The sequence below is a fragment of the Rhodococcus sp. NPDC076796 genome (assembly GCF_040702765.1).
Classification (GTDB): Bacteria; Actinomycetota; Actinomycetes; order Mycobacteriales; family Mycobacteriaceae; genus Rhodococcoides.
On the sequence record NZ_JBFBMS010000003.1, the window covers coordinates 403,194 to 518,536 of the forward strand.

The window sequence follows — 115,343 nt, forward strand, 5'->3', positions numbered from 1 at the left end:
GGGTGAGATGTCTTTTTCCATTGGATTGCCTAAGCTCGGCGACGTGGCGCAACGAAAAGACGATCCCGCACCGGCCGACGAGGGCGTCCAGCTGTCCGCGGTTGCGCAGGATTACCTCAAGGTCATCTGGACGGCCAGTGAATGGAGCGAGGATTCCGTCAGCACCAAGATGCTCTCCGAACGCATCGGTGTCTCCGCCTCCACGGTGTCCGAGGCGATTCGCAAGCTCGCCGACCAGGGCATGGTCGACCACGCCCGCTACGGAGCCATCTCACTGACCGAGAAGGGCCGCCTGGCTGCCATCGGCATGGTGCGTCGGCACCGTCTGATCGAGACCTATCTGGTCCGAGAACTGGGTTACGGCTGGGACGAAGTGCACGACGAGGCCGAGATTCTCGAACATGCCGTATCGGATCTGATGATGGATCGAATCGACGCCAAACTGGGCCACCCCGAACGGGATCCGCACGGCGACCCGATTCCGTCGGTCGACGGTGCGATCGAGACTCCGTCCGCGACCCGCCTGAGCGAGTACCTCGACGGACAGTCCGGCCGGGTCGCCAGAATTTCCGACTCCGACCCGGCGATGCTGCGTTACTTCGATTCCGTCGGCATCACGCTGGACCTGCCGATCACGGTGGTCGAACGACGCGACTACGCAGGCACCGTCGCCATCGAGCTCGCTCGCACCGATGCCACCGATTCCATCGACCTCGGCCACCGCGCCGCCGAGGCGATCTGGATGGTTCCGGCGAACTGATCGTCGGGTCGGTGCCGCACCCGTGCCGAGTGTTTCAGTGCCCGCGCAAGGTCGCGGGTCGCACGACCATGACCGAACTGGCGCGCTTGCCCTTCTCCTGAAGCAAAGCGATGGTGTGCCCCGTGGGATCGACCGCCGCATACACCCCGTCGATTCCGATCGGATCCAGCCACCGCCCCTGGCTCAACGATTCCGCCTCACCCGCGTCGATCTGCCGGTGCGGAAAGGCCGTTCGCGCCGCCTGGTCGATGTCCAAGCTCACGGCCGGGTCCTCGGCAAGATCATCGAGCGTCCGCGCGTGGTCCAGGGTGAAGGGTCCGACGCGAGTGCGGCGCAACACGGTCAGGTGGCCGCCGACGCCGAGCGCCGCGCCGAGGTCGCGCGCCAAGGCGCGCACATAGGTCCCCGACGTGCAGTCCACCTCGACATCGAGGTCCACGAAGGAGGCTTCGTTCTCCACCACATCGCGCCTGGCCGTCACGTCGAATCGAGTGACGCTGACCTTGCGGGCGGCGAGTGTGAACTCCTCACCCGCGCGGGACAGTTTGTGGGCACGTTGCCCGTCGACCTTGATGGCGCTGACACTGGCAGGCACCTGCTCGATATCGCCGGTCAGGGCGGCGATCGCGGCCTGGATCTCGGAGTCGGAGACGTGCGCGGCCGAAACCTCGGCCAGCACGTCGCCCTCGGCGTCGTCGGTCGTCGTGCTCCGGCCGAGCCGGATGGTTGCGGTGTACGACTTGGTGGTCAGCGAGAGCAATCCCAGCATCTTGGTCGCACGCTCCACGCCGAGCACCAGCACGCCGGTCGCCATGGGATCCAGGGTCCCCGCATGGCCGACCTTCCTGGTGCGCAACAATTTTCGGCACGACGCCACCACATCGTGGCTCGTCACTCCCGGCCCCTTGTCGACCACCAGCAGGCCGGCACCGACGAGACCGGACGAGATCTTTTCGCGAGCACTCACGAGAGAGCATTGTGCCAGGCGCGCGGAGCCGGTCGTCACATCACCGAGATCGCGGTCATCACCAGACCGCCCGCCACCATCCATCGACCGTCGAAAGCCCGCAACGGCGGCCCGGACACCGTCTCCCCTGGCACCAGCAGCTCGGAATGGAACGTTCCCGAGATGTCGTCACCGGCGCCGGTGCGCTCGAAGGTGATGTGCGCGTCCTCGAATCCGAGCCAGCGTCCGGTCAACGGCTCCCAGGCCTTGTACGTCGCTTCCTTGGCGCAGAACAACACTCGGTCCCAGTGCACGTCCTCACGTCCCACGGTCGCGAGCCACTCACGCTCGGACTCCAAGCTCACCGCCCCGAGTACTCCATCGGGCAAGGGACCGTGCGGCTCGGCGTCGATTCCCACCGAGCGCACCTGCATCGAGTAGGCCAACACCGCACCGCGATAGCCGTCGCAGTGCGTCAACGACCCGACCACACCCTTCGGCCACTGCGGGGCGCCGGACTTACCGCGCATGATCGGTGCCGGCTCCACGCCCAACTTCTCCATCGCCACGCGCGCACAGTGTCGAGCCGAGGTGAACTCACGCTTGCGCTTGTCCACCGCCTTGGCCACCAGCGGGGCTTCGAGCGGATGTGGCGTCAAACCAGGTGGGTCCGCGAACAACTCGGCCGAGACGACGCCGTTGGGAAGTATGGATTCGATCACTTGCCTGCCCTCATCTTCTCGACCTCGGCCTCCATCTCGGGCGTCACCGTGAAGTGTCCACCCCACTTGTTCAACGCACCCGGCGGATACTCGGGGACCGGAAGAATCTGCCGCAGAACGTTCTTCGGCAGGCCACGGCGCTGCCATTCGCGCGGGTAGCCCACCGACACCTCCTCGAAGCGAACGCCGTCGTAATAGGTCGTCCGCGGGATGTGCAGGTGCCCGTACACCGAGCAGATCGCGTTGTACCGCGTATGCCAATCCGCCGTCAGAGTGGACCCACACCACAGCGCGAACTCCGGGTAGAACAGCACCTCGGTCGGCTGCCGAACCATCGGGAAGTGGTTGATCAACACGGTCGGAACGGAGGTGTCCAGCGCATCGAGACGCTCCCTGGTGGCGTCGATCCGCGCATGGCACCAGGCGTCGCGCGTCGCGTACGGCTGCGAGGACAGCAGGAATTCGTCGGTGGCGACGACGTTCTTCTCACGTGCGATCGTCAGTCCGTGTTCCTTGTCCCGAGCTCCCCGCGGCAGGAACGTGTAGTCGTAGAGCAGGAACATCGGCACGATCGTCGCCGGACCACCCTCACCCTCCCACCGCAGATACGGGTCCTCGGGGGTGACGACGTCGATCTCGCGGCACAGGTTGACCAGGTACTCGTATCGGGCTGCCCCGTGGATCTGGACGGGATCCTTCACCGTCGTCCACAGCTCGTGGTTTCCGGGAACCCAGATGACTTTCGCGAAACGGCTACGGAGCAGTTCGAGCGCCCACTTGATGTCGTCGGTCTTCTCCGACACGTCGCCGGCAACGATCAGCCAGTCTTCGGGCGATTCGGGAAAGATGTCCTCGGTCACGGGTCGGTTGCCCCGATGTCCGACGTGAATGTCGCTCACTGCCCACAGCTTCGCTGCCACTGAAAATTCCTTCCGATGCGCTCGGCCGCCGGCGTCGAATCGCCAGAACCGTCCGAGAACGTACCAACGCCCAATACTCCATGCAGATTCCGCGGCGTATCCGGGCGGGGTGACGCGGCAACCCGGTCACCGGCCGGACCGTGCCGCTCACCGAAAACGGGATCGAGTCGAAACACCCGCAGATTCGGGTATATGGTGCCGTTCATGACTTGTTTGCGGGTTTCGACTCGGGTTGCGTCTCGATGACCGTGCCCCCGGTCCGCGTCCGAGACGCCGCAGCCCTCCTCGGCGTCAGTGACGACACCGTGCGCAGATGGATCGAAAGCGGTGCGCTCCCCGCGCTCGAGGACGAGTCCGGACGCAAGGTCATCGCCGGCCGGGACCTGGCCGACTACGCACGCGAACACGCCGTCCCCCCGCCGGAGATCTCGTCGGGCGGCAGCTCTGCCCGCAACCGGCTCGTGGGTTTGGTCACCGAGGTCGTCTCGGACGCGGTGATGAGCGAGGTGAGCATGCAGTGCGGGCCGTTCACGATCGTGTCGCTGATGAGTACCCGATCGGTTCGCGAACTGGGGCTCGAGCCCGGCAAGGTCACCGTCGCTGTCGTCAAGGCGACCACCGTCATCGTCGAGACACCGTAGAACGCAGGAGATGTTCGTGAAGACAACGCGCCCGGCATCCGCGCTCGTGGTTGCAGCCACCCTGATGCTCGTCGGGTGCAGCTCGCAGTTCGATTCGACAACACCCGATGCGGCCTCGGACGGCAACGCGGTCGGAGGCGAGATCACGGTCTTCGCCGCAGCATCGCTCCGCACGACGTTCACCGATCTCGGCACTCGCTTCGAGGCCGAACACCCCGGCACCTCGGTGGAGTTCAGTTTCGCGGGTTCGTCCGATCTGGCCGCGCAGCTGATCTCCGGCGCGCCTGCCGACGTCTTCGCCTCCGCGGATACGAAGAACATGGCCGAGACGGTCGACGAAGACCTGGTGGCGGGCGATCCCGTCGACTTCGCGTCCAACACTCTGACCATCGTGACCGCCCCCGGCAACCCCGACGGCATCACATCGTTCGCCGATCTGGCGAACCCCGACGTTCTCACCGTGATCTGCGCCCCCCAGGTGCCGTGCGGCGCGGCGACGGCCGCGGTCGAGACCGCCACCGACACACTCGTCCCGGCCGTGAGCGAGGAATCCTCGGTCACCGACGTGCTGGGCAAGGTCACCTCGGGGCAGGCCGATGCCGGACTGGTCTACGTCACCGATGCTTCCGGGGCAGGCGCAGCCGTGACCACGGTGCCCTTCGAGGAGTCGAGCGAGGCCGTCAACATCTACCCGATCGCGACCCTGAGCGGTTCCGGCAACCCCGCCACAGCGCGCGCATTCACCGAGTTCGTCGCCGGACCCGTCGGGCGAGACGTGCTCGGTCGAGCGGGCTTCGCGGCACCGTGACCGCTCGAGCCGCTGACGGCGGGCGGTCCACGGCACGGCCCCGTCCGACCGTCGGAGTACCGCTGTGGATATTCGCACCGGCCGCCGTGGGCGCACTGCTCGTCGTGTTGCCACTGGCCGCGATGTTCACGCGAATCGATTGGTCGAACTTTCTCGGACTCGTCACCTCCGAATCCGCTGTGGCAGCGCTGATCCTCAGCCTGAAGACGGCGACGGCCAGCACCATGGTGTGTGTGCTTCTGGGCGTGCCGATGGCCATCGTGCTCTCGCGCAGCTCGATTCGAGGGCTCTCGATACTCCGCTCTCTCGTAGTCCTGCCCTTGGTGCTGCCTCCGGTGGTCGGCGGCATCGCGCTGCTCTACACCTTCGGACGCCAAGGCCTGTTGGGCGAACACCTCGATGCCTTCGGGATTCGAATAGCGTTCACCACCTCGGCCGTCGTGTTGGCACAGGTGTTCGTGTCGCTACCTTTTCTCGTCGTCAGCGTCGAGGGCGCCCTACGCACGGCCGGTGACCGCTACGACGTGGTGGCTGCCACCCTGGGTGCCACCCCCACGACCGTCCTACGGCGAGTCACCGTGCCGCTGATACTTCCCGGGCTGATATCTGGAACCGTTCTCGCCTTCGCGCGTGCACTCGGAGAATTCGGAGCGACGTTGACCTTCGCCGGCTCCCTCGAGGGCGTGACCAGGACACTGCCGCTGGAAATCTATCTGCAGCGCGAGAGCGATCCCGATGCAGCGGTGGCGCTGTCGCTGGTGCTGATTCTCGTCGCGGCACTCGTCGTCGTGACCGCGCGCGGCACACGGTCGTCGGGAACGCTGTGAATTCACTACACCTCTGGGCCACCCTCGGCGTCCGCGGAATCGATCTCGAACTGGATGCCCGCGCGGGTGAGACGGTCGCGATCCTCGGGCCGAACGGGGCAGGCAAATCGACGCTGCTGCAACTCGTCTCGGGCGTCGTGGCACCCGACGACGGAATCGTCCGACTCGGCGAAGACGTGTTGACCGACACCGCCTCGAACACCGTCGTGCCGATCCACGCGCGAGGCGTCGCGACCCTCGCTCAGGAAGCTCTGCTGTTTCCTCACATGGACGCTCGCACGAACGTGGCCTTCGCACCGCGTAGCACCGGCGCGAACCGCGCGACCGCGCGAGCCGTCGCCGATACCTGGCTCGACGCGGTCGGGGCCTCCCACCTGGCCGATCGCCGCCCTGCGCAGCTGTCCGGTGGTCAGGCCCAACGTATCGCCATCGCGCGCGCTCTTGCGGCCGATCCGCGTCTGCTGCTGCTCGACGAACCCCTGGCGGCGCTGGATGTCGATACGGCACCGGGCATTCGGCGAGTGCTGCGCACTGTGTTGCGCGAGAGCGGCCGCACCGCCTTGATCGTGACCCACGATCTGCTCGACGTCGTCGCGCTCGCCGATTCCGTCGCGGTCGTCGACGGTGGGCGCGTCGTCGAGCGAGGGTCGGTCACCGACGTCCTGACCGCCCCTCGCAGCGAATTCGGTGCCCGCATCGCCGGGGTGAACCTGATCTCGGGACGGGCTGTCGATGCCGAAGACTCGACGTCCCTGACCACGACATGGGGAGGGACGGTCCACGGCTCCGGGCGGCACGCCACCGGAACTCCACTGGTAGCGGTGTTCTCCCCCGCCGCCGTGTCGGTACACCCGACTGCACCGCACGCCAGCCCCCGAAACGTGTTCGAGGTGGTGATCGAGGAGATGGAGGTGCAGGGCTCCGGGATTCGTGTTCGGTCACGTCCGCAACCCGACGGGTCTCCCGGCATGGCCGCCGACATCACCCCTGCTGCGGTATCGGATCTCGGGCTCGAGCCCGGCCGCAGCGTGTTCTTCGTCGTCAAGAGCCGTGAGGTGGCATTGCACCCCGCATTGCCGTCGCAGCCCTGACCGAGACCACTCAGTGGCGTAGTTGGCGGTCGCTGCCGATCACCAGCCACTTACCGGACAGCACCCGGCCCGCGACCGCGAGCATCCGCAGTCCGACGAAGACGCCGAGCCCTGTCCAGATGCCGACCAACCCCCAGTCGAACACCAGAGCCGACCAGATGAACGGCAGAAAGCCCACGACGGCGCACGCCATGGTCGCATTTCGCAGAAAAGCAGCGTCACCACTGCCGAGCAGCACTCCGTCCAACGCGAACACCACTCCCGCAATGGGAATGATCGCGACGAAGATCCACCAGATCGCATGCATCTCGTCGATGACCGACGCGTCGGTGGTGAACAAGTCCGGGACGAACGAGCGCCCGACAGCGAACACGCCGGCGAGGACGACCGCGAACACCGTCGACCATGCCGTCAGTCGCCACGCCAGTGCCCGCGCGTCGTCGGTCCTGCTTGCACCCAGGGCGGCACCCACCAGTGTCTGAGCGGCGATGGCCAACGAATCGAGCATCAACGACACCAGGTTCCACATGTGCAGTACCACCTGATTGGCGGCCACCGAGGCCGCTCCGAACCTCGACGCGACCGCAGCCGCCGAGAGGAAGCAGGCCTGGAACGCCAGACTGCGCACGATCAGGTCGCGCCCCAGCACCAGTTGCGCGCGCATCACCGACCAGCGCGGGCGCAATTCGGTGCTCGCCCGCACCACCGCGACGACGAACAGCGCACCGGCGACGCCCTGCCCGATCACGTTGGCCACGGCCGATCCCACCAGCTCCAGACGCGGGAATCCGAGCAACCCATGCACCAGGAGTGGGCACAGAACTGCCGACACACCGAAGCCGAACACGACGAAACGCAGTGGGGTCACCGTGTTCTGGACTCCGCGCATCCATCCGTTTCCGGCCAGCGATATCAGGATGAACGGCACACCCAGCAAGGCCACCCGCAGCCACGCGAGCGCCTCGGCCGCGATGTCGCCACCGCCGGTGAGCACCGACACCACGGGCTCGGCCGCGAGTTGCATCACCGCGACGATGGCGATACCGATCGCGAAGGCCAGCCAGGTTGCCTGCACACCCTCGCCGACGGCATCACGTTCGCGACCGGCACCGTGCATCCGAGCCGCTCGCGCGGTCGTGCCGTAGGACAGGAAGGTCAGCTGGGTGCTGACCTGGGCCAGCACGAGCCCGCCGATAGCCAGGCCTGCGAGGGCCAACGCACCGAGCCTGCCGATCACGGCGGCGTCGAACAACAGGTAGAGGGGTTCGGCGGCAAGGACGCCGAGGGAGGGCAGCGACAGGCCGAGAATCTTTCGAGCGGTGACCGGAGTGGAGCTCACGACGTCGAAAGTGCTCCGCGCAGCGCATCGATCACGTCGGGCAGGTCACCGGTCGCGGTGTAGCCGGCCGCGTTGCGGTGCCCGCCGCCGCCGAGTTCGCACGCCACCGCCGAGACGTCTACCTCGGTCTTCGAGCGCAGGGAGACCACCCAGACCGAGCCGAAGTCCTGTTGCTTGAGCACGGCTGCCACCTCGGCTTCGGAGGTGGTGCGCACGATGTCGATCACGCTCTCGATTTCCTCGGACCGCAGTCCGGCCGAATCCTCGCTCCGAATGACGGCGTACACCAGCCCTCGTCCGTCGGCTGCGTCGGGAATCAAGGATGCCGAACCGAGCACGGACCCGAGCATCGGCAACCACTCGAACGGATGGGTGTCGAGCAGCTTGCGGGCGATGTGAGCGCCATCGATCCCAGTGGCCAACAGTCTTTCGGCCAACAAATGAGAACCCGGGCGAACCCAGCGGAACGAACCGGTGTCGGTGACCAGGCCCGCGAACAGCAGGTGAGCCAGATCGGCATCGATCTCGACGCCCCACCGATCGAGCAGACGCGCGATCACGGCGGTGGTGGACTCGGCGGACGCATGCACCACGTTCAGCGTTCCGAATCGAGTGTTGCTGCGGTGGTGATCGATGACGAGGCTGGCCGACGCCGTATCGAGTCGGTCGCCCAACGAACCCAGCCGACCCCGACTTCCGGCGTCGACCGTGACCACCAGATCGACGGTCTCGGTGACCTGGTCGGCGTCGACCAGAAGGTGCCTGCCGGGTAACTCGTCCATCGACTCGGGCAGGGACGCCGGTGCTGCGAACGCCACCTGGACGGTCGCACCGCGACGTTCGAGTACCGAACCGAGCGCGAGCCCACTACCGATCGTGTCGGCATCGGGCTGAACGTGACACAGCACGGTCACCGACGATGCACGTTCGAGCATCTCGATCGCCTGGGCCAGATCCTCGTCGGTCTCCGACACCGACCCCGAACCATCGGACATGTCAGTCGGCTTCGGCGGGCTCGACGTCTGCAGGAGTGGAGCCTGCGGAACGACCATCCAATCCAGGAGTGGAGCCTGCGGAACGACCATGCAATCCAGGAGTGGAGCCTGCGGAATGACCATCTGAGTCTGCGACTTCGCGCGGGGCTTTGTATGGGTCGGGGTCGCCTGCGGGCTTGGCGTTCGCACGAGCGCGGGCCAGTTCCTCGTCGGCCACTCGGGCGCGTTCGAGGAGGTCTTCCATGTGGCGTGCGGTGTCGGGCACCGTGTCGGTCACGAACGTCAATGTCGGCGTGTACCGAACACCCGTTCCGGCTCCGACCTTCGAGCGCAGTACACCCTTGGCCTTCTCGAGTCCTGCAGCGGCCGCCTGCAGATCGGGCGGAGTATCGAGATCTTCACCCATCACGGTGTAGTACACCGTGGCGTCGTGCAGGTCGGCGGTCACCTTGGTGTCGGTGATGGTCACGAATGCCAGCCGTGGATCCTTGATCTCGTGATCGATCGCCGTTGCAACGATGGCGGCGATTCGCTTGGACAACTTACGAGCCCTGGCCTGATCCACCACGACAATCACACTCCTCTTTCATGGCCGAACGTCGATTCTGTTGCGACGTACCGACGGTTGTGCACTTCACGTCTGCCGAGCAGGGCTCGGCGGACTTCCCGGATCAATCCTCGGGTCCGAAGATTCTCCGGCGTACTGCCAACAGTTCCAGATCGTGGCGTTCGGCGACATGCCGTTCGCACTCGTCCAGTTTGTCGTGCAGTAGGTCGACATCGGTACCGGCCGCGGCAACCCCCAGCAGGGATCGCCGAATACGTTCTCGCTCACCGGTTTCGGCAGCCGAGACTCCCAACCGTTGCAGATCACCGAGGACCGGTTCCACCATCGACCGTTTCTCGGCGAGCGAACGCACATCCCCCAACAACACGTCCAACTCCAGAGCACCCAGATACACGCTGACGTCCTTCGATCAGCTTCGACGACAAAGCCGGTGGCGGTACATCTGTCGTACCACCACCGGCTCGAAAGTCGGAGCGCAGTGTCACTCCCCTGGCTTCACCACCGAGCCGACGCGACCGGATGCGGAGCCGAACGGCTCCGCATCTGTTCTAGTCGCGCGGCTTTTCACGGAGTTCGTACGCCTCGATGACATCGCCCACCTTGATGTCGGAGTACGTCACCGTCAAACCACACTCGTAGCCCTCACGGACCTCCGTCGCGTCGTCCTTCTCGCGGCGAAGCGAGGAGATCGTGACGGTTTCCGCGACAACGGCACTGTCTCGGATGAGTCGCGCCTTGGCGTTGCGACGGATCGTACCGGAGGTGACGAGGCAACCGGCGATGTTTCCGACCTTGGAGGAACGGAACAGCGCGCGGATCTCGGCCTGCCCGAGGGCAACCTCTTCGTACACCGGCTTGAGCATGCCCTTGAGGGCCTTCTCGATCTCGTCGATGGCCTGGTAGATCACCGAGTAGTACCGGATGTCGACGCCTTCGCGGTTGGCCAGCTCGGTGGCTTTGCCCTCCGCTCGAACGTTGAAGCCGATGATGATCGCGTTGGATGCCGACGCCAGGTTGACGTTGGTCTCCGTGACGCCACCGACACCGCGGTCGATGACGCGCAGTTCGACCTCGTCGTCGATCTCGATACCGAGCAGCGCCTCTTCGAGCGCTTCCACGGTTCCCGAGTTGTCACCCTTGAGGATCAAGTTGAGCTGCGAAGTCTCCTTCAGAGCTGCATCGAGATCGTCGAGGCTGATGCGCTTGCGGCTCTTGGCTGCCAACGCATTGCGCTTGCGCGCATTTCGACGGTCGGCGATCTGACGTGCGATCCGATCCTCGTCGACGACCAACAGGTTGTCGCCTGCACCGGGCACCGACGTGAAGCCGATGACCTGCACGGGACGTGACGGCAGCGCTTCGGTGACGTCCTCGCCGTGCTCGTCGACCATGCGGCGAACGCGTCCGTATGCGTCTCCCGCCACGATCGAGTCACCGACGCGGAGCGTTCCTCGGGCGATGAGGACCGTGGCAACCGGTCCGCGTCCACGATCGAGGTGCGCCTCGATGGCGACACCCTGAGCATCCATGTCCGGGTTGGCACGCAGGTCGAGCGACGCATCTGCAGTCAACAGCACCGCTTCGAGAAGGGCATCGATATTGGTGCCCTGCTTGGCGGAGATCTCGACGAACATGGTGTCGCCGCCGTACTCCTCGGCAACCAGGCCGTACTCGGTCAGCTGCTGACGGATCTTGTCCGGGTTCGCGCCTTCCTTGTCGATCTTGTTGACCGCGACCACGATGGGCACATCTGCTGCCTGCGCATGGTTGATCGCTTCCACCGTCTGAGGCATGACGCCGTCGTCGGCAGCGACGACCAGGATCGCGAGGTCCGTGGCCTTGGCACCACGAGCACGCATAGCCGTGAAGGCCTCGTGACCGGGGGTGTCGATGAACGTCACGAGACGCTCGTTGCCTTCGAGTTCGGTCAGCACCTGGTAGGCACCGATGTGCTGCGTGATACCACCGGCTTCACCTTCGCGAACAGCGGTATTACGGATCGAGTCCAGCAGTCGCGTCTTGCCGTGGTCGACGTGACCCATGACGGTGACCACCGGCGGACGCTGCTCGAGATCGTCCTCGCCACCTGCGTCCTCGCCGTAGGTGAGGTCGAAGCTGTCGAGAAGTTCGCGATCCTCGTCCTCGGGGCTGACGACCTGGACGACGTAGTTCATCTCGCCGCCGAGAAGCTCCAGCGTCTCGTCGTTGACTGATTGCGTCGCGGTGACCATCTCGCCGAGGTTGAACAGGGCCTGCACGAGTGCGGCCGGGTTCGCGTCGATCTTGTCCGCGAAGTCCGACAGCGATGCGCCGCGGGCGAGACGGATGGTCTCACCGTTGCCGCGGGGCAGCCTGACGCCGCCGACTGCGGGAGCCTGCATGCTCTCGTACTCGGCGCGTTTCGCCCGCTTCGACTTGCGTCCACGACGAACTGCTCCGCCGGGACGACCGAATGCACCTGCTGCTGCGCCGCGCTGACCGGGGCGTCCACCGCCACCGGGGCGACCGCGGAAACCACCTGCGGGAGCGCCGCCTGCGGGGGCACCACCGGGAGCGCCGGGAGCGCCGCCGCCGCGGTAGCCACCGCCACCGCCGCCGCCGGGACGTCCACCCGGAGCGCCACCGGGACGACCGGGTCGACCTGCTGCGGGACCGGGACGCGCCGAACGGGTCGGCATGGCACCGGGGTTGGGGCGAGGAGGCATCGAGCCCGGGCTCGGACGAGGTCCGGCCTGGCCCGGTGCGGGACGGGGCCCACCCTGCCCGGGAGCCGGACGACTGCCACCGGACGGTGTGGCGGGACGAGGCCCACCTTGTCCGGGAGCGGGTCGTCCGCCACCGGGGCGCGGAGCACCGGGAGCGGGACGGGGAGCCGGTCGCTCCACGGGAGCCGAGGAGTACGGGTTGTTACCGACACGCGGAGCCTTGGGGCCGGGCTTGGGGCCGGGACCTGCGGGCTTGGGAGCTGCCGGGGCGGGTGCAGCGTCGCTGGTGGTGGCCGACGCGGCCGGAGCCTGTTCGACCGGAGCGGCGGGCGCTGCGGGCGAAGGGGTTGGTGCTGCCGGGGCCGGAGCGGGTGCGGCAGCCGGAGTTGCGGGTGCAGCCGGTGCTGCCTCCACGGGAGCTTGCGCTGCGGGTGCTTCCGGCTCTGCCGGACGGGGTGCCGGCTTGGGGCCGGGACGGGGTCCGCCCGGCTTCGCAGCGCCCGGCTTCGCGGTGCTGCCTGCAGCGCGATCGGCCGCTGCGCGACCGTTCGGTGCAGATGCGGCGGGTGCCGACGCGTCCGCGCTGTCGGACGGGAAGGATTCACGCAGTCGACGTGCCACGGGGGCTTCGACTGTGGATGATGCGGACTTGACGAACTCGCCTTGCTCTTTGAGCCGTGCGAGTAGTTCCTTACTGGTGACACCGAGTTCTTTTGCCAACTCGTGCACGCGGGCCTTGCCTGCCACTGCTCTCCTCACTGAGAGGCCGAGCGAGGCTTGGTGCCCGCACGACCTCGGGTTATCTCCGATGGACGTTCATCGTTGGTGCTTCACGGTGTGCTCATCAGTGCTGTTGCCTGTTCTTGTCGACGGGTGTTGCTCTTGTCGTGTCCTCGGCCTGCAGCTGTTCGTACTCGTCGAGCACGGCTGTCACTGCGGACGATTCCACATTTCCCGATATCCGAAACGCACGACCGAAGACTCGGCGTCGTTCCGCATTGTGCAGGCATTCTCGGCTGTAGTGCAACCACGCACCACGGCCGGACATCGAATGCCGGACGTCGGGGACGAGAGCGAATTCGTGCGAACCAGCTTCTCGAACCACGATCCTCAACAGATCGGCGGCCGGCACTCGCTCCCTGCACCCGACGCACGTACGAATAGGCCGGCTTGTCACTACCGGATACTCGCGTTCATGCCTCTGGGCGGAGAGGTCGTTACCGAACCATCGACCACTCTACCGCTGTATTGCCCCGAACTCCGCATTCCGGCCCTACGCGCTGGTCGTCTCGGGTGCCGCCGCATCACTGCGGATGTCGATACGCCAACCGGTCAATCGAGCGGCCAGTCGAGCGTTCTGCCCTTCCTTGCCGATGGCCAGAGAAAGCTGGTACTCGGGAACCACGACACGGGCCGCACGAGCAGCCGCGTCGACGACGGTCACCGAGACGACCTTCGACGGAGAAAGAGCGTTTCCGACGAACGTGGCCGGATCCTCGTCGAAGTCGATGATGTCGATCTTCTCGCCTGCGAGTTCGCTCATCACGTTGCGCACGCGCTGCCCGATCGGTCCGATGCAGGCACCCTTGGCGTTGAGACCGGACACGGTGGACGCGACTGCGATCTTCGAGCGGTGCCCCGACTCGCGGGCCACTGCCACGATGTCGACCGAACCGTCGGCGATCTCGGGCACCTCGAGGGCGAACAGCTTGCGCACCAGATTCGGATGGGTGCGCGAAAGGGTGATCTGCGGACCCCGGTTGCCCCGGGCGACTCCGACGACGTAGCACTTGATGCGTTCGCCGTGCTCGTAGCTTTCACCCGGCACCTGCTCGGCGGGCGGCAGGAGGCCGTCGGCTCCGTTGGCGTCACTGCCGATACGGACGATGACGGTGCCCTTGGCGTTGGCACGCGTGTCGCGCTGGATGACACCGTTGACGATCTCACCCTCGTGCGTGGAGTACTCGCCGAACGAGCGCTCGTGCTCGGCGTCGCGTAGGCGCTGCAGGATGACCTGACGCGCCGTGGTTGCCGCGATGCGTCCGAAGCCTTCCGGGGTGTCGTCCCACTCGGAGATCAGATTGCCGTCGGCGTCGAGCTCCTTGGCCATCACCCGTACCGACCCGGTCTTGCGATCGACGTCGATCCACGCGTTGGACTGGTGTCCCTCGGTGTGCCGGTAGGCCGTCAGCAATGCGGTCTGAATCGTCGAGATCACCATCTCGATCGGAATTCCCTTGTCCGCCTCGATGGCACGCAGTGCGGCGATATCGATATTCACTTGTTCGACCCTTCTTCCGGTGCTTCCACGTCCACGATCTCATCGGTGTTCGCGGGTGACGGTCTACTGCCGACCACGCCACCTGCCAGGTCCATCTCCTCGGCGCTTGGCCGCGAGAACTCCACCTGCACAACAGCTTTCACAACATCGGACAGCGCAACGGACCGGGTCGACAACACACCCTTCTCCTTGATCACCACGGTGACCGAGTCACCGTCGAGCACACCGACGCGACCGTCGAACTTGGCGTCGGCGAGTTCGATACGCACCTTGCGTCCGCGGGCCCGACGCCAATGCCGTGCCTCGGTCAGCGGGCGGTCGATTCCGGGGGTGGTGACTTCCAGTGTGTACGGAGCTTCCCCGAAATCGGTCACGGCATCGAAGGCATCCGAGATCTCGCGGCTCAGTTCCGGGAGCGCGTCGAGGTCGATTCCCTCTTCGCGATCGACCATGATCCGCACTGCACTGTGCTTTCCTGCGGCGACAACGTTCACGTCTTCGAGGTCGTAACCCCGTTCTCGAACGAGGTCGGCGAGCAGTTCGACAACCCTTTCCTTGGACGGAACAGGCATGTCGCGAACTCCTCGTGTGTAGTTGTGGGCGATCCGGCGTACGGCAGCCGGACTGCGTTTGGTGAACCAACAGCCTACCGCCCCGCAGGCAGTGCTCGTGACCACGATCGACCGCCGCGACACGCGGGCACGGCGCGTACGAGCGCTGCGGTCTGGCACGATATCGGAGTGCCAACGCCGACCGTCCCCTTCGCGCTCAGCCGCCGCGGGTTGTTCCGACTCGCCGGTGTCGCCGCTCTGTCCGCGGCCGCCGTGTCCGGCGTTGCCGCGTGCGGCCAGGAGACGATCTCGGGCCCTGCCCTCGACACACTGACCGCACAGTTGCGCGCAGCCCGCGCCGATGCCGCGGATGCCACCGCGGCCGCGACGGTGATCGCCGACTACGCAGCCGCACTCGGGATCGTCGCGGCGCAGCGGACCGAGCACGCCGATGCGCTCGAGACCGAGATCGCCCGAGCCACCGGCGCCTCGACCGACACGTCGTCGGCCACGGCCACCACGACACCCGCTCCCACGACGCCGCCGCCCGATATCGCCGCCGTGCGGGAGATGTTGACTTCCTCTGCTCGCAGTGCAGCAGATGCAGCTCGCAACGAAAGTGGTTACCGGGCAGGCCTTCTCGGTTCGATCAGTGCCTCGTGCACGGTCTCGGCCCTGGTGGTTCTGGCATGAGCGATCTCGGTCCGGAACAGCAAGGCCTGGTCGATGCCCTGCACGCCGAGTACGCGGCGGTGTTCGCCTACGGCGTCGTCGCGGCGTTCTCCAACCCCACGCGCGCCGAGGTGGTGGCGTCGAACACTGCCGCTCATCGCGCTCGCCGCGACGCCACCATCGATGCACTCCGGGCGGCGAGCGTCACTGTGCCACTGCCCGATCCGGCGTACGCGTCCCCCTTCCCGGTGACCGACGCGATCTCGGCTGCGCAGTTGGCTGCGCAGGCCGAGATCGACACGAGCATCGCGTGGCGTTCGTCGATCGAACGCAGCCGATCGGGAGCGACCCGCGACATGGGCGTGCAGGCGTTGACCGACGCTGCGGTTCGCCTCGCGACGTGGCAGCAAATTCTGGGCGTCACTCCGTCGTCGACGGCATTTCCCGGTCAACCGTGAGCGCTTCCGCCGGTCCGGCGGAACGCCCCGGCATGAACAGCGCCGCCACGAGTCCGATCGCCACTGCCCCTGCGCCGACGAGCAGGGCGGGTGCCAGGGCGTCGGTGTAGCCGGTGGGCGTCAGTGATCCACCGGCTCCGATGAACACTGCTGTCAGTACCGCGATGCCGAGCGCGATACCCACTTCTCGCACGGTGGAGTTCGCACTGCTCGCGGTGGCGTGATCGTCGTCCTTCATGTCCCGCAGCACTGCGGTGGCGGACGGGGCGAACGTCAGTCCCATGCCCACTCCGGCCATCAGCAGCGCCGGGACCATGGACAGGTATTCGGTGTCGGGTCCCAGAATCAGCGCCATCCACACGAGCGAGACCGACTGCAGCGACAGGCCGGCGACCAACAACCCACGCAGTCCGACGCGCTCGGCGAGCAGACCTGCGATCGGTGCGACCACCATCGGGGCGGCAGTCCACGGCAGCGTGCGTAGGCCTGCCTGAAACGGCGTGTAGTTCATCACGATCTGGAGGTACTGCGCGAGGAGGAACACCGCCCCGAACATGCCGAGCGAGAACGTGATTCCGATGATGTTGGCGATGGTGAAGCTGCGCGAACGGAAGAGTGCCAGCGGCAGTACCGAGTGCCGGGTGCGCGAGGCACGCAGAACGAAGGCGACGAGCAGTACCGCCGAGCCGATGAAGCCGGCGAGCACCGTGGTCGACGCCCACCCGTCGTCGTTGCCGTGGACCACCGCCCACACCAGGAGGAAGACGCCGCCGCCCGCGAGGACCGCGCCGAGCAGATCGAGCGGTTGGATGCGCCCTGCGGTTTCCTTCAGCGCGACGTACGCCAGCGGTACTGCGACGAGGGCCACCGGAACGTTGATCCAGAAGATCGCCTGCCAGGAGATCCCGTCGACCACGGCTCCGCCGACCACCGGCCCCAGCGCGACGCCGAGTCCGGAGACTCCACCCCAGATCCCGATTGCCATTGCCCGCTTGCTCACCGGCACCACCGCGGCGAGCAGGGCCAGGGACAACGGCATGATCGCGGCGGCACCGATTCCTTGCACGGCGCGCGCCGCGATGAGCATCGCTGGACTCGCAGCGAGCGCGCTGGCCACCGAGGCGGCGGTGAAGACAGCGATTCCGCCGAGGAACACCGTGCGTCTGCCCCACCTGTCGCCGAGCGTCGCCGCCGTCAGCATGAACGTCGCGAAGGTGAGGGTGTAGGCGTTCATGAACCATTGCAGTTGTCCGACGGAGGCGTTCAGATCTTGCTGGATGACCGGGAGCGCGCTGGTCATCACCAGATTGTCGAGTGTTGCCATGAACATCGGTAGGGATGCTGCGAGGATGCCGAGCCACACGGGAACGTTCCGAGTGGCGGGCTGCACTGCAGGTGGGGAAGCTGTGGCGGTCATTGCGGTCGTCCCGTCTCGAACTTGTAAGCATCGAATGATTACTTAAACGAGACCGTAAGTTATCGACTGATAACCTGTCAACATGTCCGACGCCTCTGCACCCAAGCCCAAGGCCACCCGTATGGATGCGGCCGACCGCCGAGAGCTCGTTCTCGACGCGGCGATGCGCGCGTTCGCGCGCGGGGGCTACGCCGGCACCAGTACCGATGCGGTCGCGAAGGAAGCAGGTGTCTCTCAGCCGTACGTGGTGCGCATGTTCGGCACCAAGGTCGAGTTGTTTCGTCTGGTGTTCCAACGCTCCGTCGACGGCATCATGGCCGCGTTCGAGGCCGTGCTGGCGGCGGGCCCGCTCGACCCCGACGACGACAGCACCTGGGCAAATCTCGGTTCCGCCTACGCCGATCTGGTGGCCGATCGCGACCTGTTGATGGTCATGATGCACGGATTCGGCGCAGGGTCGGTACCCGAGATCGGCCGGGCGGCCCGGGAGGGAATGGGCGCCATCTACAGCCAGATACGTGACGGTACGGGTTGTTCCGAGGATCAGGCCCGGCAGTTCATCGCGCACGGGATGCTGCTCAACGTCCTCATGTCGATGCAGGCACTCGAGCATCCGAACGACAGCTCCGGACTGCACGAGATGACGGTGTGCGCGTTCGGAACCACGCTGGTTCCGGCCGATCCCGGCTGAGCGTCCGAGCTAGGGACGCATCTCGTACCGGCCGTCGTAGGAGGCGACCTCGTTCCACACCGCCTCGAAACGACTCGCATCGACCACCGGCTTGCGTATCGCGTCCAGGGCCCACTGCTGTTGCGCCGCAGACGATGAGGGCTTTCCGTACAGCGCGACGGCATAGCCGGAGAAGTCTCTGATCTGGAAGTCGAAGATCTGGTCCAGCATCTCGGGCGAGATCTCGTCGGCTTGTTCGAGCACGAGATGGCCGTAGACGACGAGCGAGAACAGGTGCCCCACCACGAGTAGGAAATCGAGATCCTTCTGCTGCGCTTCGTCGGGCGCACAGTCCTGAAGAAACGACCTGAACGCCTGGGCCTGCTCGTAGAACCGTCCCACGTTGGGTATCGCGGAGTGCTTGCTGTACAGCGGGTTCCAATCATGGAACCGGACCGAGCTAGCACCACGGGCGGGCCCCTGCGCGAAGAAGAAGCTGTCGTCGACCGGCTCGGTTCGGGTACCGACGTCCGGGTAGTCGGTGGGCGAGAACATGTACGCAGGCATGAATTTGAGCATCAGCGCCACGTTGACGTGCACCGTGCCCTCGAGCTTCGGCAGTGTTCCGATCAGCTGGGCGGCTTCACGGAAGTAGGTGTTCTTCTCGTACCCTTTGGCCGCGATGACGTCGTGCAACAGACGGACGACCGTTTCGCCCTCGGAGGTCACCTTCGCCTTGGTCATCGGATTGAACAGGAGGTAGCGCCGGTCTTCGGGTCCGGCGGCACGGAAGTAGTCCAGCGCTCGCGCGCTGAACAGCTTCATGGCGATCAGCCGGGAGTACGCGTCGACGAATGCGCTGCGGACGTGCGGGAAATCGGTGACGCGATTGCCGTAGAGAATTCTGTTGTTCGCGTGCGTGATCGCCTCGTAGAACGCGTGCTCACAGATGCCGATGGATCCGGTGCACAGGTTGAACTTTCCGACGTTGACCGTGTTCAGCGCAGCCGAGAATGCGTCGGCACCGGTGTGCAGGATGTCCTGTTGCCGGACGGGGTAGTTCTCGAGCGCGAAGGTGCTGACGTACATCTGCCCGTGGACGACGCTCTCGCGAAGCCGATAGGCCGGGTGCGCGCTGTCTGCCACGAAGAACACGTACGAATCCGGTCCGTCGACGTCGGTGCGTCGGCCGAACACCGAGACCATGCCCGCAACGTTGCCGTTCCCGATGTAGTACTTCTCCCCCGACGCGGTGAACTCGAGTTCGGAGTCCTCGGTCGAGGGCGTCAACAGCATGTCGGTGGAGTAGACGTCGGCTCCGTGTGCGCGCTCGGACAGTCCGAACGCCATCACACCGCCGCGGTCCAGCTCGCGTGCGGCGCGCCGTTTGACGTCGTCGTTGCCACTCATCCAGATGGGCCCGAGACCCAGAACGGTGACCTGCCAGGTGTACCAGTAGGCCAGACCGTAGAACCCGAGAACCTCGCTCAGCGCTGCATTGCGAGCAGCGTCCCATCGCGTGTTCGGCGATCCGTCCGCGTAGGCGGCGGGCGTGGAGAAGGTTGCGAACAGCTTCTGCTCGGCGACGAACTCGATGAAGTCCGCGGGCCAGACTGCGTCGAGATCGTCCGCGAGCAGCCTGGCCTTGCCTCGATTCTCGAACCACTCGATCAAGGCGCGCAGCGCTCGACGAGAGTCGCCGTCGAGCTCGGCCGGATCGAAGGTTGTGGGATCGAACAGCGCAAAGTGAGACACGTGGTGACCTCTCATAGTCGTTGACCCGAAGCTACCAGCGGGTAAACGACCGCGCAGAGAGATCGCGAGACTCCCCTACGGTGTGTGCCGCACAGCCTTCACGATCTCCTCGACAGCCGAGTCGATGTCGAGTTCGCGACTCTCACCGGTGAAGCGATCACGGATCTCGACCTTGCCGTCGGCCCAGCCGCGGCCGATGACGACCACCAGCGGAACACCGATCAGTTCCGAGTCCTTGAACTTCACTCCGGGCGAGGCCTTGCGGTCGTCGAACAGGACCTCGATGCCCTGTGTATCGAGTTGTGTCGCAATCGATTCCGCGCCCGCGCGAGCAGCGTCGTCCTTGTTGGCGATCACCAGGTGGACATCGGCAGGTGCCACCTCCGACGGCCACCGCAGGCCCTTGTCGTCGTGCATCTGCTCGGCGATCACGGCGACCAGACGGGAGACGCCGACACCGTAGGAACCCTGCGTCAGGCGAACCGGCTTGCCGGTCTCACCGAGGACGTCGACCGAGAACGCATCGGTGTACTTGTAGCCGAGCTGGAAGATGTGCCCGATCTCGATTCCGCGAGCACTGACGAGCGGGCCGCGCCCGTCGGGGGACATGTCGCCGTCACGCACCTCGGCTGCTTCGATGGTGCCGTCGGGAACGAAATCGCGACCGGCGACGAGGTTCACCACGTGCTTGCCTTTGACATCCGCGCCGGTGATCCAGGACGTGCCGTCGACCACCCGGGGATCGACGAGGTAGCGAACTCCGTTGGCCTGCAATGCGCGAGGCCCGATGTACCCCTTGACGAGGAACGGATTGGCCGCGAAGTCCGCGTCGGTCAACAAAGCGAACTCGGCAGGCTCGAGGGATGCTTCGAGTCGCTTCTCGTCCACCTCTCGGTCACCGGGCAGGCCGACGGCGAGCAGTTCCCAACTCCCTTCGGCGTTGCGAACCTTGAGCAGGATGTTCTTGAGCGTATCCGCGCCGGTCACGGTGCGTCCGAGATCCGCGGAGTTGGCCCACTCCACCAGGGTCGCGATGGTCGGGGTGTCGCCGGTCTCGTGATCGACGGCGGCGGGCTGCCCCTCGATCGGCAGCGGTTCCGGTGCCGGAGTGGTGACGGCCTCGACGTTGGCCGCGTATCCCGACTCGATGCAGCGCACGTAGGTGTCCTCACCGATGTCGCTCTCGGCCAGGAATTCCTCGGACGCACTGCCGCCCATGGCACCGGACGTGGCGGCGACGATGACGTAGCTGACGCCGAGGCGGGCGAAGATACGCTGATACGCCTCGCGGTGGGCGTCGTAGGACTTCTTCAGTCCGTCCTCGTCCATGTCGAAGGAGTACGAATCCTTCATCACGAACTCGCGGCCGCGCAGGATGCCGGCGCGGGGACGCTCCTCGTCGCGGTACTTGGTCTGAATCTGGTACAGCGTGACCGGCAGGTCCTTGTACGAGTTGTACTCGGCCTTGACCGTCAGCGCGAACAGTTCCTCGTGGGTGGGACCGAGCAGCATGTCGTTGCCCTTGCGGTCCTGCAACCGGAACAGCGCGTCGCCGTATTCGGTCCACCGATTGGTGGTCTCGTACGGCTCGCGCGGCAGCAGTGCGGGCAGAGATATCTCCTGCGCACCGATGGCGTTCATCTCCTCGCGCACGACACGCTCGACCTGCCGCAGCACCCGCAGACCAAGCGGCAACCAGGAGTAGACGCCCGGCGCGATACGACGAACGTAACCGGCGCGGACCAACAGCTTGTGGCTGTCGACCTCGGCGTCGGCCGGGTCGTCGCGGAGGGTACGAAGGAACAACTGCGAAAGACGGGTGATCACGGGTTGTCAGACTAGTCGCTCACACAGTGCCTGTGAGCAGGCGGCCGTACAGTGAGTAGCCTCGAGCCCGTGCTGATTCTGCTGCCTCCCTCCGAGACGAAGTCCGACGGCGGTTCCGGAGCACCTCTCGATCTGGACCGACTGTCGCTGCCCACGCTGACCCCGCTTCGCCGAAAGCTCGCCGATGCGCTGGTGGAACTGTCCGCCGACGTCGACGCGTCGATCGCGGCGCTCGGCCTGGCCCCAACCCAGGTGGACGAGATCGAACGCAACGCCCGGTTGTGGACCTCACCCACCACACCAGCACTGCAGCGGTACACCGGCGTGCTCTACGACGCCCTCGACGCGGCGTCGTTCACCCGGGCCGGTCGCGCCCGGGCGGACGCGCGGCTGTGGATCGGTTCGGCCCTGTTCGGGGCCGTCCGTGCCTCCGATCCGATTCCGTCCTACCGACTCTCCGGTGGATCGACCGTGCCGAATTTCGGGACGCTGCGATCACACTGGAAGCCCGAACTCACCGACGCCATCGAAGCCGAGGACGAGGGGATCGTCGTCGACCTCCGATCGGGCACCTATCAACAGCTCGGTCCTGTTCCGGGCGCGATCACCGCGACGGTGCTCACCGAGAAGCCCGATGGCAGCCGATCGGTGGTCAGCCATTTCAACAAGCATCACAAGGGACTGCTGGCACGCGCATTGACGCTGACCACCGCCGAGCCGAAGGACGTGAAAGCCGTTGCCCGCGTGGCATCCAAGGCCGGCCTGCAAGTCGAAGTGGCGTCGAGCACCGAATTGATCGTGCTCACCGAATGAGCGAGATTCCGGAACTGCTCCGCCGCGGCGCCGACGCCTCGGTCGGCAAGACCATGAGCCAACGCGTCGCCGACGACGTCGCAGATCGACTGGTGTCGATGGACGCGACCGAACTCGGGTCCCGGGCGCTGACGAACATGATCGAGACGATGTACGAAAACGGCTGGCAGCCCATGGATCTGGTGCACGTCGTGCGGCGTCAGCACACGGTGGCCGTGGCCAATCTCGCTGCCGCGGTGCTGCTGCATCAGGCCGATCTCACCGACGCCGACGCCCGGGCCCCGCAGGACTGGGTGGATCAGATGTCCACGATCTGCGAGCAGTTCCCCAAGGTTGCGGCCCGGGTCGAGGCCACACCCGATTTCCTGACCGCTTACCTGACCTCGTCCGGTAAGTCGGATTACATCGCTGCCAGTGATCAGTGGCTCGACGTACTCACGCTGCTCGGTCAATGGCAGACACTCCCCCGGTGGCCTCAGCTCGGCCCCAAGCCGTCCCAGTGGCCGCGCACTCGTCCCACGGTGACGGGTGTCGCCGGCTCCGACTCACCGAACACCAAGATGCTGAGCAAGATTCGCGGTCTGCTGGCCAAGGCCGACGCCACGGATTTCGAGGAGGAGGCCGAGACGCTGACTGCCAAGGCGCAGGAGTTGATGACGCGCTACTCCATCGACACCATGCTGCTCACGCAGGGCCACATCGATATTCACGGCCGACGCGTTCACGTCGACGGCCCGCATGCCCCGGCCAAGGCGCAGCTGCTGCACGTGGTCGGAACCGCCAACCGCGTCAAAGCGATCTGGGATCCGGAGTTCGCCGTCGCAACCCTGGTCGGAGCTCCGGTGGACGTGGAACAGACCGAATTGTTGTTCACCTCTCTGCTGGTTCAGGCAACGCGCGCCCTCGGACATTCACCGCAGGCCAAGAAGCGCAAGAAGGCCGGATCGGCGGCGTTCGGCAAGGCGTTCCTCTACGCCTATGCCGTCCGCATCGGAGACCGCCTCACCGACGCCGATGCACACGCTTTGGAGGAGGTCGCGGTCGAATCGGCCGATCTGCTCCCTGTTCTGGCTGCCCAGACCGTCGCCGTCGAGGCCGAGTTCGATCGACTGTTCCCGACGGCGAAGCCGATGCGCGGTCCACGCCTGGACGCCGAAGGATGGGATTCGGGCCAGGCCGCGGCCGACGACGCCCACATCGGGTGACGTTTGCCCACAGAATATTCGGTTGCCTACCTGTACAGGTGCGCAGCTGAACATTCTGTGGGCATACTCAGCGTCGACGTTCGGCCCTGGCACACGCACGATCGAATCGCTCGCGCATCATGCCGAACTGCCACAGGTCCTTCCAAGTCCACCGGAACACCTCCATTCCCCGGTCCCGGAGCTCGTCCTCGCGAACCTTCCCCTGCGCCAACGTCTTTCCGGTCGCGTACTTGTCCATGCCGTCGAATTCGCCGATCACACGCCAGCCTTTCCAGTAGAAGTCGACTCGGGCAAGGAACTGGGATCCCACTCGCAGTACCTGTTGCAGAACTGGGTTCGGGAAGCCGTACTCCTTCATCCGCAGTCTGCTGAGGGATTCTCCGGGGCTTTCGCTCAGACCGTTCATTGCGGCGACCGCCCGCCGAGCCGCGCCGATACCGTTCGTGCGCGCCGAGACCTCCAACGCTGCCCGCAACCGATCCATCGACACCTTCTTCGATCGCAGAGCCGAGTCTCCGATCACGACGGCATGATCGAGATCGAGCAACCGCGCGCAATCGACCACGGTGCGCTCCGGCGAGGTCACCGGTATTCCCATCTCCGTCGTCACGAATTCCGCCGGAAGCGGCGTCGAGTGCACGTGCAATCGCGAAGTCGTGCGCCCTTTTCCGTCGGGGATCGTCAGGTGCACTCGGTCCAAATCGGTGTTCCACAGATCGAACCCGCGGACGAACAGCAGCCGAGACATGGCTGGCAACTGCAGCGTCGGCATTGGTGGCCAGAGAGGCGACGGTCGTCAACCGGTGCATTCCGCGTGGATCGAGCGTCGAACACAACTGCCGCTGTGCATACATTCCGGGAACGATCCGAACCAGTTCGCCTCGGACGCACAGCCTTTGCAGATCTGTGTTCGTGTAGCCGGCACTCAACGCTGTGGCGCGGGAAATGAGACCGTTGGCGTCAGGATGCATACAGCGATAGTGCGCCGAAATCGAGTCCGAGAACCGAGCCGAGCGCCGATTGTGGACAACTCGACCCCTGTGGATCAATAGTGGTGCGCCGGTACCAGAAACGGGTTTGTCAGAGAGGACTCAGCCCTTCTGAGCATCCTCCTGCGCAGCCTGGGCCTGAGCGACCTGCTGCGGGGTGAAGCGGATGAACACCGCAGCGATTCCCGCGACCACGGCGCAGACGGCGCAGCAGAACAACGCGAACATGTAGCCCGAGCTCAATGCATCGAGCTGGTTGCCGTTCATCAGCGTCGCCGGTCCCGAGATGCCGCCCAGCGACAGTGTTCGTGAGGTCACCAGCGCACCGATCACGGCCAGGGCAAGCGGCCCACCGAGGGTCTGGGCAACCAGGGCAATAGCGGTCAACGGGCCGATCTCGGTGGGGCTCACTCCGGCGATGGCGCACAGCGGGAGCGGCACGACCGTGAGGCCGACGCCGAATCCGATCCCGATGACGGGGAAGAACAGGCCGGGGAAGTACGACGAGTCCGCGTTCATCGTCGCGACAGACACCATCAGCCAGCCGACCATGATGACGGCACCGCTGAGGATCAGCCAACGAGGAGCGATGCGCGTCACCAGCTGCGAGGCCAGGAATGCGGCGGCACCGAGCCCGAAGGCGAACGGCACGAACGCCAGGCCCGCGTGCAGCGGACTGTATCCCAGGATGTCCTGGACGAACAGTGCCACGTAGGCAGCGAGGCAGAACATCACGCCACCGGCGAAGAAGATGGCCACGAACGTCGCCACTCGGTCTCGGCTGCCGAACAGCGAGAACGGGAGCAGTGGATTGTCTGCGCGACGCTCGACCAGCAGGAACAGCCCGAGGAAGAGCAGTCCGGCGAGCAGGGAGACGATGACGATCGGATTGGTCCAGCCCAGTTCGGTGCCCTCGCTCAGAGCCAGCACCACTCCGGTGCAGCCGAGCGTCGCCAAAATCGCTCCCGGTACGTCGAGCGGCAACTTCGCCCCCACCGTCTCCTGCAGCGAGACGACCGCGAGCACCACGATGACGACACCGATAGGCACGTTGATCAGGAAGATCCACCGCCACGACACCTCGGTCAACGCACCGCCGATGATCAGCCCAGCGATGGAGCCGACACCCGTCATGGCCGCGTAGATCGCGATGGCCTGATTCCGAACCGGCCCCGGCGCGAACGTGGTCGCCACCAACGCGAACGCCGTGGGCGACGCCACCGCGGCTCCCACGCCCTGCAGCGCGCGGGCCGCTACCAGCGTTGCCTCGTTGACCGCGAGCCCGCACAGCAGGGATGCGATGGTGAACAACACGACGCCGGCCAGGAACATCTTCTTGCGACCGAAGGCGTCACCGAGTCTGCCGCCGAGGAGCATCAGCCCGCCGAAGGCGAGGGCATACGACGTGAGCACCCAGTTGCGTCCGGCATCGGACAGACCCAGATCGGCCTGCAACGGTGCCAGAGCGAGGTTGGCGACCGTGCCGTCGAGCACCACCATCAACTGCAGGCCGCTCAGGACGATGATCGCCAACCCGAACGCTCGGGTCGTCACCGGGTACTTGATCTCGGTGCTGGAGGTCTCGGACATCGATGATTCAGGCACGGGCGTTCACGTTACCGGCGTGTACAGAGAAACCGGCAACGGTTCCGATGACCACGATGGCCGGAGGCCTTATCTCCGCATCGCGAACCGCATCGGCGACGGTGCTCAGAGTCGCGCGCACTTCACGCTGGGTGCGCATGGTGCCCTCCTGAACGACGATCACCGGGGTGTCGGCCGGCCGGCCACCGGCGACGAGAACGTCGGCGAACAGACCGATGCGTTCGACGGCCATCAGCAACACGATGGTGCCCTTGAGCTTGGCCAGCGCGTCCCAGTCGACGAGCGAATCGGGGTGGTCGGGTGCCACGTGGCCGCTGACCACGACGAACTCGTGGGTGACGGCGCGGTGCGTCACCGGGATCCCGGCGGACGAGGGCACCGAGATGGCGCTGGTGATACCGGGCACCACGGTGACCGGAATTCCCTCGGCGGCGAGCGCTTCGAGCTCCTCGTATCCCCTACCGAACACGTACGGATCGCCGCCCTTGAGCCGGACGACGAACTTGCCCGCCTTCGCGCCGTCGATCAACGCCTGGTTGATCGCCTCCTGCGCCATCGCGCGGCCGTACGGAATCTTCGAGGCGTCGATGACCTCCACGTGCGGCCCCAGTTCGGCCAACAACTCGGGCGGTGCGAGCCGATCGGCCACCACGACGTCGGCATAGGCGAGCAGCCTGCGCCCGCGGACGGTGATGAGGTCCGGATCGCCGGGTCCCCCGCCGACCAGCGCGACGCCCGTCAACGGCGCATGTGCCGAATCGGCGACCACACCGGACTGCAGAGCTTCGATCACGGCATTGCGGACCGCGGCCGATCGACGGTGCTCGCCGCCGGCGAGGACGCCGAGGGTCAGCCCGTCCCACTCGGCCGACGCCGGGGTGACCGCGGTGCCGTCCTTGGCGATGTCGGCTCGGACGCAGAAGATCCTGGACGCAGTAGCTTCGGCAACGATGGCGATGTTGGTCTCGGCCTCGTCGGTGCACGCGACGGCGTACCAGGCGTCGGCGAGGTCGCCCTCCCGATAATCACGCAACTCCATCGTCACCTGTCCGAAGGTCGCCATCGCCTCCACAGCGGGCGTGGCCTCCCGAGTGATGACGTGTACCACGGCACCACAGGAGATCAACAGCGGCAATCGGCGCTGTGCGACGGTGCCGCCACCGACCACGACGACGCGTCGACCTTCCAGATTGAGGCCGACCAGATAGGGAGAGTCAGTCGCGTTCACGAGAGGAAACGCTACCGCGCGCGCTGCACCCGCTTTTCGTCCCATATGGGCTCATCGGATTCGTAGGCCTGACCGGTGCTGCCGAACACGAGGAATCGGTCGAAGCTGCGGGCGAACCAGCGGTCGTGGGTCACGGCGATGACGGTGCCGTCGAACGCTGCGATCGCGTCTTCGAGTGCGTCGGCGGACATGAGGTCGAGGTTGTCGGTCGGCTCGTCCAGCAGCAGCAGGGTGGCACCGGAGAGTTCGAGGAGCAGAATCTGCACGCGCGCCTGCTGGCCGCCGGAAAGGTTGTCGTACGACTGTTCGGCGGCTCGGGCCAGACCGTATCGGTCCAGTGCCCTACCGGCGGCCTCCCGGCCCATGCCGTCGCGGTGTTCGTTGCCCATGTGCAATATGTCGAGGAGCGTGTTGCCCGCGAGATCCGGCCGAGTGTGGGTCTGGGCGAACAGGCCGGGCCGGACGCGAGCGCCGAGCACCGCGGTGCCGGTGTGCGGTACCGGATCGAGCGCCAGTTCCTGAACCGGCTCGTGCTCCTTCTCGGGATCGGTGCCACCGTTGGCGAGCAATCGAAGGAAGTGCGATTTGCCGGAACCGTTGGAGCCCAGCACCGCGACGCGGTCGCCGTACCAGATCTCGGTGTCGAAGGGCTTCATCAGTCCGGTCAGTTCCAGACCCGTACAGACCAACGCGCGCTTGGCTGTTCGGCCACCACGCAGACGCACGGTGACGTGCTGCTTCAGCGGCACCGCCTCGGGCGGTCCGGCCTCCTCGAACTTGGCCAACCGAGTCTGGGACGCGTGGTATCGCGCGGCGACCCCGTCGTTGAATTTGGCCTTCTCTCGCAGGCGCAGCACCAGCGCCCGAAGTTTGACCAGTTCCTCGTCCCACCGCCGTCGCAGTTCGTCGAGCCGAGCATTCCGGTCCTCGCGCGCGGCGTGATACGTCGCGAACCCGCCGCCGTGCACCCAGGAGGTGGCACCGCTGACGCCCGGTTCCAACGTCACGATCCGGTTCGCGGCGTTGGCGATGAGCTCCCGGTCGTGGCTGATGAACAGAACGGACTTGTCGGAATCCCGAATGGTCGCTTCGAGCCAGCGCTTGCCGGGCACATCGAGATAGTTGTCCGGCTCGTCGAGAAGCAACAGATTGTCCGAGCCGGCGAACAACGCTTCGAGTACGAGGCGCTTCTGCTCACCGCCGCTGAGGGTCGACGCAGCGCGCCACTTCGCGCGGTCGAACGGCATTCCGAGTGCTGCTGTGGTGACCTTGTCCCAGAACGGCTCGAGGTCGTAGCCGCCGACATCGCCCCAATCCGACAGGGCCTGCGCGTATTTCATCTGGGTCTTCTCGTCGTCGACCTCGATCATCGTGTTCTCGGCGGCGTCGAGGGCAGCAGCGGCCGTCTGCACGGCCGGGGAGGCAACCGACAGCAGCAGATCACGCACGGTCGAGTCGTCTCGCAGCTGGCCGACGAACTGCCGCATCACCCCGAGCGAGCCAGAGCTCGACACCGACCCCTCGTCGGGGGTCTCGTCGCCTGCGATGATGCGCGTCAGTGTCGTCTTGCCGGTTCCGTTGGGGCCGATCAGGGCGGTCTTGGCACCGTCGCCGACGCGAAACCCGACACCGTTGAGGAGCTGCCGTCCGTCGGGCAGAAAGTAGACGATGTCGTTGAGTTCGAGGTGGGCCACAACGAACCAGCCAACCTCATCGGCCCGGCGATGGCCAATCGTTTACTCGTCCGCTAGGCGAGGGCCAGTGTCTCTAGGCGAGAGCCAGGGCCGACGTCTCGGTGAGAACCTGCTTACCGGCGTCGTCGACGTGGGCGTGGTGCACCCGCAACCGAGCGGAGTCGCCGTGCAGGGTCAGCAGCATGACGCCGTTGTCGAACCAGGGTCCTGCCTCGGCCTCCCACTCGACACCGGACGGGCCCACGTGTGCCGCGCGCGCCAGTTTCGACAGAATGCGGGCGGCGGGACGCTTGATGGCCAGCTTGTTGACCGCGCGAATCGGCAGATCGAGCGGGTTCCGGAACGGCGACATGGTCAGCTGATACGTGGCCGGTACCTCGCGCCCGCCGACCCCGAAGTCCGCGTTCGCCACGTACGAGCAGTGCACGTCGCCCGAGAGCCACATGATCGAGGCGGGTTTGTTCTCGCCGCGCGAGAGCTCACGCGTCAACGCCGCCATGTCGTTGAACGAGTTGGTGAAGGCCGCCCAGTGTTCGAGATCGAGGCCGATCCGCATCTTCTCGGCCACCTTGGCCGGCATGGACCCCCAACTCCCCTGCGCCACAGCCTCGTTCCATTGTTCGAGGTAGTGCAGGGCAGGCAGCATGAGATAGGGCAACGAAGAACCGAACAGCAGGTGCCGCGGGGTCACTTCGAGTGCGCGCTCGCGTACCCACGCCCATTCCTTCTCGTCCACCATCTCTCGGTTGTCCGGATCCAGATTCCGCGAGCATCGCGAATCGATCATGATCAGCCGGGTATCACCGAAATCGCGATAGAAGCTCCAGCGGCCGGTCTCGGGCTTGCGGTCCACGCGTAACGCGAAGTCGGCCAACAGCTTTTCACGATCGGCGTCGGTATCGGCCGACCGAACTGCGGCGTACATCTCGTCCTGCGCCAGTTCCTTGGGCGAGAGGTTGCCCAGGTGCTGGTACACCCAGTAGGACGAGTACGCGCCGATGACTCGATCGTTCCACCACGGCCGAGTCACGATGTCCCGCCGCCAGGACGCGGACGAGTTCCAGTCGTCGCGCAGATCGTGGTCGTCGAGAATCATGCACGACGGGATGCTCGCCATCAGAGTTCGCACCGGCTCGAGTCCCCACGATTCCCGGTACAGCCAGGAGTACTCCTCGAAATCGCAGATCTCGTTCTCCGCGTCGGTACCGATGGCGCTCTGCGGTCCCTCGCCCGAGCTTCGGCGCGCCTGAAGTCGTTCGACGATCTCCGGCGACGGGTCGTCGGCGTAGACCTGATCACCGAGGAGCAGCAGCGCCTGCGGCCATCGACTCGGATCCTCCTCGATCAGCGTGTTCCCCAGCCCGGCCAAGGCGTCTGCCCCGATCTGCTTCAAGGACTCGTCGCTGTAGTTGTCGCCCCGTCGACACGATCCGAAGGCCAACGTGACGGGTCCATCGGCATCGACGGTGTGGATGGCGGCCGTCCGACCCTCCGGGGGCCACACGCGACGCTCGTCGACGAACACCTCGTAGTGCACCGTCGCGTTGGCCGGTAGTCCCTCGAGCGGCACCAGAGCGTAGTGGTGGCCGTGCACTCCCCACGTTCGTTCGGAACCCCGGACGTCGGCGTCGGTGACGACCGTAATGTTCGCCGATTCGGCCATCTCGAACCACAGGGTCGCCGTCTCGGTGCCGACGTACCGCACGATCGGGCCGAGTAGGACGATGCTGTCGGAAGTCATTCGATCCACAGTGCCCTCGTCGGCCGGCTTTCGCCAGTCAGTCGGGCGAATTCGCCGCGACCTCGCTCACCGCGGCGACCGCCACGGTGACCTTTCCGCCGACAGTTCGCGGGATCAGCAACTGCTGCGCCGAGCCTGCGAGCAGCGTCGCGGCTTCGGCCACGCTCGTACTTCCCACGGCGTCGTACACCCGCCGAGATGTGTGGGGAGTCGACACCGACGAGAGTTCCTCGGCCGAGTAGGTGACTCCCCGAACCCCCATGCTCGACGCCACCGCCGCCACCAGTTCTGCTTTTCGGTCGATCGAGGCGATGGCCTCGACACGCCAGTTCGGTTGCAGCACCGTCGAGATCGCGGCCACGACGGCGGCAGCGTCGACACCGGCACGGGCACCGATTCCGACGACCACCCGCATTCTCGCGACCGCTCTACACTCGCGCGTAATCGACGGCAGCGGAGACGAATCGGGTGATCGACTCGGGATTGCCTGCGGCGTGGGTGTGCAGGTATGACGCGTGGACGCCGCCCTGCACGAAGCCCTCGCGCGCCGCAGTTCTGCCGTCGGCGGTCTGCTTGTGCCAGCCCCAGGCCGCCGACGCCGCCTCGCGCACGTCCCCGAATCGGGTCGTTCCTGCAGGCTCCACTCCCACGACGAGCTTCGTGCGGTGGAACTCGTGGCCGGTGACGCGGGTGCCTGCGTCGAACAGAGTGGACGATTCGAGGGCAACCGCATCGCGATATCCCAGAGTGAGGGTGTTCCCGAATTCCGCGTCCACGTCGACGACCCCCGCCATGGCATGACCGTCCAATCGCCTTGCCAGATACAGCAATCCGGCGCACTCGGCATGGATCGGCAAGCCCTGGGCTGCCGCTGCTCGAATGTCGGCGAGCAGTAGTTCGTTCGCCGACAGTGCGGCCGCATGTTCCTCCGGGAATCCGCCGGGGAGAACGACTCCTGCTGTGCCGGGCGGCAATCCGTCACGCAGCGGGTCGAACACGGCGACGTCGGCCCCGGCTGCACGGAGCAGTTCGACGTGTTCGGTGTAGCCGAAGGTGAATGCGGGGCCACCGGCCACCGCGATCACAGGCGATCCCTCGGAAGTACGTACCTCGTTCTCCGGGGACCACTGCGGCGCTGTCACCGACGATCGAGCCAGCGCGCTCACTGCCTCGATGTCGACGAACCGGGAGACGAGAGCGCTCATCGCCTCCACGGCATCGGTTGCGGCACCACCGTGTTCGACTGCGGTGATCAACCCCAGATGCCGTGACGGGACCACCAGTTCGCTCATGCGCGGCAACGCGCCGAGTACCGGAACACCCACCCGTTCGCAGGCTTGACGCAGCACGTCCTCGTGCCGCTGACTGCCGACGCGATTGAGAATCACACCGCCGATGCGGACGCTGGCGTCGAACGTCGAGAACCCGTGCAGCACAGCGGCAAGCGACTGACTGTGGCCGCGGGCGTCGACCACCAGGATCACCGGGGCACCGAGCATGGCGGCCACCCGCGCGGTCGATCCCTCGGCGGAGGCCTCCCCAGGGCCGGTCATGTCGATCTTGCCGTCGAACAGTCCCATGACGCCCTCGACGACCGCGATGTCGCAGCCCCGACTGCCGTGTCGGAACAAGGGCCCGATGCGGTCGGCACCGACCATCACCGCGTCGAGGTTGCGGCCGGGGAGCCCGGCCGCGAGCGAGTGATATCCGGGGTCGATGTAGTCCGGACCCACCTTGAACGATGCGACGGTGCGGCCGGCGCTGCGCAGCGCGCCCATCAGCCCGGTCGCCACCGTCGTCTTTCCACTACCCGACGCGGGGGCCGCGATCACCACTGCGGGACACGACGCGCTCACCATTCGATGCCTCGCTGACCCTTGCGTCCCGCGTCCATCGGATGCTTTACCTTGGCCATCTCGGTGACCAGATCTGCAGCCTCGATCAGTTCACGGGGTGCGTCGCGTCCGGTGATGACGACGTGCTGGCTTCCCGGTCGGTGGGTCAGGACGTCGACCACCTCGGCGACGTCGACCCACCCCCACTTGAGTGGGTAGGTGAACTCGTCCAGCACATAGAAACGGTGCGACTGCTGCTCGATTCGCCGGGCGATCTCCTGCCAGCCCTGCGCCGCGGCCTCGGCGTGGTCGACGTCGCTGCCCTTCTTGCGAGTCCACGACCACCCCTCGCCCATCTTGTGCCATTCGACGGCTCCGCCGACCCCGGTGCTCTCGTGCAGTTCGCCGAGTGTGCGAAACGCCGCTTCCTCGCCGACCTTCCACTTGGCACTCTTGACGAACTGGAACACGCCGACGTCGAAACCCTGATTCCAGGCCCGCAACGCCATTCCGAATGCGGCCGTCGATTTCCCCTTGCCCGGTCCGGTGTGCACGGCGAGCACGGGCAGGTTGCGGCGCTGACGCGTCGTGAGGCCGTCCTGCGGAACGGTTCCGGGAGCCGGTACACCCTGAGGCATCGCGTACCCCCTACGCCGCTGCGCGAACGACGGCGGCGACCTGTTCGGCCGACAGATCCGCGAGCGCCACGTAACCGCCGCCGAGGCACGCCGCGAAATCGGCCGCGAGTCCGAGGCGGACCATTCCCGATTCGCAGTCGACGACGACGGAGGCGATCTTGTCCGACGCGATGCGCCGGGCGGCGATGCGCGCTCGGCCGACGGGATCGGTACCGCCGGTGGCCCGTCCGTCGGTCAGCGCAACCACCAACGCGCGGCGCAACGGATCTCGAACACGCTCTCGCAGAACGAGTTCACGTGCCTGCAGAAAGCCCTGCGCCAGTGGAGATCTGCCGCCCGTCTTCATCTTCCGCAGCCGCGTCACGGCCACATCCACCGACGACGTCGGCGGCAACACCGTCTCGGCTTCCGTGCCGCGCACAGTGATGACGGCGACCTTGTCGCGGCGCTGATACGCATCGCGCAGCAGCGACAGCACCGCACCGGTCACCGCGGACAATCGATCTCGCGCAGCCATCGAACCCGAGGCGTCGACGACGAAGACGATCAGGTTGCCCTCGCGCCCCTCCTTGATCGCGCCCCGCAGATCCGCAGGCGCGAGCTTCAACCGGCCGGACGTGCGGCCGCGGACGACCTGCTGCTCGGCCGCGGCGAACAGGGTGCCCACCAGGTGCAGACCCTTGCCTGCCTCGACGGTGGGCCGTACCGACCGTCCGTGCGAGGACCGTGACCGTGATCGTCGGCCGGGCGCGCCCTCGCCCACTCCGGGAACCTCGAGCAACCGCGCTCTGAACTGTGCACCCGGAGTGCCTGCCTGCTTCTCGCTGCCGGTACCCGAGGACGGCGGTGGTTGCTTCGACTCGTCGCGCGAATCGGAGGACGGTGAATCGGAGGGCGGGGACTGGGAGTCATCGTCGGGGGCCTCGGGCTCGGGCGCTCCCCCGCCGCCGTCGGGGTCGGGCTCCGGATCGGGTTGTTGCTCGGCCTGTTCGGCGGCGTCCCGCATGGCCTCGTCCAACTGCTTGTCGTCGATGCCCGGCTCGTCGAAGGGATCGCGCCGACGCCGGTGCGGCAGAGCCAGTTCGGCGGCAATCCGCACGTCCTCCTCGGCCACCTCGCTCGCGCCTCGCCAGGCGGCGTGGGCGGACGCGGTACGAGCCAGCACCAGATCGGCGCGCATACCGTCGACGTCGAAGGACGCACACAGCGCGGCGATACGCCGAAGTTCCTTGTCGCTCAACACCACATCGTCGAGAATCTTCCGGGCGGCCAGAATCTGCTCGGCCACGGCGATGTCGTCGTTGCGGAATTCGGCGGCGAACGCGTGCGGATCACGCTCGTAGTTCATCCGGCGGCGGACGACGTTCATTCGGACGTCCACGTCCCGCGAAGCCGTCACCTCCACAGCCAGACCGAACCGGTCGAGCAGCTGCGGGCGAAGCTCACCCTCCTCGGGATTCATCGTGCCGACGAGCACGAATTGCGCAGGGTGAGAATGAGATACACCGTCACGCTCGACGTGCACCCGGCCCATTGCGGCCGCGTCGAGCAGCACGTCGACCAGATGATCGTGCAGCAGGTTCACTTCGTCGACGTAGAGAACACCACGGTGCGCGGCCGCGAGGAGACCGGGTTGAAACGCACGTTCGCCGTCGCGCAGAACCTTCTCGAGGTCGATGGATCCCACCACTCGGTCCTCGGTTGCCCCCACCGGGAGTTCGACGAGCTTCGCCGGGCGCGAGCCGTCCTCGTCCTCCACGGCGGGCAGCAGGGTCGCGAGTGCGCGCACCACCGTCGATTTCGCGGTGCCCTTCTCTCCTCGCACCAGTACACCGCCGATACCGGGGTGCACAGCGCACAGAATCAACGACAACCTCAGTTGATCCTGACCGACGATCGCACTGAACGGATATCCCGGTTCGGGAACACTCCCACTTCGCTGCACAGCCAATTCCCTTCGTGCCCGGAGTTCCGCGCCGGACGTTCGGTCGAGATACGCGAAGCCGGGCGGCGATCTGGCTGACAGGGAAATCTCCTGATCGAAGATTCTCCTGAACACAGTGGCGGGACCGCGCCTGATTGACACAGGACTTCTCCGCGACCGACTTCGAACGGAACACTACCGCCGAACGAACGAATGCCACACACGGTGTGGACCGGGTGTGGCATTCGTTCGTCCAGTACTACGAAAGGTCAGGCCTCGCTCCAGGCGGTGCCGCCGCCCCGCCGCATCGGGGTGTGCGGAATACCGTCCTCGAGAACTTCCTCGCCGTCGGGCAGGAACCCGTGCTTGGCGTACATGTCGACGAGGTAGCTCTGAGCGTTGATCCGGCACGGGGCAGAGCCGACCTCGGCAAGCGCGGCCCGCAGAATTCGCGTGGTGTGGCCCTGTCCCCTGGCCGAACGCTGCGTGCAGAGCCGGCCGATACGGAACGCCTTCTCGCCGTCGTCGTGCTCCTCGAGCAAGCGGAGTGTGCACACTACTTCGCCGTCCCGTTCGAGCCAGAAGTGCCGTGTCTCGGTCAGCAGGTCACGCCCGTCCAACTCCGGGTACGCACACGCCTGCTCGACCACGAACACCTCGACACGCAGCTTCAACAGGTCGTACAACGTGCTGTTGGACAGGTCTAGTGCCCATGATCGTTTGAGAGCTGCTGCTTGCGTATTCATACCTTTTGCTATCACACACCCGTGGGCTGTGCGAGCTCACGCGTGTTTTCGAGTTCCAGTGTCTTCGACGTCCAGCCCCAGACCTCGTCGAACAACGAGCTGTTCTGCGCCAGCTTGACCCCGAGCGAGGGGACCATTTCCTTGAGCTTGGGCTGCCACGCGTCGTACTTGTCTCCGAAGCAACGCTGCAGCACGTCCAGCATGGCCGGAACAGCAGTGGAGGCACCGGGCGAGGCACCGAGCAGTCCCGCGATCGTGCCGTCCGCAGCGTTGACCACGGCGGTGCCGAATTCGAGCACCCCGCCGCGACCCTTCTTACGGATCACCTGGACGCGCTGACCCGCGGTGACGAGCTCCCAGTTCTCGCCGAGCACCGAGGGCGCGAACTCGCGCAGCGTCTCGACACGATCCGCCTGCGACTGAGCCAACTCACTGACCAGGTACTTGACGAGTCCGAGTTCGGTCACGCCGACTCCGAGCATCGACATCAGGTTGCCGGGCTTGACCGAGCTGGGCAGGTCGGTGATCTTGCCCTGCTTGAGGAACTTGGGCGACCAACCGGCGTACGGGCCGAACAGCAGACCCTGCTGGCCGTTGATCACGCGGGTGTCGAGGTGCGGCACCGACATCGGCGGAGCTCCGACCGACGCCTTGCCGTACACCTTGGCCGAATGCTGCTCGATCAGGGCCGGATCGGTGCACCGCAACCACTCGCCGCTGACCGGGAAGCCGCCGAATCCCTTGATCTCCGCGATCCCGGACTTCTGCAGCAGGTGCAGTGCGCCGCCGCCTGCACCGACGAACACGAACTTGGCGTTGACGGTCTTCTTCGCGCCGGTGCGCTGGTTGGCGACCTTGACGTCCCAGGTGCCGTCGGACTGCTTGGTGATGTTGCGCACATCGTGGCCGAAGTGCACGGTGCCGCCCGCGGACGACAGGTAGTTCAGCAGCTGCTTGGTGAGTGCGCCGAAATCGACGTCGGTGCCCTCCTGGCTCCAGTTCAGCGCCACCGGATCCGAGAAGTCACGGCCCTTGGCCATCAACGGCAGTCGCGCCGAGAACTCGTCCTTGGAGTCGATGTACTCCATGCCTGCGAACAGTGGGTTGCCCACGAGCGCCTCGTACCGAGCCCGGAGGTACTTCGCGTTCTCGGCCCCGTGCACGAAGCTCACGTGCGGAATGGGGTTGATGAAGTTCTTGGCGTCGGAGAGAACACCGGTCTCGATGCCGTGGGCCCAGAACTGACGCGACACCTGGAACTGCTCGTTGACGTTGAGCGCCTTGGCGATATCGACGCTGCCGTCCTTGTTCTGCGGCGTGTAGTTCAGCTCGCACAGTGCCGAGTGACCGGTGCCCGCGTTGTTCCACGCGTCGCTGCTCTCGGCCGCGGCCGCGTCGAGCCGCTCGTAGACGTCGATCGACCAGTTCGGCTCGAGCTGACGGAGCAGCGCACCGAGGGTGGCGCTCATGATTCCGGCACCGACCAGAACGACGTCGGTCTTGATCCGCTTACCCTGCTCATCTTTGGACACTGGAGAATCGACTTCCTTGTCTGTCGAGATCTCGGCCGGTGGCGGCATCGACCGAAGAACTCTGCTGTAGAGGGGCTACTCACCCGGTGCGGTCAGGTTACTAGCTGGGCCTACCCCATCGGACACCACGTCAACCCGGTCTCGATTGTGCTCCTCGGACGCCGTCCGCGGCGCCCACTACAGTTGTGATCTGTGACTACCTGGGTGCCCGATGTCCTCGGCGACGGCTACGAACAGACGACCATTCCACTCGGTGACGATCCGGACGGCGAGGGGCAGGTCGAGGCCACTCTCGTGCGGTATCAACCGTCGGGCGCTGCGAACTTCGAGCGCGCGGTGATCTACGTCCACGGTTTCACCGACTACTTCTTCCAGCGACACATCGCCGAGCACTTCGCGGAGAAGGGATACGCGTTCTACGCGCTGGACCTGCGTAAATGCGGACGCTCGCGCCGTGAGGGTCAGACCGCGCACTTCGTGACGGATCTGGGGATGTACGACACCGAGCTCAACGAGGCTCTCGCCCTGGTCCGCGCCGAACGCGCCGACGCCCCGGTGCTGCTCATGGCGCACTCGACGGGCGGGCTCGTACTGCCGCTCTGGCTGAACCGCCTCAACCGCCGAGAAGGCGGGTCCGCAGGCCTCGGCCTGGCAGGCGTGGTGCTCAACAGCCCGTGGTTCGACCTGCAGGGTCCGCCCGCCATTCGCAGCGTCGGCACCGCAGCGATCGACGTCATCGGCCGATTCCGGTCCAAGGCGCAGGTCCCCGGCGGCGGCCTCGACACCTACGGTCTGTCGCTCGCTGCGTCCGAGAAAGGCGAATGGGACTACGACCTCGACTGGAAGCCACTCGCCGGCTTCCCCATCACCTTCGGCTGGATCCGCGCCGTCCGCCACGGTCACGCCGAACTCCATCGCGGCCTCGACATCGGCATCCCCGCACTGATTCTGCGCTCGAAAGTGACGCACTTCTCACGCCGGTACAGCTCCGCCGTCGACGCCGCAGATGCCGTACTGGACGTTCGCCAGATCGCCCGCTGGGCCGGCTGCCTGGGTGACCGCACCACGATCGTGCCCATCGAGGGGGCCCGCCACGACGTCTTCCTGTCCACCGAGGCCCCACGAGCGCGGGCCTTCGAGGAAATGGACGAGTGGATCGACTGGTTGCATCGAAGCGAGAGCTCCGACCACGCGTCGGGCAAGGACCACACCGAGAGCGGGCACATTTCATGACCGAGCATTTCGACGTCGCGATCATCGGCTCCGGATCCGGCAACTCCATCGCCGATTCGCGCTTCGAGGACAAGAAGATCGCCCTGCTCGAAGAGAACTCGACCTTCGGCGGCACCTGCCTCAACGTCGGCTGCATTCCCACGAAGATGTTCGTCTACGCAGCCGAAGTCGCGCGGACGGTGCGTGATTCCGCGAAATACGGTGTCGACGCCCATGTGGACGCGGTGCGCTGGCCGGACATCGTCGACCGCGTCTTCGGCCGCATCGACCCCATCTCGGAGGGCGGCAAGCGTTACCGCGCCGAGGGCAGCCCCAATGTCACCCTGTTCGAGGGGCATGCCACCTTCGTCGGCCCGCGCACGATCGATACCGGCACGGGCACCGTCATCACCGCCGACCAGATCGTCATCGCTGCCGGATCCCGACCGGTGGTGCCGCAGTCCTTCGCCGATTCGGGCGTGAAGTACCACACCAACGGCGACGTGATGCGTCTGCGCGAGCTGCCCGAGCATCTGGTGATTCTCGGATCCGGTTACATCGCAGCGGAATTCGCGCACGTGTTCTCCGCCCTCGGCTCCAAGGTGTCGATCGTCGCCCGCAAGGACACCTTGCTCCGCGCGCTGGACGCCGACATCTCGCAGCGGTTCACCGATCTCGCCCGCGCCAAGTGGGACGTCCATCTCGACTCCGGTGAGACCCGGCCCGTGACCGACGGCACACTGCACGGAGTCGAACTGGCCGACGGCACCAAAGTCGTCGGCGACGCCTTCCTCATCGCTGTGGGCCGTGAGCCGAACGGTGACCGTCTCGGTCTGGACACGGCAGGCATCGACATGGACGACGAGGGACGCATCGTGGTGGACGAGTTCGGCCGCACCACCGCCGAGGGCGTGTTCGCTCTCGGCGACGTCTCGTCGCCCTACCAGCTCAAGCATGTGGCCAACCAGGAAGCACGAGTGGTTCAGCACAACCTGCTGCACGACGCGTGGCGCGGGGACACCGCCGCACTGCGCACCAACGACCACCGATTCGTTCCCGCGGCGGTGTTCACCGATCCGCAGATCGCCGAGGTGGGCATGACCGAGGATCAAGCCCGTGACGCGGGCCTGGACATCACCGTCAAGGTCCAGAACTACGGGGATGTCGCCTACGGCTGGGCGATGGAGGACAGCGAAGGTCTGTGCAAGATCATCGCCGAGAAGGTCACCGGGAAGATCCTCGGCGCGCACATCATCGGCGCTCAGGCACCGACCCTGATTCAGCCCCTCATCCAGGCGATGAGCTTCGGCCTGTCCGCCCAGGACATGGCCCGTGGCCAGTACTGGATTCACCCCGGCCTGCCCGAGGTTGTCGAGAACGCTCTGCTGGGACTCGACCTGTAGTTCCGGTCACCAGGGGCTGGTGCGGAGCACAATTTCCGTTGCCAGCGCGGCCGGCTCGTCGGCGACGACATTAGCGGCGCCGTCGAGCTGGACCACGCGGAAGTCCGAGTAGACGAACCGACCGCTCGCGTCGGCGGATGCGCGGCCCAGTGAGGAGCCGACGACCAGTGTCGTCGGCAACTCGACCGGGGGGCAGTCCGCGGCGCGCACGGTGCCCTGCTCGTCGGCGATCGCGGGGTGGCAACGGTTCACCGCGATCAGGCTGGCGAAGCGACCGAAGGTCTTGGCAGCCAGCGTCCAGGCCGACTCCGCACCCGCGCCGCTGCCGACGAGATGCACCCACGACAGCTTCAGCTCGTCCAGAACCGTCAGGATCGCGTCGTCGCTGACACCGTCGATGCTTTCCAGCGCAACGGTTTTCAGATCCGAATTGTGCAGCCGTTCACTGACGGCGTCGTACACATCCACCGGATCGCCTGCATCGGGAAGCAAGAGAACGGCGTGCCTGCTGTCCGGGCCTGCGACCCGCACCGAACATTGCCCACCCGCAGCACTCACATGCGTGAACTCCATGGGGACGACGGTACTGCCTCTTGCGCCGACCCCACATCGGTTCTATGGTTAGTTACATGAGTAATGAACCAACGAGGCGACCAACCTCGACGCATCGGCGGTGGTTCTGATGGACGAGGGCAGGCCGATCTTCCTGCAGATCGCCGAGATGGTCGAGAACTCCATCATCGACGGCTCCCTGGCAGAGGAAGAGCAGGTCCCCTCGACCAACGAACTGGCCGCGTTCCATCGAATCAACCCGGCCACCGCAGGCAAGGGACTCGCCAAGCTCGTCGCCGACGGCGTCGTCTACAAGAAACGAGGAATCGGAATGTTCGTCACCACAGGCGCTCGCGACGCTCTTCGATTCCGTCGCCGCGACCTCTTCGCTCGCCAGTACATCGACCCGCTCGTCACCGAGGCACGCAAGCTCGGCATGACCGTCGACGAACTCAAGACAATGCTCGACAACTGGGAGGCAGCGCGATGAGCATCCATGAATTCGATCCGACCGGCGAAGGTGTCCGCGTGGTCGCGTCGGCCCATCACCTGACCAAGAAGTTCGGCTCGTTCACCGCTGTCGACGACGTGAGCTTCGAGATCGAACAGAACAAGATCTACGGCTTTCTCGGCCGCAACGGCGCAGGCAAGACCACCGTCATGCAGATGATGACCGCGCAGATGCGCCAGAGCGCGGGCGAGGTCTCGATATTCGGGCACCATCCGTGGGAGAACCCGTTTCCACTGAGTCACGTGTGCTTCGTCAAGGAGAGCCAGAAGTACCCCGACGACTTGAAGGTCAAGCACGCCGTTTCGCATGCCTCGCACATTCTTCCGCACTGGGACAACGACTTCGCCGCCGAGTTGCTGCGCGACTTCGACCTGCCCCTCGGTCGCAAGATCAAGAAGCTCTCCCGCGGAATGACGTCGGCTCTGGGCATCGTCATCGGACTCGCATCTCGGGCACCGCTGACCTTATTCGACGAGCCGTATCTCGGACTGGACGCAGTCTCCCGACACCTGTTCTACGACAGATTGCTGGCCGACTACTCCGAAAATCCCAGGACGGTGATCCTGTCCACCCATCTCATCGACGAGGTCAGCGATCTGATCGAACACGTGATTCTCATCGACAAGGGAAAGATTCTGCTCGACGCCGACTCGGACGACCTACGCGAGAGCGCGTTCGAGATCACCGGACCGACGGGAGCCGTCGACTCGTTCGTCTCGGGCCATCGAACCCTGCATCGCACGGCACTCGGCGCGAGCGCTCGAGCCACGATCGACGGCCGACTGACCGACCGGCAGAAATCGGACGGTGCCGCAGGAGGGCTCACCATCGAACCGGTCCCGTTGCAGCAGTTGATCATCGAACGGACCACCGCCGACACCGAGGAGGCAGTGTCATGAAACGAATACTGAACGTCGCTCGAATCCACAACACCTCGTGGGCAACAACATTCGCCTGGCCGCTGGGCATACTCGCCATCGTGTTCGTTGTCACGTACGGCCTGTTCTCCGTCGTTCCGGACACCGAATCGGAATCGAATTTCACCGGCGGAGTCTTCGCTGTGTACGGTTTTGCCCTCGCCTTCTACCTCTCCGCCATCACGCAGGTCTTTCCGTACGCGCTGGGTTTGAGCATCACCCGGCGCGAATTCCTCTCGGCGACAGCGTTGGTGGGTATCGCACAATCCGTCGCGATCGGCACGATCATCTATGTGCTGTCGGCCGTCGAGTCCGCCACGGGTGGTTTCGGTAAGAAGATCCGAATGTTCGGAATCGCCCGCGCTGCCACCGACAATCCTGTGCTCCAATGGGCGGCCCTGGTGACCGGACTGCTGGTGATCGGCGGAATCGGCGCATTCATCGGCGTCGTCTATCGGCGGTACCGCGTCAATGGATTGTTCACCCTCGGGCTCGGTGCGCTCGTATTCTTCGGCGGCGGATCGATTCTCGTGACCTGGCAACAGTGGTGGCCGAACATCGGCAGCTTCTTCACCGACACCCCGCGCATACTTTTACTCGTGGTCATCCCCTTGGTCATCACCGCCGTGCTGTCCGTGGCCAGCTGGTTCGGCCTTCTCAAAGCAACTGCGTGACAATCTTTTTCGTCGCAGGATCGACGCCGTGCTCGATGAGGTCGAGCATGGCGTCGACGTCGAGGTTGTGCTCCACCAGATCGGCCAGCAGGTCCAACTGCTGCTCGCGCATCGCAGCGACCGATGTAGCGGGTGCCACCACGAAGCCGGCACGGCCCGATTTCTCTGCCACCCAGGTGAGGAACGAACGCCGGAAGTCGTCGGACTCGAGCAGGCCGTGCCAGTGGGTTCCCACGACACCGCCGCGCACACTGCCCTCCGGGCCACCCGACGCAGCAGCGAGAAGCGCATCGTCGCCGTTCCACACGACCCGGCCGTGGTGAATTTCGTAGCCCGACACGGAATTCGAGCCGAACTGTATCGATCGCCCCGTCACCTGCGCGAGCACTTTGTCGGCCGCGAACTCGACCGAAAGGTCGAGCAGACCGAGCCCCTGGACCGAACCGGCTCCGGATTCGACGGTGTCGTCGATCGTTCGACCCAACATCTGATACCCACCGCAGATCCCCAGAACCGGAAGTCCCGCTGCCCCGAGTGCCGCGATCGCATCGGCAAGACCGCTGCGCCGCAGCCACTCCAGATCCGACACGGTGGACTTGCTACCCGGAACGACCACCAGATCCACGTCCTCGAGCCGGGACGGTTCGGTGACCCAGTGCACCGACACCCCGGGCTCGCAGGCCAACGCCTCGACATCGGTGGTGTTGGAGATTCTCGGCAAACGCACCGCCGCGACGCGTAACCACTGCGAGCCGTGTGGTGGACGCGGACGCCCCACCGGAGCATCGGGGACGGTTCCGAGTGAATCCTCGGCGTCCATCCACAATCCGTCGGCGAAGGGGACGACACCGTACGTCGGCCGTCCGGTCAACGCGCGCAGCTGGTCGAGACCGGGTGCCAGCAGAGCGGGATCGCCGCGGAACTTGTTGATCACGAACCCGGCGACGAGCGCCTGATCCTGCGGAGACAGCACGGCCACGGTGCCGAACAGATGGGCCAGCACTCCCCCGCGATCGATATCCCCCACCACGATCACCGGCAGCGATGCCGCCGTCGCCAACCCCATGTTGGCCAAATCCGTGGCGCGCAGATTGATCTCGGCGGGCGAGCCCGCGCCCTCGCAGATCACCACGTCGAATTCTGCACGCAGAGAGGCCAATTCGTCCGCCACCACGGCGCGCAACGACTGCCGATGCTCGATGTAGTTGCTCGCGCTCACCTGCGCCACGGCCCGCCCCCGCACCACCAACTGCGACGTCCGGTCACTGCCCGGTTTCAGCAACACCGGATTGAACCGCACACTCGGCTCGAGACCACAGGCCGCCGCCTGCATCGCCTGGGCTCGACCGATCTCACCGCCGTCGAGCGTGACCACCGAATTGTTGGACATGTTCTGCGCCTTGAACGGAGCCACCCGCACGCCCCGCCGCGACAGCATCCGGCACAGCCCGGCGACCAACACACTCTTGCCCGCGTCGGACGTCGTCCCGGCGACCAACAGAGCGCCTTTCACGGCAGTATCAGATCTCGATTCGCTACGCAGGCTCCGCTCACGGCAGTGTCAGGATCTCGCTGCCCGTCTCGGTCACCACGAGCGTGTGCTCGAACTGCGCGGTCCACTTCTTGTCGTGCGTGACCACCGTCCAGCCGTCGTCCCACATCTCGGCGTTGATCGTGCCCAGGTTGATCATCGGTTCGATCGTGAACGTCATCCCCGGTTCGATGACGGTGTCCACCGACGGCTGGTCGTAGTGCAGCACGACGAGACCGTTGTGGAAGGTGGTACCAATGCCGTGGCCGGTGAAGTCCTCCACCACGCCGTAGCCGAACCGGTGCGCATACGACTCGATGACGCGGCCGATCACGTTCAGCGCGCGACCCGGCTTGACCGCCTTGATGGCACGCATGGTGGCCTCGTGGGTGCGCTCGACCAGCAGGCGGGCTTCCTCGGAGACGTTGCCGGCCAGGAAGGTTGCGTTGGTGTCGCCGTGGACGCCGTCGATGTACGCGGTGACGTCGATGTTGACGATGTCGCCGTCCTGGATCACCGTGGAATCCGGGATGCCGTGGCAGATGACCTCGTTGAGGGAGGTGCAGCAGGACTTCGGAAACCCCTTGTAGCCCAACGTGGACGGGTATGCGCCGTGATCGATCATGTACTCGTGGGCAATGCGGTCCAGCTCGTCGGTGGTGACTCCCGGCGCCACCGCCCGGCCCGCTTCCTGCAGCGCCCTCGCCGCGATCTTCGACGCCACCCGCATCTTCTCGATGACCTCGGGGGTCTGGACCCAGGGCTCGCTACCCTCAGCCACGGTCGACTTCCACGCGTATTCGGGGCGCTCGATCGACTTCGGCACCGGAAGGACGGGCGATACGACGCCTGGTACGAGTGGCTGACGGGGCTTGCTCTCGGCGGTCACAGACATGGCGTCCAGAGTAGTCGGCTCGTATTGGGCCCCGAACCGCAGCGCGGTGCCCGTACCAGTCGAAACATCGCACGCCGGTGCGGATATGATCTGGATCACGTTCGTCGCTCGTGCAACCGACACGAGAAAGGAAGCATCGTGGTCCATTCGAATCTGTTGCGGCCCCGTGACGGTGATGCCCTGCGCGCCGAGCTGCGCCAGGTGGCAGCGACGTCCGACGTGCCCGTCGTGTTCGGCGGCGAGGTCTCCTCGGAGACCCTGTACCTGAGTGAGTTCCACGGAACCAGAACCCGCGGCCTGGACGGACTCGCCATCCCACCCAGATCCGGCCTCGGCGGACGGGTCATGGAACAGCGCAGGCCCGCGGCCGTGAGCGATTACGGCGCATCGATGTCGATCACCCATCACTTCGATCGACCGGTGCTCGGTGAGGGCCTCAAGTCGATACTGGCAGTACCGGTGGTCGTGGCCGGAGTCGCGCGCATAGTGATGTACGCGGCGCTACGCGAACGCGGCCCACTAGGAGATCGTGTCGGCGACATCATGACGACCGCAGCCAGGCGGCTCGGCCAGGAGATCTCCGTGCGTGACGAGGTCGACCGCAGGATCCGTCTGCTGGCGACGACCCGGTCGATGCTCGACTCGGATGTCTCGCGTGCGGCCGAGCTGCGCAGCGTCCACGAGGAACTGTCCGATCTGGCCCGGTCGATCGGCGACGCATCGATCAGGCGCAGACTCGACGCAGTCGCCGCGCGTGTGGCCGCGTCACTCGGTCAGGAGCTACCCCGCGACCCGCGGTCCCAGGAAGTCTCGCAATCGTTGACGCCACGCGAGATCGACGTCATCGCGCAGGTTGCGTTGGGCTGCACCAACATCGAGGTCGCTGCGCGCCTGTCGATCGGTGCCGAGACGGTCAAGTCGTACCTGCGCAGTGTGATGCGCAAAACCGATTCGCACACCCGATACGAAGCCGTGGTGGCGTGCCGCCGACTCGGCGTTCTGCCTTCCTGAACCACGCGCCGCCGCAGCGCGGTCAGTAACCCGGCGGCAGTTGCTCGAACATCTCTCGGGTCACCGCGACCGCGTTGTCCGAGCTGCCGCCGCGCACCACGAGGGTGGCGAAAGCGATGTCTCCGCGATAGCCGACGAACCACGAGTGCGAACCGCCGTCGACCTCCGCTTCACCGGTCTTTCCGTAGACCTCGCCCTGGTCTGCGATGCGTTCGGCCGTGCCGCTGGTGACCACCGAACGCATCATCCCGCGCAGTCCGTCCACCATCGCCGGTTCGATCGGCGGATGGTCTCCGTCGATCACGGTGTCGCGTCCGACCAGGAGGTTCGGCACCGGCGTCGAGCCATGAGCCACCGTCGCGGCGGCCAGGGCCATACCGAACGTCGACACGACCACTCGGCCCTGACCGAAGCCGTCCTCGGTGCGCTGGACGAGCTCTTCGGCCGGTGGCACCGAACCGGAATCGGTCGGCAATCCGACGACGTCGTAGTCCGGGCCGACACCGAACTGAGAGGCCGCGACGGTCAATGCGTCGGGGGCCATCTCGCTGGCCAGCTTGGCGAACGAGGTGTTGCACGATCGGGTGAACGCAGTGCTCATCGTCACGTCACCCAGTGCGAACTCGTTGTAGTTGGGCACGCTGCGCTCGCCGATCACGATCCGCCCCGGACACGGAACAGTACTGCCCGGAGTCGCGAGTCCGCTCGAGATGGCGGCACCGGCGGTGACGATCTTGAACGTCGATCCGGGTGGGTACAGACCGGCCGACGCGACCGGCCCGTCCCGATCGGCTGCCGGGTTCTGTGCCACCGCCAGGATGGCACCGGTCGACGGCTGGATGACCACCGTCATCGCCTGCTCGGTGCGCGCATTCACCGCTCGCTGTGCCGCGACCTGAATGTTGCGATCGAGACTGATCGAGAACGACGGAGAGGGCTCCGGCGGGGTATCGGTGAGGACATCGATGTCGACGCCGTTGCGGTTCGTGGTCACCACGCTCCACCCCGCCTTGCCGTCGACCTCGTCGATGACGGCCTTCTTGACCTGGCCCACCAGGTCCGGCGCGAACGTGGGGTCGGTGGACACCAGATCCGATTCGTCGGACGCGGTGACTCCAGGGATCTCGGTCAGTGCGGCCGAGATGGGCTGGTAGTCACTGTCTCGAAGCAGGACCACCGGGTAGTCGCCGTCGACCGAGGTGGCGGACTCGACGATGGACTGCGCGGTGATGGACGCATCGAAGGGCGTCAGCAACGTCGATAGCGCCGTCGCCGAGGCCACCACGTTGTTCGCATTCGCCGCGTCGAACTTGATTCGGTGCACCACCCCGGGCACCAGCACGTCGGTGCCGGAGCGCTCGTTGACTCGTGCACGCGGTGCCGCTGTGGACCGCAAGGACATCGTCTGGGTGTCGCCGAGCTTGGGATGGATGTCCGACGCCGTCCAGCGCACCACCCACTCCCCCTCGCTGCGGCCCATGTTCAGTTGACCGTCGTACGTCCACACCCGATCCTTCGGAAGCTGCCAGGTGTAGGTGTAGCCGACCGTGGCAGTGTCCCCCTGGACCTGCACCGACGTCGTCTCGGCTTCCAGAGCCTCGGCCTGGAGATTGGTCCACGCCTCGGTGAGTGCCGTGGCCGCCGCGTCGGGCTTGTCGGTGTCCGCGGCCGCGGCGGCGATGTCGTTGGCCTCGAATGCGGCGAGAAATGCCTGAGCGGCCGGCTCCGGGCCGTCGGGCTTGGGGGTACATCCGGTGAGGGCGGCAGCAATGACGGCTGCGACCACCGATACCGCTCCGACTCGATACCGCACTTCGGTTGCACCACGTGATCTCATTGCGCCCCATCGTAATAGGGCGCTGCCTTCGGCTGCCGCAACGAATCGCGGTTCGCCGCAACCCGATCGAGCGACGCTCGAGCTAGTCGAGGAGCACCGTCGTGAAGGTCGCCACCTGGGTCAGGCCGATCTTCGCGTATGCGCGCCGAGCGACGTAGTTAAAACTGTTGACGTACAGGCTGGCTGTGCGGCTCTGGCGGACCACCGAGTTCACCACCGCCGCGGTACCGGACGCACCGAGACCGTGCCCGCGCCGATCGGGATGAACCCATACTCCCTGGATCTGCCCCACGGTCGCCGACTGCGATCCGATCTCGGCCTTGAACACCACCCGACCGTCCTCGAATCTAGCCCACGCACGCTGCGCGGCAATCAGACTCGAGATCCGTCGCCGGTATCCGCGGCCGCCGTCGTTCTGTCTCGGGTCGACTCCGACCTCCTCGATGAACATCGCCACTGCCGCAGTCAGATACACGTCCAGTTCCTCGGGCCGAACGAGGCGTACGTGCGGATCGGGCGTGATGGACGATCGAACCGACGTGGCCAGCAGCGGCTGCTCACCGCGAACCTCGCGGGCGGGCCCCCAGTCGGTCTCGAGCATCTCCCACAGCGGCAATGTCAGTTCGGCTCGACCGACCAGCGACGAACACAGCCGTGGGCCGCGGCACGCACGATCGGCGAACGACCGCAGATCGTCACTCGATCCGAGCAGCGGAACGAGGTTGGCACCGTAGAAACACAACGACTCGTCCGGTCCGCCCCGGCTCCACATCTCCCCGTGGAACGACCTCGGATCCAGTCCGGATTCCTGCACCCGGGCGGCGACCATGCAGGTAGCAACCGGGTCGGCGTCGAGCACCCGCAGAACATGCGCAACGTCCCGATTACCGAGAGGCTTCGCACCGAGGAGCTTGAGCACCTACCGACCTCCTGACCCACCTACCGCATACACACCGACCGAGCGTGTACCGAATCATTCCAGAGAACCTGTTCCGCCGGTGGCAGAGCGGCAAACCGGACACCGAATCGGTCGAACCTGCTCAGCTGACGGTCACGACCGGTGCGCCACCGTCTGCAGTCTCATCCTTGTCGTATTCCTCGGCGATGCGCATTGCTTCCTCGATCAAGGTCTCTACGATCTGTGCCTCGGGCACGGTCTTGATGACCTTGCCCTTGACGAAGATCTGGCCCTTGCCGTTGCCCGACGCCACGCCGAGGTCGGCATCGCGCGCTTCTCCCGGACCGTTGACGACGCAGCCCATGACGGCGACGCGAAGCGGAATCTCCATGCCTTCCAGGCCTGCGGTTACCTCGTCGGCAAGGGTGTAGACGTCGACCTGCGCACGCCCACACGACGGGCAGGAGACGATTTCCAGCTTGCGGGGACGCAGATTGAGCGACTGCAGAATCTGGTTGCCCACCTTGATCTCCTCGGCGGGCGGCGCCGACAGGGAGACGCGGATGGTGTCGCCGATTCCCCTGGACAGCAAGGCACCGAACGCCACCGAGGACTTGATGGTGCCCTGGAAGGCGGGGCCTGCCTCTGTGACGCCGAGGTGCAACGGGTAGTCGCACTGCGCGGCCAGCTGCTCGTAGGCGGCGACCATGACGACCGGGTCGTTGTGCTTGACGGAGATCTTGATGTCACCGAATCCGTGTTCCTCGAACAGACCCGCCTCCCACAGCGCGGACTCGACGAGCGCCTCCGGCGTCGCCTTGCCGTACTTCTTCATCAGGCGAGGGTCGAGCGATCCGGCGTTGACGCCGATGCGGATCGGAATGTTCGCGTCGCCGGCCGCCTTGGCGACCTCCTTGACGCGTCCGTCGAATTCCTTGATGTTGCCCGGGTTGACGCGCACCGCAGCGCAGCCTGCGTCGATCGCGGCGAAGATGTACTTGGGCTGGAAGTGAATGTCTGCAATCACCGGGATCTGGCTCTTCCTGGCGATGATCGACAGCGCATCCGCGTCGTCCTGTGTGGGGCATGCCACACGCACGATGTCGCAGCCCGACGCCGTCAGCTCTGCGATCTGCTGCAGCGTGGCATTGATGTCATGGGTTTTGGTGGTGCACATCGACTGCACCGAGATGGGGCTGTCGCTGCCCACTCCCACCGATCCGACCTGCAGTTGCCGCGTCTTACGGCGAGGCGCGAGTACGGGCACCGGCGGTGCTGGCATTCCCAATCCGACTGACACGGTCACGAGTGGCCTTCTTTCCTAGCTACGACTGACGAGTCTACTTAGAACAATTGAATCGGGTTGACGATGTCCGCCGTGAGCGTCAACAAGGAGAACCCGATGAAAACGACGATGACCACGTAGGTGACGGGCATCAGTTTCATGTAATCCACCGGCGCACCGTCGGGCAGACCCCGGCGGTTGCGGAACAGATTGCGGATGCGCTCGTAGATGGTCACCGCGATGTGGCCGCCGTCGAGCGGCAGCAACGGCACGAGGTTGAACGCGCCGAGGAAGAAGTTCAACGACGCGAGCAGACCGATGAACGTCGGCCAGTTGTCGTTCTCCGCGGCCTGGCCGCCGATGACACTGGCTCCGACCACACTCATCGGCGTATCGAGGCCGCGCTCACCACCGAAGATCGACTCCCACAGCGCCTGCACCTTGGTCGGCAACTGCACGAGCGCCTTGCCGGTCTCCACGAAGATGTCGCCGGTGAAGACGAACGTCTCGGGCACCGCCTCGATCGGGTTGTACCTGATGTTCGGCGGAGGACCGCCGGTGATACCCACTGCCCCGACCGTCGTCGATTCTGTCGCTCCGGTGTCAGGATCGATGATGTATCGCTGAACCTGGAGGATCGGAACACTGAGAGTCTGCGAAGCACCGTCGCGATCGACCGTCAGCTCGACCGACCCGGTCGAGTCCCGGATGGCGAGAACGACCTCGGACCAGACCTCGGTCGGCTCACCGTTCACTGCAGTGATGATGTCGCCCGTTCGCAGTCCGGATGCAGCAGCCGGACCGTCTCCCGAACACGGCGCGAGTTCACCGTCCTCGGTCTGTGTCGGACTGACACAGACGACGCCTTGAACCGTCGTCGTGGGCGTCACCCGATCGGGCGTGCCCCACCCGAGTACGAGTGCGTAGATCAGCACGATTCCCAGTACGAAGTTCATCGCGATACCGCCGACCATGACGACGATGCGCTTCCACGTCTTCTGGCGGTACATCGCCCGCTCGACCTCGTCGGGAGCGAGTTCGTCGATCGCCGTCATTCCGGCGATGTCGCAGAATCCGCCGGCCGGGATCGCCTTGAGTCCGTATTCGGTCTCGCCTCGCCTGAAAGAGAAGATCTTGGGGCCGAAACCGATGTAATACCGGCGGACCTTCATGCCGAGCGCTTTCGCGGTCCACATGTGTCCCGCCTCGTGCAGTGCGATCGACACACCGATGCCGACGGCGAACAGCACCACACCCAGAGCGAACAGCATGTGAGTCTAAAGGCCCTTCTGTTTCAGGAGCTCACGCGCATGTGCGCGAGCCCAGGAATCCGCCGCGAGGACGTCGTCCACGGTAGTCGGCACCGCCGACCAGTCCCCGCCGCCGTCGCTCAGAACCGCACGCACCGTGCGCACGATCTCGGGAAATTCGATGCGGCCGGCCAGGAACGCGTCGGCGGCGATCTCGTTGGACGCGTTGTACACCGCCGTCATGCACCCACCCATGATTCCGGCCTCGCGGGCCAGCTGCACGGCAGGGAACACTCGATCGTCGAGTGGCTCGAAGTCCCAGGAGAACGCTGCTGTGAAATCGAGCGCACGCGCGACGTCCGGCACTCGATCCGGCCACCCGAGCGCCAACCCGATCGGCAGCTTCATATCCGGCGGGCTGGCCTGCGCAATGGTGGATCCGTCCACGAACGTGACCATCGAATGGACGATGGACTGCCGATGCACGGTGACGTCGATCTTCTCGTAGGGCACCCCGAACAGCAGGTGCGCTTCGATCAGCTCGAGGCCCTTGTTGACCAGGGTTGCCGAGTTCAACGTGTTCATCGGACCCATCGACCAGGTGGGATGGGCCGCGGCCTGAGCAGGGGTGACCGACTTCAGTTCCGCTTCGCTCCAGCCCCGGAACGGTCCACCCGATGCGGTGAGGATCAGTCGATCCACCTCGCTTCGGTGGCCACTGCGCAGGCACTGCGCCAGCGCCGAATGCTCCGAGTCCACCGGAACGATCTGTCCCGGGGCGGCGGCGGCGAGCACGAGTTCGCCGCCGGCAACCAGCGATTCCTTGTTGGCCAACGCCAGCCGGGCACCGGTCTTCAGCGCCGCCAACGTCGGTTCGAGACCGAGCGAACCCACCAGCGCGTTGAGCACCACGTCGGCCTGCGTCGACTCGACGAGCTCGGTCACCGCACGGGGCCCGCTGAGAACCCCGGGGAAGTCGAGCTCGGCGGCAGCGGCGGGGTCGGCCACGGCGACCCGCCGAACACCGGTCTCGGCGATCTGACGGCGAAGCAGGTCGAGGTTTCCGCCGCCCGCCGCAAGACCGACGACGACGAAGCGATCCGGGTCGGCGGCGATGACGTCGAGCGCTTGGGTTCCGATCGAGCCGGTGCTGCCCAACAGCAACACGCGAATCGGCTCGGGGCGATCGGAGGTGGTCGTTCGCACGCGGTGGTCTGGCACCGGTCCATTGTTGCCTACCGAGCCTGAGAAACCCCTATGCGCCGCCGTAGCTGGCACGCTGGAGGCCATGGACGTCTCGAAGTATCGCGCGGAATCGTTCAACTACGCCGATGTGGGGGCAACGAGCGGCAGGCTCCCGGCCGGTTACCACCACGTCGAGAAGTCGCGGGTCATCGGATCCGGAGTCGAGGACTTCGTGGCTGCAGCCGACGCGCTGATGCGCTGGGACATGCATCGCGGCACCGGGCTGAAGGTCCACTCCAGCGACGACCACGCCGTCCCCGACGCCGTGGTGGTTCTCACGCTCGGACCCATCCGTATCCCGTGCCGGGTCGTCTACGTCATCGACGAGGCCAACCGACAGGGCTTCGCCTACGGCACGCTCGACGGCCATCCCGAATCCGGCGAGGAACTGTTCCACGTCGACTACTCCCCCGAGGACGGAACCGTCTCCGCGCACATCACCGCGTTCTCGAACCCTGGCCGCTGGTACACCAGGCTCGGCGGTCCGGTGGGCAAGCGTGTCCAGGCCCTGTTCACCGACCGATATCTGACTGCGTTGGCGACAGCGTGCCGGTCGCCGCGCTGATCGAGAACTCCCCCCGATCAGGAGACCGGTGGGTGCACCGCGCGCCAGTGCTCGGCGATGTCGATTCGTTTTGCGACCCACACCTTGTCGTGAGACTGAACGTGATCGAGAAAACGCTCGAGGGCGGCGATGCGAGCCGGCCTGCCGACCAGCCTGCAGTGCAGTCCGACCGAGAGCATCTTGGGGCTGCCGTTCTCCCCCTCGGCGTAGAGCACGTCGAACGCGTCCCGCAGATGCGCGTAGAACTCGTCCCCGGTCGAGAAACCGCCCGGCGAGGCGAATCTCATGTCGTTGGTGTCGAGGGTGTAGGGCACCACCAGATGATCGACCACCTCTGAGCCACGAGTGACCTTCTCCCAGTAAGGCAGATCGTCGGCGTAGGAATCCGAGTCGTACACGAATCCGCCGTGCTCGACGACGAGCGACCGGGTGTTCGGAGAGTCACGTCCGGTGTACCACCCGAGCGGGGCCGAGCCGGTGAGGCCCTGAAGGATGGCGACGGCCTCGGCCATGTGCTCGCGCTCGACGTTCTCGTCGATCTGTTGATAGGACAGCCACCGCAGTCCGTGACAGGCGATCTCGTGTCCCAATTCCGCCAGTGCGGCAACCACTTCCGGGTTTCGTTCCATGGCCTTCGCCACGGCGAACACCGTCAGGGGTAGGTCTCGCTTCTCGAACGCCCGCAGCACCCGCCACACGCCGGCCCTCGAGCCGTACTCGTACAGCGACTCCATGCTCATGTGACGGTTCGGAAAGGCTTGTGCCCCGATCATTTCCGACAGGAACGTCTCGGATTTGGTGTCACCGTCGAGGACGTTGTTCTCCGCACCCTCCTCGTAGTTGAGGACGAACTGGACCGCGATGTTGGCCTCACCCGGCCACTGCGCGTGCGGCGGCGTGCGGCCGTACCCCACCATGTCTCGGGGGTAGCTAAGCGGAAACTGGGTCAGCGGATGCGGAAGGCGCTCGGACGTCACCGCCGCAGTCTCTCACCGAAGTCGGCAGTCGCGCCGGGTGAGCACCCAACCCTGATGGCTACGACGGGCGGTCGTATGCCAATATTGTCCGAACGCGGCAGGCTCGACGCCTCGTGAAGGACGACTTCGAGAATTCATCACCCGAGAGGACCGACCGGTGGCAAATACCGAACTGGAATCCGCTTCGTACGACCCGGTCGTCGATACCCGCAACGAGGTGCCGGACGTGCCGTCCGCCGAGTGGGGTTGGAGTGGTGAATCGAACCGCGCGATGCGGGTGGCCGCCCTCGTCGTCGCCGCGTTCCTGCTGTTCATGATGATCGGCAACCACACCGGCAAGGTCGAGGATCTGTGGTTGATCGGATTCGCGGTGACGCTGGTCGGCCTCGTCGTGCGAGACGTGATCGTCCGCCGCAAGCCCCGCTAGCAACCGATTCAGTTCTCGGCTGCCAGCTGACCGCACGCCGCGGCGATTTCCTGACCGCGGGTGTCGCGGACGGTGCACGAGACCCCCTGCGCGATCACCCGTCGAACGAATTCTCGCTCCACCGGCTTCGGGCTGGCGTCCCACTCGCTGCCCGGAGTCGGATTGAGTGGAATCAGGTTCACGTGGACCCGCGAGCCGAGCGCCTTGTGCAGCTTCTTGCCCAGCATGTCGGCTCGCCACGGCTGATCGTTGACGTCTCGGATCATCGCGTACTCGATCGAGACCCGACGACCGGTCTGGTCGGCGTAGTACCGCGCTGCGGACAGCACCTCGGCAACCGACCAACGGTTGTTGACGGGAACCAACGTGTCGCGGAGTTCGTCGTCGGGCGTGTGCAACGACACCGCCAGCGTCACCGACAATCCCTCGTCGGCCAGCTTGCGGATGGCCGGTGCCAGACCGACCGTCGACACCGTCACCGAACGCTGCGACAGGCCGAGCCCGTCGGGCGCAGGCGAAACGATCTTGCGCACTGCGGAGACGACCCGCTTGTAGTTGGCCAGCGGCTCGCCCATCCCCATGAACACCACGTTCGACAGACGACCCTCACCGCCGGGAACCACGCCGTCGCGCATGTCCGCAGCCGCCGAACGCACCTGATCCACGATCTCGGCCGTCGACAGGTTCCGGGTCAGGCCGGCCTGACCGGTGGCACAGAACGGGCAGGCCATCCCGCAACCGGCCTGGCTCGAGATGCACAGCGTCGCGCGGTCCGGGTAGCGCATCAGGACGCTCTCGAGCAGAGTTCCGTCGTTGGCTTTCCACAGGGTCTTGCGGGTATCACCGTCGTCGCACGCCAGATGTTTGATCGCCGTGAGCAAGGTCGGAAAGAGGTCGGCTCCCACCTTCTCGCGCGCCTCGGCGGGAAGATCGGTCATCTTGGTGGTGTCTGCTTCGAGGCGGCCGTAATAGTGCCGAGCCAATTGATCGGCGCGGAACGCAGGTAGACCGAGTGCCTTCACGGCCTCGCGCAATCCTTCTCTGTCGAGATCGGCGAGGTGGCGTGACGGCATGCCGCGACGTCGGTCGGTGAAGACCAGGGGGAGATTCGGCCTCGTCTGCTCGGTCGAAGTGTTCGTTGCGTCGGCGGCCTCACTCATACCTCCATTGTCCACCCGATCGCCTCGCAGTCCTATTCGCGTCTGTTTCCGTCCGTTACCCGATGGGTATCGAGGTCGTGGCCGAATGCACGTGCATTCGGCCTTCACGTGCGAAAGGATCATCGACATGGCCACCAGAGCAGACGACAGCCACGAGACACCGCTGGACACATCCAAGGCGGTTCACCCCGGCGACCACAGCGCCTCGGGTGACCTCGCTCCGATCACGACTCCGGATTCGGACGGTCATTCCGCGCCGGATCCCGAGTTCGTCCCGGAGCCCCAGGCGAGCAGTTCGTCCGACATCGCCCACACCCGCACCGCTGCGCTGTGGACCGGCCTGGTGGTCGGGGCCCTGGTTCTGGTGATTCTGCTCGTGTTCATCGTGCAGAATCTCGACTCCGTCACCGTTCAGATCTTCGTCTGGCAACTCGATCTGCCACTGGGCATCAGCATGCTGCTGGCCGCAATCGCGGGCGCACTGGTGATGGCGATGGTCGGCGGAGCCCGAATCCTTCAGGTCCGACGCGCAGCGAAGAAGAAGTAGCGACACGAATCGTGAACACTATGTACAGAAGGTGGCGCGCAGCGACTGAATCGATCAGGCTGGAGGTGCCCCACTTCACTCGAGGAGCATGACGTGACAACTTTCATGGAGACGCCCGTGGCATCCGGCGTTGCCCCCGACCGCGCCCGGTCCTGGCTGCTGGTTCCGGCCACCAAGCCCGAAACCTTCGGCGATGCCGTTGCGTCGGGAGTCGACGCCGTCATCCTCGACATCGAAGACGCAGTCGCTCCGGCCAAGAAGCCGGCCGCGCGCGAAGCGGTCGTGCGGTGGCTCGGCGAAGGTAACTCGGCGTGGGTCCGCATCAACGATGCAACGACCCCTTACTGGGCCGATGACCTCGCCGCATTGTCCGGTCTGCCCGGACTGGTCGGCGTCATGCTCGCCAAGACCGAGAGCGGCGGCCAGGTCGAAGCCACGGCTGCTCGCCTGGCACCCGGCACCCCGATCCTGGCACTGGTGGAGTCGGCGATGGGACTCGAAGCCGCAACCGAGATCGCTCGCGCAGATTCGACGTTCCGTCTCGCCTTCGGCAGCGGCGACTTCCGCCGCGACACGGGCATGAGTGACGATCCGCTGGCGATGGCCTACCCCCGTTCGCGCCTCGTCGTCTCCTCACGCGCGGCGCGCATTCCAGGACCGATCGACGGGCCGACGCTGACGGCCAACGACAGCATCCTCGGACGCGATGCCGCCCTGACCCTGTCGATGGGCATGACGGGCAAGTTGTGCATGCATTCGGAGCAGGCTGCCATCGTCAACCGCGAGCTCGCCCCGTCGCCCACAGATGTGTCGTGGGCTCGTGACGTCATCGATGCCCTCGGTGCCGACGGAGCGCACGTCAAGGACGGAAGCGACCTGCCTCGCCTGGCGAAGGCACTCAAGATCAACGAGCTGGCCGAGATCTTCGGGATTTCCGCCGCCTCCTGACGTCCCCGCAGTCGAGGTGCGTCTCCCGAGTCCCACCGGCTCGCTAGCGCAGCTCGATTCCGGTCGGCTTGTATCGAACGTGAACTCGATACCGGACGTCGAACGAGACACCGTCCACCGACTTCATGGCGTCGCGCGCAACGCGTGGTCCGAACTCGATTCCCAGCACATCGCGCAGTATGCGTCGATTCGGAAACGACCACCTCGTGTCGACGCGGGTGAGCGCAAAACCCTGTGCCTCGAAGAACGCCTCGACCGTCGACGGGTCGTAGTGCGGTAGATCCGCCCGCATCCAATCTCCGTACGGCGAGGCGGTCGCGTCCAGATCCACGACGACCAACGCTCCTCCCGGCACGAGCACTCGCATGGCGTCGACGATTCCCGGCCCGCAGCCCGGTCCGAAGAAGTACGCGGTGCGCGCATGGACGACGTCCACGGTGCCGTCGCCGATCGGGAGGGAATCCGCCTGCGCGGTCCTCACCTCGACGTTCGGCAGGTCCGCGACACGCTTTCTCGCCGCGGCGGCGAGTGGTTCGTGCGGCTCGATGCCCAGTACCCGTTCGGCATCGGACGCGAACATCGGAAGATGAAAGCCGCTTCCGCAGCCGACGTCGACGACCGTCTTCGCTGTCCAGTCCGCCACCGACCGGATCGAATCGAACAGAGCACCGTCGACGTCCTGAGCGCGGTTCTCCGCCTCGTACAGGTGCGGCCAGTTCCAGATGTTCGGGCTGGGGATCACCCCGGTGAGATCACTGCGCACGCCCGAGAGCAGTCTGCTCAGAGAAGCACGGTGAAGACGAGCCATGCCACGAAAGCCGAGGGCAACAGCGAATCGAGCCTGTCCATGATGCCGCCGTGGCCGGGCAACAGGGTGCCCATGTCCTTGATGCGAAGATCACGCTTGACCTGCGATTCGATCAGATCGCCCAACGTGCCGGTCACCACCAGGACGACACCGAGAAGGATGCCGATCATCGAGTTGGCCTCGAGGATGAGCGTGACGGTCAGTAGACATCCGATGATGCAGAAGATGAGCGACCCGACGAGCCCCTCCCAGGACTTCTTCGGGCTGATGGCCGGTGCCATCGGGTGCTTTCCGAACAACACACCCGCGATGTAGCCGCCGATGTCCGAACACACGACGCCGATGACGAACACCAGGATGCGGCCTGCGCCGTTGTCCTGCAGCACCATCAGCACGGTGAACGAGGCCAGCAGAGGCAGCCAACATGCCACCAGGACGGTGACGGAGAGTTCTTCGAGGTAATTCTTCGGAGCGGTTCCGAATCCCTGCCGCAGCAGCAGCCACACCATGCAGACCACGATGGTGCCGACCGCTGCGCTGAGTACACCGACTGCCCCGAACGGCCAGCCGAGCCAGATCATCGCCTGACCGCCGATGATGAGAGGAATGCGGGGCACGAGAACGCCGCCCTCACGAAGGCGCTTCGACACCTCGTAGGTTGCGACGGCCAACGCGACGGCCACCACCCCGATCCACACCAGCGGGACGAAGACGAGGACGAGAATCAGGCCGATTCCCAACGACCCGCCGACTCCGATCGCGGCGGGCAGATTCCGGCCTGCCTTGCCCGTCGACTTCGCTGCGGCGACCCCGGACGAGGCAGCGGGCGTACCGCTGCCCTCCTGCCGATCCGGTCCCACCACTGTCGTCATCTCCTCGAAATTCATCGTCGTCCGTCGTGAAAAGCAGCTGTCGAGGTCGAGTCAGACCTCCATCAGCTCGCCCTCTTTGCGCTTGACGAGATCGTCCACGGAGGCGGTGTACTTCGCAGTGGTCTTGTCCAGATCGTTCTCGGCGCGGACGACCTCGTCCTCGCCTGCTTCGCCGTCCTTCTGGATTCGCTTGAGCTCTTCCATCGTCTTTCGGCGAACGTTGCGAATCGACACCTTCGCGTCCTCGCCCTTGCCCTTGGCCTGCTTGACGAACTCGCGGCGACGTTCCTCGGTGAGCTGCGGAACTCCGATTCGAATGAGGTTGCCGTCGTTGGTGGGATTGACACCGAGGTCGGAGTTGCGAATCGCGGTTTCGATGGGTCCGAGCTGACTGGACTCGTACGGCTTGATGACCACGAGGCGCGCTTCGGGGACGCTGATGCTGGCCAACTGAGTGATCGGCGTCGGAGCACCGTAGTACTCGATGACGATGCGGGAGAACATTCCGGGGTTGGCACGTCCGGTGCGAATCGAGGACAGATCGTCACGTGCAACCGATACGGCCTTTTCCATCTTCTCTTCGGCGTCGAAGAGAGCTTCGTCAATCACGATCTGTCCTCCATCGTCTTCGTCTTCGATTCGCTCACGTCACCGTCGGCAACGATCACGACGTGACCAGCGTGCCGATCTTCTCACCGGACACAGCGCGAGCAATATTTCCCTGAATCAGCAAATTGAACACCAGCATCGGCATCTGATTGTCCATGCACAGGCTGAAGGCCGTCGCGTCGGCAACCTTGAGTCCCTGTTCGATGGCCTCGCGGTGCGTGATGGTGTCGAACATCGTCGCATCGGGGTCGAGGCGCGGATCGGCCGAATACACGCCGTCGACTGCCTTGGCCATCAACAACACCTCGGCACCGATTTCCAGCGCGCGTTGCGCAGCGGTGGTGTCGGTGGAGAAGTACGGCATGCCCATGCCTGCTCCGAAGATCACGACGCGACCCTTCTCCAGGTGCCGTCGCGCGCGGAGCGGAAGGTACGGCTCGGCGACCTGACCCATGGTGATTGCCGTCTGTACCCTGGTTGCCACTCCCTGCTTCTCCAGGAAATCCTGCAGCGCAAGGCAATTCATGACGGTACCGAGCATGCCCATGTAGTCCGAGCGAGACCTGTCCATGCCGCGCTGCTGCAGTTCCGCACCACGGAAGAAATTGCCACCGCCGATCACCACGGCGACCTGCACTCCGGTGGCCACCACCTCGGCAATCTGCTCGGCAACGTTGTTCACGACATCCGGATCGAGACCGACCTGGCCGCCTCCGAACATCTCCCCACCCAGTTTGAGCATCACGCGTCGGAACCCGGGACGGTCAGGGGCCGGATCGGTCATAGCTCTCCTCGGTACTCGTCGAACACTACGGTTTCCTCTTGGATCATCCTGCCCTATCGAAGCCCGGGTGGTGGACAGGGCTCCGACATGCACACCCACCTGCCCTGCGCACGAGCGATGCCGCCCACTCGATGGAATCGAATGAACGGCATCGCCTCGACCGAACCGGTGTGCAGACTAGCTGGCACCGACCTCGAACCGTGAGAAGCGGGTGATGGTCACGCCTGCCTCGTCGAGAATGGCCTTCACGGTCTTGTTGCCGTCCTGCACCGACTTCTGTTCGGTGAGAACGACGTCCTTGAAGAATCCGTTGACGCGACCTTCGACGATCTTCGGCAGAGCCTGCTCCGGCTTGCCTTCTTCGCGAGCGGTCTCCTCGGCGATACGACGCTCGGCGGCAACCAGATCCTCGGGGACCTCGTCGCGCGTGACGTACTTGGCCTTGAGGGCCGCGATCTGCATCGCGGCAGCGCGCGCAGCGTCGCCGGCGGCATCGCCGTCACCGGTGTACTCGACCAGCACGCCGACAGCAGGCGGCAGGTCCGCGCTGCGCTTGTGCAGGTACGTCGCGGTGTTGCCGTCGTAGGACACGACGCGACGCAGCTCGAGCTTCTCGCCGATCTTCGCCGACAGCTCGTTCAGAGCCGTTTCGACAGTCTTGCCGTTCAGGTCGAGCGCCTTGAGGGCATCGACATCGGCCGGCTTGCCTGCTGCAGCCGTCGCCGCAACGGACGCGGCGAACGTCTGGAACTCGTCGTTCTTGGCCACGAAGTCGGTCTCGGAGTTGATCTCCACGAGCACTCCACCCTCGGCGACGACGAGGCCTTCGGCGGTGTTGCGCTCGGCGCGCTTGCCGACGTCCTTGGCACCCTTGATACGCAGGTACTCGACGGCCTTGTCGTAGTCGCCGTCGTTCTCGGCGAGCGCGTTCTTGCAGTCCATCATTCCGGAGCCGGTGAGCTCACGGAGCCGCTTGACGTCGGCGGCAGTGTAGTTCGCCATCGTGGGCGAGCCTCCTCAAAGTCTGGGTACGGGCGTTGACGAAAAATGCTGTTCTCGGGCCGTGATCGACGGGCTCACTACGGAGCCGTACCGACCACAACCCTGACATACCGAAGCGGCCCCGGCCCACCCCTGAGGGTGAACCGGGACCGAATTCGATCAAGCCTGAGCGGCCGGTGCTTCTTCTGCTGCCGGTGCTTCTTCTGCTGCCGGGGCATCGGCTGCGGGAGCCTCTGTTGCCGGAGCGTCCGCTGCGGGGGCATCGGCTGCCGGTGAAGCCTGAGCGAGCTGCTCGAGCTCCCACTCGGCGAGGGGCTCGCCTGCGGCGACCTCGGGCTTGGCGTCGGATGCAGTGTTCTGACCTGCTCGCGCCTGCACGCCCTCGGCAACTGCGGATGCGACGACCTTGGTCAGCAGCGCAGCGGAACGGATCGCGTCGTCGTTACCCGGGATCGGGTAGTCGACCACGTCGGGATCGCAGTTGGTGTCGAGGATCGCGATGACCGGGATGTTCAACTTGCGCGCCTCGGCAACCGCGAGATGCTCCTTGTTGGTGTCGACGATCCAGATGGCCGACGGAACCTTGGACATGTCCCGGATGCCACCGAGGGTGCGGTCGAGCTTGGTCATCTCACGCGTGAGCATGAGGATTTCCTTCTTGGTGCGACCCTCGAAGCCACCGGTCTGCTCCATTGCCTCGAGCTCCTTGAGGCGGAGCAGACGCTTGTGGACCGTCTGGAAGTTGGTGAGCATGCCACCGAGCCAGCGCTGGTTCACGTAGGGCATACCCACGCGAGTTGCTTCAGCGGCGATGGACTCCTGCGCCTGCTTCTTGGTACCGACGAACAGAACCGTGCCGTTGTGAGCGACGGTCTCCTTGACGAACTCGTAGGCCTTGTCGATGAAGGTCAGAGTCTGCTGCAAGTCGATGATGTAGATGCCGTTGCGGTCGGTGAAGATGAATCGCTTCATCTTCGGGTTCCAGCGACGGGTCTGGTGTCCGAAGTGTGTGCCGCTGTCGAGCAGCTGCTTCATTGTTACTACAGCCATGGCTGAAGAACTCTCTTTCGATGGTGCGGTTGACGCAGAGTGTCGGTGACCTCTGCCCTGGCGGCCGCTGAAGTTGCCGGACCTGACACCACGAAGATCTCAGGACCGCCGACAACCGGTTCTCGTATCGGTGATTCTGCTCGAAGCAGACGATGCGATGGAAACGGACGCGCGAAGTCGACCCGTGCACGCACAGGCCGCAAGTGACGAGTGTAGACCTGCCACCGCCCCCGTCATAACCAGGCCCGACTGTCAAGAGTTTCCGAGGCCTGTGGACAAAGAAATTCCTTGTCCACAAATCACCTCCGGGTTCGTTCGGTCGCTCGGATCCGGGAGATGGTCGACGGGTGAACATCTCTCTCCCGCGCCGCGCACTCGCGGTGTGCCTCGCGACCGCAGTAGCGCTCTCGACGCCGGTCGCAGCGGCGCAGACAGGCGCATTCGCCTGGCCGCTGGCTCCAAAGCCGCAGGTCGTCACCCCGTTCGACCGTCCCGAGCAGAATTGGCTGCCGGGCCACCGTGGTGTCGACCTCGCCGCGGAGGAAGGCCAGTCGGTACTGGCCGTCGCCGTCGGCACCGTGGTGTTCGCCGGGTCGGTCGCGGGCAAGCCCGTCGTATCGGTGGATCATCCGGGCGGACTGAGATCGACGTACGAACCGGTGCTGGCCTCGGTCACCCCCGGCGCGCGCGTCCGGCGAGGGGCCGTGCTGGGTTCGTTGGCATCGGGGCACGAGAGCTGCTCGTCGACGTGCCTTCACTGGGGCATCAGACGTGGTCGCGACTATCTCGATCCCACGGCGTTGGTGCGCGCGAGTCCGATCAGGTTGAAACCCCTCGACGACGAGGGCAGATGATCGTCAGCGCTGTGGGCCGGAGTGCCTGCCGGACGCCGCGGGAAAGTCGTCGGCCACCATGGCGGCGAGTTCGACGAACGCGCTTCGAGTCTGGGGACGCAACTGGTCGAGATCGACCACGGCACCCTCGGCGAGGTGCTCGTCGAACGGAACCACCAGGACGGCGCGGCAGCGCTCGAGGAAGTGCTGTTGCAGCAAGTTCATGTCCACCGCCGACGAACCCGGGCGAACCGAGCTGATCACCACCACGGTCCGCTCCACCAGATGGCCGTAGCCGTGCAGCTCCAGCCAGTCCAGGGTCGCTGCAGCACTGCGCGCACCGTCGACCGCGGGCGAGCTGACCAGAACCAGCGCATTCGCCAGTTGCAGCACCCCGTTCATCGCCGAGTGCATGATCCCGGTACCGCAATCGGTCAGGATCAGGTTGTAGTACACCTGCAGCATGTCGATGACGGCTCGGTAGTCCTCCTCGCCGAACATCTCCGACGCGGCCGGGTCGCGCTCGCCGGCCAACACTTCGAGTCGACTCGGTGCCTGCGAGGTGTGCTCGCGGATGTCGGAGTAGCGACGAATGTGCGGTGCGGCGGCCAGCAGATCACGCACGGTCGACGACGTCTGACGCGGAACTCGCTCCCCCAGGGTGCCGAAGTCGGGGTTCGCGTCCACGGCGATGACGCAATCTCCGCGCAGCGACGCGAAAGTCGACCCGAGACCGAGAGTGGTCGTCGTCTTGCCGACGCCACCCTTGAGTGACAGGAACGCGATCCGGTAGTCGCCGAGCACCGGCTGCCGAATGCGTTCGACCTGGTTTCGGTACCGCTCTTCCGCCGTCGATTCGCCGGGGTTGATGACGCCGCCGGTGAGCCGGTGCACACCTCGCCGCCAGCCCGAGTTCGACGCTCGCTTGGGGCGCTTGAGCAACGAATCCGCGCCCAGATCCTGACTGTTGGGTCGATACGCGTTGGGTGCCCCCGACCACGGTTGCGGTGACCATCGATCGGGCTGCGTTCGAGGATCCTCGGTGTGCGGCGGCACCGGCAGGTACCGGTCCGGCTGCACGGCCGGTGGCCCGGGCTCGAGCGGCACCGGCGGGTTGTATCGCGGCGGCAGGGGCCGGCGGTCGCCCGAGTCGGGTGTCTGCCAGGGCGGCGGCTGCCGAGGCGTCGAGCGGGGAGTGGACATCGAATCCGACGATACGGGCCCGCTGCCGTTGTCGCGTGCGCTGTCCGACCGAGCAGGGGGATTCTGATGGTCGGCGGCAGAGCCGTTACGGACATGCATGGACCACGTCTCCGAAGTACCTTGCGGTCGGTCGCGGTCCACGGTCCCCCGTATTCGGTGTAGTCAGTCGGTCACGACGCTACCAAACGTTGTGCCGTCGACGCTCGGCTCACGCTCGGGGATGAGCCTGATCGTGCACGGCCCTCAGCCGTTCGACCGACACGTGTGTGTAGATCTGAGTGGTCGCCAGCGAGGCGTGACCGAGCAGCTCCTGCACCACCCTCAGATCGGCTCCTCCTTCGAGCAGGTGAGTTGCCGCTGTGTGACGCAGGCCGTGCGGGCCGAGACTGGGACCACCGGGGACGGTGTCCAGTACTGCATGTACCGCCGTTCGGGCCTGCCGTTGATCGAGCCGTCCACCTCGACGTCCCAACAGCAATGCCGCACCGGATCGATTGCAGGCCAGTTCGGGCCTGCCGCTGACCAGCCAGTTCTCTAGCGCATGCGCGGCCGGCGCACCGTAGGGAGCCGAGCGTTCCTTGTTGCCTTTGCCGATCACGCGGATCAGGCGACGCTCGGTGTCCACGTCGTCGACATCGAGTCCGCACAGCTCCCCGACGCGCACGCCGGTTGCGTACAGCAGCTCGACGATGAGCCTGTCCCGCAGCGCGATGGGGTCGAGCTCGGCGGCACCCGATTCGGCAGCGGCCAATGCGTCCGCCGCCTGGCTGTGGCGAAGAACACCGGGCAACGTGCGGTGGCCTGCCGGTCCGGCCAGGCGTTCCGCCGGTGCCGCCGCCACCGCTCCCACCCGTTCGAGCCACTTCCCGAAGGTCCTCGCCGACGAGGTTCGCCTCGCCATCGACGTTCTGGCCGACCCGGCGGCCGAGTGCGTGGCCAACCACGAACGGACCGCGCGGAGGTCGAGGTCGGCGATCGTCGCATTCGGCGAGGACTCCGCGAAGTGAGCGAGCAACGAACGAGCATCGGAGACATAGGCCCGGATGGTGTGCTCGGATCGCTCTCGACCGAGTCGCAGGTGCTCGGCGAACTCCTCGACGTGAATGTCGAGGTGAGGCGGCAGCGAATCGGTCATCGGCTCAGCTTGGGCGCTGGCAGGCCGCGCGACAACCGGACACGCCGTCCGGCACGGGTTGTCGCCGGATCAGGCGTCGACTCCGGATTCGGCCTGTGCGAGTTCGCGCTTCCACACCCGGAACGTCTCCTCTGTTCGGCCGCGGCGCCAGTAGCCCGAGATCGAGGCCCACTCGGCGCCGACCCCGCGCTCCTTACGGATGTAGGGCCGGATGTTGTGCATGACGGCCTGCGCTTCTCCGTGCACGAAGACCTGAGCTTGCCCCGGCAGCCATTCCGTTTCCTTCACCGCTGCGATCAGGGGCGCGTTGTCTCCGGCCCGGTCGTCTCCGACCTCGTTCGAGGACGCACCCCGGTGAACCCAGGTCACATCGACGACGGCGAGCGTCTCCATATAGATCTCGTCGTGCCGGTCGGCAACTTCGATGAAAACCTTGGCGACGGCGTCTTCCGGGAGCGCCTCGACGGCAGCAGCGATCGCCGGAATCGCCGATTCGTCGCCGGCGAACAGGTGCCAGTCCGCGTCGGGGCGCGGGGCGTACCCACCGGACGGGCCGAAGAACGACATCTCGTCCCCCGGCTTCGCCCGGGTGGCCCACGGCCCCGCGACTCCCTCGTCGCCGTGCACCACGAAGTCGATGGCGATCTCCCGCGCGCCGGTGTCGACCGAGCGAACGGTGTACGTGCGCATGATCGGTTCGTCATCGGTCCCGAAGAACAACTTGACGTAGGCGTCGGTCTCGTCGATCGCATCGAAGTCGTCGAAGTTGGCCCCACCCAGATACACCCGGTGCATGTGCGGAGTGAGCGCTTCGGTGCGCAGGACGGACAGGGTGGTTTTCTTACGTGGCACTTCGGACCCCTCTTCGAGCGAACGACGCCGATACCCGATGCATCGACTAAGCATTACCTAACACCCTACCGTTCGGGCTCGGGGTCGTGGTGCGCTCATCCACGCACCACGCGGAACCATCCGGTCTCGTCGCTGGCCACGAATCCGTCCATCTCCAGTACCGGTAGGGATGCGCGCACCTTGCTCAGCGGCACACCGGAGTGCTCGGACAACTCTCGACTCGACAGTGATCCGGTTGCCGGTAACGCGTCGTAGATCAACAGGGCGGTGTCCGAGAGCGCATCGGTCTCGCGAAAGAGGTCGGGCCGAGATTCCTCCGGGGACCCGAGAGCGCCTGCCTCGGCGACCACGTCGTGAGAGCTCGACACCAGCACGGCCTCGCCGTCCCGGATCATGCGGTGACAGCCCGTGGACGTGGGCGACGTGACCGGTCCCGGGACCGCCAGCACCGGCCGACCCAGTTTCGCTGCCCAGGCCGCCGTGTTGCGAGCACCGCTGCGCCACCCGGCCTCGACGACCACCACAGCCGATCCGAGTGCCGCGACGAGCCTGTTGCGAGCGAGGAAACGATGCTTCGCCGGGGTCGTGCCCGGCGCGTATTCACTCAGAACCAGGCCGTGAGCCGCGATCTGCCGCAGCAGCCGCGAATGGCCCGCTGGATACGCACGATCGACGCCACAGGCGAGTACCGCCATCGTCGTCCCCTCGACTCCGAGAGCCGCTCGATGTGCCGCGGCATCGATGCCGAACGCCGCTCCCGAGATGACGGTCCAGCCGTCGAGCGCCAGATCGGCGGATATCTCCGCCGTCACATGATCACCGTACGGACTCGACGCGCGTGTCCCGACAATGGACACCGACCGCTCGGTGATCGTTGCCACGGGCCGAGTTCCCAGCGCCCACAACGCAATCGGTGGACAGGTGTCCACCCCTGCCGTCATACCAGGGCCGTCGAATCCGAGGAAACGCCATGCCGGCCACTCGTCGTCGTCCGGCGTGATCAATCGGCCTCCGAGCGCAGCGATGTGATCGAGGTCTGCTGCCGCGGTGTCGATGTGGGCGCGAACCGCAAGTCGCTCCCCCAACCCGCCGGCCCGCACTGCTTCTGCCGTCGATTCGGGACCGTGAGCTGCGGCATGATCGACCACCGGTCGGTGCGGGCCCTGCGCCACGCGAGACAGATACGCCCAGGCGAGTCGGCGCGAGTCGTCCGTCATGCCACTCCCCTGTCCCGGAAGTCCAACGCGGCTCCGACCTCGTCGGCACCGGGGACCGAGCCGCCGGCGAGATCGTTCAGCGTCCACGCCACCCGAATGGCGCGGTCTGCACCGCGTGCGGTGAGCGATCCGTTGCGCAATGCGCGCTCGACCGGAGCGAGCGTCGAGCGCGCCAATCGAAATCGTTGACGCAGAGCGGGTCCTGGAACCTCCGCATTGGTCCTCCAACCGAACTCCCGCCACCGCTGCGCAGCGGCGTCCCTGGCCCCGGTCACACGCGCGCGAATCTCGCTCGTGCCCTCACCGACCTCGTCCACCAATGCGCCTGTCGCGACACCCATCATCTGAATGCGCAAATCGACGCGGTCCAGCAACGGCCCGGACAGCTTGCCGAGATACTTGCGTCGCGCTGTGGGCGGGCAGACGCAGTCGACCTGCCGCGCCGGCGCACACGGGCACGGATTGGCTGCGAGAACCAACTGAAATCTGGCCGGATACCTGGCCACACCGTCGCGACGAGCAATACGAATCTCGCCGTCCTCCAACGGAGTACGCAGTGCCTCGAGCACCCGAACGCTCATCTCGGCGCATTCGTCCAGAAACAGGACTCCGCGGTGTGCGCGGCTGACCGCTCCCGGTTTGGCCATTCCGGTTCCGCCCCCGACCAATGCGCTCACCGAGGTCGAATGGTGCGGCGCGATGAAAGGCGGTGACGTGATGAGCGGCCGCGCCGTGGTCAACAGGCCCGCCACCGAGTGGATGGCTGTCACTTCGAGCGCTTCCGATTCGGTCAGCGGCGGAAGAATCCCCGGAAGACGTTGCGCGAGCATCGTTTTTCCGATTCCCGGTGGCCCGGTCAGCATGATGTGATGTGCGCCTGCGGCGGCGACCTCCAGGGCCCATCGCGCATCTGCTTGCCCGGCGACATCACTGAGGTCCGGGTAGATCTCCTCGTGCCACTCGGTCGGGATGGGTGATTCGAGGGCCTGCTCACCACGAAGCCAGGCCACCACGTCCCCGAGCGAACCCGCACCCAGCACCTCGATTCCGTCCACCAAGCCCGCTTCGGGCAGACACTGCAGCGGAACGATCACCCGCTGCCAGCCCGCACTCTTGACCGCGAGCACCCCGGGCAGGACCCCACGAACTGCACGCAGCCTGCCGTCGAGTGCCAACTCACCCAGAAACACGGTGTCGGACAGGCATCCGCGCGGAATCGCCTTCGCGGCATCGAGAACCGACAATGCGAGTGCAAGGTCGTACACCGATCCGCCCTTCGGCAGAGTCGCGGGCGAGAGCGCGAGAATCACCCGGCTGTCCGGCCACGTGCCACCCGAATTCTTCACCGCTGCTTTGACCCGATCGCGCGATTCGTTGAGAGCAGTGTCGGGCAACCCGACCAGATGCGTACCGGGCAGGCCCTGCCCGATATCGGCTTCGATTTCCACCAGCACACCGTCGACCCCGTTGACCGCGACCGAGTGGGCCCGTCCGAGCGGCATCAGAATGCGGACCGAACGTGCGTGATGACCGGTTCGACGTTGCGACCGACCACTATTGCGATCACGTCGAACCTGATCTGCACCCACGGTCCCTGCTGCAGCGAAAGCCACCGCAGCGCGAGCCCTCTGATTCGAGTCTGTTTCGTGTACGTCACCGCTTCGGCGGGAGTTCCGTATCCGATTCCCGATCGAGTCTTCACTTCGACGAACACCACTGTGTCGCCTTCGCGCGCGATGATGTCGAGTTCGCCGGATCGATGCCGCCAGTTCCGCTCGATCACATCCAGGCCGATGTCCTCGAGATGGCGCACCGCGAGTTCCTCACCGCGTGCACCGAGTTCCTGGTTGGTTGCCATGTCCGCCGTTCCTCCACTCTCCGACCGTGCATTGCGGCCGATTCGGTCGACTCGACGGTGACACGACCGAAAAGAGGAGAACCGAAGAAAGTGCAGGTGGGAGATTGCCCTGTGGACAACTACTCGACTGTGGACGAACCGTTCGATTGCCGGCGGCGATTCGTCCGCTGTGTCGGACCGCCGTGCTAGGGCTCGAGGGTGTCCGAGTCAACGGGAGAGAGCAGACCCGATACGCAAAAAGCTCCGTCCGAATTCGGACGGAGCTGATGCGGTGTATCGGTACCGACAACGAAGGTACCGATACGAAAAACGTGGTGCGGAGACTTCATGCCTCGTTCGGCGAGGACGGTCAGTGAGCAGCCTCGTAGGCTGCCTGCACATCCTGGCTGATGCGGCCACGGGCACTGACCTCGTGGCCGTTCTCGCGTGCCCACGCTCGAATGTCCTGCAGATCGACCTTGCCGCGAACCGGTGCTGCTGCAGCGCCGCCCTTACGGGTGCGGCGTCCGGAAATCTTCTCGGCATGCTCGATCCAGAATGCCAACTGTTCGTGCAATTCGTTGGCATGCTTGAGATTCAAATCGATGCGGTACTGGTTTCCACCGATGCCGAATTCGATGGATTCACCTTGGCCGTCTTTGATGACCGATCCGTCTACATCGTCGATCATCTGCACAAGTGTCTTGCGTGCCATCTCGTACCTCTTACACGTCTGGGGGATGTGATATTCAAGTTCTACCACCCATTCTCGTATTCACGCAAAGAACTGCAGGCGTTTCGCAACGTGTCGAATCGACGAATATCGGTGCAGAAATTGATCAGCTTTTCGAGTGCGTAATCGATGAAATCGAATAGTGCTGTGACGCAATCGGTTTCACGGGCACAACCACGCGCACCGTTCGACCGCGAACGAATTTCCGCGACATCGAGCACGAAAACAGAACATGCGGACCGATTTGGCCGGGTGTCCAGCTTTTCGTGTGGCAATACAACCGGAACAACAACGATCGCATCGAATCAGGCGGTTCGCAGCCCTCCGCTCCTACGCCGGGCGTGGCACGGTCACTCGAGTCCGACGCTCGGGAGCCTCAGCTACTCCGCACCGGACGAGGAGAGCTATTCCGGCAGACGAAGATCTGGTTTGTCCAACTCTTCGATGTTGACGTCCTTGAAGGTGATCACCCGGACATGCTTGACGAAACGGGCGGGGCGATACATGTCCCACACCCACGAGTCGGACATTCGCAATTCGAAGTAGATTTCACCGTCGGCGTTGTGCGGAATGAGTTCGACGGAGTTCGCCAGATAGAACCGACGCTCGGTTTCGACTACGTAGTTGAACTGACCCACGATGTCCCGGTACTCGCGATACAGCGAGAGCTCCATCTCGGTTTCGTACTTTTCGAGATCTTCGGCACTCATCGGTCTCTTTCATCCTCCAGTCGGGCGTGAACAGCAATCATCGCGCACCTGCGTCGCGGCAGTCCATTCGCCCCAGTGCGTCGACGGCGTCACGAGAGAGCCCCGCGGCCGCCGCTGCGACATTTGCATAGGACATTCGATGTTCACTGCTGGGCCCGAGTGCCGTCATCGCGGCGGAATGCGCGCGCGTGCTGTACCCCTTGTGCACGGCGAATCCGTAGCCGGGAATCGTCTCGTCGAGCTGAACCATCAATCGATCCCGGGAGACCTTCGCCAGCACGCTCGCCGCGGCGATGCACGCCGCGGTGGCGTCGCCGCCGATCACCGGTAACGACGGAACCGGAAGACCGGGTACTCGAAAGCCGTCGGTGAGTACGTAGCCCGGGGTCATGCCGAGCCCGGCAACCGCGCGTCGCATTCCTTCGATGTTCGCCACGTGGACTCCGATGCGGTCGACCTCGGCCGCATCGATCGACACCACGCTCCACGCCAGTGCCAGCCTCTGGATCTTGGGAAAGAGCTCCTCGCGTCGTCGCTCGGTCAACTTCTTCGAGTCGTCCAGGTCCGAGAGAGCTGCATGAGCCCGCGCACCGAGAACACACGCCGCGACGGTCAGCGGACCGGCGCATGCTCCTCGTCCCGCTTCGTCGACTCCCGCGACGGGTCCGAGACCACTGCGCTCCAGCGCCGATTCCATCGTCCGTAAGCCGGCCGCTCGCCGGATGATCGGACGCGGCGGCCACGACGACCGAGTCAGTGTTGCGCGCGCACGCGGCGCACGTCGAGGGGTTGCCGTCATCGACCCTGGATGTCGGGAGAATCCAGGATGCCGGTTCGTGACGGCGGCAGCGCGATGAACACGGCCTTACCGATCACGTTGTCGAGGGGAACGGTGCCGGTGAACTCGTCGGTGACGTGGTACCGGGAATCTCGCGAGTTGCTCCGGTTGTCACCCATGACCCAGATGTTGCCGTCCGGCACGGTGACGGGGTCGAAGCATCGTCCGGACTTCAACTCGGTGTCACACGTCATCGTCCCCGGGGTGAACGGAAAATCCATCTGAATGTACGGCTCGTCCAACGGCTGTCCGTCGACGAGAACTCGACCCTGGTCGTCGCAGCATTCGACGGTTTGACCGCCGGTGGCAATGACGCGCTTGACCAGATCGTTCTCGTCGGGAGCGACAACTCCGATCAACGAGCCGACTTCCTGTGCCCCACGAATCACCGAATTGTCGGACCGCTGAGACACGAATTCGTCGTTCCACGAATCCGGGCCACGGAAGACGACGATGTCACCGGGCTTCGGGTCACCGAACCGGTATCCGATCTTCTCCACCACGATGCGGTCACCGGTGCAGCCGGTGCAGCCGTGCAAGGTCGGCTCCATCGATTCGGACGGGATCAGATACACCCGGGCGACGAATGTCTGGAGCAGAAAACTCAGTACCAGCGCTACCAGAATGAGAATGGGAAGCTCACGCCAGAACGATCGGGGCTTGCGTTCCCGACGCTTTTTACGTGAAGACTCGTCGTCGGGCTCGTCGGTTGGATCCTGTGGGGACTGCGTCACGTGATCAGGTTAGCCGGAACCGTCGCCCGCACGGCCGGACGGTCTGCGCACCGGCGGTTCGCGGCGGTCGATCCGCTCGTCGGCGGGGTGAAAGGCGGGACGAGCGTGGGCGGAAAGCACCATGCCGCGTCGCCCTGACGGGCAACGCGGCATGGTGTGAACTGATGTGTCCGGGCGGAACCGGTCAGCGCTTTTCCTTGATCTTGGCGGCCTTGCCACGCAGATCGCGGAGGTAGTAGAGCTTGGCGCGACGGACGTCACCACGGGTGAGGACCTCGAACTGCGCGATGTTGGGGCTGTGCACCGGGAAGGTGCGCTCGACGCCGACGCCGAACGAGACCTTGCGGACCGTGAACGTTTCGCGAACGCCACCGCCCTGACGTCGGATGACGACGCCCTTGAAGATCTGAATGCGCTCCTTCGAGCCTTCGATGACCTTGACGTGCACGTTCAGCGTGTCGCCGGGGCGAAAATCGGGGATGTCGCTACGCAGCGACTGATTGTCGAGAAAGTCCAGAGTGTTCATCGGTTGTGCCATCCTTGCGTTCTGCGCATGAGTAGAGGAACCGAGCGGCTCGCTGATGCAACGGCTCGACTGGTTCGTACTCCGAGTGAGGTCCGTGCCTGCTAGAGGCAACCCGACCATTGTGCCAGACCATCAGGCGTTCGACGAAATCGGCGCTTCTCGGCCTGCAGCCGCTCCGCTCGCCATCGGCGCAGGTAATACCGTCCGCGACAATTCGTCCTCGGTGGCCTCACGCGCATGCACGACGCTCGGCTTGCCGGCGATCGCGTCCTGGAGATAGATCTTGGCCCGGATGATCGGCCGTCGCCACCGCTTCTCTCGGCGCAGAGCGCGTTCCATCTTCTTCGGCCTGGTGGTGTAGCGCCACCTCGCCCACGGTGCGCTCGGCCTGCTCAACCGCACTGCGGCCAGAACGAGGATCGGCAGGACGAACAGCCCGAGCAGTCCGGTCCAGATCTTCCCCTTGAGCAGGACGATGACCCCGAGCGCGAGATTGGCCAGGGCCAACACCACCACGGTGCCGCGCACCCACGGGTCGGGATCGGCCCGGAAATCGGCCGGACTCAACAACTCCAGAGGGTGGAAGCCGAGCAGCAGCAGGCCGGTGAACGCCACTGCTGCGAACACGGCGTCCACCGACGTGCGGCCCTGTTCGGACCAGTAGACATCACGGAGATAGAAGATCAACGCGAACTCGTCGAGGACGAGAGCCGCGCCGATACCGAAGATCGCCGCCAGCACCGCCCCTACCGACTCGGAACCGTCGACGTACACCGCGATCAAGCCGATCCCCGCCAGCAGCATCAGCACGATTCCGAACACGACGTGGTGGATGTGCTGACCGCCGGGCGTGATGTTTCCCGGCCACCACTTCACATCCGCGCGAATCATCCTGACGCTGAGCCGAATCAGCAGGAATCCCACCAACAGTCCGAGTAGGAAACACAGCAGCGGTAGGCGGCCGTGATCGATGACCCCGTGTTGCAACCACCTCACGTGTGCCTCACGTCCTTCCTGCCGAACGGCCGAACGACCGGTGAATCGCGTTTCAGACTATTCGCGTCCGGGACCGCCGAGGGCAGCAACGACCGAGGTGCCGCTCGCTATTTTCCGAAACCCGCCTTCCGCAACGCGTCGGCCATCGAACCAGCAGCCGGTGTCGCCGCACCTGCGCCCCCGGCCGTTCGGCGATCCCGCTGCGGGCGTGCGTCTCGCCCGCGGCCGGCCTGATTCGCCCCCGCGGCCCGTCCCTGGCCTCGAGGACGGTCACCCTGCTGTCCGCGGGCGGCGTCCTTGCCGCCTGCCGCACCGGGTTCGTCGTCCAGCCGCAGACTCAGACCGATGCGCTGACGGGGGATGTCGACCTCCATCACCTTGACGCGCACGACGTCGCCGGACTTGACGACCTCGCGCGGGTCCTTGACGAAGTTGTGCGACATCGCCGAGACGTGCACCAGCCCGTCCTGGTGCACACCGACGTCGACGAATGCCCCGAACGCCGCCACGTTGGTCACGACTCCCTCGAGCGTCATGCCCGGCTTCAGGTCGGCGACCTTCTCGATACCGGCGGCGAAGGTCGCGGTCTTGAACTCCGGACGAGGGTCGCGTCCCGGCTTCTCGAGTTCGGAGATGATGTCGGTGACGGTGGGCAGACCGAATCGGTCGTCGGCGAATTCGGCTGGGTCGAGTGAGCGCAGCAGTGTCGTGTTGCCGATGACCTCCCGCACTCCGACGCCGGCCTTGCCGACGATGCGCCGCACGACGGGATAGGCCTCGGGGTGCACACTCGACCGATCGAGTGGATCCGCGCCGCCCGAGATGCGGAGAAATCCGGCGCACTGCTCGAAAGCCTTGGGGCCCAAGCGCGGAACGTCCTTGAGCGTGCTGCGGCTGGAGAACGGACCGTTCTGGTCGCGGTGCGCCACGATGCTCTCGGCAAGAGAGCCGGCGATACCGGAGACCCGCGAGAGCAACGGAACCGACGCGGTGTTGACGTCGACGCCGACGGCGTTCACCGCGTCCTCCACGACGGCACCGAGTGATCGGGCCAGCAGAGTTTCGGAAATATCGTGCTGGTACTGCCCCACACCGATGGACTTGGGATCGATCTTGACCAACTCGGCCAACGGATCCTGCAATCTGCGGGCGATCGAGACGGCACCGCGGATCGACACATCCAGTTCGGGCAGCTCGCTCGAGGCGTAGGCGGAGGCGGAGTACACCGACGCTCCGGCCTCGGACACCACCACCTTGGTCAGATTGGCGGCAGGGAACTTGGCGATCAGTTCTGCTGCCAAAGAGTCGGTTTCACGCGATGCAGTGCCGTTGCCGATGGCGATCAATTCGACCTTGTGCTTGGCGGCCAGGCCGGCGAGGGTGGCCACCGCCTGATCCCACTTGCCCTGCGGTTTGTGCGGGTAGATGGTGTCGAAGTCGACGACCTTTCCGGTGGCGTCGACGATGGCGACCTTGGTGCCGGTACGGAAGCCCGGGTCCAGGCCCATGGTCGTGCGGTTGCCCGCCGGCGCGGCGAGGAGCAGGTCCTTGAGGTTGCTCGCGAACACGTCGACGGCGTCCTTCTCGGCGGATTGGCGCAGTCGCATGCGGGTATCGAGGGAGACGGTCACCAGCATCTTGGTGCGCCACGCCCATCGGACGGTATCGAGCAGCCACTTGTCGGCGGGCCGTCCTCGATTCGCGATCCCGAACTTGGTCGCGATCCGACCCTCGTAGACGCTCGGCTCCCCGGGGGTCGGTTCGTCACGCTCGGGCTCGAAGCCGAGCGAGAGTATTTCTTCCTTCTCGCCTCTGAGCGTGGCGAGGATGCGGTGCGAGGGCAGGCTCGTGAACGGTTCCGAGAACTCGAAGTAATCGGAGAACTTGGCACCCTCTTCCTCCTTGCCCTTGCGAACCGACGCGACGAGCTTGCCGGACGTCCACATCAGTTCGCGCAGTTCACCCACCAGATCCGCGTCCTCGGCGAAACGCTCGACGAGAATGGCCCGTGCGCCGTCGAGTTGCTCCTGATCGAACTGAGCCGGGTCGGTGGTGGGGTCGGAGAACAGGGCGTCGGCGACGGGCTCGTGCCCGGCCTCCCGCGCAATCTGAGCCTTGGTTCGACGCTTGGGCTTGAACGGCAGATAGATGTCCTCGACGCGCGCCTTGGTGTCGGCCAGCATCAACGACTGCTCCAGTGCGTCGTCGAGCTTGCCCTGCGAGCGGATGGACTCGATGACGGCGTCTCTGCGCTCGTCGAGCTCGCGCAGGTACCGCAGCCGCTCGTCGAGCTGACGCAGTTGCGTGTCGTCGAGGGTGCCGGTGACTTCCTTGCGGTAGCGCGCGATGAACGGGACCGTCGACCCGCCGTCGAGCAGCTCCACGGCGGCACGAACCTGTTCTTCACGAACGTCGAGTTCTTCGGCTATGCGCTTGTTCACAGATTTCAGAGCAGTGGTCACGGCGATGGACCCTACCGCTACTGTGGGACAAGTCGGTCAGCGGTTCAACGTGTGGGAGAGATACGCGGATGGTCAGGGGGTCTCGATTCCTGGCTGCAGCCTGCGCCTCCCTGTTGTTGGCCGGGTGCTCGGTTCCTCCCGACGATCAGATCGGTGACTCCGCCTCGCAGAACATGGCCGAGACGTCGGCATCGCCCTTTCCCGATATGGAGAAGGTCGACGGCGTAGCCCTCGAATCGCGTATCCCGATGGCGGTCGCGTCGGCCCAGGCCCGTGGTGCCGATGTCGATTTCGCGCTGTTGGATCGTCAGACAGGCTCGTATTACAGCAGCAACGCCGATGTTCAGGTCGAAACCGCGTCGGTGTCCAAACTCTTCATCGCCGACGAGGTGTTGTTCCGAGCGCAGTCGGAGAACCGTCCGGTCTCGGCCGACGACCTGGCCACCATGACCAGCATGCTCGAATTGTCCGACGACAACGCCGCGTACACGCTCTGGTATCGCTACGGCTCGTCCGAGATCGTGCGCACGGTCGCGGCTCGCTACGGCTTGAGAAGCACCACAGCTCCCGGCGACGACCAGTGGTACAACACCGAGACCACGCCCAGCGACCTGGTCGGCTACTACGCGGGGTTGCTCAACGGCAGCGGCGGCCTGACGACTGCGTCGACGGACGTGGTGATCGGAATGCTGCGTCGTTCGGCACCGATAGCCGCGGACGGCTACAAGCAACATTTCGGGATCGTCGACGGTTTGCCCGGCGAAAGCGTGCACGCTGTGAAGCAGGGCTGGATGTGCTGCGTGTCCGATCGGTGGGTACACCTGTCGACAGGCACGATCGGTCTCGACAACCGCTACGTTCTGGCGCTGTCGTCACGCGAGGACATCTTCTACGCAGACGACATGGAACGCTATCCGGACACCGCCGTCGTCGACGTCAGCGACGACGCCAGCGCACTGCATGCAAGGGATACTCTCACCGGCTTCGTCTCGATGCTCTTCCCCGACGGCACCGTCAGCTGAATTCGTCAGTCCTGCAACAGGTCCGGACGACGCTCGGCGGTCCTGTCCAGTGATTGCTCTCGACGCCACGCAGCGATCTTCGCGTGATCACCCGAGAGAAGTACCGGCGGAACGTCGAGATCGCGCCACTGCGCGGGGCGGGTGTAGCTCGGCCCTTCGAGCAGTCCGTCGGAGAACGAATCCTCCTGGTGCGACTGCTGATTGCCGAGAACCCCTGGCATCAGTCGCACCACGGCCTCGGCCATGACGAGGACGGCCGCTTCGCCGCCGATGAGTACGTAATCGCCGATGCTGACTTCCTCGACACGGACGCGGCGCGCGGCGTCGTCGAACACACGTTGATCGATGCCTTCGTATCGGCCGCAGGCGAATACGAGATGCCGCTCGGAGGACCATCGCTCGGCTGTCCGCTGGGTGAACGGCACACCGGCCGGAGTGGGGACGACGAGGAGAGAATCGTCTGTCAGCACGTCGTCGAGTGCGTCTCCCCACACTGTCGGCTTCATGACCATTCCCGGTCCACCGCCGTAGGGCGAATCGTCGACGGCCTTGTGCACGTCGTGAGTCCACGATCGCAGATCATGGACCTCGACCGAGACGAGGCCGCGGTCGATTGCTTTGCCCAGCAACGCAGTTCGGAGTGGTGTGAGGTATTCGGGAAAGATGGTGACGACGTCGAGGCGCACGATCTACTCCGGATCCAGCAGACCCTCGGGCGGATCGATCTCGATCGTCTTGTCGGCCAACGACACCGAGGTCACGATGGCCGCAACGAACGGCACGAGAATCTCGGCGCGGGTGGCTTCGCCGAAACCAGGACTCGGCGTGATGGAGAGCAGCTCCCCCGCTGCAGAGTGGAGGACTTCACGGACCGTTCCCACGACGGTGCCGTCGGTCAGGATCACCGTGAGGCCTTCGAGTTCGTGGTCGTAGTACTCGTCCGGGTCGTCGGACGGCGGAAGGTCGGTGGATTCGACGACGAACAAGATACCGCGTAGTTGGTCGGCGGCCGTCTTGTCGTCGATACCGTTCAGACGCAGCAGAAGCCGCCCGGAGTGTTCCCGGACGGCGTCCACTGTGTACGAGGCCGGCTGCGCGTTCGATCGGGGCTTACGTCCCGAGAGAACGGTTCCTTCGGCGAAACGGTCGTCGGGGTTGTCGGTGCGAACCTCGACGACGACTTCGCCTTTGATGCCGTGCGACTTCGCGACACGGCCGATGACCAGCTCCATGATGGGTGTGTGACCTAGGCGTCCGTGTCGACCACGTCGACGCGGATGCCGCGACCACCGATTCCCGAGACGAGCGTGCGCAGCGCCGTTGCGGTACGACCGCCACGTCCGATGACCTTGCCCAGATCGTCGGGGTGCACGTGGACTTCCACGGTGCGGCCGCGACGGCCGGTGATCATCTCGACGCGAACGTCATCGGGATTGGCGACGATGCCGCGAACGAGATGTTCGACGGCATCGGCGACAACGGCACTCACTTCTCAGCAGCCTCGGCGGCCGGCGCGTCTGCCGTCTCGGTTGCTGCAGCGTCGGTGGTCTCCGCAGCGGCGTCGTCGGCCTTCGGAGCCTTCTTCTTCTTGGCGGTGGTGGCCTCGCCCTGGGGCTCGGAGTCGGCCTGCGCCAGTGCGGCGTTGAACAGGTCGAGCTTGGACGGCTTCGGCTCGGCGAGGCGGAGGGTTCCCTCGGCGCCGGGGAGGCCCTTGAACTTCTGCCAGTCACCGGTGATCTTGAGCAGTGCCTCGACAGGCTCGGTCGGCTGTGCGCCGACGCCGAGCCAGTACTGAGCCCGCTCGGAGTTGATCTCGATGATGCTGGGGTCCTGCTTGGGCTCGTACGTGCCGATGGTCTCGATCGCACGGCCGTTACGACGGGTGCGAGCATCGGAGATGACGACGCGGTAGTGCGGGGTGCGGATCTTGCCGATACGCATGAGCTTGATCTTGACAGCCATGTTCTGGTGGAGCCTTTCGAAAGTTGGTCACGGCGCAATTCAGCGGTTCGCACGGCATGCGAGCCCGGTTTTGCGTTGAGGGTTGTTGTGACCGCCGCGCGGTACGTAACCGGAAGACGGGCGAACAGCTGTTCATTGTGCCAGACGGGCAGCGCGATCGGTGAATCGGGCCTGCAGAACCACTCCTGTCACGCGAGCAGGATCACCAGGGCAGGGAGGGTGTTGTTCACCGAGTGTGCCGTGGTCGACGCGACGATCGAACCGGAGCGCATTCGTGCGATGCCGATCGCGAATCCTCCCCACAACAGCACCACGAAGCGCCACCACTCGCGGTGCCAGATCGCGAACAACACCGCGGTGATCGCCAGGACGACCCATCGGTTGCCCAACCACGCCATGGGCATCGGGCGGGTGCGTTTCTCCAGCGCTCCCCACAGCATGCCGCGGAACATCACTTCCTCGCAGATCGGCGCACCGAGCCAGATCCACACGGCCAGAGCGATTTTCCAGCCGACGGCAAAGTCGGTGACGTTGCCCAACGGCATCGGGTCGTCCAACTCGATACCGGACAACAGAATCAGCGCCAGCAGGAGGCCACCGACCACCGCGACGCCACCCCACGCCAACCCGGATCGGAGATGACCGAGGAATTCAGGGGTGGACCTGGGGAGGCCGAAGTCGACGACGGGGCCGTTGCCCCGAGTCATCGAGATCGCCACTGCCAGTCCCGTAGCAAGCAGGCTCGGAATCATGATGCCCACCACGAACACGGCCGAGGCGTCCGACGTCACGACGAGCCCGAGCATCAGGAATCCCACCAGGTTGAGCCCCAGCACCAACGCCGCGGCCGGTAGTCCCCACCGTTGACCGCTTCTGCGTTCGAGCGCGGCCTGCTCGGCTCGCCAGTAGGTTTCGGACAACCCCGATCCCTGCTGCTGAACGTGATTCATCGGTGCCATGCCGGCCCAGCTGGGACGGTCCGGTTCGGGCTGTGCTGCATCGCTTCTCGGATCGGTCACCGTCGGCCCGCCGGTCCACTCGTCGTGCGGCTGCGCCGGTCGGTCACGCGTCCGCGCAGGATCACCAGATCCGGGTTGGACAACACCTCCGGTCCCCCTCGCGGATCTTCGGAGTAGACGACGAGATCTGCGGGAGCGCCGTGCTCGAGCCCCTGCCGACCCAGCCACGACCGGGCGTCCCAGCAGGCAGCACCGAGTGCGTCGGTCGGCGAGAGTCCGACGGCAGCGAGTGCGGCGACCTCGTCGGCGATGCGGCCGTGCGCGATCGAACCACCGGCGTCGGTACCTGCGTAGAGGGGAATGCCCGCGTCGTGGGCTCGTCCGACGGTTTCGGCGACGCGTTGGTGCAGCGCCCGCATGTGCCGGGCGTAGACCGGATACCGGGTGGCGGAATCGGCGATGCCGGGGAACGTCTCGATGTTGATCAGCGTGGGTACCAGAGCGGTGCCGTGATCGACCATCATCTCGACGGTCTCGTCGGTCAGGCCGGTGCCGTGTTCGATGCAGTCGATTCCCGCCGCGATCAGTCCGGGCAGGGCATCCTCGCCGAACACGTGGGCTGTCACCCGCGCGCCCTCGGCGTGGGCAGCGCGGATGGCGTCGACGAGGATCGAGTCGTTCCACAGCGGTCGAAGATCTCCCACCGACCGGTCGATCCAGTCGCCGACGAGTTTGACCCAGCCGTCGCCGAATCTCGCCTGCTGAGCCACCGCCTCGGGCAGTTGCGATTCGTCCTCGATGTCGATCGCCAGACCCGGGATGTATCGCTTGGGTGATGCGATGTGGCGGCCCGCTCGGATGATGCGAGGAAGGTCCTCGTACTCGTCCAGCGCACGCGTGTCGACCGGTGACCCGGCGTCGCGCAACAGCAGCGCGCCGACGCCTCGCTCGGTCTCGGCCTGCAGGATCGACCCCGTCAGGTCGGTGTGTCCCCCGCCGTATTCGATTCCGACATGGCAGTGGGCGTCGACCAGACCGGGCAGAATCCAACCGCCGTCGTGGACGAAATCCGCGTCCGCAATCGGCTCGGTCGACAGAACGCCTCCGTCGATCCAGAGGTCGATCTCCGTCCCGTCCGGCAGTCCGCGGCCCCGCACCCGCATGGCCGACACGTGCGCGCGCTTACTTCTTGGGCAGTTTCAGCTGCGAGAGATCGATGCCCTCGAGTCCCGGCGGCAACTGGTCGAGGCCCTTGGGCATGGACGACAGGTCCGGCATGCCTGCGGGCATTCCGCCCGGCATGCCGGGGAATCCACCGCGGATCTTCGGCTGCGTCGGACCGCGAGCGCCCTTCTTGCCTTTCTTGCCCTTCTTGTTGTTCCGCACCTGCTTGCGTGCGCCCGGCATGCCCATCCGACCGGCCATGGCCGACATCATCTTGCGAGCCTCGAAGAACCGGTCGACCAGCTGATTGACGTCGGAGACCTTCACGCCCGAACCGTTCGCGATACGCAACCGCCGGGACGCGTTGATGATCTTCGGGTCGGTACGTTCCTGCGGCGTCATGCCCCGGATGATCGCCTGAACCCGGTCGAGTTGCTTCTCGTCGACGTTGGCGAGTTCCTTCATCTGACCGGCACCGGGCAGCATGCCCAGCAGGTTTCCGATCGGCCCCATCTTGCGGACGGCCATCATCTGCTCGAGGAAGTCGTCGAGCGTGAGTTGTCCCGAGCCGATCTTGTTGGCCGTCGCCTCGGCCTGCTCGGCATCGAAGTGCTGCTCGGCCTGCTCGATGAGGCTCAGCACGTCGCCCATGCCGAGGATGCGGCTGGCCATGCGATCGGGGTGGAAGACGTCGAAGTCCTCGAGCTTCTCACCGGTCGACGCGAACATGATGGGCTGGCCGGTGACCTCACGGACGCTCAGCGCGGCACCGCCGCGAGCATCACCGTCGAGCTTGGTGAGAACGACACCGGTGAAGCCGACGCCGTCACGGAACGCCTCGGCCGTGCTGACGGCGTCCTGACCGACCATTGCATCGAGAACGAACAGTGTCTCGTCCGGCTGGACCGCGTCACGAATCCCTGCGGCCTGACTCATCAGCTCGGTGTCGATGCCGAGGCGGCCTGCGGTGTCGACGATGACCACGTCGTACTGCTTGCTGCGAGCCTCGGCGATGCCGGACCGGGCAACCTCGACGGGATCGGCAGCCGAGACCCCGAGTGCATTCTCGCCGCCGCCGATGGACGTGCCCGGATGCGGCGCGAAGACGGCGGCTCCGGCCCGCTCGCCCACGATCTGCAGCTGGCTCACGGCACCGGGACGCTGAAGGTCGCACGCGACGAGCAGTGGGGTGTGGCCCTGATCCTTGAGCCATTTCGCGAGCTTGCCCGCCAGCGTCGTCTTACCGGAACCCTGCAGACCGGCGAGCATGATCACCGTGGGCGGGTTCTTGGCGAAGACGAGCCTGCGAGTCTCGCCGCCGAGGATGCCGACCAGTTCCTCGTTGACGATCTTGACCACCTGCTGGGCCGGGTTGAGGGCACCCGAAACCTCGGCACCCTTGGCCCGGACCTTGATGCGGCCTATGAATTCACGTACGACGGGCAGTGCCACGTCCGCTTCGAGCAGGGCCAGACGGATCTCACGGGCCGTGGCGTCGATATCCGCGCCGGACAGTCGACCTTTGCCACGCAGGTCCTTGAGAGTCCCGGTCAACCTGTCGGAAAGGGATTCGAACACCGATTGCACTCCTGAGCTAGCCGATCACCGAAAACGAGCCGAATCCGGCACGGTCACCAGACTAGCGGCAGCACGCCGCGTCGTCGCTGGGGCGTTCGACTGTCGTGTCGAACGTGTCGATCCCGACCGGTCAGGCTTTGCGCGCGGAATCGTTCCACGTCACTGCCACACCCCGGGTCGCGAGCCACTGCGCGGGGTCGACCTTGACGCCGGAGGGATCGTGCACCTCGAAGTGCAGGTGTGGGCCTGTCGACTGGCCACGGTTGCCCACGGTGGCGATCTGCTCGCCGGCCGACACGCGTTGGCCGGGATGAACGGAGAAGTCGTTGACGTGTCCGTAGACCGTCTCGGTGCCGTCGTCGTGCCGCACCTTGACCCAGAGACCGAAGCCGGATGCCGGTCCTGCGTCGGACACGGTGCCGTCGGCGGCGGCGTAGATGGGCGTCCCGATCGGTGCCGCGATGTCGAGGCCACTGTGCTGAGTGCCCCATCGCGAGCCGAAGTTGGACGTCAACACCCCTGCCACGGGCTGCACTGTGCCCTTCTTCAGCGAGCGCAGGCTCTCGAGGGGTGACTCGACACCGACTCCCACCTGCCCCAGGCCGACATCGTCGAGCCATTGCTGGGCGGCGGCACCGGGATCGGTGACTCCGAACGCGGCCAGTGGGTCGGAGGTCGGTGCCGGCGCGGATTCCGCAGCAGGCGCGGCTTCGGCAGGCGCGGCCTCGGGGGGTGCGGGCTGTGACGGCGGGGGCGGGGGCGCGAACTGTGGGGGTAGGAACTGCGGAAGCTCGAACTGAGGAAGCTCGAATCCCGCGGGCAACAGACCCTCCGGTACGGCAAACGGGAGTCCGGCTGCGGGTGCCTCCGGGATCGGTGCGGCCGCGGCGGTACCGGCACCCATCGACGTCGCGCCGACGACGATCGCGCCGGTCGCGGCGACGATGGTTGCCGCCCGTCGACCGAGGTCGGGGGTGTCCTGCACGGCGCGGTGCCTGCCACGCGCCGGACGCGCTGTGATGTCGGTCGGTGTGTGGACGGTCGACCGTCGGTGGGATCCCACAGTTCGTGCCTCTCGAATGACCAGATTGGAGCCTGCCGAACGACGTGGTTCGGGCAGTGCGGAGCGTGCAGGAACGGATGAGAGTGTCGTTTCTGCGTTGGGGACGAATGTAACAAATCGGCATCGGCGGCAGGCCCGTCGGCCGGAAGTTCGTGAAAAGTCACCACCGCGAGTCGGTCTGCTGTCGCATTCCGACCCGCGGTCAGGTGCCTTCCGGCTTTTCCGGGGGCTTGGGCGGTTCCGGGGCGGGTACGACCGCGAGGATCGCTCGCTCGAGGTCTTCGCGGACCGCCCTGCTGTCCGCCCCCGAAAGGTCGATGCAGAAGGAGTCGACCACCGAGCTGCCCAGGGTCGAGACGCGGGCCCACCGGATGTCCGATCCCTGCTGCTCGATTGCACTGGCCAATCGGCAGAGCAGACCGAGCCGGTCCTCTGCTCGTAGTTCGAGTACTACCTGACCTGGTTCGTTGTCGTCGAACCACAGCACGCGAGGCGGAGCTTGAGCGTAGAGAACCGGGACTGCCGAATCCTCTGCGTCGTCCTCGACGGTTTCGGCTCTGGCATCGCGCTCCTTGGCGTCGAGCACGGCGACGAGGTCGAGTTCGCCGGCCTGAGCCCGGATTATTTCCTGCCGCAGCAGACCGGCCTGTGGTGGGGCTCCGAACAGCGGCGCGACGTCGAACGAGTTGATCGCCGACCCCTCGTGACTGCCGAGGGAGGCCGAGAGCACACGCAGCGAATGCAGTGCGAGTACTCCCGCGGCGTCGGAGAGCAGCCCTGGCGTGTCGGGGGCGATGACGGTGACGACGAAGGTGTGCAGCCCATCGGTCGGCGCGATGTCGACGTGGACGCCTCCCCGCGCTGCGAGTTCGATGTGCGCCGGGTCGAGTGGATCCGGGGAGGGAAGGGTCTCCCCCGCCATCACCAATCGACAGCGACGCACGAGCTCGCGGATGAGCGAGGCCTTCCAATCGCCCCACACCCCGGGGCCGGTGGCGAGCGAGTCCGCCTCTGCCAGTGCGTGAAGCAGCTCGAGGAGAATGGTGTCGGCACCGAGGGCGTCGACGACGGTTTGCACGGTTGCGGGGTCGTCGAGGTCGCGTCTGGTGGCGGTCTCCGGCAGCAGCAGGTGGTATCTCACCATCGCCGTCAGCAGTGCCACGTCGGACGGCCACAGTCCGAGCCTGTTGCCGATCTGGATGGCCAGATCGGCGCCGACGACGCTGTGGTCGCCGCCGCGTCCTTTGCCGATGTCGTGTATCAGCGCGCCGAGCACCAAGAGGTCCGGGCGCGCAACTCGGGTGGTCAATGCGCTTGCGTAGGCGGCAGTTTCGACCAGATGCCGATCGACTGTCCACGTGTGCACGGCGTCTCGCGGCGGTAGATCGCGTACCGCGCCCCACTCAGGAATGAGCCTGCCCCACAGTCCGGTTCGGTCGAGCGCTTCGATGGCCGAAATGGCTTTGCGACCCGATCCGAGCAACACGAGCAGATCGTTGAGGGCTTCCTTGGGCCACGGCTCCCGAAGCTCGGGCGCACTGTCGGACAGCCGGTTCAAGGTCGAGGCAGACATCGGCATGCCGGTCTGCGCCGAGGCGGCGGCGACGCGCATGATCAGGCCGGGGTCCTTGTTCGGTCGAGCGTCGCGGGCGAGAACGACCTCCCCGCCGTGTTCGACGACACCTTCGTCCAGTGGCCGCCGGACCGGAACTCGACGCAGTCGCGAAAGGCCACGTCTGGGAAGCGAATTGCCGGCAGTGCGCAGCCCGACGTCGACCGAGTAGCTGATGGTGCGGGCCGAATCGCTCAGTACGCGAGCGAGATCGAAGCGGTCACCGATTCGGAGCGCGGCACCGATCTCGTCGGCATCCTGTGCCCGCAGTTGATCTCGTGCTCGACCGGCGACGCGGTGCAGTTCGGTGCGCACGTCCAACAGACGGCCGTGCGCGAACGCCAAACCGCCACCGGGCGATTCGGGTCCGAGCCCGGGCATACCGTCGGTCAACTGCGCAATGGAGAGAGCGTCGAGCAACTGGACGTCGCGCAGTCCCCCGCGGCCGCTCTTGAGATCGGGTTCGGCGCGGTGTGCGATCTCACCGCTGCGCGACCACCGCCCGCGGGTCTGCTCGATCAGCTCGTCGAAACGCCCTCGAATACCGTTGCGCCACTGGCGACGTACGCCGCCGATGAGGAGATTGCTCAATTCGACGTCACCGGCGATGTGACGCGCCTCGAGCATTCCGAGCGATGCCGTCATGTCGGCTGCAGCGACCTGCAGAGCCTGCGGCACCGTTCGCACGCTGTGGTCGAGCTTGATGTGTGCGTCCCACAGCGGGTACCAGAGCTTGTCGGCGACATCGGAGACGATGCGTGGGTCGAGATCGTCGTGCAGCAGTATCAGGTCCAGATCCGAATACGGCAGCAGTTCACGACGAGCGAGACCGCCGACGGCGACGATCGCGAAACCGGAGTCCGGTTTGATCCCGAGCTCGGCACCTTTGGTGGTCAGCCAGAACTCGTGGAGATCGACCAGAGCCTGCCGCAGCGAGGGTGCATCGAGGCGACGATTGCGTGTTCCGCCGTCGAGTAGTTGTTTTCTGGCCCGAGCGAGATCTGCTGCAGCATCGCTCGTGCCCTTCGATGCGGAGCCCGTGGAGACCGAAGGCCCCGACCCTGACGCTTTCGCGCCAGAACCGGGGCCCACGGCCCGAGACCCTTTGGGGTCAGAGTGCATCAGCGCCACGTTCTCCGGTGCGCACTCGGATGACCGAGTCGACCGGGGAAACCCAGACCTTGCCGTCACCGATCTTGCCGGTGCGAGCGGCCTCGACGATGACCTCGACGACCTTCTCCACAGCGGCGTCGTCGACGACTACCTCGACACGGACCTTCGGGACGAAGTCGACCGAGTACTCAGCACCTCGGTACACCTCGGTGTGGCCCTTCTGGCGGCCGTAACCCTGAACTTCACTGACTGTCATTCCGAGTACGCCGGCCTGCTCCAGCCCCGTCTTGACGTCCTCCAGGGTGAACGGTTTGACGATTGCCGTGATCAGCTTCATTTTTGCTTCCCTTCACAAGACCTCGAGTGCCCGTTGTCGTACGGTGCAGCGTTCACGTCTATCTCTACCTTGTCAGGCGAAATCATATGCAGTCTCGGCGTGCTCGGCTTCGTCGATGCCGTTGGCCTCCTCCTCGTCCGATACGCGCCAGCCGAGAGGCTTGAGCGCAAACGCGACGACCGCGGTGACGATGGCGGTGAAGACCAGGGCGAACAGTGCGATGACGATCTGCACGACGAGCTGCTTGTAGTCGCCGCCGTAGAACAGGCCGGTCTCGGATGCGAGGAAGCCGATTCCGATCGTTCCCCACAGGCCTGCGACGAGGTGAACGCCCACGACGTCGAGCGAATCGTCGTAGCCGAACTTGAACTTCAGTCCGACAGCCAGTGCGGAGAGCACACCGGCGATGACGCCGAGGATCATGGCACCGACCGGCGTGAGTGCACCTGCGGCCGGGGTGATGGCGACCAGACCGGCGACGATGCCCGAGGCAGCGCCGAGGCTCGTGGCGTGTCCGTCGCGAATGCGCTCGGTGATGAGCCAGCCCACGATCGCGGCTGCGGTGGCTGCGGTGGTGTTGACCCAGGCCACGCCGGCGATGCCGTCGGCGGCGAAGGCGGAGCCTGCGTTGAATCCGAACCAGCCGAACCACAGCAGTGCTGCGCCGAGCATGACGAACGGAAGGTTGTGCGGGCGGTAGGCAACCTTGCCGAAGCCGGCGCGCTTGCCGATGATGATCGCCAGAATCAGGCCTGCGATACCAGCGTTGATGTGCACCACGGTGCCACCTGCGAAGTCGATCGGAGCAACGCTGGCGACGAGCCCACCGTCACCGTCGTCGGTGGTTCCGAAGATCATTGCCGCCAGGCCGTTCTCGGATCCGGAGAGCAGTCCGCCGCCCCAGACCATGTGGGCCAGCGGGAAGTAGGCGAGCGTGACCCAGATGCCGGCGAAGGCGAGCCAGGTGCCGTACTTGACACGACCGGCGATCGAGCCGCTGATCAGTGCCACCGTGATGATGGCGAAGGTGACCTGGAATGCCACATCGATGATGTTTGCGTAACCCCAAGCGCCGACGATGTAGTTACCGTCCGCATCGGTGATCGAATCCTTGAGTCCGAAGAACTCGAACGGGTTGGCGAAGACACCGCCGATGTCCTGGGTTCCGTAGGACATGGACCAGCCCCACAGGAAATAGATGATCGAGACGACAGCCATCGCTCCGAACGACATCATCATCATGTTCAACACGGACTTCGACTGCGACATACCGCCGTAGAAGAACGCCAAGCCCGGCGTCATCAGCAGTACCAGCGATGCTGCCATCAGCATCCACGCGGCGTTGCCGGAGTTGGCCAACATATCCTCGGGACTCACGTACACCCTCCATTCTCCTGCACACCGGTTGGCGCGCCGTTACGCAAGAAGAGTGGTTTCACGAGGTTTCATCCGTGACACTCGCGTGTTTCGGATATGTGAACGCATGACCGAATTCTGTTGCAAAAAGGTTTCGTGCTGGCGTTTGTGCTTTTGCCCCGGTTTGCGAACTACTCGAGAGTCAGCATCAGCCGAGCAGTGCGTCGACGAAAGCCCCGGGCTCGAACGGTGCCAGATCGTCGGCACCTTCACCGAGACCGACGAGCTTGACGGGCACTCCGAGCTCACGCTGCACCTGAAAAACGATGCCACCCTTCGCGGTTCCGTCGAGCTTGGTCAGAACGACTCCCGTGATGTTCACGATCTCGGCGAAGACACGGGCCTGCGTCAGTCCGTTCTGGCCCACGGTTGCGTCGAGAACGAGCAGAACGTCGTCGACGTGGGCCCGCTTCTCGATGACTCGCTTGACCTTGCTCAGTTCGTCCATCAGACCCGATTTGGTGTGCAACCGTCCCGCGGTGTCGATCAGAACCACGTCGACGCCGTTCTCGATCCCCTTGCTCACCGCGTCGAAGGCGACAGCGGCCGGATCCGCGGCCTCCTTGCCGCGGACCACCTCGGCACCCACTCGCTCGGCCCAGGTCTGCAACTGATCGGCCGCAGCTGCGCGGAACGTGTCGGCGGCACCGAGCAACACCCGCCGCCCGTCCGCGACCAGCACGCGAGCCAGTTTGCCCGTGGTCGTGGTCTTGCCGGTGCCGTTGACTCCGACCACCAGCAACACAGCGGGCGCGCCGTCGTGGGGAAGAGCACGAATCGACCGGTCGAACTGGGGGTGCAGCTGCGCCACGAGGATCTCGCGCAGCAGAGCTCTGGCGTCGGCTTCGGTGCGAATACTGCGCGCCGCCATCTGCTCACGCAGCGTGCGCATGATCTCTGCGGTGGTCGCCGAACCGATATCGGCGATCAGCAGGGTGTCCTCGACCTCTTCCCACGAGTCCTCGTCCAGGTCACCGCCGCCGAGCAGGCCAAGCAGGCTCTTGCCCACCGCGGACTGAGATCGTGCAAGCCGGCCACGGAGACGGTCGAGCCGTCCCTCGGTCGGGTCGATGGTGTCCAAGCGGCGAGGCGCAGGAGCAACGGTGTCGGCTACCGGAGGCTCGGGCGCAACGGGCTCGGCGACGGTGACATCGGTCGCCGGGGCCTCGGGTTCGAGCACTTCCGGCTCGATCCAGACGGTTTCCGATTCGACCGGTTCAGGCGTGGGAACCACCGGCGGCGGCTCGACCGGGGTGGAGTCGACGGGGATGTTCTCGACCGGCTCGGCCTCGATCGGCTTCGGCTCGGCCGGCTTGGGGGCCTTCGGGACTACGGGCTCGGCCGTCGCCGTTCCCTGACTGAAGGAGAAACCGCTGCCCGCGGTGTAGCCACCGGATCTGTCCTTGGCAGCCGCGTCCTCGATTCGCGCTGCCTCGTCCGACTTGAGGGACACTCTCCGGCGACGGGAAAGCACCAGCCCGACGACGAGGACGACGAGCAGGACGGCAGCGATCGCCGCGACGATGATCCACGCTTGGTTACTCACGTAGAACATCCTCTCAGGCGATCGCGGCAGATCGTCACCGGTGGTGCACCGACCGTGAAAAATGCGCTTCCCGCCCGGGAGTCGGTGTCGATAGCATTCACGGTCATGGAGTGGACCAGGGTGCGCGACGCCGCAGAACTGACCGAGATGTTCGGCGAGCCGAGCTTTCGAGCCGCCAACAAGGACCGACGCGCGCTGCACCCACTGGACGTGCAGTGGCTCGCTGCATCACCGTTCTGCCTCCTCGGGACCTCCGACGCGAGTGGGCGATGCGACGTCTCTCCCAAGGGCGATCCGCCCGGCAGTCTTGTGCACGTCCTCGACGACGCCACGATCGCTCTCGCCGACCGGCCGGGTAACCGCCGGATGGACGGCTATCGCAACATTCTCGAGAACCCGTTCGTCGGGCTGAACTTCTTCGTACCCGGCCGCGGCGACACCCTCCGCATCAACGGTCGAGCCTCCCTGGTCACCGACGCCCCGTTCTTCGACGAGCTCCGAGTCAAGGGGCATCGCCCGATCATGTGCCTGGTCGTCGACATCGAGCAGGTGTTCCACCACTGCGCGAAGGCGTTCATGCGATCCAAGCTGTGGCAGCCCGAGACCTGGGATGCCGACGCCATCCCCGACGTCGCCACGCTGACGAAGGCGTTGATTCCGCAGGCACCCGAGACGGTGGAGGAACTGCGCGAGTACTACGGGCCGTCCTACGCCGAGCAGCTCTACCCGCAGCAGTAGCTCCGTAAGGACGAATCTCAGGAGATGGTGTCGGGCTCGACGACGACGGGTGCCGCGCCCGACTCGGGCGTTTCCGGCTCGGCTGTTTCCGGCTCGGCTGTATCCGGCTGCAGTGCGTCCACTGCGACACGTTCTCGGTTCAACCGCTGCGAGATGACGGTGGTGATGCCGTCGCCGCGCATGCTGACGCCGTACAGCGCATCGGCCACTTCCATCGTCGGCTTCTGGTGGGTGATGACGATCAACTGCGACTTCTCGCGGAGCTGCTCGAACAGTCCGATCAGTCGACGCAGGTTGGTGTCGTCCAGTGCAGCCTCGACCTCGTCCATGACGTAGAACGGTGACGGTCGGGCGCGGAAGATGGCCACCAGCATGGCCACCGCGGTCAGCGACTTCTCGCCACCGGAGAGCAGCGAGAGCCGCTTGACCTTCTTGCCGGGCGGGCGTGCCTCGACCTCGATTCCGGTGGTGAGCATGTCCGACGGGTCGGTCAGGATCAATCGTCCTTCGCCGCCGGGAAAGAGCTTGGCGAACACTCCGGTGAATTCCCGTTCGACGTCGAGCCAGGCCTCGGTGAAGACCTGCAGAATCCGCTCGTCGACGTCGGCGACCACGCCGAGCAGATCCTTGCGCGCGGACTTGACGTCTTCGAGCTGAGTGGACAGGAAGTTGTAGCGCTCCTCGAGGGCAGCGAACTCCTCGAGGGCCAGCGGGTTGACCTTGCCGAGGGTGGCGAGGTCACGCTCGGCGCGTTTGGCGCGCTGCTCCTGCGTGGCGCGGTCGAACGGCATCGGGGCCGGTGCCACCACCTGCTCGCCCCGCTCCTTTGCCGCCTCGTACTCGGCCATCTCGAGTTCGGTGGGCGGCAGGGCCACATCGGGCCCGTACTCGGCCACCAGATCGTCGAGGCCGATGCCGTGCTGCTCGAGAATCGTCGTCTCGAGCTGTTCGATCCGCAGCGCGGCCTGTGCGCGGGCCACTTCGTCCCGGTGCACGGCGTCGGTGATCGACGCCAGCTGGCCCTGCAGGGCTCGAACCTGCTCTTTGACCTTGTCGAGTTCGATTGTGCGCGTTGCTCGTTCGGCGGAGAGCTCGTCGCGCCTCCGTGCCGCGGCCGCAACGACCGTGGCCAACCGCGCGGCGACTTCTTCGCCCGATTCTCCGACCGCCGCCGCCACCGCGGCCGCATGCCGCCGCGCTGCGCTCTCGCGCTCGGCTCGCGCCCTGGCCTCACGCTCGGCTCGCGCCGCCCGTCGAAGCGAATCTGCCTTACCTCGTACGGACTGTGCGCGCTCTTCGGCGGTCCGCACGTTCAACCGAGCTTCGACCTCCACGGCACGCACTTCGGTCAGCGCCGCTGCCGCCATCTCCCGTTCCATGGTGGTCGCCGCGTCACCGCTCTCGCCGTCTCCCGCGAAACCCGATTGCTCGTCCTCGGCCGTCCGCAGGTTTTCCTCGAGCTCGGCCAGCCGCGCAATCGCTTCTTCTCGACTGGCCTCGGCAGAGCTACGCTGCGTCGTCAATCGCGCCGACTCCGCATGAGCCGAACGCGCCAGCTGACCCAATCGGCCCAACTGTTCGTACACCGCGGCCATCGCAGCGTCGGATTCGTTGAGCGCCGCGAGCGCTTGCTCGGCCGATTCGCGCCGATCCCGTTGCTCTTCCAACGCTCCCGACAGCGCTGCGTCGAGCTCCTCCGCGCGGCGGACCGCCGCCGCCAACTCCACTGTCGACGTGTCGATTGCCGACTGCACCTCGAGGGTGCTCGGGCGACGGTCCGAGCCGCCGGTGACCCAACCGGCTTCGACGACGTCGCCATCCTTGGTCACCGCACGCAGCTCACCGGAATCGGAGACGAGACGGTGGGCAGCGTCGAGCGAATCGACGGCGACCACACCGTCGAGCAGGGCCGCCATGGCCCCGGCCAACCGGTCCGGATACTCGATCAGGTCCAGCACCCACCGAGCCCCACTCGGGAGGTCCGGGCGTCGAACCGATTGTGCTGCAACGACACTGCCGTGCACGATGGACGCGCGGCCGCCGTCGGCCGCACGCAGCGCGAGCACGGCATCACGCGCGGCATCGAACGATTCGGCGTGTGCGGCATCGGCGGCCGGCCCCATGGCCACTGCCACCGCGATCTCGTATCCCGGCTCGACCGTGAGATGGCCTGCGAGCAGGCCCGACAGACCGTCCTGCTGGTTCTCCACCAGCCACCCGGCACCGTCCTTGCGTTCGAGGCCCATCGTGAGCGCTTCGATCCTGGCCTCGAACGACGCCACCTTCTTGCCTGCGATGCGTTCTTCGGCCTGCAGTTCGGTCACTCGGGCGTCGGCATGTCGAAGCGCGGCGACGGCTCGTTCGTAGTTGGTGTCGAGGCTCAGTTCACTCGCATCGAGGGTGCCGATCTGATCCTGCACACTCTCGAACTCACGCTGAGCCGATTCGCCGCGCTCTCGGGCCTCGTCGATGGCCACCGACAAGCGCTCCACCTCCGAGTCGATCGACTCGACCTTGGTTCGGAAGGTGTCGACCCGGCCGGACAGGCGCGCGAAACCTTCGCGGCGGTCGGCCACTGCGCGCACCGCGGCGAGGTGGGCACGCTCGGCGGCCGATGCCGCAGCCTCGCGCTCGGCGAGTTGCTCGCGGGCCGCTTCGAGGGTTTCGCGTGCCATTTCGACGGCTTCGACGAGTTCCATTTCTTCTTCGGCGACCCGCTCGGCCTGCGCTTCGAGCTCGTCCGGGTCCTGTCCCCGACCGGTGGATTGCACGGCGTCGAGGTGTCGAGCTCGTTCGTGAGCAATTCGAACCGTCGCGTTGACGCGCTCGGCCAGGGCCGACAGACGGAACCACGTCTGCCCGGCCGCCTCGGCGCTGGGGGTCAGCCGTGCTACGGCCTGCTCGTGTTCGCCGAGTGCCACCGAGCCGGCTTCGAGGGCGTCCTGCACCATCGCGTACTGCTCACGCGCCGCTTCCTCGTCCTGGGTCTGGTTCGCGAATTCCTCGCGCCTGGCCACCAGGTCGTCGGCCACCAGTCGCAACCGGGCGTCGCGCAGGTCGGCTTGGACGGTCTGCGCGCGACGCGCAACCTCGGCCTGCCTTCCGAGAGGCTTGAGTTGGCGGCGCAATTCGGTCGTGAGGTCGGTCAACCGCGCCAGGTTGGCCTGCATCGCGTCGAGCTTGCGGACGGCCTTTTCCTTGCGCTTGCGGTGCTTGAGTACCCCGGCTGCTTCCTCGATGAAGGCTCGCCGGTCCTCGGGCCGTGATTCCAGGATCGCGGCGAGCCGGCCCTGCCCCACGATGACGTGCATCTCGCGCCCGATACCGGAGTCGCTGAGCAGTTCCTGGACGTCCATCAATCGGCACGAACTGCCGTTGATCTCGTACTCACCCGCGCCATCGCGGAACATACGCCGGGTGATCGAGACCTCGGAGTAGTCGATCGGCAGTGCGCCGTCGGAATTGTCGATCGTCAGAGTGACCTCGGCGCGGCCGAGCGGGGCTCTACCCGACGTGCCCGCGAAGATGACGTCTTCCATCTTCCCACCGCGCAACGCCTTGGCACCCTGTTCACCCATCACCCAGGTCAGGGCGTCCACGACATTGGATTTGCCGGAGCCGTTGGGCCCGACGACACAGGTGATTCCGGGCTCGAAACGAAGAGTCGTCGCCGAAGCAAAGGACTTGAAGCCCTTCAGCGTCAGACTCTTGAGATACATAGCGTCCGTACTTTACCGGCACGCTGCCCGAAAGTGCGCCGAGCCTCCCGCAACGGACGATCAGCGTTCGACGAAGCCCGTCAGATCTCCGCGGGCGGTGTCCCAACTCTCCACGACCAGCGTGACCGTGCCCGGGGTTCTTCCGCCTCGGAGTAATTCCAGGAGTGCCTCTAGACGCTCACGTGGGCCCTCCGCTATCACCAGGACTCGTCCGTCCGCGTGGTTGGTCGCGTGACCGACGAGTCCGAGTTCGAGTGCGCGCGAGCGAGTCCACCACCGGAACCCGACGCCCTGAACGAGCCCGTGCACCCACGCCGTCAACCGTTCGTCGTTCACGAGCGAGCCAACTTTCGGACGGTTCCGTCGAAACTGGTGGCGTACAACGCTTCCTCGTCGAATCCGGCCCCGCCGAAGGCGACCGACGAGGTCAGCGGAACGCCGGTCGCTATCACACAGGACGCCCCGGATTCCGGGTCGATACGGACTACCCTGCCGGCGAGATTCTGTGCGAGATAGACCGTTCCGTCGTCGCCGACGGTCAGGTCGTCCGACATCGCCAGCGGTCCGACACCGTCGATGCGAATACGCGCGGCTGGTCCGGACGGATTCTTCTCGTCGAGCACGGTGAGCGTCGTCTCCAGATCGAACGTGTTGGCCACGTAGATCTTTCCCTCGCCGATGCCGATGCCGTTGGCCGATCCCAGGTCGGTACGCACCGTCGACACCGAACCGTCGACCGCAACGCGCGTCAGGCCGGAGAGGGTGCCCAGGTTGCGAGTGGTGAACAGATCACCCGACTCCGATCGCGCCAGACCGTTGGGCATCGCCAGGCCCGACGCGTACGTCGACCGGACCCCTGTACCGAGATCGATCGTGCCGACGGTGCCGGTTCGGGTATCGAGAAGCCCTGCGGCAGCGCTGTTTCCGGTCGTGAAATACAGCGTGTCGCCGTCGCGGACCAGTCCGCCCGGCGACTCGACGTCGGCAACGAGTGTGCCCCGGTCACCGTTCGGCGCCACGGTACGCAGCGCGCCGGGTCCGACAGGCGAGGTCTCGGAGACGATCATCGAACCGCGGCCGTCGAACTCGAGATTCTCGAGCATCCCGAATCCCGACGCCACCGTGCTCACCGACCACGGAGTGCAGCTGCTCGACGCGCCCGCGGTGGGAGCCAGGGCGGTCGCCGCGCCGAGGAGCAGACCTGTGACTACCACGGCTGCCCTGGCTTTCATCAGGCGTCCACGTCGATGTCCAGGTTTATTGTCGTACCGGCCTTCAGGGTCCGCCCGACGGTGCAAACCTTGTCGATGGCGCGCTCGACGACCGTGAGCAGACGCTCCTGCGCCTCGGGGTCCATCGCGCTGAGGTCGACTCGGAGTATCTCGTTCAGTTCCGGATACCGCTCGTTCTCGCGATCGGCGGCACCGGACACCTCGACGGTGGCGGAGTAGTCATCGCCCAGTCGACGCGAGAGCGGTAGGTCCGAGCTCATGCCGGTGCAGGCGGCGAGTGCGATTTTCAGCAGCTCGCCGGGGGTGAAGACGCCCTCCACCGACTCGGACCCGATGAGCACTTCGGCTCCTCGGGAGCTGCGGCCGGTGTAGCGACGGGTGCCTGTGCGCTCGACCCAGAGGTTGGTCGGCGTGCTCTGTTCTGCCATGACGGAAATACTAGGCGGGCTGTTCAGGAGTGGAGCCCGCGGAATGACCTATTGAAACAGGAGTGGAGCCTGCGGAATGACCTGTGCTCTGTCAGCCGCGCACGTGGCGGGGTCGCGGCTGGCAGGTGGGGCAGCTGAACGAGCTGCGATTCATGAACTTCTCGCGTCTGATCGGGGCTCCGCACCTGGAGCAGGGCAGGCCCTCCTGACCGTAGGCGTCGAGGGAACGGTCGAAGTAGCCGGATTGTCCGTTGACGTTCACGTACAGCGCGTCGAACGAGGTTCCGCCCTGCGCCAGGGCCTCGCCCATCACCGCGTGCACTGCGGTGAGAAGACGCCGCAGCGCCGGCCGCGTCAGGGTCTCCGCGATTCGATTACCGTGGATCTTCGCGCGCCACAGAGCCTCGTCGGCATAGATGTTGCCCACGCCCGAGAGCACGGTCTGATCGAGCAGTGCTCGCTTGATCTCGGTGTGCTTGCCGCGCAACACGTTCACCACCGATTCGGCGTCGAACAGTGGATCGATCGGGTCGCGGGCGATGTGGGCGACCGGTTCGGGTACCTCGGTACCGTCCACGGTGACGATCGGGGCGAGCGCCCAGCCGCCGAAGGTGCGCTGATCGACGAAGCGCAGATCGGTGCCGTCGTCGAGTCGAGCCCGGATGCGCAGGTGCTTCTCGTCCGGAGCAGACGGCGGCTGCACCAGCATCTGTCCGCTCATACCCAGGTGCACGACGGTCGCGAAATCGCCGGGTTCCATCACCAGCCACAGGTACTTCCCGCGCCGCCGAGCCGAGGAGACGCGCTGACCGCGCAGCTGGCCGATCAGATCGAGACCACCGAGATCGTGACGCCGCACGGCGCGGGGGTGCAGCACCTCGACCGACTGCATCGTCCTGCCGACGACATGAGATTCCAGACCGAGCCTGACGACCTCGACCTCGGGCAGTTCCGGCATCAGGATTCGTCGGTTGCAGACTCGGCCGAAATCGCAGTGTCGTTGTTCGACAGCGTGTTCCACGCCAGACTGGCGGCCTTCTGTTCGGCTTCCTTCTTCGACCGACCGATACCGACGCCGCGCGGGAATCCGCCGACCAACACGGTGGCAGTGAATTCCTTGTCGTGATCGGGTCCGGTGGACGAGATCTCGTACGCGGGAACGCCGAGTGCACGTTCGGCGGTCAATTCCTGCAGGCTCGTCTTCCAGTCCAGCCCTGCACCGAGCTTGGGAGCTCGATCGAGGAGGCCTGCGAACAGCGTCAGAACAACGGTGCGCGCGACGTCGATGCCGTGCTGCAGGTGGATCGCACCCAGCATCGACTCCATGCCGTCGGCAAGGATGCTCGGCTTGTCGCGTCCACCGGTCTGTTCCTCGCCCTTGCCCAGCAGCAGGTGACGACCCAGTCCGCCGTCGCCGAGTCCACGCGCGACCTCGGCCAGGGCATGCATGTTGACCACGCTCGCCCTGATCTTGGCCAGCTGGCCCTCGGACTTGGTGGGGTGCACCGCGTAGAGGTGCTCGGTCACCGCAAGGCCGAGGACGGAATCGCCCAGGAACTCGAGGCGCTCGTTGGTCGGCAGACCACCGTGCTCGTACGCGAACGACCGGTGCGTCAGAGCCAACGTCAACAACGGTTCCGACAGGGAGACACCGATAGCGGCGAGGAGCGACTCTCGGTCGTCCCCGCCGCTGACGGCAGTGGAGCTATTCTTCTGTGAACCGCTGTTGTGCCGATCCACTACTTCGTTTGTCACGTAAGCGGAAATCAGACCGCTGCGACGACCTGGCGGCCCTTGTAGGTGCCGCACGAGGGGCACGCGATGTGGGGCAGAGTCTTCTCGCCGCAACCGCGGTTGGGGCACGTCACGAGGGTGGGCGCAGTGGTTTTCCACTGTGCACGACGCGACCTCGTGTTGGAACGCGACATTTTGCGCTTCGGGACAGCCACTTACTTCTCCTCGGCTTCGTTGTTCACAAGTTCTGTGCTCGGTTCTGGATCCACGCCAAATTTGGCTGCAAGACCAGCCCAGCGAGGATCAATTGTATCGTGACTGTGGCCGGATTCAGCAATCGCCAGGCGAACGCCGCATTCTGGGCACAATCCCTCGCACTCGTCGCTGCAAACGGGGTGGAGTGGAAGCTCCAGACCGACCGCGTCGACAATGACGGGTTCGAGATCAATCAGGTCGTCGACGATGCGGTGAATCTCGTCCGCATCGGTGGTCTCCTCGGTGATGCTGTTCGGGTAAGCGAACAACTCGGTCAAGTAGACGTCGACGTTGCCACCGACCGGGTCGAGGCAGCGTGTGCACTCCCCGGCCGTGGCTGCTCGTACGGAGCCGGTGACGAGAACGCCCTCCGAGACCGCCTGCAACTGCAGATCGAGCGAGACCGGAACACCGGCTTCGATGGCAATGGCATCGAGGCCGATTCGGGAAGGAGCCGGAACCGTCCGCTCGATGGCCTTCGTCGACCCGGGTCGACGACCGAGGTTGAGAATGTCCAGAACGAATCCGTCGTCCAATTCCGGACGGGTCGTTCTCTTGGGCGGGGGCACGGCTGTTCTTCCTTACTGTCGGTATGCCTACTGTCGGTAAGCAACCCCACAACGATACGCATACGCGCATACGAGGGCAAATCGCTGCCGTTCAGTGGCGGCTGCGACGTCCCTGCTCCGGGCTCCCGTACGGGGATTCACCGTACGGCTCGCTACCGTATTCCGGCACGCCCGAACCGGTTCGCAGCTGCTGACGCCCGCGGCCGACCGAACGAATGGTGCCGCTGAGGAACTCCTCGAACTCTGCGAGCTTGGTGTCGACGTAGACGTCGCATTCGCTGCGCATCCGATCGGATTCGGCGTGAGCGCTGTCGATCACCCGAGCCGACTCGGCGTGGGCCGCCTGAACGACCTCGGTTTCCGACACGAGACGGTTCTGTTCGGCAGTACCGTCTGCGACCGACCGTTCGTACGACGCCGTTCCGGACTCGATCATCCGATCGGCCTCGGTGCGGGCGCGAACGGTCAGAGACTCGTACTCGCGCTGGCCTTCGAGCACCGTTCGCTCGGCCTCCGCCTCGGCATCGGCCACGAGCTGGTCGGCGTGCGCCGACGCCTCGGACACCATGCGATCCGCCTGAGCTTTCGCATCGGCGAGAATGCGATCGGCCGAATCCCGTGCGTTCTCGACCGTGTCCTGGGCCTCGGCATTGGCCGTGCCGACCGTCTTCTCCGCAGTGGCCCTGGCATCGCCGACGAGCTTGTCGCGATGATCCAGTACGTCCTGGGCGTCGTCCAGCTCGCCGGGGATGGCGTCGCGGACGTCGTCGAGCAGTTCCAGGACATCGCCGCGAGGGACGACGCACCCGGCAGTCATCGGAACGCCGCGCGCCTCCTCGACAATGGCGACGAGCTCGTCGAGCGCCTCGAATACGCGGTACACCGGTTACCCCAATCGTCGAATCTGCCACTGCGTGGTCTTCACTCGCAGTGCTGCGCTGTTCAGTCTGCCCGCCGACGCGTGTGTCTGCGCTATACCGGCTCGGTGTGTCGCTCCTCGAACTACTCTGCTGCCCGCTCGGCGATACGGGCAAGCAGGCGGTCCTGAACGAAGGGCGGCAGCATGCCGGTGACGTCTCCCCCGAAGGTCGCGACCTCCTTGATCAACGAACTCGACAGAAAGCTGTGCGCAGGATTCGCCGGGAGAAACAGCGTGTCCACACCGGTCAACGTTCTGTTCATCTGCGCCATCTGCAACTCGTAGTCGAAGTCGTTGGCACTGCGCAGACCTTTGACGATCGCCGAAAAGCCTTCTTGCCGAGCGTAATCGACCAACAGTCCGTACCACGAGCCGATCCTGACGTTGGGCAGATGCTCCGTTGCGACCTCGAGCATCTCGATCCGCTCGTCGATGCTGAACATGCCCTTCTTGCTCTTGTTCACCATCACCGTCACCACCACCTCGTCGAAGGCGGCGGCGGCACGCTCGAAGATGTCGAGGTGACCGTTGGTCACCGGGTCGAAGGATCCAGGGCAGAGTGCGCCAGTCATGTCCGCGAACCTATCAGCCGATCCCGGGCTCGCTCGTTACTCGTGACGCGATCTCGATCCGACTCTCGCCGTACTTCTTGGACTTCTCCGGAACCAGGCCGGTCGGCCATCGGGTCTCCGGCGAACGCGACGACCGCTCGAGGACGACGACCGCATCGGGGGTGAGCCATCCTCCGGTGACGAGTCTGTCCAACAGACCGGCGACGGCCGTATCGGTGACGGCATACGGCGGGTCGGCCAACACCAGGTCGTACGCCGCATCCGCAGCCCCCGCCAGCACCGAAGCCACCGGGGCGCACCGGACCGAGGCACCGGGCAACCCCACCGACTCGATGTTCTTTCGCACCACCGCCGCCGCTCGGGCGTCGGACTCGACCAGTACCGCCGACGACGCGCCGCGCGAGAGTGCCTCGAGCCCCAGTGCTCCCGATCCCGCGAACAGATCCAGCACCGCGGCACCACCCAGTTCCATCCGACTCTCCAGCGAGCTGAACAGCGCTTCGCGAACTCGCTCGGAGGTGGGTCGGGTGCCCTGGCCGGGGACCGACAGTCGCCGACCACCCGCGACACCCGCCACGATCCGCGTCATTCGCTGCCGGCCTCTTCGCCCGTCGACCCCCCACCGATGACGACGAGCAGATCGCCGCCTTCCACCTGCTGCACACCCGAGATCGCCAGCCGGGTCACCGATCCGCCGCGAGGAGCGGTGATGGCAGCCTCCATCTTCATCGCCTCGATCGTGGCGATGGTGTCTCCGGCCGAGATCTTCTGTCCCTCTTCGACGGACAGTGTGACGACTCCGGCGAACGGTGCCGGGATGTGCCCGGAATTGGATCGGTCCGCCTTCTCCACCGTGGGGGCCTCGCTCGAGATGGATCGGTCGCGCACCGACACCGGCCGCAACTGTCCGTTGAGAATGCACATCACGGTGCGCATCCCACGCTCGTCGGGGTCGGAGATGGCCTCGAGCCCGATCAGCAGTTCGACGCCCTTCTCCAGTGCCACCCGATGCTCCTCGCCCTGCCGCAGGCCGTAGAAGAACTGATTGGCCGACAGCCGCGTGGTATCGCCGTACTTCTCGCGGTGAGCAGCGAGTTCGGCTGTGGGACCGGGGAACAGCAGACGGTTGAGAGTTTCGCGGCGCTGAGCGGAGGTGCCGTCGAGGTTCTTCTCGTCCTCGTCGGTGAGCGGTGTCACCGGCTTGCCCTCGCCGCGACCCTCCAGCGCTTTCGTGCGCAACGGTTCCGGCCATCCACCCGCAGGCGTACCGAGATCGCCGCGCAGGAATCCGATCACCGAATCGGGGATGTCGTAGCGACCTGGATTCTCGGCGAATTCCTCGGCGGACGCGCCTGCACCGACCAGAGCCAGAGCCAGGTCGCCGACGACCTTCGAGCTCGGCGTCACCTTGGTCAAACGGCCCAACATGCGGTCGGCTGCAGCGTAATTGGCCTCGACGGTCTCGAACCGATCACCGAGCCCGAGCGAAATGGCCTGCTGCCGTAAGTTCGAGAGCTGTCCACCGGGGATCTCGTGGGTGTAGACGCGACCCGTCGGTGCCGGCAGCCCGGACTCGAACGGCGCGTACACCTTTCGCACGGCTTCCCAATAGGGCTCGAGGTCGCAGACGGCCTGCAGATTCAGACCCGTGTCGCGCTCGGTGTGTGCGGCAGCCGCAACGATCGCGGACAACGCAGGCTGGCTGGTGGTGCCTGCCATCGCCGCGCTGGCACCGTCGACGGCGTCCGCCCCGGCCTCCCAGGCCGCGAGGTACGTCGCGAGCTGTCCACCGGGTGTGTCGTGCGTGTGTACGTGCACGGGCAGATCGAAGTTCGAGCGCAGTGCCGTCACCAGCGTCTTGGCTGCAGGTGCGCGAAGCAGTCCGGCCATGTCCTTGATGGCGAGCACGTGCGCGCCTGCGTCGACTATCTGCTCGGCAAGCTTCAGGTAGTAGTCGAGCGTGTAGAGGTTCTCGTTCGGGTTCGACAGATCCCCCGTGTAGCTCAGTGCCACCTCGGCGAGCGCCGTGCCGGTCTCGCGGACGGCATCGATGGCCGGACGCATCTGATCGACGTTGTTGAGCGCGTCGAAGATACGGAAGATGTCGATGCCGGTGTCGGTGGCCTCGGCAACGAAGCTGCGGGTCACCTTCTCCGGATACGGGGTGTAGCCGACGGTGTTCCTGCCGCGCAGCAACATCTGAATTGCGATGTTCGGCACGGCCTCTCGAAGGCTCGCCAGTCGCTCCCACGGATCCTCGTGCAGGAATCGCAGCGCCACGTCGTAGGTGGCTCCGCCCCACGCCTCGATGGAGAGCAACTGGGGCGTCGTGCGCGCCACGTACGGGGCGACACCGAGCAGTCCACTCGTCCTCACTCGCGTCGCCAGCAACGACTGATGTGCGTCACGGAACGTGGTGTCGGTGACGCCGAGGGCCTTCTGGTTGCGCAGATCGCGGGCGAAGCCTTCGGGTCCGAGCGCGAGCAGACGCTGCCTCGAACCATCGGGAATCGGAGCCGAGAAGTCCACCGACGGGAGCTTGTCGTGCGGGTACACCGGGGACGGACGCTCGCCGTGCGGCTTGTTGACCGTCACGTCGGCCAGATAGGCGAGAATCTTCGTGCCGCGGTCGCCCGAGGAACGCGAGGTGAGCAGTTCGGGGCGCTCCTCGATGAACGAGGTGGTGACGCGGCCCGCGGTGAAGTCGGGATCGACCAGAACCGCTTGCAGGAACGGAATATTCGTGGCGACACCACGAATCCTGAACTCCGCCAACGCTCGTCGGGCACGAGCCACGGCGGTGTCGAAGTCGCGGCCGCGGCAGGTGAGCTTGACGAGCATGGAGTCGAAGTAGGCACCGACCTCGGCGCCGAGTGTGGTTCCGCCGTCGAGGCGTACGCCGGCACCGCCCGGCGTGCGGTAGGCGGTGATGCGTCCGACATCGGGCCGGAATCCGTTCGCCGGATCCTCGGTGGTGATGCGGCACTGCAGAGCCGCACCGCGCAGCACGATGTTCTCCTGCTGCAGACCCAGATCCGCGAGCGTCTCTCCCGAGGCGATCCGCAGCTGGGACTGCACCAGATCCACATCGGTCACCTCTTCGGTGACGGTGTGCTCCACCTGGATTCGCGGATTCATCTCGATGAAGACGTGATTGCCACGGGTGTCGAGCAGGAACTCGACGGTACCGGCACACGAGTAGTCGATCTCCTTCGCGAACGCGACGGCGTCGGCGCAGATCTTCTCACGCAGTCCTTCGGGCAGATTCGGAGCCGGAGCGAGCTCGATGACCTTCTGATGCCGACGCTGCACGCTGCAGTCGCGCTCGAACAAGTGCACCACGTTGCCCTGGCCGTCGGCGAGGATCTGAACCTCGATGTGCCGGGGATCGATCACGGCCTGCTCGAGGAACACCGTCGGATCACCGAAGGCCGATTCCGCCTCGCGCGCAGCAGCTTCGATGGATTCGCGCAGCTGCTCGGGCTCGGCCACTCGGCGCATACCGCGGCCGCCACCGCCTGCGACCGCCTTGACGAACAACGGAAACGTCATCGACTCGGACGCCGCGACCAACTCGTCCACGTCGGACGACGGTTCCGACGACGCCAGCACCGGAAGTCCTGCAGCCTTGGCCGCCGCGATGGCCCGCGCCTTGTTGCCGGTCAGCTCGAGCACGTCGGCGGACGGGCCGACGAAGGTGATGCCTGCCTCGGCGCACGCTGCGGCCAGATCCGGGTTCTCGGAAAGGAATCCGTACCCGGGGTACACCGCGTCCGCACCGCTGCGCTTGGCAGCGGCGACGATCTCGTCGACCGAGAGATACGCGCGAACGGGATGCCCCTTCTCCCCGATCTGATACGCCTCGTCGGCCTTCGTCCGGTGCACCGAGTTCCGGTCCTCGAACGGGAACACCGCAACTGTCGAGGCCCCGAGTTCGTAGGAGGCACGGAAGGCGCGGATAGCAATTTCACCGCGGTTGGCAACCAAAACTTTGGAGAACATTGGCTCAACTTACCCGGCAGCGTCAGTCACCGAGGTGTACTGATCTCATCATGCGAGACGATGTGCTCGATTTGCTCCACTGAAACGGTGCAGTGAGTCCCTAGGTCAGGACTTCTGCAAATAGTCGACTCGATCCGATCGCCAAGCCGACCGCATCATCGACGCGATGCCGGGATCGTTCGCCAGCGACGGGTCCCGCGCGAACAGGGACCGTGCACAGTCCTGTGCGTCGGCGATGATGTCCTCGTCGTCGATGAACGAGAGCAGCCGCAACCCACTGACCGTGCCCGACTGTGCAGCACCGAGAACGTCGCCCTCACGACGAGTGGCCAGGTCCAGCTTGGCCAACTCGAAACCGTCGTTGGTCGCTGCCACCGCTTCGAGCCGGGCGAAGGATCCGCCCGCGGGGCTGAGATAGCTGATCATGATGCACAGGCCCTGGTGCCCGCCTCGGCCGATCCGGCCTCGCAACTGATGCAGTTGGCTCACGCCGAATCGGTCCGCATCCATGATGACCATGACCGTCGCGTTCGGAACATCCACTCCCACTTCGACCACGGTGGTACAGACCAGGACGTCGATCTCGCCGGAGTTGAACTCGGACATGGTGATGTCCTTGTCGTCTCCCGACAGTCGTCCGTGCAGCAGCCCCACCCGCAGATCGTGCATCGGTCCGGTGGAGAGGGTCTCGTACAGGTCCACCGCAGCCGTCGTCTCGGGGCCGTCCTCCGAGCTCGCGCTCTTCTTCTTCGCAGCGCTCTTCTTCCCGGTCTCCGCGTCCTCGTCGTCACCGATGCGGGAGCACACCACGTAGGCCTGGCGACCGGCCGCCACTTCCTCGTGAATTCGCTGCCACGCTCGTTCCACCCAGCCCGGCTTGCTCCTGGCGGGTACCACGTTGCTGACGATGGGCGACCGGCCGCGGGGCAGTTCGGTGAGCACCGACGTCTCGAGGTCACCGAGGGTCGACATCGCGATGGTCCGTGGGATGGGGGTCGCAGTCATCACCAGCAGGTGCGGACTGGTGTTGTCGCGAGCTTTCGCGCGCAACGCATCTCGTTGCTCGACGCCGAACCTGTGCTGTTCGTCGACGACGACCATCGCGAGATCGAGGAATTCGACTCGGTCCTCGATCAGGGCGTGGGTGCCGATCACGATGCCCGCGTCACCGGTGACGGCATCGAGCAGCGCGGACCGCTTGGCCGCCGTGGACATCGAGCCGGTCAACAAGGCGACCTTGGTGGCCAGCTCGTGCGATCCGAGTTCCCCGCCGGCCGCGAGGCTCCCGAGCATCGACCGAATAGAGCGCGCGTGTTGCGAGGCGACAACTTCCGTCGGTGCCAGCAGCGCACACTGATGACCGGCATCGATCACCTGCAGCATCGCCCGCAGCGCAACGATCGTCTTGCCCGAGCCGACCTCACCCTGCAACAGCCGCGACATCGGATGTGGTGCCGACAGATCGTGAGCGATCTCGGCTGCAACCTGGTGCTGGCCGGCCGTCAACTCGAACGGCAGACGCCGATCGAACTCCGCGGCGATACCGTCGGTGATCGGTGGGCATCGCGCTGCCACCCGGGTGGATGCGTCGCGTCGGCGGTCGGCGAGGACGAGCTGAACGGCGAGCGCCTCGTCGAACTTCAACCGCTCTCGCGCAGAGTCCTTGTCCTGTGCGGTATCCGGGAAATGGACCGACCGGAGCGCGGTGTCGATGTCGACGAGACCGCGCTGCGCACGTACCGACTCGGGCAGTGGATCGACCACGTCGTCGAGTTGGTCGAGCACCTGCCGAACGCAGCGCATGAAGGTCCAGCTCTCGACGTCCTTCGCGGCCGGGTAGATGGGCACGAATGCTCGATCGAACACCGACATGTCGACGGCTCCGGAGGAATCGACCGAGCCACGAGCGAGTCCGGCCAGGGTGCCGCCGCCGACGATTCGTCCTGCAGGCACGACGGCACCGTCGTTGTCGTCTCCGCCGAGAATCACGTAGCTGGGGTGCGTGAGATTCCACCGTTTGCCGAAGTACTTGACCTTGCCCGAGAACATTCCTCGGCGACCGGGCACCAGAACGTGCTTGAGCTTGTGTGGACTGAAGAAGGTGGCGTCGATTCGCTGTCCGTCGGCGGCGAGTGTCACTGCGAGGAACTGACCGTTGCGGTTCTTCATCGAACGCAGCGTCGCGGACTCGATCGTGGCGACGATGGTGATGTGCTCGCCCTCGGGCGGCTCCTTCTCCCCCAGCTCCGAACCGTGCGTCATGTAGCGGTGCGGATAGTGCCGAAGCAGTTCCTCGACGGTGTGAATACCGAAGACGTCTGCCAGCGGCGTCGCCGCCGCGGCTCCGAGGACGTGATCGAGCGGGTCCACCAGCGTTGCCATTGTCGAGATTCCCTATTCCACTCCGAATTGCACGAGATCCCCCGGCTGCCCACCTGTATAGACCACCACGTCGACTCCGGGATGTGCTCCCGACACGTATTCGGCCAGCCGATCACCGAAGCCATCCGATGCCTGGGCCCCGACGAGCACTGTCACCAACTCCCCTCCCGTGGCCAGGAGCTGATCGAGCAACCGACACCCCGCATCGAGCGGACGAGCGGCGACGATCACCACCTCCTGACCTGCGAGCCCGATGCAGTCGCCCGGCTCGCACGTGCCGACCCACGTCAGCGATCGCTCCTGTGCGATACGCAGAGAACCCCACCTCGTGCCCGCCGCGGCCTCGGACATCGTGAACGCGTCGTCGACTGCGGCCCGGGCGGCGTCGTGTACGGCGAGCGCGGCCAAACCCTGCACCATCGCCGAGCACGGCAACATCACGACGTCTTTTCCGTCCGCTCGGGCAGCTGCGCCGACGGCAACGAGTTCCTGCGCGGACAACGCGCCGTTCGGTAACACCAATACCTCGCGATGCTTCATCCCGACGATCGCTCGATGCAGCACCGAGGAGTCGATCGCCTCGTCGCACCGCACCACCGTCGCGCCTTCCTGAACGTAGAGATCCGCGGCACCGTCACCGGCCACCAGCGCCAAAATATCGCGACCCACCGACAACGCTGCTTCGTCGTGCGCTTCGGAGCTCACCGCTCCGGCGAACTCAGCGAGACCGAAACACGAGATACGCACTCCGCGAACATCTCCGGCCGCGATTCCTCGATCGACGGCACCACCGGGGTCGGTGGTGTGCACGTGCGCGGACCAGGCCCCGGAACCGTCACCGGCGACCACGACCGAATCTCCGATGTCGGCCAGAGCCCGGCGAAGTTCCGCCGCCCTCGCGTCGTCGGGGCCGTGCACGACGTAGACCACCTCGTACCCGAGGGGGCGGCTCGACCCGAATACCGACACCGCCTCGGGTGCACCGCCGCAGTCCGACGAGACGTTCGACGCATCGCCGACCGTGCGGCGTTCGTGCTCGTGTGGGCGACGGTATCGCCGGCGCGGCGGAGTGCGGCCGATCACCACCTCCACGAGCGCATCGACGATCACCGAGAGACCGAGAGCGCCTGCGTCCACGACCCCCGCCTCCCGGAGCTCGGCCAGTTGGTCCGTCGTGCTGTCGACCGCGCGAGCGGTGGCCTCGGCAATGTCGACCACCAGCGTGGAGAGGCTGACATTGGCATCGTGGGCTGAGGCTTCGCGATCGGCCGCGGCCAGAACAGTGAGCATCGTGCCCTCGACGGGAACGCTGACCGCTGCCGCGACCAGGACTTTCGCGCGTCGCAACATCGCCTGGATCGACACCGTGTCCAGCGGGCCGTCCGCTGCAGCCTCGGCAACAGCGCGCAACAGCTGAGAGACGATCACTCCCGAGTTGCCCCGCGCACCCGCCACTGCCCCCACGGCCAGTGCCCGGCCGACGGCGCGGGCGTCCGCAGTGGGCCCGGCCGCGCGCATCGACTCCACCGCGGCACGGAAGGTGAACATGAGATTGGTGCCGGTGTCCGAGTCTGGGATGGGGAACACGTTGAGTGCATTGATCTCGTCGCACCGCGCGGTCAGGGAATCGACGCAGCGGTAGGCCCACCGTCGCAGGGCCGCGGCATCGATCGATTCGAGTACGTCGACCACCTCGAGCAGCCTCCCCCCGCGTCACGTCCGCTACCTCGTCCGAACTCCCTCGCGGACAGTGCCCGAAGCTTAGTCGGGCATGATCGGTGGTGCGCCGTCCGTGAGCCCTCACGCAGCGTCTGCCGTGGCGGTTTGGTGATTGCGTGCGACGCCGCTATTCTTGCAGGGTTGCCTCGAGGCGATCTTCACGCATTGCAATGCTTGCATCTGCTCGTAGTTCGTTTCGATGTCTTCGACCACATGTATCGATCAACATCTATCAAGGAGTTCGCGACTATGGCTGCCGTCTGCGACGTATGCGCCAAGGGGCCCGGCTTCGGTAAGTCGGTCTCGCACTCGCACCGACGGACCAACCGTCGTTGGAACCCGAATATCCAGACCGTTCACGCTCAGGTTGCGCCTGGTAACTCCAAGCGCATGAACGTGTGCACCTCCTGCTTGAAGGCAGGCAAGGTGGTCCGGGGCTGATTTCGGCCTCGCTCTTCGTTTTCCTCCACGGCGTCCCTCGCGTGCGAGAACTGTGCCCCGCCCCCGTATTCGGAGGCGGGGCACAGTTGTCGATGCAGTCGAACACTTGGACGTCCATTAGAGTCTCGGGCGTGATTGATTCGGATGACTACAGTCCCAGCAAAGTCACTGTCGAGGACGGTGTGCTGAGAATCGTCGTTGCCACCGAGGCCGGTGGTGCCTCTCTCGACCTCCAGGGCATCGACGAGGGTGCGGCGGCCCTTCGGTCCGTCGTTGCCGGTACCACCGAGATCGGCAGCGTCCTTCTCATCGGCCGCGGTCCCAACTTCTGCGCGGGTGGAAACGTGCGCGATTTCGCCGGAGCCGACGACCGTGGTGCGTTCGTCGGATCCGTCGCAGACAGCTTCCATGCTTTCGTCCGCGAACTGTCCGCCGTCACCGTTCCTGTCGTCGCCGGTGTCCACGGTTGGGCGGCCGGGGCAGGCATGAGCCTGGTCTGTCTCACCGACATCGCCATCGGTGGGCCCTCGACCAAACTGCGCCCTGCGTACCCCTCCATCGGATTCACACCGGACGGGGGAATGTCCTGGACACTCCCCCGAATCGTCGGTTCGGGCCGAGCGATGGACATCCTACTCAACGACTCGATCATCAACGGAGAGGACGCAGTTCGGCTCGGAATCCTCAGCCGGTTGGTGGGCGACGACATCGTCGACAGTGAGGCCGAGCGCCTCGCTCGAACCCTCGCCAACGGGCCGACATCGGCGTACCAGGGAATCAAGCGACTGCTCACAGCGTCCGAATCGACAACGCTGACAGAACAATTGGACGCCGAGTCGGCGTCGATCTCGGCGGCTGCGTCATCTCCTGCCGGAGTCGAGGGCGTCGACGCGTTCATCGAGAAGCGTCGGCCCGACTTCTCCTGATCCGATCACGGCAGCGTCCAGTCGATCGGTTCGTCTCCGCCCTCGACCAACAATTCGTTCACGCGACTGAAGGGCTTGGATCCGAAGAACCCGCGTGAGGCGGACAGCGGTGACGGGTGCGCCGATTCGATGATGGGTACCGATCCGAGCATCGGCTTCAGAGTCGATGCGTCGCGGCCCCAGAGAACCGCGACCAGCCCGGGCTCATCGGGATTCTCGGCGCGGGCGACGAGTGCGCGAATCGCCTGCTCCGTCACCGCTTCCCACCCCTTCTTCCGGTGCGAGGCCGCCTGTGACGGTTCGACGGTGAGCACGCGGTTGAGCAACATCACACCTCGGTCCGCCCAGGGCGTGAGGTCACCGTTGCTGGGCGTGGGCAAACCCAGATCGTCCGAGTACTCCTTGAATATGTTGTTCAGACTCCGCGGTACGGGTCGTACGTCCGGCGCGACCGAGAAGCTCAGGCCCACTGCATGTCCCGGCGTCGGATACGGATCCTGGCCGACGATGAGCACACGGACCCGATCGAAGGGGTAGCGAAACGCGCGCAGCACGTTCTCGCCCGCGGGCAGGTAGTGCCGTCCGGCGGCGAGCTCGGCTCGTAGGAAGTCGCCCATCGCAGCGACATTCGTCTCGACCGGAGCGAGGGCGCGTGCCCATCCCGATTCGACGGTATCGGCGAGCGGCGGAGGCGTCACCGGTCGATCCGGCGCAGCGCATCGCGGTAGTACGCGGCGTTGGCCGAGTACATCTGCACGTTGATGTCGACGTGGCCGTCGGGAACCTGGTAGCCCTCGCGGATCTTGGCGGGCACACCGAGCGCCATCGAACGTTCGGGCACAACGAACTTGAAGGGCACCACCGCGCCCGCACCGACGATCGAGCCGGCTCCGATCTTCGATCCGTTCAGTACCACCGAGCCCGACGCGATGAGGCAGTTGTCCCCGATGGTCGCACCTTCCACGTGCGCATTGTGGCCCAGTACGCACCCGGAACCGATGACCGTTGCGTCTATCGGGGTGCAGTGCACCACGGTTCCGTCCTGCACGTTGGTGCCCTCGCCGATCGAGATGGTGCCGTAGTCGGCCCGCAGAACTGCAGTGGGCCACACCGACGATCCGGCAGCCAAGGTCACCGCTCCGATGACGACGGCGTCGGGATGGACGTAGGCGTCGGGGTGGATGTCGGGTTCTCGATCACCGAGTGCGTAGATAGCCATCTCTGCAACTTAGCCGACGCGATGGACCCGATCCGTGTTCACTCGCTCTCGAAACTCGACCATCCCGATCTACCCGCATGGACTTCTCCGCCGACCGTCACTCGACCCGCAGGCTCACCGTCTCCGTGCTCGACGCGGCCGATCACCGTCCATCCCCGGGGAACGGCGGCAACGTCGGGGAAGGTGCCGACGAGCGCGTGATCCTCCCCTCCGGTGAGCACCCAGTCCAGCGGATCGTGCCCCATCAGCGTTGCCGCCGACCGCACTTCGACGGGAATGTCCAGCAGGGCGGGATCGACATCCAGCAGCACGCCCGACGCGTCGGCGATGTGGCCGAGGTCGGCCACCAACCCGTCGGAGACGTCGGTGAGCGAGGTCGCTCCCGCCTCTGCGGCCTCGATCCCGGCGCGATACGGAGGGACGGGCACTCGGTGGGCGTCCAACACGGCGTCGTGCCCGGTTCTGTCCCTGTCGCCGAGCAGTAGAGCCAGTCCGGCCGCCGACCAGCCGAGCCGTCCCGCGTACGCGATCACATCACCGGCACGTGCCCCCGATCGAAGGACCGGAGCCCTGCCCTGAAGATCGCCGAGCGCGGTGATCGAGATCACCAGCTCCGGCGATTGCACCACATCGCCACCGACGACGGCCGATCCCGCAGCGACTGCCTCGAGCCACATGCCCTCGTTGAGGCCGTCGGTCACACTCACCGGCGTGTCGGCCGGGCAGCCGAGAGAGACGAGAAAACCCGAGCACTGCGCGCCCATTGCGGCGATGTCCGCGCCGTTCTGCGCGATCGCCTTGCGGCCGATCTGTATCGGACTCGACCAATCGAGCCGAAAGTGCCTGCCGTGCACCAACATATCGGTGGATGCCGCGATCCGACCGTCGGACGCGGCGACAACGGCTGCGTCGTCGCCCGGCCCGACGATGGTCGACGGTGGCTGTGCACGATCTGCGATGGCGCGGGCGATGACGTCGAATTCGCCGACCTGCGCGACGGTGCGCTCGCTGCCGGTGGCCGAGTCGATGACGGTGTCGTCGATGATGTTCCTCCCTGAGAACGCGGTGCGTGCGCGACGGTCTCACGCGGAGCGCGCGCCGCGCCTGCGGTACCTTTTAGCGGCGGTCGGGACAGCACCGATGCGGCAGGTTACGTGCGAAGAGAACGTAGTCGAACCAACCTACAGTCGAGAAGTCCGGCAGGGGAAAGGGACCACCGATGGTGCAAGCATTCGTTCTCGTTCAGACCGAGGTCGGCCGCGCGACGGCCGTCGCACAGCAGATCGAGGCCGTCGACGGTGTCGTGTCGGCGGAGGCAGTGGTCGGGCCCTACGACGTGATCGCGCGCGCCGACGGTGCCTCCGACGCCGAGATCGCCGAGATCGTCTCCCGTATCCAGAAGGTCGACGCCATCACTCGCACCCTGACCTGCCCGGTGGCCCCGCAGTCGACGACGTCCGTCGGATAGCTCGTGACGTCACCCGACACCGGCAACGACGCCGGCACCGAAGACAGCTCGGCCGAGACCGAGGCCACTCGCGAGCAGCGCCATCCCGCGGTCATCGCCACCGCGATCGCGTTACCGGTCGCGCTGGTGGTCGGAGTTCTGGTTGCGGCCATCGCGGTCAACCGCTCACCCGTCCAGGATCCGGTCGCTCTCGGCCCGGTCGACTCCCCCGATGCCGCGAGTGAGCAGTGCACGTCCCTGCTCGACGCGTTGCCCGAGAACCTCGGCGACTACACGAGAGCCGAGTTGGCCGACCCGGCACCGGTCGGAGTCCGTGCGTGGGTCTCGGCCGAGGAGAACGCCGAGCCGGTCGTGTTGCGCTGCGGTCTGCCCAGGCCGATCGGGTTCGATGTGGCTGCACCTTTGCAGGTGATCAACGGCGTTCAGTGGTTCGAGGTGTCCGGAGCAGACGACGGGATCGACGCCAGCACATGGTTCGTCGTCGATCGCGGTGTCTACGTTGCCCTGACGATTCCGGGCGACTCGGGCCCCACCCCGTTGCAGGATGCGTCCTCGGCCGTGTCGGACGCGCTGCCTCAACAGCCTCTCGACCCCGCTCCGTTGCAGTAGCGCTGGGCCGCAACAGCTCTAACGCAAACCGGTACCGCGGGCGAGAGCGGTGTCGATCAGGGTGGCGATGAGCGTCGGGTAGTCGACGCCGGATTCCGCCCACATCTTGGGGTACATCGAGATCGAGGTGAAACCGGGCATCGTGTTGATCTCGTTGATGACCGGACCGTTCTCGGTGACGAAGAAATCCACGCGCGCCAGTCCCTGGCAGTCCAACGCGCGGAAGGCGGCGACGGCGAGTTCACGAATGCGGTCGCTCGTGGCGTCGTCGAGGGCAGCCGGGATGTCGAACTCGCTGACATCGTCGAGGTACTTGGTGTCGAAGTCGTAGAAAGCATGATCGTCGATGTCCGCGTCGGGAATTCGGATCTCGGCGACGGCGCTCGCGCGCACGGTGCCGTCGGGAAATTCCAGCACCCCGCACTCGACCTCGCGGCCGTGGATCATGCCTTCGACGATCACCTTGGGGTCGTGTTCGCGCGCAACGGCGATCGCGGTGGGGAGTTGGTCCCACGCGGTGATGCGCGAGATTCCGATGGAGGATCCGCCTCGGGCCGGTTTGACGAATGCGGGCAGGCCGATTCGTTCACGCTCGGCGGCCGTCAGGTCGTCGACGGCGCGCCGGAGTACCACCTGGCGACCGATCGGCAATCCCTCGGCACCGAGCAGCTTCTTGGTGAACTCCTTGTCCATCCCTGCAGCGCTGGCCAGCACGCCCGGCCCGACATACGGAACGCCGGCCATTTCGAGCAGGCCCTGCAAGGTGCCGTCCTCGCCGTACGGTCCGTGCAGAACCGGGAACACGACGTCGACGGATGCGAGTACCGTCCCGCCTTCCCCCTCGCCGAGGGCGAGCAGAGCGCCGGCGTGACCCGGGTCCGTACTGAGAGCAAGCGCTGCTCCCGTCTTGTCGACGGTCGGCAGTACCCGGTCGTGAATCGTCAGCGCTTCGACGTCGGAGGAGCCGAGTACCCAGGCACCGTCCGCGGTGATCCCCACGGGAACCACCTCGTACTTGGCCGGATCGAGGTTCTGCAGCACGCTACCTGCCGATACACAGGACACAGCGTGCTCGCTGCTGCGGCCACCGAAGACGACGGCAACTTTGATGCGGGGAGTACTCACGATGAGAAACCGTACCGCCGCGGCTCATCGAACGCGGATTCGCCCTGTTCGCGGCGAGACCGCGATCACTGCCTCACTCGGGCTTGATACGACGCCCCAGCAGGTGCCCGACCGCATCCGGAACGGACATGCCGCCGTGACACACCCGATGCACGGCGTCGGTCAGCGGCATCTCGACGTCGTAGCTCTCGGCGAGCGCACGCACCGAGGTACAGGACTTGACGCCCTCGGCAACCTGCCCGTGCGCTGCTTCCTGCGCACTCTCGAGGGAGCCACCCGAACCCAGTCGTTCTCCGAACGTGCGATTGCGCGAGAGGGGTGACGAGCAGGTGGCGACCAGGTCGCCCACGCCGGCCAGGCCCGACAGCGTCGACGGCTTGGCACCGAGTGCTACTCCGAGGCGGATGATCTCGGCCAGACCCCTGGTCATGATCGACGCGAGGGTGTTCTCGCCGTATCCGACGCCTGCGGCCATCCCGCAAGCGAGGGCGATGACGTTCTTGCAGGCACCACCGATCTCGGCACCGATGACATCACTGTTGGTGTAAGGCCTGAAATATCCGGT

113 protein-coding genes and 1 riboswitch (2 of these 114 cut by a window edge) are annotated in these 115,343 nt (G+C 65.6%); of the genes, 28 read left to right on the forward strand and 85 right to left on the reverse strand.

Features of this window, described 5'->3' with window-relative positions; genetic code table 11:
* Positions 1 to 6 carry the end of a metal ABC transporter permease gene (locus AB0366_RS12100; protein ID WP_366244139.1) on the forward strand. It extends 867 nt beyond the left edge of the window, so the window shows 6 of its 873 coding nt (coding positions 868-873); its start codon lies off the left edge, out of view; the stop codon is at positions 4 to 6.
* A 19-nt stretch (positions 7 to 25) separates the two neighbouring features.
* Positions 26 to 760 carry a metal-dependent transcriptional regulator gene (locus tag AB0366_RS12105; RefSeq protein WP_094614544.1) on the forward strand — a complete coding sequence of 245 codons (735 nt, stop codon included), beginning with the start codon at positions 26 to 28 and terminating at the stop codon, positions 758 to 760.
* Positions 761 to 794: 34 nt separating this feature from the next.
* Here the strand turns inward: AB0366_RS12105 and truB are convergent, their stop codons facing one another.
* The 3 genes from truB to AB0366_RS12120 are packed head-to-tail and all read right to left on the reverse strand — an operon-like array spanning position 795 to position 3,348.
* Positions 795 to 1,727: a tRNA pseudouridine(55) synthase TruB gene (truB, locus tag AB0366_RS12110; RefSeq protein ID WP_366244140.1), complete on the reverse strand. Its 933-nt coding sequence runs from the start codon at positions 1,725 to 1,727 to the stop codon at positions 795 to 797.
* A gap of 35 nt (positions 1,728 to 1,762) precedes the next feature.
* Positions 1,763 to 2,428: a 4'-phosphopantetheinyl transferase gene (locus AB0366_RS12115; protein ID WP_366244141.1), complete on the reverse strand. Its 666-nt coding sequence runs from the start codon at positions 2,426 to 2,428 to the stop codon at positions 1,763 to 1,765.
* The gene (locus AB0366_RS12120; protein WP_366244143.1) at positions 2,425 to 3,348 is read right to left on the reverse strand and encodes a metallophosphoesterase; all 924 of its coding nucleotides are present in this window, start codon (positions 3,346 to 3,348) and stop codon (positions 2,425 to 2,427) included. Before AB0366_RS12120 ends, AB0366_RS12115 begins: the two co-directional genes overlap by 4 nt.
* 242 nt (positions 3,349 to 3,590) lie before the next feature.
* On the opposite strand from AB0366_RS12120, the gene AB0366_RS12125 reads away from it, so the two are divergent.
* The 4 genes from AB0366_RS12125 to AB0366_RS12140 all read left to right on the forward strand — a co-directional run bounded on the left by AB0366_RS12125 (position 3,591) and on the right by AB0366_RS12140 (position 6,715).
* Positions 3,591 to 3,989 carry a TOBE domain-containing protein gene (locus AB0366_RS12125; RefSeq protein ID WP_366244144.1) on the forward strand — a complete coding sequence of 133 codons (399 nt, stop codon included), beginning with the start codon at positions 3,591 to 3,593 and terminating at the stop codon, positions 3,987 to 3,989.
* Between the two features lie 64 nt (positions 3,990 to 4,053).
* The gene (modA, locus tag AB0366_RS12130) at positions 4,054 to 4,797 is read left to right on the forward strand and encodes a molybdate ABC transporter substrate-binding protein (RefSeq protein WP_366244422.1); all 744 of its coding nucleotides are present in this window, start codon (positions 4,054 to 4,056) and stop codon (positions 4,795 to 4,797) included.
* The gene (locus AB0366_RS12135) at positions 4,794 to 5,624 is read left to right on the forward strand and encodes an ABC transporter permease (protein WP_366244145.1); all 831 of its coding nucleotides are present in this window, start codon (positions 4,794 to 4,796) and stop codon (positions 5,622 to 5,624) included. The genes modA and AB0366_RS12135 overlap by 4 nt, the downstream gene beginning before the upstream one ends.
* On the forward strand, positions 5,621 to 6,715 hold the full coding sequence (locus tag AB0366_RS12140) for an ATP-binding cassette domain-containing protein (protein WP_366244146.1): 1,095 nt from the start codon (positions 5,621 to 5,623) through the stop codon (positions 6,713 to 6,715). The genes AB0366_RS12135 and AB0366_RS12140 overlap by 4 nt, the downstream gene beginning before the upstream one ends.
* 10 nt (positions 6,716 to 6,725) lie before the next feature.
* Here AB0366_RS12140 and AB0366_RS12145 read toward each other — a convergent pair whose 3' ends face one another.
* The 8 genes from AB0366_RS12145 to rimP form a co-directional block, all read right to left on the reverse strand.
* A complete protein-coding gene (locus AB0366_RS12145) occupies positions 6,726 to 8,054 on the reverse strand; it encodes an MATE family efflux transporter (protein WP_366244147.1) in 1,329 nt (442 codons plus the stop codon).
* The gene (locus AB0366_RS12150) at positions 8,051 to 9,049 is read right to left on the reverse strand and encodes a bifunctional oligoribonuclease/PAP phosphatase NrnA (protein ID WP_366244148.1); all 999 of its coding nucleotides are present in this window, start codon (positions 9,047 to 9,049) and stop codon (positions 8,051 to 8,053) included. Before AB0366_RS12150 ends, AB0366_RS12145 begins: the two co-directional genes overlap by 4 nt.
* A gap of 1 nt (position 9,050) precedes the next feature.
* Entirely contained in the window at positions 9,051 to 9,617 is a 567-nt protein-coding gene (gene rbfA / locus AB0366_RS12155) for a 30S ribosome-binding factor RbfA (protein ID WP_366244423.1), read from the reverse strand.
* Between the two features lie 103 nt (positions 9,618 to 9,720).
* A complete protein-coding gene (locus AB0366_RS12160; protein WP_068050194.1) occupies positions 9,721 to 10,011 on the reverse strand; it encodes a DUF503 domain-containing protein in 291 nt (96 codons plus the stop codon).
* Between the two features lie 154 nt (positions 10,012 to 10,165).
* Positions 10,166 to 13,069 (reverse strand): translation initiation factor IF-2, encoded by a 2,904-nt coding sequence (gene infB / locus AB0366_RS12165; RefSeq protein ID WP_366244149.1) that lies wholly within the window; start codon positions 13,067 to 13,069, stop codon positions 10,166 to 10,168.
* Between the two features lie 97 nt (positions 13,070 to 13,166).
* Positions 13,167 to 13,499 (reverse strand): YlxR family protein, encoded by a 333-nt coding sequence (locus AB0366_RS12170; protein WP_183130169.1) that lies wholly within the window; start codon positions 13,497 to 13,499, stop codon positions 13,167 to 13,169.
* Between the two features lie 96 nt (positions 13,500 to 13,595).
* Complete coding sequence (nusA, locus tag AB0366_RS12175; RefSeq protein ID WP_366244150.1) at positions 13,596 to 14,603, reverse strand: transcription termination factor NusA; 1,008 nt, start codon at positions 14,601 to 14,603, stop codon at positions 13,596 to 13,598.
* A complete protein-coding gene (rimP, locus tag AB0366_RS12180) occupies positions 14,600 to 15,175 on the reverse strand; it encodes a ribosome maturation factor RimP (protein WP_366244151.1) in 576 nt (191 codons plus the stop codon). Before rimP ends, nusA begins: the two co-directional genes overlap by 4 nt.
* 168 nt (positions 15,176 to 15,343) lie before the next feature.
* Here rimP and AB0366_RS12185 point away from each other — a divergent pair, with 168 nt between their 5' ends.
* Positions 15,344 to 15,847 carry a hypothetical protein gene (locus tag AB0366_RS12185; RefSeq protein WP_121870111.1) on the forward strand — a complete coding sequence of 168 codons (504 nt, stop codon included), beginning with the start codon at positions 15,344 to 15,346 and terminating at the stop codon, positions 15,845 to 15,847.
* Positions 15,844 to 16,284, forward strand: coding sequence for a ferritin-like domain-containing protein (locus tag AB0366_RS12190; RefSeq protein ID WP_121870112.1), 441 nt, complete (start codon positions 15,844 to 15,846; stop codon positions 16,282 to 16,284). The genes AB0366_RS12185 and AB0366_RS12190 overlap by 4 nt, the downstream gene beginning before the upstream one ends.
* Here the strand turns inward: AB0366_RS12190 and AB0366_RS12195 are convergent.
* Entirely contained in the window at positions 16,247 to 17,701 is a 1,455-nt protein-coding gene (locus tag AB0366_RS12195; protein ID WP_366244152.1) for a DHA2 family efflux MFS transporter permease subunit, read from the reverse strand. The two genes, AB0366_RS12190 and AB0366_RS12195, sit on opposite strands and share 38 nt — an antisense overlap.
* 82 nt (positions 17,702 to 17,783) lie before the next feature.
* Between AB0366_RS12195 and AB0366_RS12200 the strand changes: the two genes are divergently transcribed.
* Positions 17,784 to 18,392 (forward strand): TetR/AcrR family transcriptional regulator, encoded by a 609-nt coding sequence (locus AB0366_RS12200; RefSeq protein WP_366244153.1) that lies wholly within the window; start codon positions 17,784 to 17,786, stop codon positions 18,390 to 18,392.
* Between the two features lie 9 nt (positions 18,393 to 18,401).
* On the opposite strand, the gene AB0366_RS12205 is transcribed toward AB0366_RS12200, so the two are convergent.
* Positions 18,402 to 20,126 carry an acyl-CoA dehydrogenase family protein gene (locus AB0366_RS12205; RefSeq protein ID WP_366244154.1) on the reverse strand — a complete coding sequence of 575 codons (1,725 nt, stop codon included), beginning with the start codon at positions 20,124 to 20,126 and terminating at the stop codon, positions 18,402 to 18,404.
* Between the two features lie 75 nt (positions 20,127 to 20,201).
* Positions 20,202 to 21,953 carry a proline--tRNA ligase gene (locus AB0366_RS12210; protein WP_366244155.1) on the reverse strand — a complete coding sequence of 584 codons (1,752 nt, stop codon included), beginning with the start codon at positions 21,951 to 21,953 and terminating at the stop codon, positions 20,202 to 20,204.
* Positions 21,954 to 22,022: 69 nt separating this feature from the next.
* Between AB0366_RS12210 and yaaA the strand changes: the two genes are divergently transcribed.
* Both yaaA and AB0366_RS12220 read left to right on the forward strand, forming a co-directional pair.
* On the forward strand, positions 22,023 to 22,766 hold the full coding sequence (gene yaaA, locus AB0366_RS12215) for a peroxide stress protein YaaA (RefSeq protein WP_366244156.1): 744 nt from the start codon (positions 22,023 to 22,025) through the stop codon (positions 22,764 to 22,766).
* Positions 22,763 to 23,971, forward strand: a complete 1,209-nt coding sequence (locus AB0366_RS12220) for a DUF2786 domain-containing protein (RefSeq protein ID WP_121870117.1) — start codon at positions 22,763 to 22,765, stop codon at positions 23,969 to 23,971. The genes yaaA and AB0366_RS12220 overlap by 4 nt, the downstream gene beginning before the upstream one ends.
* 67 nt (positions 23,972 to 24,038) lie before the next feature.
* Here AB0366_RS12220 and AB0366_RS12225 read toward each other — a convergent pair whose 3' ends face one another.
* The 11 genes from AB0366_RS12225 to mqo all read right to left on the reverse strand — a co-directional run bounded on the left by AB0366_RS12225 (position 24,039) and on the right by mqo (position 37,951).
* On the reverse strand, positions 24,039 to 24,719 hold the full coding sequence (locus tag AB0366_RS12225; protein WP_259467943.1) for a hypothetical protein: 681 nt from the start codon (positions 24,717 to 24,719) through the stop codon (positions 24,039 to 24,041).
* A gap of 343 nt (positions 24,720 to 25,062) precedes the next feature.
* The gene (locus AB0366_RS12230; RefSeq protein WP_366244424.1) at positions 25,063 to 26,550 is read right to left on the reverse strand and encodes an MFS transporter; all 1,488 of its coding nucleotides are present in this window, start codon (positions 26,548 to 26,550) and stop codon (positions 25,063 to 25,065) included.
* Between the two features lie 7 nt (positions 26,551 to 26,557).
* On the reverse strand, positions 26,558 to 27,838 hold the full coding sequence (gene cobA, locus AB0366_RS12235) for a uroporphyrinogen-III C-methyltransferase (RefSeq protein ID WP_366244157.1): 1,281 nt from the start codon (positions 27,836 to 27,838) through the stop codon (positions 26,558 to 26,560).
* Positions 27,805 to 29,487, reverse strand: coding sequence for an ATP-binding cassette domain-containing protein (locus AB0366_RS12240; RefSeq protein WP_366244158.1), 1,683 nt, complete (start codon positions 29,485 to 29,487; stop codon positions 27,805 to 27,807). The genes cobA and AB0366_RS12240 overlap by 34 nt, the downstream gene beginning before the upstream one ends.
* Positions 29,488 to 29,560: 73 nt before the next feature.
* Positions 29,561 to 31,228: an alkaline phosphatase D family protein gene (locus AB0366_RS12245; RefSeq protein ID WP_366244159.1), complete on the reverse strand. Its 1,668-nt coding sequence runs from the start codon at positions 31,226 to 31,228 to the stop codon at positions 29,561 to 29,563.
* A gap of 37 nt (positions 31,229 to 31,265) precedes the next feature.
* A complete protein-coding gene (locus AB0366_RS12250; RefSeq protein ID WP_366244160.1) occupies positions 31,266 to 31,643 on the reverse strand; it encodes a cobalamin biosynthesis protein in 378 nt (125 codons plus the stop codon).
* Between the two features lie 13 nt (positions 31,644 to 31,656).
* On the reverse strand, positions 31,657 to 33,087 hold the full coding sequence (locus AB0366_RS12255) for a cobyrinate a,c-diamide synthase (RefSeq protein ID WP_366244161.1): 1,431 nt from the start codon (positions 33,085 to 33,087) through the stop codon (positions 31,657 to 31,659).
* Positions 33,081 to 33,701: a cob(I)yrinic acid a,c-diamide adenosyltransferase gene (gene cobO / locus AB0366_RS12260; RefSeq protein WP_366244162.1), complete on the reverse strand. Its 621-nt coding sequence runs from the start codon at positions 33,699 to 33,701 to the stop codon at positions 33,081 to 33,083. The genes AB0366_RS12255 and cobO overlap by 7 nt, the downstream gene beginning before the upstream one ends.
* A gap of 10 nt (positions 33,702 to 33,711) precedes the next feature.
* Positions 33,712 to 35,652, reverse strand: coding sequence for a magnesium chelatase subunit D family protein (locus AB0366_RS12265; RefSeq protein WP_366244163.1), 1,941 nt, complete (start codon positions 35,650 to 35,652; stop codon positions 33,712 to 33,714).
* A gap of 40 nt (positions 35,653 to 35,692) precedes the next feature.
* A riboswitch (cobalamin riboswitch) is annotated at positions 35,693 to 35,843 on the reverse strand.
* A 51-nt stretch (positions 35,844 to 35,894) separates the two neighbouring features.
* Positions 35,895 to 36,371: a GNAT family N-acetyltransferase gene (locus tag AB0366_RS12270; protein ID WP_027496727.1), complete on the reverse strand. Its 477-nt coding sequence runs from the start codon at positions 36,369 to 36,371 to the stop codon at positions 35,895 to 35,897.
* Between the two features lie 11 nt (positions 36,372 to 36,382).
* The gene (mqo, locus tag AB0366_RS12275; RefSeq protein WP_366244164.1) at positions 36,383 to 37,951 is read right to left on the reverse strand and encodes a malate dehydrogenase (quinone); all 1,569 of its coding nucleotides are present in this window, start codon (positions 37,949 to 37,951) and stop codon (positions 36,383 to 36,385) included.
* A 144-nt stretch (positions 37,952 to 38,095) separates the two neighbouring features.
* On the opposite strand from mqo, the gene AB0366_RS12280 reads away from it, so the two are divergent.
* Both AB0366_RS12280 and mtr read left to right on the forward strand, forming a co-directional pair.
* Entirely contained in the window at positions 38,096 to 39,136 is a 1,041-nt protein-coding gene (locus AB0366_RS12280) for an alpha/beta hydrolase (protein WP_366244165.1), read from the forward strand.
* On the forward strand, positions 39,133 to 40,518 hold the full coding sequence (gene mtr, locus AB0366_RS12285; protein ID WP_366244166.1) for a mycothione reductase: 1,386 nt from the start codon (positions 39,133 to 39,135) through the stop codon (positions 40,516 to 40,518). Before AB0366_RS12280 ends, mtr begins: the two co-directional genes overlap by 4 nt.
* Positions 40,519 to 40,524: 6 nt before the next feature.
* On the opposite strand, the gene AB0366_RS12290 is transcribed toward mtr, so the two are convergent.
* A complete protein-coding gene (locus tag AB0366_RS12290) occupies positions 40,525 to 41,091 on the reverse strand; it encodes an alpha/beta hydrolase (RefSeq protein WP_366244167.1) in 567 nt (188 codons plus the stop codon).
* A gap of 106 nt (positions 41,092 to 41,197) precedes the next feature.
* On the opposite strand from AB0366_RS12290, the gene AB0366_RS12295 reads away from it, so the two are divergent.
* The 3 genes from AB0366_RS12295 to AB0366_RS12305 are packed head-to-tail and all read left to right on the forward strand — an operon-like array spanning position 41,198 to position 43,172.
* Positions 41,198 to 41,560: a GntR family transcriptional regulator gene (locus AB0366_RS12295; RefSeq protein ID WP_183130410.1), complete on the forward strand. Its 363-nt coding sequence runs from the start codon at positions 41,198 to 41,200 to the stop codon at positions 41,558 to 41,560.
* Entirely contained in the window at positions 41,557 to 42,480 is a 924-nt protein-coding gene (locus AB0366_RS12300) for an ABC transporter ATP-binding protein (RefSeq protein ID WP_366244168.1), read from the forward strand. Before AB0366_RS12295 ends, AB0366_RS12300 begins: the two co-directional genes overlap by 4 nt.
* Positions 42,477 to 43,172: an ABC transporter permease gene (locus AB0366_RS12305; protein WP_366244169.1), complete on the forward strand. Its 696-nt coding sequence runs from the start codon at positions 42,477 to 42,479 to the stop codon at positions 43,170 to 43,172. The genes AB0366_RS12300 and AB0366_RS12305 overlap by 4 nt, the downstream gene beginning before the upstream one ends.
* Here AB0366_RS12305 and AB0366_RS12310 read toward each other — a convergent pair.
* Both AB0366_RS12310 and map read right to left on the reverse strand, forming a co-directional pair.
* Positions 43,156 to 44,685, reverse strand: a complete 1,530-nt coding sequence (locus tag AB0366_RS12310) for a cobyric acid synthase (RefSeq protein ID WP_366244170.1) — start codon at positions 44,683 to 44,685, stop codon at positions 43,156 to 43,158. The two genes, AB0366_RS12305 and AB0366_RS12310, sit on opposite strands and share 17 nt — an antisense overlap.
* A gap of 37 nt (positions 44,686 to 44,722) precedes the next feature.
* Entirely contained in the window at positions 44,723 to 45,598 is an 876-nt protein-coding gene (map, locus tag AB0366_RS12315; protein ID WP_366244171.1) for a type I methionyl aminopeptidase, read from the reverse strand.
* 138 nt (positions 45,599 to 45,736) lie between these two features.
* Between map and AB0366_RS12320 the strand changes: the two genes are divergently transcribed.
* The gene (locus AB0366_RS12320) at positions 45,737 to 46,609 is read left to right on the forward strand and encodes a LuxR C-terminal-related transcriptional regulator (RefSeq protein ID WP_366244172.1); all 873 of its coding nucleotides are present in this window, start codon (positions 45,737 to 45,739) and stop codon (positions 46,607 to 46,609) included.
* A 22-nt stretch (positions 46,610 to 46,631) separates the two neighbouring features.
* Here the strand turns inward: AB0366_RS12320 and AB0366_RS12325 are convergent, their stop codons facing one another.
* From AB0366_RS12325 to dxr, 5 genes are all read right to left on the reverse strand, one after another.
* Positions 46,632 to 48,446: a penicillin-binding transpeptidase domain-containing protein gene (locus AB0366_RS12325; protein WP_366244174.1), complete on the reverse strand. Its 1,815-nt coding sequence runs from the start codon at positions 48,444 to 48,446 to the stop codon at positions 46,632 to 46,634.
* Positions 48,447 to 48,528: 82 nt separating this feature from the next.
* Positions 48,529 to 49,365, reverse strand: a complete 837-nt coding sequence (locus tag AB0366_RS12330; protein WP_366244176.1) for a GNAT family N-acetyltransferase — start codon at positions 49,363 to 49,365, stop codon at positions 48,529 to 48,531.
* A gap of 121 nt (positions 49,366 to 49,486) precedes the next feature.
* The gene (gene ispG / locus AB0366_RS12335; RefSeq protein WP_179273381.1) at positions 49,487 to 50,650 is read right to left on the reverse strand and encodes a flavodoxin-dependent (E)-4-hydroxy-3-methylbut-2-enyl-diphosphate synthase; all 1,164 of its coding nucleotides are present in this window, start codon (positions 50,648 to 50,650) and stop codon (positions 49,487 to 49,489) included.
* Positions 50,651 to 50,688: 38 nt separating this feature from the next.
* Positions 50,689 to 51,900 (reverse strand): RIP metalloprotease, encoded by a 1,212-nt coding sequence (locus AB0366_RS12340; RefSeq protein WP_121870132.1) that lies wholly within the window; start codon positions 51,898 to 51,900, stop codon positions 50,689 to 50,691.
* Between the two features lie 6 nt (positions 51,901 to 51,906).
* A complete protein-coding gene (gene dxr / locus AB0366_RS12345) occupies positions 51,907 to 53,100 on the reverse strand; it encodes a 1-deoxy-D-xylulose-5-phosphate reductoisomerase (RefSeq protein ID WP_366244177.1) in 1,194 nt (397 codons plus the stop codon).
* A 67-nt stretch (positions 53,101 to 53,167) separates the two neighbouring features.
* Here dxr and AB0366_RS12350 point away from each other — a divergent pair, with 67 nt between their 5' ends.
* Positions 53,168 to 53,689, forward strand: a complete 522-nt coding sequence (locus tag AB0366_RS12350) for a DUF1990 domain-containing protein (protein ID WP_366244178.1) — start codon at positions 53,168 to 53,170, stop codon at positions 53,687 to 53,689.
* Between the two features lie 17 nt (positions 53,690 to 53,706).
* Here the strand turns inward: AB0366_RS12350 and puuE are convergent, their stop codons facing one another.
* Entirely contained in the window at positions 53,707 to 54,606 is a 900-nt protein-coding gene (gene puuE, locus AB0366_RS12355; RefSeq protein ID WP_366244425.1) for an allantoinase PuuE, read from the reverse strand.
* 217 nt (positions 54,607 to 54,823) lie between these two features.
* On the opposite strand from puuE, the gene AB0366_RS12360 reads away from it, so the two are divergent.
* Positions 54,824 to 55,093, forward strand: a complete 270-nt coding sequence (locus AB0366_RS12360) for a DUF2631 domain-containing protein (protein WP_121870134.1) — start codon at positions 54,824 to 54,826, stop codon at positions 55,091 to 55,093.
* 8 nt (positions 55,094 to 55,101) lie between these two features.
* Here AB0366_RS12360 and rlmN read toward each other — a convergent pair whose 3' ends face one another.
* On the reverse strand, positions 55,102 to 56,253 hold the full coding sequence (gene rlmN / locus AB0366_RS12365) for a 23S rRNA (adenine(2503)-C(2))-methyltransferase RlmN (protein ID WP_121870135.1): 1,152 nt from the start codon (positions 56,251 to 56,253) through the stop codon (positions 55,102 to 55,104).
* 127 nt (positions 56,254 to 56,380) lie between these two features.
* On the opposite strand from rlmN, the gene AB0366_RS12370 reads away from it, so the two are divergent.
* Both AB0366_RS12370 and AB0366_RS12375 read left to right on the forward strand, forming a co-directional pair.
* Positions 56,381 to 56,800 carry a lipopolysaccharide assembly protein LapA domain-containing protein gene (locus AB0366_RS12370; RefSeq protein WP_366244179.1) on the forward strand — a complete coding sequence of 140 codons (420 nt, stop codon included), beginning with the start codon at positions 56,381 to 56,383 and terminating at the stop codon, positions 56,798 to 56,800.
* Positions 56,801 to 56,893: 93 nt separating this feature from the next.
* The gene (locus AB0366_RS12375; protein ID WP_170946041.1) at positions 56,894 to 57,748 is read left to right on the forward strand and encodes a CoA ester lyase; all 855 of its coding nucleotides are present in this window, start codon (positions 56,894 to 56,896) and stop codon (positions 57,746 to 57,748) included.
* A 43-nt stretch (positions 57,749 to 57,791) separates the two neighbouring features.
* On the opposite strand, the gene AB0366_RS12380 is transcribed toward AB0366_RS12375, so the two are convergent.
* The 6 genes from AB0366_RS12380 to rpsB all read right to left on the reverse strand — a co-directional run bounded on the left by AB0366_RS12380 (position 57,792) and on the right by rpsB (position 62,873).
* Entirely contained in the window at positions 57,792 to 58,490 is a 699-nt protein-coding gene (locus tag AB0366_RS12380) for a class I SAM-dependent methyltransferase (protein ID WP_366244426.1), read from the reverse strand.
* Positions 58,491 to 58,528: 38 nt separating this feature from the next.
* Positions 58,529 to 59,443, reverse strand: coding sequence for a phosphatidate cytidylyltransferase (locus AB0366_RS12385; protein ID WP_121870138.1), 915 nt, complete (start codon positions 59,441 to 59,443; stop codon positions 58,529 to 58,531).
* Positions 59,444 to 59,479: 36 nt separating this feature from the next.
* A complete protein-coding gene (gene frr, locus AB0366_RS12390; RefSeq protein WP_121870139.1) occupies positions 59,480 to 60,037 on the reverse strand; it encodes a ribosome recycling factor in 558 nt (185 codons plus the stop codon).
* 55 nt (positions 60,038 to 60,092) lie between these two features.
* A complete protein-coding gene (gene pyrH / locus AB0366_RS12395; RefSeq protein ID WP_032397808.1) occupies positions 60,093 to 60,821 on the reverse strand; it encodes a UMP kinase in 729 nt (242 codons plus the stop codon).
* Positions 60,822 to 60,998: 177 nt separating this feature from the next.
* Positions 60,999 to 61,823: a translation elongation factor Ts gene (tsf, locus tag AB0366_RS12400; RefSeq protein ID WP_037189637.1), complete on the reverse strand. Its 825-nt coding sequence runs from the start codon at positions 61,821 to 61,823 to the stop codon at positions 60,999 to 61,001.
* A 159-nt stretch (positions 61,824 to 61,982) separates the two neighbouring features.
* The gene (gene rpsB, locus AB0366_RS12405) at positions 61,983 to 62,873 is read right to left on the reverse strand and encodes a 30S ribosomal protein S2 (RefSeq protein WP_366244181.1); all 891 of its coding nucleotides are present in this window, start codon (positions 62,871 to 62,873) and stop codon (positions 61,983 to 61,985) included.
* A 380-nt stretch (positions 62,874 to 63,253) separates the two neighbouring features.
* Between rpsB and AB0366_RS12410 the strand changes: the two genes are divergently transcribed.
* Complete coding sequence (locus tag AB0366_RS12410) at positions 63,254 to 63,727, forward strand: peptidoglycan DD-metalloendopeptidase family protein (protein WP_366244427.1); 474 nt, start codon at positions 63,254 to 63,256, stop codon at positions 63,725 to 63,727.
* Between the two features lie 3 nt (positions 63,728 to 63,730).
* On the opposite strand, the gene AB0366_RS12415 is transcribed toward AB0366_RS12410, so the two are convergent.
* From AB0366_RS12415 to AB0366_RS12475, 13 genes are all read right to left on the reverse strand, one after another.
* Positions 63,731 to 64,909 (reverse strand): MinD/ParA family protein, encoded by a 1,179-nt coding sequence (locus tag AB0366_RS12415; RefSeq protein ID WP_366244182.1) that lies wholly within the window; start codon positions 64,907 to 64,909, stop codon positions 63,731 to 63,733.
* Positions 64,910 to 65,117: 208 nt separating this feature from the next.
* Positions 65,118 to 66,044: a tyrosine recombinase XerC gene (locus AB0366_RS12420; protein ID WP_366244183.1), complete on the reverse strand. Its 927-nt coding sequence runs from the start codon at positions 66,042 to 66,044 to the stop codon at positions 65,118 to 65,120.
* Positions 66,045 to 66,113: 69 nt separating this feature from the next.
* The gene (locus AB0366_RS12425) at positions 66,114 to 66,896 is read right to left on the reverse strand and encodes a siderophore-interacting protein (protein ID WP_121870143.1); all 783 of its coding nucleotides are present in this window, start codon (positions 66,894 to 66,896) and stop codon (positions 66,114 to 66,116) included.
* A gap of 95 nt (positions 66,897 to 66,991) precedes the next feature.
* The gene (gene dprA / locus AB0366_RS12430; RefSeq protein WP_121870144.1) at positions 66,992 to 68,113 is read right to left on the reverse strand and encodes a DNA-processing protein DprA; all 1,122 of its coding nucleotides are present in this window, start codon (positions 68,111 to 68,113) and stop codon (positions 66,992 to 66,994) included.
* The gene (locus AB0366_RS12435; RefSeq protein WP_121870145.1) at positions 68,110 to 69,615 is read right to left on the reverse strand and encodes a YifB family Mg chelatase-like AAA ATPase; all 1,506 of its coding nucleotides are present in this window, start codon (positions 69,613 to 69,615) and stop codon (positions 68,110 to 68,112) included. The genes dprA and AB0366_RS12435 overlap by 4 nt, the downstream gene beginning before the upstream one ends.
* A complete protein-coding gene (locus tag AB0366_RS12440; RefSeq protein ID WP_121870146.1) occupies positions 69,615 to 69,971 on the reverse strand; it encodes a YraN family protein in 357 nt (118 codons plus the stop codon). Before AB0366_RS12440 ends, AB0366_RS12435 begins: the two co-directional genes overlap by 1 nt.
* Before the next feature lie 349 nt (positions 69,972 to 70,320).
* Positions 70,321 to 70,665, reverse strand: coding sequence for an Lsr2 family protein (locus AB0366_RS12445; RefSeq protein WP_037189646.1), 345 nt, complete (start codon positions 70,663 to 70,665; stop codon positions 70,321 to 70,323).
* A 422-nt stretch (positions 70,666 to 71,087) separates the two neighbouring features.
* Complete coding sequence (locus AB0366_RS12450) at positions 71,088 to 71,393, reverse strand: DUF2469 domain-containing protein (protein ID WP_008717288.1); 306 nt, start codon at positions 71,391 to 71,393, stop codon at positions 71,088 to 71,090.
* Between the two features lie 37 nt (positions 71,394 to 71,430).
* A complete protein-coding gene (locus AB0366_RS12455; RefSeq protein ID WP_366244184.1) occupies positions 71,431 to 72,192 on the reverse strand; it encodes a ribonuclease HII in 762 nt (253 codons plus the stop codon).
* On the reverse strand, positions 72,189 to 72,965 hold the full coding sequence (lepB, locus tag AB0366_RS12460) for a signal peptidase I (protein WP_366244185.1): 777 nt from the start codon (positions 72,963 to 72,965) through the stop codon (positions 72,189 to 72,191). The genes AB0366_RS12455 and lepB overlap by 4 nt, the downstream gene beginning before the upstream one ends.
* Positions 72,966 to 73,149: 184 nt before the next feature.
* The gene (rplS, locus tag AB0366_RS12465) at positions 73,150 to 73,491 is read right to left on the reverse strand and encodes a 50S ribosomal protein L19 (RefSeq protein ID WP_027496692.1); all 342 of its coding nucleotides are present in this window, start codon (positions 73,489 to 73,491) and stop codon (positions 73,150 to 73,152) included.
* A 132-nt stretch (positions 73,492 to 73,623) separates the two neighbouring features.
* Positions 73,624 to 74,478: a hypothetical protein gene (locus tag AB0366_RS12470; protein WP_366244428.1), complete on the reverse strand. Its 855-nt coding sequence runs from the start codon at positions 74,476 to 74,478 to the stop codon at positions 73,624 to 73,626.
* A 116-nt stretch (positions 74,479 to 74,594) separates the two neighbouring features.
* Entirely contained in the window at positions 74,595 to 76,949 is a 2,355-nt protein-coding gene (locus AB0366_RS12475) for a Tex family protein (RefSeq protein ID WP_366244186.1), read from the reverse strand.
* 68 nt (positions 76,950 to 77,017) lie between these two features.
* Between AB0366_RS12475 and AB0366_RS12480 the strand changes: the two genes are divergently transcribed.
* A complete protein-coding gene (locus AB0366_RS12480; RefSeq protein WP_366244187.1) occupies positions 77,018 to 77,971 on the forward strand; it encodes a serine hydrolase in 954 nt (317 codons plus the stop codon).
* Between the two features lie 5 nt (positions 77,972 to 77,976).
* On the opposite strand, the gene trmD is transcribed toward AB0366_RS12480, so the two are convergent.
* From trmD to ftsY, 12 genes are all read right to left on the reverse strand, one after another.
* Positions 77,977 to 78,657, reverse strand: coding sequence for a tRNA (guanosine(37)-N1)-methyltransferase TrmD (gene trmD, locus AB0366_RS12485; RefSeq protein ID WP_121870152.1), 681 nt, complete (start codon positions 78,655 to 78,657; stop codon positions 77,977 to 77,979).
* 3 nt (positions 78,658 to 78,660) lie between these two features.
* The gene (rimM, locus tag AB0366_RS12490) at positions 78,661 to 79,203 is read right to left on the reverse strand and encodes a ribosome maturation factor RimM (RefSeq protein WP_121870153.1); all 543 of its coding nucleotides are present in this window, start codon (positions 79,201 to 79,203) and stop codon (positions 78,661 to 78,663) included.
* 14 nt (positions 79,204 to 79,217) lie between these two features.
* Entirely contained in the window at positions 79,218 to 79,460 is a 243-nt protein-coding gene (locus AB0366_RS12495) for an RNA-binding protein (RefSeq protein ID WP_094614376.1), read from the reverse strand.
* Positions 79,457 to 79,933 (reverse strand): 30S ribosomal protein S16, encoded by a 477-nt coding sequence (gene rpsP, locus AB0366_RS12500; RefSeq protein ID WP_121870154.1) that lies wholly within the window; start codon positions 79,931 to 79,933, stop codon positions 79,457 to 79,459. The genes AB0366_RS12495 and rpsP overlap by 4 nt, the downstream gene beginning before the upstream one ends.
* Before the next feature lie 188 nt (positions 79,934 to 80,121).
* Positions 80,122 to 80,952: a type II CAAX endopeptidase family protein gene (locus AB0366_RS12505; protein WP_366244188.1), complete on the reverse strand. Its 831-nt coding sequence runs from the start codon at positions 80,950 to 80,952 to the stop codon at positions 80,122 to 80,124.
* On the reverse strand, positions 80,949 to 82,055 hold the full coding sequence (locus AB0366_RS12510; RefSeq protein WP_366244430.1) for an amidohydrolase family protein: 1,107 nt from the start codon (positions 82,053 to 82,055) through the stop codon (positions 80,949 to 80,951). Before AB0366_RS12510 ends, AB0366_RS12505 begins: the two co-directional genes overlap by 4 nt.
* Positions 82,056 to 82,074: 19 nt before the next feature.
* The gene (gene ffh, locus AB0366_RS12515) at positions 82,075 to 83,634 is read right to left on the reverse strand and encodes a signal recognition particle protein (protein ID WP_121872488.1); all 1,560 of its coding nucleotides are present in this window, start codon (positions 83,632 to 83,634) and stop codon (positions 82,075 to 82,077) included.
* A 130-nt stretch (positions 83,635 to 83,764) separates the two neighbouring features.
* Positions 83,765 to 84,619 (reverse strand): M23 family metallopeptidase, encoded by an 855-nt coding sequence (locus AB0366_RS12520; protein ID WP_366244189.1) that lies wholly within the window; start codon positions 84,617 to 84,619, stop codon positions 83,765 to 83,767.
* A 280-nt stretch (positions 84,620 to 84,899) separates the two neighbouring features.
* Complete coding sequence (locus AB0366_RS12525; RefSeq protein WP_366244190.1) at positions 84,900 to 87,431, reverse strand: [protein-PII] uridylyltransferase; 2,532 nt, start codon at positions 87,429 to 87,431, stop codon at positions 84,900 to 84,902.
* Entirely contained in the window at positions 87,421 to 87,759 is a 339-nt protein-coding gene (locus tag AB0366_RS12530; protein ID WP_019664269.1) for a P-II family nitrogen regulator, read from the reverse strand. Before AB0366_RS12530 ends, AB0366_RS12525 begins: the two co-directional genes overlap by 11 nt.
* 72 nt (positions 87,760 to 87,831) lie before the next feature.
* On the reverse strand, positions 87,832 to 89,121 hold the full coding sequence (locus AB0366_RS12535; protein WP_366244431.1) for an ammonium transporter: 1,290 nt from the start codon (positions 89,119 to 89,121) through the stop codon (positions 87,832 to 87,834).
* A 202-nt stretch (positions 89,122 to 89,323) separates the two neighbouring features.
* Positions 89,324 to 90,730, reverse strand: a complete 1,407-nt coding sequence (ftsY, locus tag AB0366_RS12540; protein ID WP_366244191.1) for a signal recognition particle-docking protein FtsY — start codon at positions 90,728 to 90,730, stop codon at positions 89,324 to 89,326.
* A gap of 96 nt (positions 90,731 to 90,826) precedes the next feature.
* On the opposite strand from ftsY, the gene AB0366_RS12545 reads away from it, so the two are divergent.
* On the forward strand, positions 90,827 to 91,459 hold the full coding sequence (locus AB0366_RS12545; RefSeq protein WP_366244192.1) for a pyridoxamine 5'-phosphate oxidase family protein: 633 nt from the start codon (positions 90,827 to 90,829) through the stop codon (positions 91,457 to 91,459).
* A 17-nt stretch (positions 91,460 to 91,476) separates the two neighbouring features.
* On the opposite strand, the gene smc is transcribed toward AB0366_RS12545, so the two are convergent.
* The 14 genes from smc to AB0366_RS12615 form a co-directional block, all read right to left on the reverse strand.
* Positions 91,477 to 95,178, reverse strand: a complete 3,702-nt coding sequence (smc, locus tag AB0366_RS12550; protein WP_366244193.1) for a chromosome segregation protein SMC — start codon at positions 95,176 to 95,178, stop codon at positions 91,477 to 91,479.
* 60 nt (positions 95,179 to 95,238) lie between these two features.
* A complete protein-coding gene (locus AB0366_RS12555) occupies positions 95,239 to 95,514 on the reverse strand; it encodes an acylphosphatase (protein WP_314144427.1) in 276 nt (91 codons plus the stop codon).
* Entirely contained in the window at positions 95,511 to 96,410 is a 900-nt protein-coding gene (locus AB0366_RS12560; RefSeq protein WP_366244194.1) for an SMP-30/gluconolactonase/LRE family protein, read from the reverse strand. The genes AB0366_RS12555 and AB0366_RS12560 overlap by 4 nt, the downstream gene beginning before the upstream one ends.
* Positions 96,410 to 96,838, reverse strand: coding sequence for an OsmC family protein (locus tag AB0366_RS12565; protein WP_094614370.1), 429 nt, complete (start codon positions 96,836 to 96,838; stop codon positions 96,410 to 96,412). Before AB0366_RS12565 ends, AB0366_RS12560 begins: the two co-directional genes overlap by 1 nt.
* Positions 96,839 to 96,929: 91 nt before the next feature.
* The gene (gene mutM / locus AB0366_RS12570) at positions 96,930 to 97,796 is read right to left on the reverse strand and encodes a bifunctional DNA-formamidopyrimidine glycosylase/DNA-(apurinic or apyrimidinic site) lyase (RefSeq protein ID WP_366244196.1); all 867 of its coding nucleotides are present in this window, start codon (positions 97,794 to 97,796) and stop codon (positions 96,930 to 96,932) included.
* Positions 97,796 to 98,593 (reverse strand): ribonuclease III, encoded by a 798-nt coding sequence (rnc, locus tag AB0366_RS12575; RefSeq protein ID WP_366244197.1) that lies wholly within the window; start codon positions 98,591 to 98,593, stop codon positions 97,796 to 97,798. The genes mutM and rnc overlap by 1 nt, the downstream gene beginning before the upstream one ends.
* Positions 98,594 to 98,604: 11 nt before the next feature.
* Entirely contained in the window at positions 98,605 to 98,787 is a 183-nt protein-coding gene (gene rpmF, locus AB0366_RS12580; RefSeq protein WP_032397784.1) for a 50S ribosomal protein L32, read from the reverse strand.
* The gene (locus AB0366_RS12585; RefSeq protein ID WP_032397783.1) at positions 98,788 to 99,396 is read right to left on the reverse strand and encodes a DUF177 domain-containing protein; all 609 of its coding nucleotides are present in this window, start codon (positions 99,394 to 99,396) and stop codon (positions 98,788 to 98,790) included. It lies immediately after the preceding gene.
* A gap of 91 nt (positions 99,397 to 99,487) precedes the next feature.
* Positions 99,488 to 100,279, reverse strand: a complete 792-nt coding sequence (locus AB0366_RS12590) for a DivIVA domain-containing protein (RefSeq protein ID WP_366244198.1) — start codon at positions 100,277 to 100,279, stop codon at positions 99,488 to 99,490.
* 119 nt (positions 100,280 to 100,398) lie between these two features.
* Positions 100,399 to 100,887: a pantetheine-phosphate adenylyltransferase gene (coaD, locus tag AB0366_RS12595; RefSeq protein ID WP_121870163.1), complete on the reverse strand. Its 489-nt coding sequence runs from the start codon at positions 100,885 to 100,887 to the stop codon at positions 100,399 to 100,401.
* A 13-nt stretch (positions 100,888 to 100,900) separates the two neighbouring features.
* Positions 100,901 to 101,476 carry a 16S rRNA (guanine(966)-N(2))-methyltransferase RsmD gene (gene rsmD / locus AB0366_RS12600; protein ID WP_366244199.1) on the reverse strand — a complete coding sequence of 192 codons (576 nt, stop codon included), beginning with the start codon at positions 101,474 to 101,476 and terminating at the stop codon, positions 100,901 to 100,903.
* Positions 101,473 to 104,889: a pyruvate carboxylase gene (locus AB0366_RS12605; RefSeq protein ID WP_366244200.1), complete on the reverse strand. Its 3,417-nt coding sequence runs from the start codon at positions 104,887 to 104,889 to the stop codon at positions 101,473 to 101,475. Before AB0366_RS12605 ends, rsmD begins: the two co-directional genes overlap by 4 nt.
* Positions 104,890 to 104,994: 105 nt before the next feature.
* The gene (gene recG, locus AB0366_RS12610; RefSeq protein ID WP_366244201.1) at positions 104,995 to 107,271 is read right to left on the reverse strand and encodes an ATP-dependent DNA helicase RecG; all 2,277 of its coding nucleotides are present in this window, start codon (positions 107,269 to 107,271) and stop codon (positions 104,995 to 104,997) included.
* Positions 107,272 to 107,283: 12 nt separating this feature from the next.
* A complete protein-coding gene (locus tag AB0366_RS12615; RefSeq protein ID WP_366244202.1) occupies positions 107,284 to 108,963 on the reverse strand; it encodes a DAK2 domain-containing protein in 1,680 nt (559 codons plus the stop codon).
* A gap of 276 nt (positions 108,964 to 109,239) precedes the next feature.
* On the opposite strand from AB0366_RS12615, the gene rpmB reads away from it, so the two are divergent.
* Both rpmB and AB0366_RS12625 read left to right on the forward strand, forming a co-directional pair.
* The gene (rpmB, locus tag AB0366_RS12620) at positions 109,240 to 109,431 is read left to right on the forward strand and encodes a 50S ribosomal protein L28 (RefSeq protein WP_008717389.1); all 192 of its coding nucleotides are present in this window, start codon (positions 109,240 to 109,242) and stop codon (positions 109,429 to 109,431) included.
* A gap of 131 nt (positions 109,432 to 109,562) precedes the next feature.
* A complete protein-coding gene (locus tag AB0366_RS12625) occupies positions 109,563 to 110,357 on the forward strand; it encodes an enoyl-CoA hydratase-related protein (RefSeq protein ID WP_366244204.1) in 795 nt (264 codons plus the stop codon).
* A 5-nt stretch (positions 110,358 to 110,362) separates the two neighbouring features.
* Here AB0366_RS12625 and AB0366_RS12630 read toward each other — a convergent pair whose 3' ends face one another.
* The 3 genes from AB0366_RS12630 to AB0366_RS12640 are packed head-to-tail and all read right to left on the reverse strand — an operon-like array spanning position 110,363 to position 112,622.
* On the reverse strand, positions 110,363 to 111,055 hold the full coding sequence (locus AB0366_RS12630) for a uracil-DNA glycosylase (RefSeq protein ID WP_366244205.1): 693 nt from the start codon (positions 111,053 to 111,055) through the stop codon (positions 110,363 to 110,365).
* A complete protein-coding gene (locus AB0366_RS12635) occupies positions 111,052 to 111,576 on the reverse strand; it encodes a gamma carbonic anhydrase family protein (RefSeq protein WP_032397774.1) in 525 nt (174 codons plus the stop codon). Before AB0366_RS12635 ends, AB0366_RS12630 begins: the two co-directional genes overlap by 4 nt.
* A gap of 38 nt (positions 111,577 to 111,614) precedes the next feature.
* Positions 111,615 to 112,622, reverse strand: coding sequence for a thiamine-phosphate kinase (locus AB0366_RS12640; protein WP_366244432.1), 1,008 nt, complete (start codon positions 112,620 to 112,622; stop codon positions 111,615 to 111,617).
* A gap of 173 nt (positions 112,623 to 112,795) precedes the next feature.
* Here AB0366_RS12640 and AB0366_RS12645 point away from each other — a divergent pair, with 173 nt between their 5' ends.
* Positions 112,796 to 113,044 (forward strand): Lrp/AsnC ligand binding domain-containing protein, encoded by a 249-nt coding sequence (locus tag AB0366_RS12645; RefSeq protein WP_037189711.1) that lies wholly within the window; start codon positions 112,796 to 112,798, stop codon positions 113,042 to 113,044.
* 3 nt (positions 113,045 to 113,047) lie between these two features.
* Positions 113,048 to 113,653, forward strand: coding sequence for a DUF3515 domain-containing protein (locus AB0366_RS12650; protein ID WP_366244206.1), 606 nt, complete (start codon positions 113,048 to 113,050; stop codon positions 113,651 to 113,653).
* Between the two features lie 18 nt (positions 113,654 to 113,671).
* Here AB0366_RS12650 and AB0366_RS12655 read toward each other — a convergent pair whose 3' ends face one another.
* Both AB0366_RS12655 and AB0366_RS12660 read right to left on the reverse strand, forming a co-directional pair.
* Entirely contained in the window at positions 113,672 to 114,778 is a 1,107-nt protein-coding gene (locus tag AB0366_RS12655) for a D-alanine--D-alanine ligase family protein (protein ID WP_366244207.1), read from the reverse strand.
* 73 nt (positions 114,779 to 114,851) lie between these two features.
* On the reverse strand, positions 114,852 to 115,343 hold the end of the coding sequence (locus AB0366_RS12660; protein ID WP_121870178.1) for an NAD(P)H-dependent glycerol-3-phosphate dehydrogenase. The gene runs 507 nt beyond the window's last position; the window shows 492 of its 999 coding nt (coding positions 508-999); the start codon falls outside the window, past its right edge — the gene reads right to left on this strand; its stop codon occupies positions 114,852 to 114,854.

Coding starts and splice junctions, on each gene's coding strand:
- AB0366_RS12195 (WP_366244152.1), bottom strand. CDS start 17,701: ATGACCGCCACAGCTTCCCCACCTGCAGTGCAGCCCGCCACTCGGAAC.
- coaD (WP_121870163.1), bottom strand. CDS start 100,887: ATGACTGGCGCACTCTGCCCTGGATCCTTCGACCCGGTGACCAACGGT.
- AB0366_RS12325 (WP_366244174.1), bottom strand. CDS start 48,446: ATGAGATCACGTGGTGCAACCGAAGTGCGGTATCGAGTCGGAGCGGTA.
- cobA (WP_366244157.1), bottom strand. CDS start 27,838: ATGGGACGAAAAGCGGGTGCAGCGCGCGCGGTAGCGTTTCCTCTCGTG.
- rlmN (WP_121870135.1), bottom strand. CDS start 56,253: ATGAGTGAGGCCGCCGACGCAACGAACACTTCGACCGAGCAGACGAGG.
- rpsP (WP_121870154.1), bottom strand. CDS start 79,933: ATGGCTGTCAAGATCAAGCTCATGCGTATCGGCAAGATCCGCACCCCG.
- AB0366_RS12525 (WP_366244190.1), bottom strand. CDS start 87,431: ATGCACTCTGACCCCAAAGGGTCTCGGGCCGTGGGCCCCGGTTCTGGC.
- pyrH (WP_032397808.1), bottom strand. CDS start 60,821: ATGACCGATCCGGCCCCTGACCGTCCCGGGTTCCGACGCGTGATGCTC.
- AB0366_RS12290 (WP_366244167.1), bottom strand. CDS start 41,091: ATGGAGTTCACGCATGTGAGTGCTGCGGGTGGGCAATGTTCGGTGCGG.
- AB0366_RS12385 (WP_121870138.1), bottom strand. CDS start 59,443: ATGAATTTCGAGGAGATGACGACAGTGGTGGGACCGGATCGGCAGGAG.
- AB0366_RS12305 (WP_366244169.1), top strand. CDS start 42,477: ATGAAACGAATACTGAACGTCGCTCGAATCCACAACACCTCGTGGGCA.
- ftsY (WP_366244191.1), bottom strand. CDS start 90,730: ATGTTCTACGTGAGTAACCAAGCGTGGATCATCGTCGCGGCGATCGCT.
- rplS (WP_027496692.1), bottom strand. CDS start 73,491: ATGAACACTCTGGACTTTCTCGACAATCAGTCGCTGCGTAGCGACATC.
- AB0366_RS12150 (WP_366244148.1), bottom strand. CDS start 9,049: ATGTCCGATGGTTCGGGGTCGGTGTCGGAGACCGACGAGGATCTGGCC.
- rimM (WP_121870153.1), bottom strand. CDS start 79,203: ATGGAGCTGGTCATCGGCCGTGTCGCGAAGTCGCACGGCATCAAAGGC.
- mutM (WP_366244196.1), bottom strand. CDS start 97,796: ATGCCGGAACTGCCCGAGGTCGAGGTCGTCAGGCTCGGTCTGGAATCT.
- AB0366_RS12530 (WP_019664269.1), bottom strand. CDS start 87,759: ATGAAGCTGATCACGGCAATCGTCAAACCGTTCACCCTGGAGGACGTC.
- smc (WP_366244193.1), bottom strand. CDS start 95,178: ATGTATCTCAAGAGTCTGACGCTGAAGGGCTTCAAGTCCTTTGCTTCG.
- AB0366_RS12250 (WP_366244160.1), bottom strand. CDS start 31,643: ATGCGGGTGGTCGTCGGAATCGGTGCCCGTGCCGGTGTCGACGCTGCC.
- AB0366_RS12445 (WP_037189646.1), bottom strand. CDS start 70,665: ATGGCACGCAAGACACTTGTGCAGATGATCGACGATGTAGACGGATCG.
- recG (WP_366244201.1), bottom strand. CDS start 107,271: ATGGCAACGCTGGTGGACCCGCTCGATCACGTCCTCGGAGCCGCGGCG.
- AB0366_RS12340 (WP_121870132.1), bottom strand. CDS start 51,900: ATGCTGTTCGCTCTGGGTGTGGTGCTGTTCGCCGTCGGCATCGGTGTG.
- mtr (WP_366244166.1), top strand. CDS start 39,133: ATGACCGAGCATTTCGACGTCGCGATCATCGGCTCCGGATCCGGCAAC.
- AB0366_RS12270 (WP_027496727.1), bottom strand. CDS start 36,371: ATGAATACGCAAGCAGCAGCTCTCAAACGATCATGGGCACTAGACCTG.
- AB0366_RS12245 (WP_366244159.1), bottom strand. CDS start 31,228: ATGACTTCCGACAGCATCGTCCTACTCGGCCCGATCGTGCGGTACGTC.
- AB0366_RS12450 (WP_008717288.1), bottom strand. CDS start 71,393: ATGAGTGCCGAAGATCTCGAAAAGTACGAAACCGAGATGGAGCTCTCG.
- rsmD (WP_366244199.1), bottom strand. CDS start 101,476: ATGACGCGGATCGTGGCGGGTGTCGCGGGTGGTCGGCGACTGTCGGTC.
- rimP (WP_366244151.1), bottom strand. CDS start 15,175: ATGCCTGTTCCGTCCAAGGAAAGGGTTGTCGAACTGCTCGCCGACCTC.
- AB0366_RS12560 (WP_366244194.1), bottom strand. CDS start 96,410: ATGAAAGCCAGGGCAGCCGTGGTAGTCACAGGTCTGCTCCTCGGCGCG.
- AB0366_RS12440 (WP_121870146.1), bottom strand. CDS start 69,971: ATGGCAACCAACCAGGAACTCGGTGCACGCGGTGAGGAACTCGCGGTG.
- AB0366_RS12635 (WP_032397774.1), bottom strand. CDS start 111,576: ATGGCTATCTACGCACTCGGTGATCGAGAACCCGACATCCACCCCGAC.
- AB0366_RS12415 (WP_366244182.1), bottom strand. CDS start 64,909: ATGTCCACTCCCCGCTCGACGCCTCGGCAGCCGCCGCCCTGGCAGACA.
- AB0366_RS12645 (WP_037189711.1), top strand. CDS start 112,796: ATGGTGCAAGCATTCGTTCTCGTTCAGACCGAGGTCGGCCGCGCGACG.
- AB0366_RS12535 (WP_366244431.1), bottom strand. CDS start 89,121: ATGTTGGCCAACTCCGGCAACGCCGCGTGGATGCTGATGGCAGCATCG.
- AB0366_RS12125 (WP_366244144.1), top strand. CDS start 3,591: ATGACCGTGCCCCCGGTCCGCGTCCGAGACGCCGCAGCCCTCCTCGGC.
- AB0366_RS12510 (WP_366244430.1), bottom strand. CDS start 82,055: ATGCGGGTGCGGGGCCGCGGACTGCCGGACGGGACGGAGATCGACCTC.
- modA (WP_366244422.1), top strand. CDS start 4,054: ATGCTCGTCGGGTGCAGCTCGCAGTTCGATTCGACAACACCCGATGCG.
- AB0366_RS12230 (WP_366244424.1), bottom strand. CDS start 26,550: ATGTCCGAGACCTCCAGCACCGAGATCAAGTACCCGGTGACGACCCGA.
- AB0366_RS12435 (WP_121870145.1), bottom strand. CDS start 69,615: ATGCCGCTCGGACGGGCCCACTCGGTCGCGGTCAACGGGGTCGACGGT.
- AB0366_RS12220 (WP_121870117.1), top strand. CDS start 22,763: ATGAGCGAGATTCCGGAACTGCTCCGCCGCGGCGCCGACGCCTCGGTC.
- AB0366_RS12605 (WP_366244200.1), bottom strand. CDS start 104,889: ATGTTCTCCAAAGTTTTGGTTGCCAACCGCGGTGAAATTGCTATCCGC.
- AB0366_RS12370 (WP_366244179.1), top strand. CDS start 56,381: ATGGCCACCAGAGCAGACGACAGCCACGAGACACCGCTGGACACATCC.
- AB0366_RS12225 (WP_259467943.1), bottom strand. CDS start 24,719: ATGTCTCGGCTGCTGTTCGTCCGCGGGTTCGATCTGTGGAACACCGAT.
- AB0366_RS12255 (WP_366244161.1), bottom strand. CDS start 33,087: ATGGTGAGCGCGTCGTGTCCCGCAGTGGTGATCGCGGCCCCCGCGTCG.
- AB0366_RS12565 (WP_094614370.1), bottom strand. CDS start 96,838: ATGGCAGAACAGAGCACGCCGACCAACCTCTGGGTCGAGCGCACAGGC.
- puuE (WP_366244425.1), bottom strand. CDS start 54,606: ATGGTGGGGTACGGCCGCACGCCGCCGCACGCGCAGTGGCCGGGTGAG.
- AB0366_RS12200 (WP_366244153.1), top strand. CDS start 17,784: ATGTCCGACGCCTCTGCACCCAAGCCCAAGGCCACCCGTATGGATGCG.
- tsf (WP_037189637.1), bottom strand. CDS start 61,823: ATGGCGAACTACACTGCCGCCGACGTCAAGCGGCTCCGTGAGCTCACC.
- AB0366_RS12190 (WP_121870112.1), top strand. CDS start 15,844: ATGAGCGATCTCGGTCCGGAACAGCAAGGCCTGGTCGATGCCCTGCAC.
- AB0366_RS12300 (WP_366244168.1), top strand. CDS start 41,557: ATGAGCATCCATGAATTCGATCCGACCGGCGAAGGTGTCCGCGTGGTC.
- dprA (WP_121870144.1), bottom strand. CDS start 68,113: ATGACGGACGACTCGCGCCGACTCGCCTGGGCGTATCTGTCTCGCGTG.
- mqo (WP_366244164.1), bottom strand. CDS start 37,951: ATGCCGCCACCGGCCGAGATCTCGACAGACAAGGAAGTCGATTCTCCA.
- AB0366_RS12480 (WP_366244187.1), top strand. CDS start 77,018: ATGGTCAGGGGGTCTCGATTCCTGGCTGCAGCCTGCGCCTCCCTGTTG.
- AB0366_RS12455 (WP_366244184.1), bottom strand. CDS start 72,192: ATGACGGCAACCCCTCGACGTGCGCCGCGTGCGCGCGCAACACTGACT.
- map (WP_366244171.1), bottom strand. CDS start 45,598: ATGTCTGTGACCGCCGAGAGCAAGCCCCGTCAGCCACTCGTACCAGGC.
- rpsB (WP_366244181.1), bottom strand. CDS start 62,873: ATGGCTGTAGTAACAATGAAGCAGCTGCTCGACAGCGGCACACACTTC.
- rpmB (WP_008717389.1), top strand. CDS start 109,240: ATGGCTGCCGTCTGCGACGTATGCGCCAAGGGGCCCGGCTTCGGTAAG.
- AB0366_RS12420 (WP_366244183.1), bottom strand. CDS start 66,044: ATGACCGATTCGCTGCCGCCTCACCTCGACATTCACGTCGAGGAGTTC.
- cobO (WP_366244162.1), bottom strand. CDS start 33,701: ATGCCTCAGGGTGTACCGGCTCCCGGAACCGTTCCGCAGGACGGCCTC.
- AB0366_RS12545 (WP_366244192.1), top strand. CDS start 90,827: ATGGAGTGGACCAGGGTGCGCGACGCCGCAGAACTGACCGAGATGTTC.
- AB0366_RS12350 (WP_366244178.1), top strand. CDS start 53,168: ATGGACGTCTCGAAGTATCGCGCGGAATCGTTCAACTACGCCGATGTG.